Annotated in this window: 96 protein-coding genes and 3 pseudogenes (1 of these 99 cut by a window edge); 59 read left to right on the forward strand and 40 right to left on the reverse strand. The window is 68.9% G+C overall.

What is annotated here, in order from left to right:
- Positions 1 to 313 carry the 3' portion of a RidA family protein gene (locus tag ACFYMC_RS03720; protein WP_388518262.1) on the forward strand. Its footprint begins 86 nt before the window's first position, so 313 of the gene's 399 nt are visible here — the last part of the coding sequence; the start codon falls outside the window, past its left edge; it ends in the stop codon at positions 311 to 313.
- A gap of 3 nt (positions 314 to 316) precedes the next feature.
- Here the strand turns inward: ACFYMC_RS03720 and ACFYMC_RS03725 are convergent, their stop codons facing one another.
- Complete coding sequence (locus ACFYMC_RS03725) at positions 317 to 1,711, reverse strand: aminopeptidase P family protein (protein WP_388518265.1); 1,395 nt, start codon at positions 1,709 to 1,711, stop codon at positions 317 to 319.
- 217 nt (positions 1,712 to 1,928) lie between these two features.
- Here ACFYMC_RS03725 and ACFYMC_RS03730 point away from each other — a divergent pair, with 217 nt between their 5' ends.
- From ACFYMC_RS03730 to ACFYMC_RS03795, 14 genes are all read left to right on the forward strand, one after another.
- Entirely contained in the window at positions 1,929 to 4,328 is a 2,400-nt protein-coding gene (locus ACFYMC_RS03730; protein ID WP_388518267.1) for a collagenase, read from the forward strand.
- 92 nt (positions 4,329 to 4,420) lie between these two features.
- A complete protein-coding gene (locus tag ACFYMC_RS03735; protein WP_388518270.1) occupies positions 4,421 to 5,623 on the forward strand; it encodes an NAD(P)/FAD-dependent oxidoreductase in 1,203 nt (400 codons plus the stop codon).
- Entirely contained in the window at positions 5,620 to 5,982 is a 363-nt protein-coding gene (locus ACFYMC_RS03740; RefSeq protein WP_388518273.1) for a (2Fe-2S)-binding protein, read from the forward strand. The genes ACFYMC_RS03735 and ACFYMC_RS03740 overlap by 4 nt, the downstream gene beginning before the upstream one ends.
- On the forward strand, positions 5,972 to 7,537 hold the full coding sequence (locus ACFYMC_RS03745) for an NAD(P)/FAD-dependent oxidoreductase (RefSeq protein ID WP_388518276.1): 1,566 nt from the start codon (positions 5,972 to 5,974) through the stop codon (positions 7,535 to 7,537). The genes ACFYMC_RS03740 and ACFYMC_RS03745 overlap by 11 nt, the downstream gene beginning before the upstream one ends.
- A gap of 133 nt (positions 7,538 to 7,670) precedes the next feature.
- Complete coding sequence (locus ACFYMC_RS03750; RefSeq protein ID WP_388518279.1) at positions 7,671 to 8,582, forward strand: dihydrodipicolinate synthase family protein; 912 nt, start codon at positions 7,671 to 7,673, stop codon at positions 8,580 to 8,582.
- A 474-nt stretch (positions 8,583 to 9,056) separates the two neighbouring features.
- Positions 9,057 to 10,061 carry a proline racemase family protein gene (locus ACFYMC_RS03755; protein ID WP_388518282.1) on the forward strand — a complete coding sequence of 335 codons (1,005 nt, stop codon included), beginning with the start codon at positions 9,057 to 9,059 and terminating at the stop codon, positions 10,059 to 10,061.
- Positions 10,062 to 10,108: 47 nt separating this feature from the next.
- Complete coding sequence (locus ACFYMC_RS03760; protein ID WP_388518285.1) at positions 10,109 to 11,194, forward strand: proline racemase family protein; 1,086 nt, start codon at positions 10,109 to 10,111, stop codon at positions 11,192 to 11,194.
- A 41-nt stretch (positions 11,195 to 11,235) separates the two neighbouring features.
- The gene (locus tag ACFYMC_RS03765) at positions 11,236 to 12,165 is read left to right on the forward strand and encodes an ornithine cyclodeaminase family protein (protein WP_388518288.1); all 930 of its coding nucleotides are present in this window, start codon (positions 11,236 to 11,238) and stop codon (positions 12,163 to 12,165) included.
- 41 nt (positions 12,166 to 12,206) lie between these two features.
- Positions 12,207 to 12,920, forward strand: coding sequence for a GntR family transcriptional regulator (locus ACFYMC_RS03770; protein ID WP_388518291.1), 714 nt, complete (start codon positions 12,207 to 12,209; stop codon positions 12,918 to 12,920).
- 193 nt (positions 12,921 to 13,113) lie between these two features.
- Positions 13,114 to 14,874 carry an ABC transporter substrate-binding protein gene (locus ACFYMC_RS03775; protein WP_388518294.1) on the forward strand — a complete coding sequence of 587 codons (1,761 nt, stop codon included), beginning with the start codon at positions 13,114 to 13,116 and terminating at the stop codon, positions 14,872 to 14,874.
- A gap of 23 nt (positions 14,875 to 14,897) precedes the next feature.
- Positions 14,898 to 15,848 (forward strand): ABC transporter permease, encoded by a 951-nt coding sequence (locus ACFYMC_RS03780; protein ID WP_388518297.1) that lies wholly within the window; start codon positions 14,898 to 14,900, stop codon positions 15,846 to 15,848.
- Positions 15,845 to 16,831 carry an ABC transporter permease gene (locus ACFYMC_RS03785; protein ID WP_388518299.1) on the forward strand — a complete coding sequence of 329 codons (987 nt, stop codon included), beginning with the start codon at positions 15,845 to 15,847 and terminating at the stop codon, positions 16,829 to 16,831. The genes ACFYMC_RS03780 and ACFYMC_RS03785 overlap by 4 nt, the downstream gene beginning before the upstream one ends.
- Positions 16,831 to 17,838: an ABC transporter ATP-binding protein gene (locus tag ACFYMC_RS03790; protein ID WP_388518302.1), complete on the forward strand. Its 1,008-nt coding sequence runs from the start codon at positions 16,831 to 16,833 to the stop codon at positions 17,836 to 17,838. Before ACFYMC_RS03785 ends, ACFYMC_RS03790 begins: the two co-directional genes overlap by 1 nt.
- Positions 17,835 to 18,866: an ABC transporter ATP-binding protein gene (locus tag ACFYMC_RS03795; RefSeq protein WP_388518305.1), complete on the forward strand. Its 1,032-nt coding sequence runs from the start codon at positions 17,835 to 17,837 to the stop codon at positions 18,864 to 18,866. Before ACFYMC_RS03790 ends, ACFYMC_RS03795 begins: the two co-directional genes overlap by 4 nt.
- Before the next feature lie 84 nt (positions 18,867 to 18,950).
- On the opposite strand, the gene ACFYMC_RS03800 is transcribed toward ACFYMC_RS03795, so the two are convergent.
- A complete protein-coding gene (locus tag ACFYMC_RS03800; protein ID WP_388518308.1) occupies positions 18,951 to 21,008 on the reverse strand; it encodes a prolyl oligopeptidase family serine peptidase in 2,058 nt (685 codons plus the stop codon).
- A 223-nt stretch (positions 21,009 to 21,231) separates the two neighbouring features.
- Between ACFYMC_RS03800 and ACFYMC_RS03805 the strand changes: the two genes are divergently transcribed.
- Positions 21,232 to 22,728, forward strand: a complete 1,497-nt coding sequence (locus tag ACFYMC_RS03805) for an MFS transporter (protein WP_388518627.1) — start codon at positions 21,232 to 21,234, stop codon at positions 22,726 to 22,728.
- 71 nt (positions 22,729 to 22,799) lie between these two features.
- Here ACFYMC_RS03805 and ACFYMC_RS03810 read toward each other — a convergent pair whose 3' ends face one another.
- On the reverse strand, positions 22,800 to 23,279 hold the full coding sequence (locus ACFYMC_RS03810) for a hypothetical protein (RefSeq protein WP_388518311.1): 480 nt from the start codon (positions 23,277 to 23,279) through the stop codon (positions 22,800 to 22,802).
- 376 nt (positions 23,280 to 23,655) lie between these two features.
- On the opposite strand from ACFYMC_RS03810, the pseudogene ACFYMC_RS03815 reads away from it, so the two are divergent.
- The 4 genes and pseudogenes from ACFYMC_RS03815 (at position 23,656) to ACFYMC_RS03830 (ending at position 28,016) form a co-directional block, all read left to right on the forward strand.
- Positions 23,656 to 24,034: pseudogene (locus ACFYMC_RS03815) on the forward strand (VOC family protein).
- 452 nt (positions 24,035 to 24,486) lie between these two features.
- Entirely contained in the window at positions 24,487 to 25,137 is a 651-nt protein-coding gene (locus tag ACFYMC_RS03820) for a response regulator (protein WP_388518314.1), read from the forward strand.
- Positions 25,138 to 25,170: 33 nt separating this feature from the next.
- Complete coding sequence (locus tag ACFYMC_RS03825; protein ID WP_388518317.1) at positions 25,171 to 26,409, forward strand: sensor histidine kinase; 1,239 nt, start codon at positions 25,171 to 25,173, stop codon at positions 26,407 to 26,409.
- Between the two features lie 260 nt (positions 26,410 to 26,669).
- Complete coding sequence (locus tag ACFYMC_RS03830; protein ID WP_388518320.1) at positions 26,670 to 28,016, forward strand: aldehyde dehydrogenase family protein; 1,347 nt, start codon at positions 26,670 to 26,672, stop codon at positions 28,014 to 28,016.
- A gap of 74 nt (positions 28,017 to 28,090) precedes the next feature.
- Here the strand turns inward: ACFYMC_RS03830 and ACFYMC_RS03835 are convergent, their stop codons facing one another.
- On the reverse strand, positions 28,091 to 29,536 hold the full coding sequence (locus ACFYMC_RS03835; protein ID WP_388518323.1) for an MFS transporter: 1,446 nt from the start codon (positions 29,534 to 29,536) through the stop codon (positions 28,091 to 28,093).
- Positions 29,537 to 30,063: 527 nt separating this feature from the next.
- On the opposite strand from ACFYMC_RS03835, the gene ACFYMC_RS03840 reads away from it, so the two are divergent.
- Positions 30,064 to 30,336, forward strand: a complete 273-nt coding sequence (locus tag ACFYMC_RS03840) for a hypothetical protein (protein WP_388518326.1) — start codon at positions 30,064 to 30,066, stop codon at positions 30,334 to 30,336.
- A gap of 237 nt (positions 30,337 to 30,573) precedes the next feature.
- Here the strand turns inward: ACFYMC_RS03840 and ACFYMC_RS03845 are convergent, their stop codons facing one another.
- Positions 30,574 to 30,957 carry a hypothetical protein gene (locus tag ACFYMC_RS03845; RefSeq protein ID WP_388518329.1) on the reverse strand — a complete coding sequence of 128 codons (384 nt, stop codon included), beginning with the start codon at positions 30,955 to 30,957 and terminating at the stop codon, positions 30,574 to 30,576.
- A 310-nt stretch (positions 30,958 to 31,267) separates the two neighbouring features.
- On the opposite strand from ACFYMC_RS03845, the gene ACFYMC_RS03850 reads away from it, so the two are divergent.
- Complete coding sequence (locus ACFYMC_RS03850; protein WP_388518332.1) at positions 31,268 to 31,648, forward strand: hypothetical protein; 381 nt, start codon at positions 31,268 to 31,270, stop codon at positions 31,646 to 31,648.
- Positions 31,649 to 31,747: 99 nt separating this feature from the next.
- Here the strand turns inward: ACFYMC_RS03850 and ACFYMC_RS03855 are convergent, their stop codons facing one another.
- From ACFYMC_RS03855 to ACFYMC_RS03865, 3 genes are all read right to left on the reverse strand, one after another.
- Entirely contained in the window at positions 31,748 to 32,113 is a 366-nt protein-coding gene (locus ACFYMC_RS03855) for a 6-pyruvoyl tetrahydropterin synthase family protein (RefSeq protein WP_388518334.1), read from the reverse strand.
- 76 nt (positions 32,114 to 32,189) lie between these two features.
- Positions 32,190 to 33,041 carry a GTP cyclohydrolase I FolE2 gene (locus ACFYMC_RS03860; protein WP_388518336.1) on the reverse strand — a complete coding sequence of 284 codons (852 nt, stop codon included), beginning with the start codon at positions 33,039 to 33,041 and terminating at the stop codon, positions 32,190 to 32,192.
- A 262-nt stretch (positions 33,042 to 33,303) separates the two neighbouring features.
- Positions 33,304 to 33,840, reverse strand: a complete 537-nt coding sequence (locus ACFYMC_RS03865; RefSeq protein ID WP_388518338.1) for a gluconokinase — start codon at positions 33,838 to 33,840, stop codon at positions 33,304 to 33,306.
- Between the two features lie 311 nt (positions 33,841 to 34,151).
- On the opposite strand from ACFYMC_RS03865, the gene ACFYMC_RS03870 reads away from it, so the two are divergent.
- The 4 genes from ACFYMC_RS03870 to ACFYMC_RS03885 are packed head-to-tail and all read left to right on the forward strand — an operon-like array spanning position 34,152 to position 38,800.
- Positions 34,152 to 34,946, forward strand: a complete 795-nt coding sequence (locus ACFYMC_RS03870; RefSeq protein ID WP_388518629.1) for an SDR family oxidoreductase — start codon at positions 34,152 to 34,154, stop codon at positions 34,944 to 34,946.
- Positions 34,947 to 34,965: 19 nt separating this feature from the next.
- On the forward strand, positions 34,966 to 36,327 hold the full coding sequence (locus ACFYMC_RS03875) for an NAD(P)/FAD-dependent oxidoreductase (RefSeq protein WP_388518341.1): 1,362 nt from the start codon (positions 34,966 to 34,968) through the stop codon (positions 36,325 to 36,327).
- Positions 36,324 to 37,784, forward strand: coding sequence for a cytochrome ubiquinol oxidase subunit I (locus tag ACFYMC_RS03880; RefSeq protein ID WP_388518344.1), 1,461 nt, complete (start codon positions 36,324 to 36,326; stop codon positions 37,782 to 37,784). Before ACFYMC_RS03875 ends, ACFYMC_RS03880 begins: the two co-directional genes overlap by 4 nt.
- On the forward strand, positions 37,781 to 38,800 hold the full coding sequence (locus ACFYMC_RS03885; protein WP_388518347.1) for a cytochrome d ubiquinol oxidase subunit II: 1,020 nt from the start codon (positions 37,781 to 37,783) through the stop codon (positions 38,798 to 38,800). Before ACFYMC_RS03880 ends, ACFYMC_RS03885 begins: the two co-directional genes overlap by 4 nt.
- Before the next feature lie 67 nt (positions 38,801 to 38,867).
- Here the strand turns inward: ACFYMC_RS03885 and ACFYMC_RS03890 are convergent, their stop codons facing one another.
- Genes ACFYMC_RS03890 through ACFYMC_RS03900 form a run of 3 tightly spaced genes read right to left on the reverse strand, consistent with a single transcriptional unit; the run spans position 38,868 to position 43,286 of the window.
- Positions 38,868 to 40,448: a GMC oxidoreductase gene (locus ACFYMC_RS03890; RefSeq protein WP_388518350.1), complete on the reverse strand. Its 1,581-nt coding sequence runs from the start codon at positions 40,446 to 40,448 to the stop codon at positions 38,868 to 38,870.
- A 50-nt stretch (positions 40,449 to 40,498) separates the two neighbouring features.
- A complete protein-coding gene (locus ACFYMC_RS03895) occupies positions 40,499 to 41,461 on the reverse strand; it encodes a cyclase family protein (protein ID WP_388518353.1) in 963 nt (320 codons plus the stop codon).
- Between the two features lies 1 nt (position 41,462).
- A complete protein-coding gene (locus ACFYMC_RS03900) occupies positions 41,463 to 43,286 on the reverse strand; it encodes a glycoside hydrolase family 15 protein (RefSeq protein ID WP_388518356.1) in 1,824 nt (607 codons plus the stop codon).
- A 248-nt stretch (positions 43,287 to 43,534) separates the two neighbouring features.
- Here ACFYMC_RS03900 and ACFYMC_RS03905 point away from each other — a divergent pair, with 248 nt between their 5' ends.
- The gene (locus tag ACFYMC_RS03905) at positions 43,535 to 43,924 is read left to right on the forward strand and encodes an ArsR/SmtB family transcription factor (protein WP_388518358.1); all 390 of its coding nucleotides are present in this window, start codon (positions 43,535 to 43,537) and stop codon (positions 43,922 to 43,924) included.
- Positions 43,925 to 43,988: 64 nt separating this feature from the next.
- On the opposite strand, the gene ACFYMC_RS03910 is transcribed toward ACFYMC_RS03905, so the two are convergent.
- The 6 genes from ACFYMC_RS03910 to rpmB form a co-directional block, all read right to left on the reverse strand.
- A complete protein-coding gene (locus tag ACFYMC_RS03910) occupies positions 43,989 to 44,111 on the reverse strand; it encodes a DUF6126 family protein (protein WP_388518631.1) in 123 nt (40 codons plus the stop codon).
- Positions 44,112 to 44,392: 281 nt separating this feature from the next.
- Positions 44,393 to 44,563, reverse strand: a complete 171-nt coding sequence (locus ACFYMC_RS03915) for a hypothetical protein (protein WP_388518360.1) — start codon at positions 44,561 to 44,563, stop codon at positions 44,393 to 44,395.
- Between the two features lie 160 nt (positions 44,564 to 44,723).
- On the reverse strand, positions 44,724 to 45,074 hold the full coding sequence (locus tag ACFYMC_RS03920; RefSeq protein ID WP_388518363.1) for a hypothetical protein: 351 nt from the start codon (positions 45,072 to 45,074) through the stop codon (positions 44,724 to 44,726).
- A 186-nt stretch (positions 45,075 to 45,260) separates the two neighbouring features.
- Entirely contained in the window at positions 45,261 to 45,431 is a 171-nt protein-coding gene (gene rpmF / locus ACFYMC_RS03925; protein ID WP_388518366.1) for a 50S ribosomal protein L32, read from the reverse strand.
- Between the two features lie 295 nt (positions 45,432 to 45,726).
- Positions 45,727 to 46,032, reverse strand: a complete 306-nt coding sequence (gene rpsN / locus ACFYMC_RS03930; RefSeq protein ID WP_388518369.1) for a 30S ribosomal protein S14 — start codon at positions 46,030 to 46,032, stop codon at positions 45,727 to 45,729.
- On the reverse strand, positions 46,032 to 46,268 hold the full coding sequence (gene rpmB / locus ACFYMC_RS03935) for a 50S ribosomal protein L28 (protein WP_388518372.1): 237 nt from the start codon (positions 46,266 to 46,268) through the stop codon (positions 46,032 to 46,034). Before rpmB ends, rpsN begins: the two co-directional genes overlap by 1 nt.
- A 67-nt stretch (positions 46,269 to 46,335) precedes the next feature.
- On the opposite strand from rpmB, the gene rpmG reads away from it, so the two are divergent.
- The 9 genes from rpmG (at position 46,336) to ACFYMC_RS03980 (ending at position 54,105) form a co-directional block, all read left to right on the forward strand.
- A complete protein-coding gene (gene rpmG, locus ACFYMC_RS03940; RefSeq protein ID WP_150529996.1) occupies positions 46,336 to 46,500 on the forward strand; it encodes a 50S ribosomal protein L33 in 165 nt (54 codons plus the stop codon).
- Between the two features lie 39 nt (positions 46,501 to 46,539).
- A complete protein-coding gene (locus tag ACFYMC_RS03945) occupies positions 46,540 to 46,785 on the forward strand; it encodes a type B 50S ribosomal protein L31 (RefSeq protein ID WP_388518376.1) in 246 nt (81 codons plus the stop codon).
- Positions 46,785 to 47,936, forward strand: a complete 1,152-nt coding sequence (locus ACFYMC_RS03950) for a CobW family GTP-binding protein (RefSeq protein ID WP_388518379.1) — start codon at positions 46,785 to 46,787, stop codon at positions 47,934 to 47,936. Before ACFYMC_RS03945 ends, ACFYMC_RS03950 begins: the two co-directional genes overlap by 1 nt.
- Before the next feature lie 71 nt (positions 47,937 to 48,007).
- Positions 48,008 to 48,244 carry a 30S ribosomal protein S18 gene (gene rpsR, locus ACFYMC_RS03955; protein ID WP_388518381.1) on the forward strand — a complete coding sequence of 79 codons (237 nt, stop codon included), beginning with the start codon at positions 48,008 to 48,010 and terminating at the stop codon, positions 48,242 to 48,244.
- Positions 48,245 to 49,538: 1,294 nt separating this feature from the next.
- Positions 49,539 to 50,834, forward strand: a complete 1,296-nt coding sequence (locus ACFYMC_RS03960) for a hypothetical protein (RefSeq protein WP_388518383.1) — start codon at positions 49,539 to 49,541, stop codon at positions 50,832 to 50,834.
- Positions 50,831 to 52,231, forward strand: a complete 1,401-nt coding sequence (locus tag ACFYMC_RS03965; protein ID WP_388518386.1) for a substrate-binding domain-containing protein — start codon at positions 50,831 to 50,833, stop codon at positions 52,229 to 52,231. The genes ACFYMC_RS03960 and ACFYMC_RS03965 overlap by 4 nt, the downstream gene beginning before the upstream one ends.
- Before the next feature lie 48 nt (positions 52,232 to 52,279).
- A complete protein-coding gene (locus ACFYMC_RS03970; protein ID WP_388518389.1) occupies positions 52,280 to 52,420 on the forward strand; it encodes a hypothetical protein in 141 nt (46 codons plus the stop codon).
- Positions 52,407 to 53,186, forward strand: coding sequence for a hypothetical protein (locus ACFYMC_RS03975; RefSeq protein ID WP_388518392.1), 780 nt, complete (start codon positions 52,407 to 52,409; stop codon positions 53,184 to 53,186). Before ACFYMC_RS03970 ends, ACFYMC_RS03975 begins: the two co-directional genes overlap by 14 nt.
- 502 nt (positions 53,187 to 53,688) lie before the next feature.
- Positions 53,689 to 54,105 (forward strand): hypothetical protein, encoded by a 417-nt coding sequence (locus ACFYMC_RS03980; protein WP_388518395.1) that lies wholly within the window; start codon positions 53,689 to 53,691, stop codon positions 54,103 to 54,105.
- 187 nt (positions 54,106 to 54,292) lie between these two features.
- Here ACFYMC_RS03980 and ACFYMC_RS03985 read toward each other — a convergent pair whose 3' ends face one another.
- The 6 genes from ACFYMC_RS03985 to ACFYMC_RS04010 form a co-directional block, all read right to left on the reverse strand.
- Positions 54,293 to 54,478 (reverse strand): hypothetical protein, encoded by a 186-nt coding sequence (locus ACFYMC_RS03985; protein WP_388518398.1) that lies wholly within the window; start codon positions 54,476 to 54,478, stop codon positions 54,293 to 54,295.
- Positions 54,479 to 54,624: 146 nt separating this feature from the next.
- Positions 54,625 to 54,984 carry a hypothetical protein gene (locus tag ACFYMC_RS03990; RefSeq protein ID WP_388518401.1) on the reverse strand — a complete coding sequence of 120 codons (360 nt, stop codon included), beginning with the start codon at positions 54,982 to 54,984 and terminating at the stop codon, positions 54,625 to 54,627.
- 9 nt (positions 54,985 to 54,993) lie between these two features.
- Positions 54,994 to 55,452, reverse strand: a complete 459-nt coding sequence (locus ACFYMC_RS03995) for a hypothetical protein (protein WP_388518404.1) — start codon at positions 55,450 to 55,452, stop codon at positions 54,994 to 54,996.
- An 8-nt stretch (positions 55,453 to 55,460) separates the two neighbouring features.
- Complete coding sequence (locus ACFYMC_RS04000) at positions 55,461 to 55,643, reverse strand: hypothetical protein (protein WP_388518406.1); 183 nt, start codon at positions 55,641 to 55,643, stop codon at positions 55,461 to 55,463.
- 389 nt (positions 55,644 to 56,032) lie between these two features.
- On the reverse strand, positions 56,033 to 57,562 hold the full coding sequence (locus ACFYMC_RS04005; protein WP_388518409.1) for a helix-turn-helix domain-containing protein: 1,530 nt from the start codon (positions 57,560 to 57,562) through the stop codon (positions 56,033 to 56,035).
- Between the two features lie 116 nt (positions 57,563 to 57,678).
- Positions 57,679 to 59,493 (reverse strand): amidohydrolase, encoded by a 1,815-nt coding sequence (locus tag ACFYMC_RS04010; RefSeq protein WP_388518412.1) that lies wholly within the window; start codon positions 59,491 to 59,493, stop codon positions 57,679 to 57,681.
- 278 nt (positions 59,494 to 59,771) lie between these two features.
- Here ACFYMC_RS04010 and ACFYMC_RS04015 point away from each other — a divergent pair, with 278 nt between their 5' ends.
- From ACFYMC_RS04015 to ACFYMC_RS04025, 3 genes and pseudogenes are all read left to right on the forward strand, one after another.
- Positions 59,772 to 60,773 (forward strand): LacI family DNA-binding transcriptional regulator, encoded by a 1,002-nt coding sequence (locus ACFYMC_RS04015; RefSeq protein ID WP_388518415.1) that lies wholly within the window; start codon positions 59,772 to 59,774, stop codon positions 60,771 to 60,773.
- A 151-nt stretch (positions 60,774 to 60,924) separates the two neighbouring features.
- Positions 60,925 to 63,639 (forward strand): aconitate hydratase AcnA, encoded by a 2,715-nt coding sequence (gene acnA, locus ACFYMC_RS04020; RefSeq protein WP_388518418.1) that lies wholly within the window; start codon positions 60,925 to 60,927, stop codon positions 63,637 to 63,639.
- A gap of 131 nt (positions 63,640 to 63,770) precedes the next feature.
- A pseudogene (locus tag ACFYMC_RS04025) lies at positions 63,771 to 64,155 on the forward strand (transposase); the annotation flags it as partial.
- A gap of 87 nt (positions 64,156 to 64,242) precedes the next feature.
- Here the strand turns inward: ACFYMC_RS04025 and mgtA are convergent.
- Complete coding sequence (mgtA, locus tag ACFYMC_RS04030; RefSeq protein ID WP_388518421.1) at positions 64,243 to 66,978, reverse strand: magnesium-translocating P-type ATPase; 2,736 nt, start codon at positions 66,976 to 66,978, stop codon at positions 64,243 to 64,245.
- 567 nt (positions 66,979 to 67,545) lie between these two features.
- Between mgtA and ACFYMC_RS04035 the strand changes: the two genes are divergently transcribed.
- The 6 genes from ACFYMC_RS04035 (at position 67,546) to ACFYMC_RS04060 (ending at position 76,098) form a co-directional block, all read left to right on the forward strand.
- Positions 67,546 to 68,754 (forward strand): ROK family protein, encoded by a 1,209-nt coding sequence (locus ACFYMC_RS04035; protein ID WP_388518424.1) that lies wholly within the window; start codon positions 67,546 to 67,548, stop codon positions 68,752 to 68,754.
- Positions 68,755 to 68,893: 139 nt separating this feature from the next.
- Complete coding sequence (locus ACFYMC_RS04040) at positions 68,894 to 70,012, forward strand: sugar ABC transporter substrate-binding protein (protein WP_388518427.1); 1,119 nt, start codon at positions 68,894 to 68,896, stop codon at positions 70,010 to 70,012.
- A 207-nt stretch (positions 70,013 to 70,219) separates the two neighbouring features.
- Positions 70,220 to 71,008 carry an ATP-binding cassette domain-containing protein gene (locus ACFYMC_RS04045; RefSeq protein ID WP_388518430.1) on the forward strand — a complete coding sequence of 263 codons (789 nt, stop codon included), beginning with the start codon at positions 70,220 to 70,222 and terminating at the stop codon, positions 71,006 to 71,008.
- Positions 71,005 to 72,282, forward strand: a complete 1,278-nt coding sequence (locus ACFYMC_RS04050) for a sugar ABC transporter permease (RefSeq protein WP_388518433.1) — start codon at positions 71,005 to 71,007, stop codon at positions 72,280 to 72,282. The genes ACFYMC_RS04045 and ACFYMC_RS04050 overlap by 4 nt, the downstream gene beginning before the upstream one ends.
- Before the next feature lie 216 nt (positions 72,283 to 72,498).
- A complete protein-coding gene (gene dxs / locus ACFYMC_RS04055) occupies positions 72,499 to 74,409 on the forward strand; it encodes a 1-deoxy-D-xylulose-5-phosphate synthase (protein ID WP_388518436.1) in 1,911 nt (636 codons plus the stop codon).
- A gap of 177 nt (positions 74,410 to 74,586) precedes the next feature.
- On the forward strand, positions 74,587 to 76,098 hold the full coding sequence (locus tag ACFYMC_RS04060) for an amino acid permease (RefSeq protein ID WP_388518439.1): 1,512 nt from the start codon (positions 74,587 to 74,589) through the stop codon (positions 76,096 to 76,098).
- Positions 76,099 to 76,179: 81 nt separating this feature from the next.
- Here ACFYMC_RS04060 and ACFYMC_RS04065 read toward each other — a convergent pair whose 3' ends face one another.
- A complete protein-coding gene (locus tag ACFYMC_RS04065) occupies positions 76,180 to 77,271 on the reverse strand; it encodes an LCP family protein (protein WP_388518442.1) in 1,092 nt (363 codons plus the stop codon).
- Positions 77,272 to 77,498: 227 nt separating this feature from the next.
- Here ACFYMC_RS04065 and ACFYMC_RS04070 point away from each other — a divergent pair, with 227 nt between their 5' ends.
- The 6 genes from ACFYMC_RS04070 (at position 77,499) to ACFYMC_RS04095 (ending at position 87,881) form a co-directional block, all read left to right on the forward strand.
- Entirely contained in the window at positions 77,499 to 79,103 is a 1,605-nt protein-coding gene (locus ACFYMC_RS04070) for a hypothetical protein (protein WP_388518444.1), read from the forward strand.
- Positions 79,104 to 79,329: 226 nt separating this feature from the next.
- A complete protein-coding gene (locus tag ACFYMC_RS04075) occupies positions 79,330 to 80,562 on the forward strand; it encodes a CDP-alcohol phosphatidyltransferase family protein (RefSeq protein WP_388518447.1) in 1,233 nt (410 codons plus the stop codon).
- Positions 80,559 to 85,037 (forward strand): glycosyltransferase, encoded by a 4,479-nt coding sequence (locus ACFYMC_RS04080; protein ID WP_388518449.1) that lies wholly within the window; start codon positions 80,559 to 80,561, stop codon positions 85,035 to 85,037. Before ACFYMC_RS04075 ends, ACFYMC_RS04080 begins: the two co-directional genes overlap by 4 nt.
- Entirely contained in the window at positions 85,027 to 85,818 is a 792-nt protein-coding gene (locus ACFYMC_RS04085) for a rhamnogalacturonan acetylesterase (RefSeq protein ID WP_388518452.1), read from the forward strand. Before ACFYMC_RS04080 ends, ACFYMC_RS04085 begins: the two co-directional genes overlap by 11 nt.
- Before the next feature lie 21 nt (positions 85,819 to 85,839).
- Entirely contained in the window at positions 85,840 to 86,568 is a 729-nt protein-coding gene (locus ACFYMC_RS04090) for an Ig-like domain-containing protein (RefSeq protein ID WP_388518455.1), read from the forward strand.
- An 11-nt stretch (positions 86,569 to 86,579) separates the two neighbouring features.
- A complete protein-coding gene (locus ACFYMC_RS04095) occupies positions 86,580 to 87,881 on the forward strand; it encodes a phosphodiester glycosidase family protein (protein WP_388518458.1) in 1,302 nt (433 codons plus the stop codon).
- A gap of 99 nt (positions 87,882 to 87,980) precedes the next feature.
- On the opposite strand, the gene ACFYMC_RS04100 is transcribed toward ACFYMC_RS04095, so the two are convergent.
- The 5 genes from ACFYMC_RS04100 to ACFYMC_RS04120 form a co-directional block, all read right to left on the reverse strand.
- Complete coding sequence (locus ACFYMC_RS04100) at positions 87,981 to 90,119, reverse strand: 3-hydroxyacyl-CoA dehydrogenase NAD-binding domain-containing protein (protein ID WP_388518461.1); 2,139 nt, start codon at positions 90,117 to 90,119, stop codon at positions 87,981 to 87,983.
- Positions 90,116 to 91,345: a thiolase family protein gene (locus tag ACFYMC_RS04105; RefSeq protein WP_388518464.1), complete on the reverse strand. Its 1,230-nt coding sequence runs from the start codon at positions 91,343 to 91,345 to the stop codon at positions 90,116 to 90,118. The genes ACFYMC_RS04100 and ACFYMC_RS04105 overlap by 4 nt, the downstream gene beginning before the upstream one ends.
- 316 nt (positions 91,346 to 91,661) lie before the next feature.
- A complete protein-coding gene (locus tag ACFYMC_RS04110; RefSeq protein WP_388518467.1) occupies positions 91,662 to 92,936 on the reverse strand; it encodes an HRDC domain-containing protein in 1,275 nt (424 codons plus the stop codon).
- Positions 92,937 to 93,056: 120 nt separating this feature from the next.
- Entirely contained in the window at positions 93,057 to 93,719 is a 663-nt protein-coding gene (locus tag ACFYMC_RS04115; protein WP_388518470.1) for a LuxR C-terminal-related transcriptional regulator, read from the reverse strand.
- 500 nt (positions 93,720 to 94,219) lie between these two features.
- Positions 94,220 to 94,870: a DUF3000 domain-containing protein gene (locus tag ACFYMC_RS04120; RefSeq protein WP_388518472.1), complete on the reverse strand. Its 651-nt coding sequence runs from the start codon at positions 94,868 to 94,870 to the stop codon at positions 94,220 to 94,222.
- 91 nt (positions 94,871 to 94,961) lie between these two features.
- Here ACFYMC_RS04120 and hemE point away from each other — a divergent pair, with 91 nt between their 5' ends.
- Entirely contained in the window at positions 94,962 to 96,026 is a 1,065-nt protein-coding gene (gene hemE / locus ACFYMC_RS04125; RefSeq protein ID WP_388518475.1) for a uroporphyrinogen decarboxylase, read from the forward strand.
- 117 nt (positions 96,027 to 96,143) lie between these two features.
- Here the strand turns inward: hemE and ACFYMC_RS04130 are convergent, their stop codons facing one another.
- Positions 96,144 to 97,523 (reverse strand): FAD-dependent oxidoreductase, encoded by a 1,380-nt coding sequence (locus tag ACFYMC_RS04130; protein WP_388518633.1) that lies wholly within the window; start codon positions 97,521 to 97,523, stop codon positions 96,144 to 96,146.
- Between the two features lie 195 nt (positions 97,524 to 97,718).
- Positions 97,719 to 98,597: pseudogene (locus tag ACFYMC_RS04135) on the reverse strand (DUF4349 domain-containing protein); the annotation flags it as partial.
- A 134-nt stretch (positions 98,598 to 98,731) separates the two neighbouring features.
- Here ACFYMC_RS04135 and hemG point away from each other — a divergent pair.
- Both hemG and hemQ read left to right on the forward strand, forming a co-directional pair.
- A complete protein-coding gene (gene hemG, locus ACFYMC_RS04140; protein ID WP_388518478.1) occupies positions 98,732 to 100,264 on the forward strand; it encodes a protoporphyrinogen oxidase in 1,533 nt (510 codons plus the stop codon).
- Positions 100,265 to 100,268: 4 nt separating this feature from the next.
- Positions 100,269 to 100,982 carry a hydrogen peroxide-dependent heme synthase gene (gene hemQ, locus ACFYMC_RS04145; protein WP_388518481.1) on the forward strand — a complete coding sequence of 238 codons (714 nt, stop codon included), beginning with the start codon at positions 100,269 to 100,271 and terminating at the stop codon, positions 100,980 to 100,982.
- A 299-nt stretch (positions 100,983 to 101,281) separates the two neighbouring features.
- On the opposite strand, the gene ACFYMC_RS04150 is transcribed toward hemQ, so the two are convergent.
- The 3 genes from ACFYMC_RS04150 to ACFYMC_RS04160 all read right to left on the reverse strand — a co-directional run bounded on the left by ACFYMC_RS04150 (position 101,282) and on the right by ACFYMC_RS04160 (position 104,610).
- Positions 101,282 to 102,280 carry a TIGR04222 domain-containing membrane protein gene (locus ACFYMC_RS04150; protein ID WP_388518484.1) on the reverse strand — a complete coding sequence of 333 codons (999 nt, stop codon included), beginning with the start codon at positions 102,278 to 102,280 and terminating at the stop codon, positions 101,282 to 101,284.
- A 5-nt stretch (positions 102,281 to 102,285) separates the two neighbouring features.
- Positions 102,286 to 103,677, reverse strand: coding sequence for a DUF692 domain-containing protein (locus ACFYMC_RS04155; RefSeq protein ID WP_388518487.1), 1,392 nt, complete (start codon positions 103,675 to 103,677; stop codon positions 102,286 to 102,288).
- A 201-nt stretch (positions 103,678 to 103,878) separates the two neighbouring features.
- On the reverse strand, positions 103,879 to 104,610 hold the full coding sequence (locus ACFYMC_RS04160; RefSeq protein ID WP_388518490.1) for a peptidyl-tRNA hydrolase: 732 nt from the start codon (positions 104,608 to 104,610) through the stop codon (positions 103,879 to 103,881).
- A gap of 221 nt (positions 104,611 to 104,831) precedes the next feature.
- Between ACFYMC_RS04160 and ACFYMC_RS04165 the strand changes: the two genes are divergently transcribed.
- Positions 104,832 to 105,023: a hypothetical protein gene (locus ACFYMC_RS04165; protein WP_388518492.1), complete on the forward strand. Its 192-nt coding sequence runs from the start codon at positions 104,832 to 104,834 to the stop codon at positions 105,021 to 105,023.
- A 16-nt stretch (positions 105,024 to 105,039) separates the two neighbouring features.
- On the opposite strand, the gene ACFYMC_RS04170 is transcribed toward ACFYMC_RS04165, so the two are convergent.
- The 4 genes from ACFYMC_RS04170 to zapE all read right to left on the reverse strand — a co-directional run bounded on the left by ACFYMC_RS04170 (position 105,040) and on the right by zapE (position 109,608).
- Positions 105,040 to 105,933 (reverse strand): polysaccharide deacetylase family protein, encoded by an 894-nt coding sequence (locus tag ACFYMC_RS04170; RefSeq protein ID WP_388518636.1) that lies wholly within the window; start codon positions 105,931 to 105,933, stop codon positions 105,040 to 105,042.
- A gap of 412 nt (positions 105,934 to 106,345) precedes the next feature.
- Complete coding sequence (locus ACFYMC_RS04175; RefSeq protein WP_388518495.1) at positions 106,346 to 107,752, reverse strand: alkaline phosphatase PhoX; 1,407 nt, start codon at positions 107,750 to 107,752, stop codon at positions 106,346 to 106,348.
- A 230-nt stretch (positions 107,753 to 107,982) separates the two neighbouring features.
- Positions 107,983 to 108,408 (reverse strand): OsmC family protein, encoded by a 426-nt coding sequence (locus ACFYMC_RS04180; RefSeq protein ID WP_388518498.1) that lies wholly within the window; start codon positions 108,406 to 108,408, stop codon positions 107,983 to 107,985.
- Between the two features lie 108 nt (positions 108,409 to 108,516).
- Positions 108,517 to 109,608 (reverse strand): cell division protein ZapE, encoded by a 1,092-nt coding sequence (zapE, locus tag ACFYMC_RS04185; RefSeq protein ID WP_388518501.1) that lies wholly within the window; start codon positions 109,606 to 109,608, stop codon positions 108,517 to 108,519.
- 36 nt (positions 109,609 to 109,644) lie between these two features.
- Here zapE and ACFYMC_RS04190 point away from each other — a divergent pair, with 36 nt between their 5' ends.
- The 4 genes from ACFYMC_RS04190 (at position 109,645) to msrB (ending at position 113,205) form a co-directional block, all read left to right on the forward strand.
- Positions 109,645 to 110,550 carry a pyrimidine reductase family protein gene (locus ACFYMC_RS04190; protein ID WP_388518504.1) on the forward strand — a complete coding sequence of 302 codons (906 nt, stop codon included), beginning with the start codon at positions 109,645 to 109,647 and terminating at the stop codon, positions 110,548 to 110,550.
- Between the two features lie 121 nt (positions 110,551 to 110,671).
- Positions 110,672 to 111,139 (forward strand): indole-3-glycerol phosphate synthase, encoded by a 468-nt coding sequence (locus ACFYMC_RS04195; protein WP_388518507.1) that lies wholly within the window; start codon positions 110,672 to 110,674, stop codon positions 111,137 to 111,139.
- 182 nt (positions 111,140 to 111,321) lie between these two features.
- On the forward strand, positions 111,322 to 112,719 hold the full coding sequence (murC, locus tag ACFYMC_RS04200) for a UDP-N-acetylmuramate--L-alanine ligase (RefSeq protein ID WP_388518510.1): 1,398 nt from the start codon (positions 111,322 to 111,324) through the stop codon (positions 112,717 to 112,719).
- 75 nt (positions 112,720 to 112,794) lie between these two features.
- On the forward strand, positions 112,795 to 113,205 hold the full coding sequence (gene msrB / locus ACFYMC_RS04205) for a peptide-methionine (R)-S-oxide reductase MsrB (RefSeq protein ID WP_388518513.1): 411 nt from the start codon (positions 112,795 to 112,797) through the stop codon (positions 113,203 to 113,205).
- 136 nt (positions 113,206 to 113,341) lie between these two features.
- Here the strand turns inward: msrB and ACFYMC_RS04210 are convergent, their stop codons facing one another.
- Entirely contained in the window at positions 113,342 to 114,937 is a 1,596-nt protein-coding gene (locus tag ACFYMC_RS04210; protein ID WP_388518516.1) for a nucleobase:cation symporter-2 family protein, read from the reverse strand.
- Positions 114,938 to 115,343: the final 406 nt, after the last annotated feature.

The raw sequence follows: 115,343 nt of genomic DNA on the forward strand, positions 1-115,343 counted from the left end.
GCTGTTGGCCGGACAGACCGCCCTGGACCCCGATGGCAAGGTGATCGGAGCCACCTTGCCCGAGCAGTTCGAGACCGCTCTGGGGAACCTTCTCACGGCACTGCGTGCCGCCGGCGGCGCACCGGGTGACCTTGCACGGGTGACCGTGTACGCCACGGACGTAGCGTCATACCGTGCCCACGCGCCGGAGCTCGGCCGGATCTGGCACCGGCTGGCGGGACGCGAGTACCCCGCGATGGCCGTGATCGGCACGACGCGCCTGTGGGACGAGCAGGCGATGGTGGAGCTTGACGGCATCGCGGTGCTCGAATGAGGTTCAGGATCCTCCTTCCAGCAACGCTCCCATCCAGTCCTCGATGCCCGCGACGGAGCGCGGCAGGGCCCCGGACATCAGGTGGGCCCCGTTTTCGGTGATCACCAGGTCGTCCTCGATCCGCACCCCGATGCCGCGCAGTTCGGCTGGCAGAGTCTCGTCGTCGGGCTGGAGGTAGAGACCGGGTTCCACGGTGAGGACCTGACCCGCTTCCAGCACTCCGTCCAGATAGGTCTCGGCGCGCGCCTTGGCGCAGTCGTGTACGTCCAGGCCCAGCATGTGGCCGCTGCTGCACAGGGTGTAGCGACGGTGGAGATCGCCTTCGGAGTTCTTCAGCACGCCCCACTCCGCGAGACCCTCGGAGATGACCCGCATTCCGGCACGGTGGAAGTCACGGAAACTGGCGCCGGGTCGAAGGGCCGCGATTCCCGCCTCCTGTGCGGCGAGCACCAGTTCGTAGACCTGTCGTTGGACGGGGGAGAAGCGTCCCGACAGGGGCATGGTGCGGGTGATGTCAGCCGTATAGAGCGTGTCTGTCTCCACCCCCGCGTCCAGGAGCAGCAGTTCGGAGGGGTCGAGGCGGCCGTCGTTGTGGATCCAGTGCAGAACACAGGCGTGTGCACCAGAGGCGGCGATGGTGTCGTAGCCGGTGCCGTTGCCCTCGGCGCGGGCTCTGAGTCCGAACACCCCCTCGATCCAGCGTTCTCCGCGCGGGTGCGCGAGGGCGCGCGGAAGGCCGCGGACGACGTCGTTGAAACCCGCCGTGGTGTGGTCGACGGCCAACTGGAGCTGAGCCACTTCCCAGGCGTCCTTGACCAGGCGGAGTTCGGAGAGGGCCGCCGCGAGTTCGCCGTCCTTGGACGCGTCACGGCCGGGCGCGGTGCCGAGTTCGTCCAGGTGGGCGCAGCGGATGCCGGTCAGCCGTTCGGCCTCTTCGAGGTCGGGGCGGCGGCCGACCCAGAACTCCCCGTACCTGCGGTCGCGGTAGAACTCCTCGCTGCCACCGGTGCGTGAGCAGCGCGGGCGCAGGTAGAGCACTGCCTCGTGGCCGTGTGGCCCCGAGGGCTCCAGTACCAGTACGTGGCCCGGTTGGTCCTCGCCGGTGAGCCCGGTGAGCCAGGCGTAGGCGCTGTGGGGGCGAAATCGGTAGTCGCAGTCGTTCGAGCGGACCTTGAGCTCGCCGGCCGGTACGAGTAGGCGTTCCCCGGGGAAGCGGGCCGAGAGCCTTGCGCGACGGGCCGGTGTCGCGCTGTGGGCCGGGACGCGGGCATCGGTGGGCAAGGGGGAGGAAGCCCAGCCGTTGGCCATGAATGCGGACAACTCATGTGACACCGGTAGGTCGTGGCTGCCTATCGCGAGGCGGCGGGTGCCTCCCTGGCTTGCCTGATGGACAGTCATAGGTAGTTCCTCCGAGGCGTTATGGGTGGGACAGGTGGGTTCGGGTCAGCGGAACATGACGCTCCGGAAAACGGCAGGTGCCTAGGGGTTGTCAGTGCAATTTCACATTACTATGTTACAGCTCACATCGCGGGGCGGAATAGCCGTCAAACCCCGCATGTGGCAGGTGGGTCCACTCAGCCCTCTGCGCCCTCACCCCACATTCAGGAGTCCCCAGGTGTCCCAGACGAACACCGTGCGCAAGCCCCTCCTAGCTGCCGCCATCGCGGTCACCCTCCTCGCCTCGGCGGGCCAGAGCGTCGCCCAGTCCTCCGAAGCGACGCCGCCCGCAACGGCGGCATCGGTCGGCCAATCGGCCGCCTCCGCGGCCCCCCGGGGCGACAATCCCTTCGATGAGGTCGAGCGTTTCGCCAAGGCCAAGAAGGTCACCGCGCAGCCCGCGCCCGCCCCCGGCGGCAAGGCCCTCACCCGTACCCCCGGCGTGCAGCCGTCCGAAGTCGCAGTGGCGGCGGACGGTCGGCGCACGTCCAAGGACCTGAGGTCCGCCAAATCGGCGACGGCCGCGAACGACGCCCCACGCACCGCGGTCGGAGTTCCCTGCACTCTGGACGGCATCACGGGTTTGACGCCCAGTCAGTTCGCGGACTTCCTCGGCGACCCGGCCGTTACCGCCAACGTCTGCCTGCGCGGCCTGATCTGGACCTGGGACTACCGGCTGGCTCCGGTCATGTCGGACGCGCACGTGCAGGCCGTCTCCCAGCGCATATCCAGCCTCGCCGCCGCGCATGACGGGCGCAACGGCAGCAATCTGGAGGAGATGTTCACCTATCTCCACGCGGTGGCCTACCACGACTACAGCCGTGGCGAGATCGACGTCACCGATGCGCCCACTGTCGCTGCCATGGCCGCCGCGATAGCCGACTTCGGCTCCGCTGCCCGCAGCTTCGACGTCACTGCCACCAACGCCCGCACCCTGCGTGAAGCGCTCTACGCGGGCAGTGCTCCCGGCCTGAGGGCCCAACAGCTGCCGCTCATCACCAAGGTGATGGCCACCATGGACGCGAACCACCCGGCTACTCACGGTGACGCCGCTTGGGCGGGTGCCGCGCTTGCCGCGCTTTCGGTGAACTATCTCGGGCTCTACCCCGGCAACAACGACACGGCCTTCCGTGCGGCTGCCGTCGCCGACCCCGCCTACCGTGCCCAGTTCAAGACCTTCGCCACCGCCGGCCACCTGATCGGTACGGGCAACGAGTGGGTGGCCCGGGACGCCCTGAGTGAGTACGGCCGGTTCGGTGAGATCGACTCACTGCGTCCTGCCGTCGCCGCCGATCTGGGCGCACTGCTCAAGCCGGCCGAAGACACCTTCGGCCAGGGGAGCGAGCAGTGGGCCAAGTTGGTCTCCTGGCTGAACTACTTCGGCGCCTGCGAGCAGTACGGGGTCTGCAAGGAGGACATCGAGCGCAAGCTCTTCCCGTACACCTACACCTACGACAACGGCGGCATCAAGGTCCGCACCGCCCTCGACCGGGCCACCGTCGACCAGTTGTACTACGCGAGCAAGCAGGTCAAGGCCCAGTACCACCGGGTCATCGGTAGCGACCAGCCGCTGGCCGACGACACCAACACCACGTTGAACATTGTCTTGTACGCCTCCCGTTCGGACTACGAGAAGTACCACCCGATCCTGACCGGCTACGGGACCAACAACGGCGGCATCTACATCGAACGCGGCGCGACCTTCTACACGTATCAGCGGCGGGTCCCGCAGGACTCCTCTCTCACCCTTGAGGAACTCTTCCGTCACGAGTACGTGCACTACCTCAACGGCCGTTTTGCGGTGCCTGGTTACTTCGGTGAAGGGCCCTGGTACGAGGGTGACCGGACCACCTCGATGGACGAGGGCACCGCGGAGTTCTTCGACGGCGCCACCCGTGACGACGGCATAGCCGCCCGCAAGTCCCTGGTCAAGAGCATCATCAGTGACACGGCGGGGGGTGGTCCGCGCATGAGCGTCGAGCAGTTGCTCAACGCCACCTACGACGGCGACGGATTCCGCTTCTACAGCTACTCCGGAATGTTCTTCCAGTTCCTGTGGGCCGAGAAGCCCTCGCTGTTGCGGGAGATGTACACCCATCTGAGGGCCAACGACGTCCGGGGCTTCGATTCCTGGCGGGGTCGGCTCGGCGGTGACACGTACCTTCAGCGAGACTACGACCGCTACTTGGACGCACAGATCGCCAAGGTCGACCAGCTCTACGTGCCCAACACGAGCTTCACCCCGAACGGTTCGCTTCGGGACTCCACGGTGGAGGCGGTCAGGTCCAGCTTCTCCGCGGCGACCTGGAGCAACCCGGACTGTGTGGAGAACGGGGACACCGGAAAGCGGCGCTTCACGTGTACCGGCCGTATCTCCGCGAACCTGTCCAACTTCCGCAACCCCGACCAGGTGTTCAAGGACATGTCCGAGACCGTGGACTACTTCATCCTCGATCGAGCCGGCGCGGCGTCGAACAACCTGGCCGACATGAACTGTTCCTTCGGGCCGGTCGACATCTGGACCAACGGCAAGGCGGGCACCTCCACCTACCGGTGTGAAGGTCCCCTGCGTAGCTGACCGTGGGCCGTGCGGCCGGCTGCGCCCCTTGGTGAGCAGCCGGCCCCGCGGTGCCCCTTGGCCCTACAAGAGATATGTGACATATTACTGTCGTGCCCAACAGACACCCGCTGGACGCCGTCGTGATCGGCGCTGGAGTCGTCGGAGCGGCGGTCGCCTACTACGCGAGCCGTTCCGGCCTCGCTGTCGCAGTGGTCGACCGCGGCCCGGTCGCCGGCGGTACCACCGGCGCCGGCGAAGGGAACCTCCTCGTCTCCGACAAGGAGGCCGGCCCCGAACTCGACCTCGCGCTCCTGTCCACCCGACTCTGGCGCGACCTGTCCGAACGCCTCCCGCCGGAAGCCGAGTACGAGGCCAAGGGCGGCCTGGTCGTAGCACCCGACGACCGGGCGTTGGAGGCGCTGCGCTGCTTCGCGGCAGCGCAGGTGGAGGCCGGCGTCCAAGCCGACGAAGTACCTGAGGACGCACTAAGGAGCTTCGAGCCGCACCTTGCCCGGGGATTGCGCGGAGGTTTCCACTACCCGCAGGACGCCCAGGTCCAGCCCGCCCAGGCTGCGGCCCAACTCCTGCGTGCGGCGGGCGCCCTCGGCGCCCGTACCTACCTGGGCGAGGAGGTGACCGAGATCCTCACCCGACCCGACGGTGCGGTCCGCGCAGTCCGTACCCCCCGCCGTGAACTGGTCGCCCCGGCTGTCGTCAACGCCGCTGGTACCTGGGGTGCTGCCGTTGCGGGACTCGCCGGAGTCCAACTGCCCGTACTCCCGCGCCGCGGTTTCGTCCTGGTGACCGAACCCCTCCCGCCGCTGGTGCGTCACAAGGTGTACGCCGCCGACTACATCGCCGATGTCGCCAGCGGCTCGGCGGCCCTGCAGTCCTCGGCTGTGGTGGAAGGCACCCCGGCCGGTCCGGTGCTCATCGGGGCCACCAGGGAACGGGTCGGATTCGACCGGTCCCTGTCCATGCCAGCCCTCCGTCGACTGGCCCGGCAAGCCGCAGCCCTCTTCCCGGTGCTCGGTGAAGTACGCGTCATGCGTACCTACCACGGCTTCCGGCCCTACCTGCCGGATCATCTGCCGGCGATCGGCCCCGATCCGCGGGTGCCCGGGCTGCACCATGCATGTGGCCACGAAGGAGCCGGAATCGGGCTCGCCCCGGCCACCGGTCTCCTGATCGCAGAGGGTCTGACCGGCGCTCCTGCCTCGCTGGACCTGAAGCCTTTCCGCCCCGAACGCTTCGAGGTTCCGAGACGCGGTGAGTGGGATGGCGAGCCACTGAAGAAGGAGGACGAGCGATGAACGACTCCGGCGGGGTTGCCCGGAACTGGGCCTGGCCCCGGAAGGCGCGGGGGCACGAAGGCACCGCACGGGCCCTGGTCGGTGGCGCGCCGCAGGCCGAGTACACCGTCGAGTTCGACGGCCGTCCCTTGCGCGCGGTGTCGGGCCAGAGCGTCGCCGCCGTCTTGTGGAGCGCGGGGATCCTGGCGTGGCGCCGTACTCGCTCGGCCGGGGCGCCGCGCGGGGCGTTCTGCGGGATCGGCAGTTGTTTCGACTGTTTGGTGACCGTGAACGGGGCGCCGAACCAACGCGCCTGCCTGGTGCCGGCGCGGCCCGGGGACCGCATCACGACCCAGGAGGGCACCGGCCATGCCCGATGACATGTCATCGATGACCCAACTGGCTGTGGTCGGCGCAGGACCGGCGGGCCTTGCCGCCGCAGTGGCCGCCGCCGACCTGGGGCTACGGGTGACGCTGCTGGACGCGGGCGAACGCCCGGGTGGGCAGTTCTACCGCCACCCCGCACCGGGGCTGGGAGCGGCGCGTCCGCAGGCGCTGCACCACGACTGGGAGGAGTTCACCGACCGGGTGCGGCGGCTGCGGGCCCACCAGGCCTCGGGGAGGATCAGATACCTGCCGGGCCATCATGTGTGGACGGTGGTGCCGCAAGGCGACACCGCGCTGCCACCTGTCACACCGCACCTGATCGACCCGTGCCGGTCCGTCCCCACCCGCGCCCCCGCATACCCTGCCCCACCGTCCGGACCTGACCCCGGCCGTTGGCCCGCGGGGCAGCCCCGCCCCGGCGCCGCTCCCGTCGCCGGGGCGGGATGGCGGCTGCACGCCCTGGCCGGCCCGGAGGAGCGGGCGGTAACGCTCCGCTCCCAGGCGGTCCTCCTGGCGACCGGTGCCTATGAGAGGCAACTTCCTTTTGCCGGCTGGACGTTGCCCGGTGTCGTAGGTGCCGGTGGCGCCCAGGCCATGCTCAAGGCCGGGCTTGTCCTGCCCGGCCGCAGGATCGTCGTCGCCGGCAGTGGTCCGCTCCTGCTGGCCGTGGCAGGTTCCCTGGCCGCCGCGGGGGCCAGGGTGCCGGCCGTCGTCGAGGCATCGTCGTACACGGGGTACGTCCGGGAACTGTCCACTCTGCTGCGTAACCCCACCAAGATCGCCGAGGGTGCGCTGTACGGTGTGGGCCTACTACGCCACGCGGTACCGCTACTGACGCGGCACGCGGTCACCGCCGTCCACGGCCACGACCGCGTGGAGGCGGTCACCGTCACGCGACTGGACGCCAGTTGGAGGCCACTGCCCGGTACCTCCCGGCGGTTGGCGTGCGACGCCCTCGCGGTGGGCCATGGACTGCTTCCGCAGTTGGAGCTGGCCACCACCCTTGGTTGCGTCACTCGGCCGGGCCCTGACGGAGCGCACGTTCTACAACTGGACGCCCAGCAGCGCACGAGCGTGCCGGGCATCTGGTCAGCAGGTGAGACCGGAGGAGTCGGGGGTGCTCAACTTGCCCTGACGGAAGGTGAACTGGCGGCCTTCTCCATCGCGGGCGCCCTCTCGGGCGCCCCACAGCCGCCGCGCACGGTCACTCTGCTGCGCCGTCGCACCCGACTGCGTTCCTTCGCTGCCGCGATGGCGGTGGCACACCGACCGGGTTCGGGATGGACCCAATGGCTCGACGACGTCACGGACGTGTGCCGGTGCGAAGAGGTCGGGGCCGGCCGGATCCGTGAGGCCGTAGCTGAACTCGGCGCCCGGGACGCGCGCAGCGTCAAGCTGCTCACCCGTGCCGGCATGGGGTATTGCCAGGGGCGAATGTGTGGCCCCGCCGTAACCGCTCTGGCCGGCTGCGCCCCCGCTGCGGACCGAAGGCCGCTGTCTTGCCCCGTACCCCTCAAGCGCCTCGCGGAACTACCCGCCGACGGCTGAGCGAGGAGCGATCCTCGGGGGCGGTGCTCTCCTTGATCGGCGCTTGGTCGACAGGAGAACCGAATCCATCACGCTCTTGTGGCGTGCATGTAAACACTAGTAAAATGTCACACACCACACTAGGGAGTATCCTATGAACCTCGCGTCCACCCCGGAGCGTGCGCGTCCCTGGCACGGCATCATGGTCGCCACCACCTTGCCGATGCGGCCCGATCTGTCCATCGACTATGACGCCTACGCCGAACATGTGGCGTGGCTGATCGAGAACGGCTGCGACGGCGTAGTCCCCAACGGCTCCCTGGGGGAGTACCAGACGCTCACCGACGAAGAACGGGCCCAAGTTGTCCGCGTCGCGGTCGAAGCAGCCGGCCATGGCGACCGGGTGATGCCTGGCGTGTCCGCCTACGGAAGCGACGAAGCCCGTCGCTGGGCCGACCAAGCTGCCGAGGCCGGTGCGGGGTCGGTCTTGCTGCTGCCTCCCAACGCCTTCCGGGCCGACCACAGGTCCGTCCGTGCCCACTACGCCGATGTCGCCAAGGCGGGTGTCCCGGTGGTCGCTTACAACAACCCCTTCGACACCAAGGTCGATCTCACCCCCGACCTGCTCGCCCGCCTGCACGCGGACGGCACCATCGTGGCGGTCAAGGAGTTCAGCGGAGATGTCCGCCGGGCCTACGAGATTGCTGAACTTGCTCCAGGACTCGACCTGTTGATTGGCGCGGACGACGTACTGGTGGAACTGGCGCTGGCCGGGGTCGTCGGCTGGATCGCAGGCTACCCCAATGCTCTACCGCGTTCCTGCGCGGAGCTCTACCGGGCCGCCGTCACGGGCGACTTGACCCAGGCCCGGGCTCTCTACCGTTCGCTGCACGCATTGCTGCGCTGGGACTCCAAGACCGAGTTCGTCCAGGCCATCAAGTTGTCCATGGACCTCGCAGGCCGCCCGGGCGGGCCCACCCGGCCGCCCCGTCTGCCGCTGACCGGGGACGTGGAGTCCGCGGTCCGGGCCGCGACCGAGAAGGCGCTGGCCGAAGGGCTCAACTAGCGCGCCGGCAGGCAACGCTCGGCCCGTCGCCGGGCCGGGCACGGATGCCGGACGCACCCCGGGCGAGCCGGGAGCGCCGGTTACGAAGGCTTAGACCGGGCCTCACCGGCGCGCATCGCTCCTCGACCGGCAGCCGGTTCCTGTCGCGGTGCCGGAGTCGCAACCACAGAAGGCAAATCAGAAGACGCGGGTTTGGGGATGCCCTCCCGTCACTGCCCGGGGTCCGATGCAGGCGTCCGCCGCGGGCCTGCGGGGTGTGCTCGGCCCTCGCCCGACCGCCGCTCGGACCTGGCTTCCGGCCGGCGGGCGAGTTGGTTACGACGCCCGCGTCGCAACCTTCCATCATCTTGCGGTATGCCATGTGATGCCGAGGGCTGGTCCCGGGGCGCATAATCCGAGCGCCGTAGGGAGTTCGCTCCGTACCAGCCGCAGCTGTTCGCACACCGCCCGGACCAAAACACACGAGGGGGACCCATGCGCACCCGCCACGTCTACCAAGCGGTGGACTCGCATACCGAAGGCATGCCGACGCGGGTCATCACAGGGGGCGTGGGCGTGATTCCCGGCGCCACCATGGCGGAACGCCGGCTGCACTTCATCGAGCACCTGGATCAGTTGCGCACGCTGTTGATGTACGAGCCCAGGGGCCATGCGGCGATGAGCGGAGCCATCCTGCAGCCGCCGACCCGGCCGGACGCCGACTACGGGGTCCTCTACATCGAGGTCTCCGGGCTGCTGCCGATGTGCGGCCACGGCACCATCGGTGTGGCCACCGTCCTGGTCGAGACGGGGATGGTGCCGGTCACCGAGCCTGTGACCACCGTCCGGTTGGACACCCCGGCCGGGCTGGTGAGCGTGGACGTGGCAGTCGAGGACGGGGTGGCCCTCGGGGTCACCCTCACCAATGTGCCGGCGTTCTGTGTCGGATTGGACCGCAAGGTGGATGTACCCGGATACGGCACGGTCACCTATGACATTGCGTTCGGTGGGAACTTCTATGTGTTCGTAGAACTCGACTCCCTGGGGCTTCCCTTCGAAAGGTCCCGCAAGGACGAGCTCCTCACCGCGGGACTGGCCGTCATGGCGGCCGTCAACGCCTCTGGGGACCGCCCGGTGCACCCGGAAGCCCCGGAGATCGCCGGCGTCAAACACGTCTACCTCGCCGCCCCCGACTCCGACGCGTCCCGCTCCCGGCACGCCATGGCCATTCATCCCGGCTGGTTCGACCGCTCCCCCTGCGGCACGGGCACCTCCGCCCGGATGGCGCAACTCCACGCCCGTGGCCAGCTTCCCCTCGGGCAGGACTTCTTCAACGAGTCCTTCATCGGCACGGAGTTCAGGGGCAGGCTCGTCGAGCGGACTACGGTCGGCGGCCTGCCCGCAGTGATCCCCACAGTCACGGGGCGGGCCTGGATCACCGGCACCGCACAGTACTTCCTCGACCCGACCGATCCGTTCCCCGGAGGGTTCCTACTTTGACCCCCTCCCCGGCCCCGACACCGGGGTACCCAGGAAGAAAGGCCCCGATGCCCCCTACTTCCACTGAGCAACCGACCGCCACAGTGGCCCGCACCCGTAGCGGCATCAGCGTGCGGAGCACTGACTACCACACCGCGGGCGAGCCCTTTCGTATCGTCACCCAGGGGCTGCCGGCCATCCCCGGCGACACCGTCGCCGAGCGCTGCGCGACCGCCATCGGGACAGGCGGCTCCGCCACCGCACCGCGCCCCGGACGCCTCGACGACATCAGGCAGTTGCTGGTTCGCGAGCCCCGTGGCCATGCGGGAATGTACGGGGGCTTCCTGGTGCCACCGGACGATGACGGCGCACACTTCGGGGTGCTGTTCTGGCACAAGGACGGGTACTCCACGGCCTGCGGGCACGGCACGATGGCGCTCGGCGCCTGGGCCGTTGAGACCGGCAGGGTCGCTGCGCCCGAGGACGGCGAGGCCCAGGTGCGCATCGACGTTCCCTCCGGGCGTGTCACCGCCACCGTCCACCGTGCCGCCGGCCGGACCGTCTCTGTCACGTTCCGCAACGTCCCCGCTCAGGTCGCCGCCCGTAAGGTGCCGGTCGCGACCTCGTTGGGCATCGCCGAGGTAGACATCGCCCACGCGGGCGCCTGCTACGTGGCGGTGTCCGCACGGGAGTTGGGCCTACGCGTCGCTGGCGAGCGGCTGACCGACCTCGTTCGGGTGGCCGGGGAGATCCGTGGCGCCCTCGCAGGCCATCCGGCCACCTGGCATCACCAGAGCCCCTTGCTCTCCGGGGTCTACGGTGTCGTCCTCTACGAGGAACTGCCCGACACCCTGACAGGGCTCAGTCAGCGCAACATCACCGTGTTCGCTGACGGTCAGATTGACCGTTCCCCCTGCGGGTCCGGCACCTCTGCCCGACTCGCCCTGCTCGCCTGCGACGGGCTGCTCGGCCCCGGGGACACCCTGCGCCACGAGTCGGTCGTTGGGACCGTCTTCACCGGACGGGTTCTGCCCGACGTTCCGGGCCGTGGGCCCGGGCTGGTCACCGAAGTCACCGGCCCGGTCCACCACACGGGCGAACATCATTTCGTCCTCGACCCGGATGACGAGCTGGCGACGGGCTTCCAGCTGTGAACGCTCCCGCGTGTGAGGCCCGAGCCGGCACGGGATACGTTGTGCTGGGTGCTGCGGAGGTCGAGGGTCTGTTGACCCCGTCTGGCGCGGCGGACGCTCTGGCCGTGGCGCTGCGGTCCGGGGTCGACCCGGAGTCCTGCCCCCACCGCAGCGCGGTCCCGGTTCCCTCAGGGGAACTGCTCCTGATGCCCGCAGCGGGAGCCCGCTACAGCGGGGTCAAGGTCGCCGGAGTGGCGCCCGGGAACACCGCGCGTGGTCTTCCCCGCATCACCGGTAGCTACCTGCTCCTGGACGGTCCCACCCTGCACCCGGTGGCCCTGATCGACGGGGCGGCGCTGACCGCGCTGAGGACTCCCGCCGTATCCGCGCTGGCGCTGCGCCACCTGGCGCCGCCCGAGGCGCGCCGCCTCCTGCTCTTCGGTGCCGGACCGCAGGCGCACGGTCATCTCGACGCCGCGCTGGCCGCCGTGCCGGCCCTGGCTGAAGTCGTGGTGGTGGGGCGGGATCCGGCGCGGACCGGGCAGTTGGTCGCCCGCGCGGCCGGGCAGGGGCTGGAGGCCCGGGTCGGAGGGCCAGGGGACGCGGCCGAGGCCGATGTGATCATCTGCTGCACCACGGCGCGCGAACCCCTGTTTGACGGGGCGTTGGTTTCCGCGGGTGCCGTCGTCGTTGCGGTCGGGTCCCACGAACCGGCCGCGCGGGAAGTCGATTCGGCGCTGGTGCGCAGGTCAGCGGTGTTCGTCGAGGCCCGGGCGGCAGCGTTGCGCGAGGCCGGCGACTTGCTGGTCCCAGAGGCGGAAGGGGTGATCGGGCCAGGACACGTGTACGGGACACTCGCCGATCTGGTCGCCGGGAGGAGGGCTGCGCGGCCGGGTTATCCACAGCTCTTCAAGAGCGTCGGCATGGGCTGGGAAGATCTTGCCGTGGCGGAGGCCTTGTACCTTGCCACCAGGGCGGGCAGCGAAACGTGACATTGTACGCTGTTCCTCTGCGAAACCACGGAGGAAGTGCGATGGGTGACTTGAAGCAGCGCAGTCTCATCTCGGCCCAGGAGCGACTTCGCGACCAGGTGGCCCATGCTCTGCGAGCCGCCCTGATAGCGGGTGAGCTGCGCCCCGGCCAGGTCTACTCGGCCCCGGGTCTGGCGTCCGAGCTCGGAGTGTCCGCCACTCCGGTGCGCGAGGCCATGCTGGACCTGGCCCGAGAGGGCATGGTGGAGCCGGTGCGCAACAAGGGATTTCGGATCACCGAGGTCAGTGAGCGTGATCTCGATCAGTACACCGAGCTGCGGACCATGATCGAGGTTCCGACGATCGGCAGGATCACGCAGACGGCGACCGCGGACGAGTTGGAGGCGCTGCGTCCGGTCGCTGAGGAGATCGTGGTCAGTGCTCGCCAGCACGATCTCATCGGCTACCTGGAGGCGGATCGGCGTTTCCATTTGGCGCTGCTGGGCCTGTCGGGAAACCAGCGGCTGGTCGAGACCGTCAGTGACCTGCGCAAGCGTTCCCGGCTGTACGGGCTCACCGGGCTGGACGAAGCGGGGATGCTGGTGGCGTCGGCGGAGGAGCACCACGAGTTGCTCGACGTGATGCTGAGCGGTGATGCCTTTGCGGCTGAGGAGTTGATGGCGCAGCACCTGGGGCATGTCCGTTCCTTGTGGGCGCAAGCCCGTGACGTGCCGGTTGAACCCCGTGTCGAGCGCCGCTTGGGTGGCAGGGGCTGACCCGGCCAGGGTGCGCGAGCTCGTTCGGGGCCCGGATGCGGACGCATCCGGGCCCCGAACGAGTTGTCGGACCCGTGGAGCTGGTTTTGGACACGGCTGAGTAACGAGCGCGTAGATCTCTTGTCAGTGCAATTTCACATTACTATGTTACCGGTCACACCTTAAAGTGCGGCTTCTGACCTTGGAGTGACCCATGAACCAGCGCGCCCAACTCGCCCTAGCCACCGCCCTGGTGGTCACCCTAGGGATTGGGGCGAGTGCCTGTTCCGCCGACGGGACGGACAAGTCCCAAGGTCGTGCCACCGACCAGGGGGCGAAGAACCCGGCGGCCGAAACCAACGGGCAGGTCATCGGTGGCACTCCGGTCAAGGGCGGGACCCTGACGGTCCTGTCCAACCAGGACTTCTCCCATCTCGACCCGGCCCGCAACTGGGTGATGCCGGCCATGGACTTCGGCACCCGGCTCCTGTATCGCACGCTGGTCACCTTCAAGTCCGAGCCCGGCAAGGCGGGTAGCGAACTCGTCCCCGACCTCGCCACCGACCTGGGCAAGTCCACCAACGGCGGACGCACCTGGACCTTCACCCTCAAGGAAGGTCTGAAGTACGAGGACGGCTCACCAATCAAGGCGCAGGACGTCAAGTACAACGTCGAACGCTCCTTCACCCCTGATCTGACCGGGGGCCCCGACTACGCCGCCCGCTACCTCGCCGGTACCGAGGGCTACGAAGGGCCCCTCAAGGGCAAGCACCTCGACTCGGTCAAGACCCCCGATGACCGCACGATCGTCTTCGAACTGAACCGTCCGGTCGCCGAGTTCGCCTCGACCGCCACACTGCCGACGTTCGCCCCGGTGCCGTCAGCGAAGGAGAAGGGCGTGCAGTACGACGCCCGCCCGTTCTCCTCGGGCCCCTACAAGATCGAGTCCTATGACCGCGACAAGAAACTGGTTCTGGTCCGCAATGAGCACTGGGACGCGGCCACCGACGAGGTCCGTAAGGCGTATCCGGACAAGTTCGTCGTCGTCATGGGCCTCAAGGGCGGACAGATCGACGACCGCCTCATAGCCTCCTCCGGTGCCGACGCCTCCGCCATCGCATACTCCGATATGCGTCCGGAGAGTGCCCCGAAGGTCCTGCCCAAGGCGGACGTCAAGCAGCGACTGCTCGCGGAGTCCCAGGGTTGCACCGAGATGCTCCACCTCAACACCTCCCGCGCACCCTTTGACAACGTGGAAGTCCGCCGGGCCATCCAGTACGCCGTGGACAAGGAGTCGCTGCTCACGGCAGCCGGCGGGCCTGCCCTGAACGAAATCGCCACCGCGTATCTGCCGGGTTCCCTGACGAGTGGCGCCCAGAGCGACACCCTGAAGATCGCCCCGGCTGGAGACCCCGAGAAGGCCAAGCAGATGCTCAAGGCCGCGGGCAAGGACGGTGACATGAGGGTCTCGTTGACCGTCTCCACCGGGGACAAGACCAAAGCGGAGGCCATCCAGCAGGCACTGTCCCGGGCGGGTGTCCAGGTGACCATCGACACCGTCGACCCCGGCGCGTACTACGACGTGATCGGTGACACCACCACGGCACCGGACATGGTGGTTGCGGGCTGGTGCCCGGACTACCCCTCCGGGTCGACCTTCCTCCCCTTCGTCTTCGACGGACGCACCATCAAGGTCAAGGGAAACCAGGGCAACTACGCCCAGTTCAAGGATGACGCGACCGTCAAGCGCATGGACGAGATCAACGCCATGTCCGACGCCGCACAGGCCAACGCCGCCTGGATCGACCTCGATGCGCAGATCCTTGCCAAGTCGCCTTCCGTGCCCCTGCTGTTGGAGCGCAAGCCGCTGCTCGTCGGGACCAACGTCGCCGGTGCCTTCGGTCACCCCGTCTGGTCCGGCACCATCGACTACGCGACGGTCGGCCTGAAGGACCCCGCGAAGAGCCAGGGCTGACGGGCGCGGAGGACAGCTACCCCATGACCGCCACCGCAACGGCTCCCACCGACGCGAAGGCAGTGCGTACCCCTCCGGGCAGCAGCCCCTGGCAGCTTGCCCGGAGGGAGCTGCGCCGCCGCCCCGCCGTCCGCATCAGCTTCGTCGTCGTCGCCCTCTTCGTCCTGATGGCCGTCACCGCGCCCTGGCTCTCGGCGCTCGGCGGTTGGACACCGGACGAGTTCGACAAGAGCGCCGTCGACCCGTACCTCGGCGGCCTGCCGATCGGCAACCTGGGCGGGATCAGCTCCGAGCACTGGCTCGGTGTCGAACCGGCCACCGGGCGAGACCTGTTCGCCCGCGTCGTACACGGCGCACAGGTCTCCCTCCTGATCGCCTTCACCGCCACGGCCATCGTCGTGCTCACCGGCACCGCGGCTGGCATCGCCGCCGGATACTTCGGAGGCCGTGTGGACACCGTCCTCAGCCGGCTGATGGACCTGACGATGTCCTTCCCCTCCCTCATCTTCATGATCGCGATGATGTCGGTGGCCAAGGACGTCAACCGCATCGTGCTGATGACCGCCGTCATCGGCGTGTTCGGCTGGCCCGGAGTCGCCCGGGTGGTCCGCGGGCAGACGCTCTCACTCAAACACCGCGAGTACGTGGACGCCGCCCGCGTCGGCGGCTCCACCTCCTGGCGCATCCTCACCCGGGACGTACTGCCCGGTGTCTCCGGCCCGGTCATCGCGTACACCACCCTGCTCATTCCCGGAATGATCAGTACCGAGGCAGCCCTCAGCTACCTGGGCGTCGGCGTTCGGCCACCCACCCCCTCCTGGGGCCAGATGATCGCCGAGAGCGTCGCCTTCTATGAGACGGACCCGATGTACTTCATCATCCCGAGCACCTTCCTCTTCCTCGCGGTGCTCGCCTTCACTCTGCTGGGAGACGCACTGCGCGACATCCTCGACCCCCGAGGAGGCCGCACGTGATCCTCTACCTCCTGCGTCGCCTGGCTGCCCTGAGCGGGGTGCTGCTCGCCATCGCCGCGGTCACCTTCCTGATCTTCTACGTGTTGCCGACCGACCCGGCGGCAGCCGCCTGCGGCAAGACGTGCAGCCCCGAACGCCTGGCCGCCGTAAGGGAGTACCTCGGTCTCGACCTCCCGTTGTGGCGACAGTTCGCGGACTTCCTCACCGGCATCTTCACCGGACGCAGCCTGGGCAGCGGCGAGTTCGCCGTCCGATGCGACTTCCCCTGCCTCGGCTACAGCTACGAGAACTCGCTGCCGGTCTGGGACCTGTTGATGGACCGCATGCCTGTCTCCGCTTCCCTGGCCGTCGGCGCCGCAGCTCTGTGGCTGCTCCTGGGCCTTGGCGCCGGAGTTACCGCCGCGCTCAAGAAGGACACGATCACCGACCGGGCCCTCATGGTCGGCGCGGTCGCCGCCGCCTCCCTGCCGGTCTACTTCACCTCAGTCATGCTGATCTACGGGGTGATCCGCATCGCCGGGCTCCTTCCCTACCCCACCTACCAGGCCTTCACCGATAACCCCCTGGCCTGGGCCTCCAACCTGCTGCTGCCGTGGACGGCGCTCGCCCTGCTGTATGCGGCGATGTACGCACGTCAGAGCCGGGGGTCGATGATCGAAGCGATGGCGGAACCGTACATCCGCACCGCCCGGGCCAAGGGCATGCCCGAGCGGACCGTGGTCGTCAAGCACGGCCTGCGTTCGGGTATGACTCCCATCCTCACCATCTTCGGGATGGATCTGGGTGGGCTGCTCGCCGGCGCGGTCATCACCGAGTCCATCTTCGGCCTCCCCGGTGTGGGGCGGCTCTTCTACGGGGCGCTCGTCAATTCCGACCAGCCGGTGGTCCTCGGCGTGACGCTGCTGGCGGCCTTCTTCATCGTCGTCGCCAACCTCGCCGTCGATCTCCTGTACGCCGTCGTGGATCCGAGGGTGAGGTACTGATGCAGCCGCTGCTCGAAGTACGCGATCTACGCGTGACGTTCACCACCCCGCGCGGTTCGATCACCGCGGTGGACTCCCTGGACTTCACCGTCGAAGCCGGTCGCACCCTTGGCATCGTGGGGGAGTCCGGATCCGGCAAGTCGGTGACCTCGTTGGCGGTGATGGGGCTGCACCGGGGCGCGGATGTCAGCGGCTCGATCACCTTGGACGGCCAGCAGCTACGCGGTCTGCCCGAGAGGGAGTTGTCGAAGCTGCGGGGCCGCCGAATGGCGATGATCTTCCAGGACCCGCTCTCCAGCCTGCACCCGTACTACACGGTCGGGGAGCAGATCGCCGAACACTTCCGGGTGCACTTCCGCTCCGGGCGCGCCGCCGCCCGCAAACGAGCCGTCGACATGCTGGGGGAGGTGGGTATCCCGGAACCGGCGCGCCGGGCCGGCGAGTACCCGCACCAGTTCTCCGGCGGCATGCGGCAGCGGGCCATGATCGCGATGGCCCTGGCCTGTGAGCCCGAACTGTTGATCGCTGACGAGCCGACCACAGCGCTGGACGTGACGGTACAGGCGCAGATTCTGGAGCTCATCGCACGGCTTCAACAGGAGCGAGGACTCGGGGTCATCATGATCACGCACGACCTGGGCGTCGTCGCCAGGGTGGCACATGACGTGCTGGTGATGTACGGCGGTCGGGCTGCGGAGCAGGCCCCGGTTGACGCCTTGTTCGCCCGGGCCGCCCACCCCTACACCCAGGGCCTGTTGGACTCCCTTCCGCGGTTGGACGATGCGGACGAGGAGCCGCTGCGGGCCATCCCCGGGTCTCCTCCTTCTCTGCTGGTCTCGGCTCCGGGGTGTGCTTTTGCACCGCGCTGCGCGCGGGCAGCAGCCACCACCGCGCCAGAACGGGCGCGCTGTACCGAGGAGCGGCCTGTGTTCACACTCCACGGTGACACATCACATATGACCGCGTGTCACTACGCCGGTACCACCACCCCGGGAGTCGCTCGATGAACGGACCGGCCACCGCCCCCGATGCCGCGGCCCCGCCGGCCACCACCGCCAAGGCTCCGCTGCTGTCCGTCCGCGAACTGTCGATGACCTTTCCCGGCAAACGCGGTGCCATCGGACGCCGCGGCGCCGCCATCCGGGCCGTGGACTCCGTAAGCTTCGACCTCGCCGCCGGAGAGACCCTCGGGCTGGTCGGCGAATCGGGCTGCGGCAAATCCACGACCGGCCGGATGCTGGTGCGGCTGCTGGAGCCCACTTCCGGCAGCATCACCTTCGACGGAACCGATATCGGCAGGCTGGGCCCCCGCGCCCTGCGTCCACTGCGTAGGCACCTACAGATGGTGTTCCAGGACCCCCACTCCTCGCTCAACCCCCGACAGACCGTGGCCCGGATCATCGCCGACCCCATGCTCGTACAGGGCTGGACGGCCACCGACGCCCGGCGCCGAGCAGTCGAGCTGATGGACCTGGTCGGGCTGATCCCCGAGCACATCGACCGCTATCCACACGAGTTCTCCGGTGGTCAGGCGCAACGCATCGGCATCGCCCGTTCGTTGGCCACCAGCCCGCGTCTGATCGTGGCCGACGAGCCCGTGTCCGCGCTCGACGTCTCCGTCCAGGCGCAGATCGTCAACCTGATGGAGAAACTGCGCCGAGAACTCGGCCTCGCCTACGTCTTCATCGCCCACGACCTCTCCGTGGTCAAGCGGGTCAGCGACCGCGTCGCGGTCATGTACCTGGGCCGGATCGTAGAGATCGGCGACAAGAAGGACTTGTACGGCAACCCGCAACACCCCTACACCCGAGCTCTGTTGTCGGCAGTTCCCCTGCCCGATCCCGCGGCTGAACGTCGCCGGGAGCGAATCACCCTGCTCGGCGATCCGCCCAGTCCGGCCGCGCCACCGCCCGGCTGCACCTTCCACCCGCGGTGCCCCAAGGCCCAGGAGATCTGCCGCACCGAACGGCCGCTGCTGCGTGCGGCCGTCGCCGGGCGGACGGCCGAGGTGGCCTGTCACTTCCCCGGCGACTGACCAGCCGGGGAACGGGGGACAGGAGGGGCCCACCGCCAACTGGCGGTGGGCCCCTCCTGCATGGGCCGAGTCAGGCCCCCTCGGCTATCGCTTCAAGGCGTCGCGCAGGAAGGCGAGTTCGAGTGCGGCAATGCGCTCCATGGTGCCTTCCGGTGTCATATGGCTGACTCCGGGCAGCGTCAGCATGTGGTGCGGTCGCCCTGCCGAAACGAGCGCCTGGGAGAGCAACAAGGAGTGGGAGGGGTGCACGTTGTCGTCCGCCAGGCCGTGGACCAGCATCAGCGGGCGCTCCAAGGAGGCCGCGTCCCCAAGGAGGCAGTCGCGCTCGTAGACCTCCGGTTCGTCCTGGGGGAGACCGAGGTAGCGCTCGGTGTAGGCCGTGTCGTAGTGGCGGAAGTCAGTCGGTGCCGCGCCGGCCACCGCGGCATGGAAGACGTCGGGGCGCCGCAGCACCGCCAGCGCCGCCAGATAGCCCCCGTAGGACCAACCGCGCACCCCGACCCTGCCCAAGTCCAGGTCGGGATGGGCCTCGCCCAGTGAACGTAGCGCGTCGACCTGGTCCTCCAGCGTGACCGCGGAGAAGCCCCGGAACATGGCGTGGGTGAAGGCGGGGGAGACGTGCGGCGTACCGCGGTTGTCGACGGTGACCACCGCGAAGCCGTGATCGGCCCACCACTGGCGCAGCTGCCAGCGGCGCGGCTCCCACGAGATCGCTTGGTAGCCCGGGCCGCCGTAGACGTCGAGCAGCACCGGCAGTCGGTTTCCGGGTACGTGGTGGCGCGGCATCACCAGGGCGGTCGGCAGGGCACGATCGGTGACCCGAGCCAACCGCGGAACGACCCGCATGGGCAGCGGCTGGGCCAGGTCCCGCAGTGTGAGCTCCTTCCCGTCGGACGTCCGTATGCTCCGGATCACCCCGTCCGGACCCGCGGAAGTCAGCAACAGCGAGCCGGCGGACGCCTTCGCGCTGTGGACGCCGGGACCGTCGGCCACGGGCCGGTGGTGGTGGCCGTCGGGATCGAGGAGCAGTACCTGTTGTCCGGCCGGGTCACCCTGCCCGACCTCGACGAGGAGTGCGCCCTCGTGTACGCCCACGAAGCGCCGCACCTGCACCCCCTCACCGGTCACGGGGACTCCGTCCACGGCCAGCGTGCGGGCGGCGCCGCCCGCGGTGTCCATGGCGGTGAGCGCCCGCCCGTCGGGTAGGCGGCAGGGGGTGCCGGGGAGGGGGTCGACCCACTGGGGGTGGACCGTCCGAGAGATTTCCCTGGTCCGCCCGCTCGCCGGGTCGGCGCTCAGGTGCAGCACCGTGTGTTGGAGCCTGTCCTGCACCGTCAGCAGGACCTCTTCCGCGGATGCCCAGTCCGCGTCGGAGACATAGGGGAACGCGGTGCTGTCCCAGTTCAGGCGCACCGGCTGCCCCTGCGCGGGGAACACCCATAGCTGCACGTCCGCGTTGGGGCCGCCGGCCTGCGGGTACGCGAACGACTCGGGCGCACGTTCAGGGTGTGCTGGGTCGGCGAACCAGCGCCGCGGCAGGGCCGATTCGTCCACCCGGGCGGCGAGGAGGGCGACGCCGTCCGGTGACCACCAGTGCCCCCGGGTCCGCCCTAGTTCCTCGGCGGCTGCGAACTCGGCCATCCCCCAGCGTGCCCTGTCCGGCGGCGTGATCCGCCCGCCGGGGGTCACATGGAGGGCGTCCTCGCTGACGTAGGCGGTGCGGGAGCCGTCGGTGTTCGGCCGGGGGTCGAAGGCGGGCCCCTCGACGGGGAGCTCCACGGGGGGCGCGGTGTCCTTTGCGCTCACGCGAAAGAGCCTTCCGTGGAGGGCGAAGACCGCGCCGGTGCCGTCGCCCGTGAGCGCGAAGGTGCCGATGCCCGGGGCCCACAGGCGTAGTCGTTCTCGAAGCCGCCGCTCGGGCTCTGGGATTTCACCCGAGCTCGGCGCCAGTTGGCGCGGGTCCGCCAGCAGCCGTTCGGCACCCGATTCGGCGTCGAGCACCCACAGGCCCTCGACCGGATCGGTGGGGCCGGTGGAGCGGAGGAAGTACACCAGCTTGCCGTGCGCGCCGAAGGTGATGGACCGGGGTGCGCCGAAGGTGAATCGCCCGGTCCGGGCCGAGAGTTCGAGGAAGGGATCCATGGGGGTCATCCTCACGAGCAGCGTCACACAGGATCAAGAAATGTGACATGTGAAATTACACACTCGTCCCCTGTGCGCGGACATGGAACCCTACGGGGTGTTTATATTCCACCTTTGTTGGTCCAAGTGGTGGATAGTGCACTCGGGGATTAGCGTCACAAGGGTGGATCAAAACGCGCTGCCGACCACCGGGACCGACGGCAAGGTCCAAGAGAGGCACGCACTGGCGCTGTTCGTCATCGCCTCGTGCCAGTTGATGATCGTTCTCGACATCACCATCGTGAACATCGCGTTGCCCCACATCCAGTCCTCGCTCGACTTCTCGACCACGAGCCTGTCGTGGGTGGTCAGCGCCTACACGTTGACCTTCGGCGGACTGCTGTTGCTCGGCGGGCGCTTCGGTGACATCCTCGGCCGGCGCCGGGTGTTCATTTTCGGCGTCCTGCTCTTCGGCCTAGCCTCCCTCCTCGGTGGCCTCGCCCAGAGTTCCTGGCAACTCCTCGCCGCCCGCGCCCTTCAGGGTGTGGGCGGAGCCATCGCCTCGCCCACCGCCCTCGCGCTGATCACCACCAACTTCCGTGAGGGTCCTGAGCGCAACCGGGCCTTCGGCGTGTTCGCCGCCGTCTCAGCCGGTGGCGGCGCGATCGGCCTGTTGGCGGGTGGAGTGCTCGTCGAATGGCTCAACTGGCGTTGGGTGTTCTTCGTCAACGTCCCCATCGCCCTGCTGATCGCCTTCGCCACCCCACGAGTGATCCGTGAGTCGGAACGGCACCCCGGTCACTTCGACCTCGCCGGTGCGTTCACCTCCACCCTCGGCATGGTGTCACTGGTGTACGGCTTCATCCGGGCCTCCCAGGACGGCTGGCGGGACCCACTGACCATCTGCGCCTTCCTCGCCGCCGTGGTCCTGCTGTCCGTCTTCATCTTCGTCGAACGCCGATCGCGCCAGCCCATCACCCCGCTGCACATGTTCGCCGACCGCAACCGCGCAGGTACCTACGGCATCATGCTCTTCCTCGCCGCCGCGATGTTCGGCATGTTCTTCTTCCTCACCCTGTTCGTCCAGAACGTGCTCGACTTCAGCCCCCTGGAGGCCGGGCTGGCCTTCCTCCCGGTGAGCGCGGTGATCGCGGTCGGCGCCGGTTTCACCTCCCAGCTGCTCCCTCGCTACGGGCCCAAACCCTTCATGGTCACCGGTGCGTTGCTCGCAGCCGCAGGCCTCTCCTGGCTGACCTTGACCGATGTCGACTCGACCTATCTGGGCAGCATCCTGGGGCCGATGCTGGTGTTCAGCCTCGGTATGGGGATGCAGTTCGTCTCGCTGACCCTGATGGCCCTTTCCAACGTCCGCACGGCCGAGTCCGGCGCCGCTTCCGGGCTGCTGAACGCAACCCAACAAGTGGGCGGCTCGCTGGGCCTGTCGATCCTGGTGACGGTCTTCGGCACCGCCAGTCGCCACGAAGCCGAGGTCCAGGTACCGCAGTTCCTGGCACAGGCCACGCCGCTGCAACGCGCGCTGTTCGAGCGCACCGGCCAACTCCCCGACCCCTGGGGCGATCAGGTGCTCGCCTCGGGCGTCAGCTCGGCCTTCATCACGGCCGCAGCCTTCACCCTGGTCGCCGCCGTCATCGCGCTGGTGGCCATCCAGGTCCGCCCGAGTGACCTCGAACGACTCAAGGGCACCCATGCCCCCGACGCGGAAGACGCCCGCGCGAACTGACGGAGAGCCGAGGCGCGCGGGCGCCAGGGCGGTGGCCGGCCGATGGGATCGACCGGCCGACGGGGGGTGCGTCAGCAGTACGCCTGCCTGGCTACCGCGGCGCCCCTGTCCCATCCGTCTGAGAACGGGGCGGTGCTCGACTGGGGCGCCCTGGCCCCGCAGTCATCCCGCACGGCGTACCAGCCGGCCACGATGCCGGCCTTCACGGTGCCCTCGCCGGGAGCCTGTGCCACCCCGCCGCTGCCGCCACTGCACCTGGTGACCTGGTTGTTCTGCGCTACCGCGTAGGTGCCGTCCGCGAGACCGCCCAGGGTGAAGGAGCCTTGCTCACGCACGATGAAGGCGCCTCCGGGCTCACTCGGTGAGGAGAGGAACGCGCTCTTTCCTGGTTCGAAGCCCTGGCCCGTCACGGACACCCTCCCCCGGTCGTCGGGCGCCGAGACGGTGCAACGTGCGGCGGGCGCGGCGGCGGCCGAGGTGGCCAGGGCCGGGCCCGCGGCCACTGAGGCGATCAGGGCGGCGAACACGGCGCTTCGGGTGGGGCGTTTCATGGTGCTGCCTCCGTCGGGAGAGGAAGAAGTGCAGGAGCCGCAGCGGAGGGGGCCGATCAGTTCCCGCCTGCGGGAGCGCTCCGGGGTCCGAGTCACGTCCGGACGTGACCTGACGGGGGTGGCCCGGGCGGCTGGCGGTCGGGCCGCAGCGACCGCGGTGGGTGCGGCCACCGCGGTACTCGGTCGGTCCCCGGTGCGCGGCCCGAGGTGACCTTGGTGGCCCATGGCGCGGGCGAGGGCCGGCTTTGCCATCGTCCCCTGCGAGCCCCGGCGTGTCGACCGGGGAGAGGGCAGGGGTGCGGCGGGCCCCGATCCCGGGGCGTTCATGGAGAACACCGCCCTGTGGTGGATCACGCTACGGTCCTATCATCCGTGCCTGATCGCTGAACTGCAGTGTGTGGTGCTGGACTGCCCTGAACCCTCGCAACTCTCCAACTTCTACCAGGCGTTGATCGGTGGATCGGTTGACCGGCCGGACCGCCGGTGGACGCTGGGGGAGAACTGGGCGACCCTCCACACACCCTCCGGCGTCGTCCTCGCCTTTCAGCGGGCGGCTGACCACCAGCCGCCGTCCTGGCCGAACCCCGAAAGACCCCAGCAGCTCCATCTGGACCTCGCCGTGCCGGATCTCGACCGCGCGCAGAGGGAAGTTCTTGCCCTGGGGGCGACCCTTCTCGACGAGGGCCCCAAGCGGGCGGGGTTGGCGGGTCTACGCCGACCCCGCCGGCCATCCCTTCTGCCTGGTGTGCGACTGAGGCGCCGGCCGGCGTGGTGAGCGCCCCGCGCCGCCGACCAGCGTGGCCCCGGCGGTGTTGCGCATGGGTGGCTGCGGTGAGGGGCCAGGGACGCCGGGGGTCGTGACAACTGCGCCGTCCCGGCGGGGGCGTCCCGCCCGACGGAGTAGCCGACGGTGTTGGCACCCGGCCGCCCCGGACGTGTTCCGACGCCTCGGAGACCGTGGGAAACGGTCGACAGTCCGGGACTGCGCGACAATGGACGAGGAAGTGTGAGCACCGGCCCTGGTCCCGGCCCTCGCAGTCCCGCCCGACCCGCGCCGCCCGGTACCGTGTCGGACGCGTCGCTGTCGAGCCTGGTCTCGTGTGGTCGGCGGGCGCCCGCCCGGGCGTGTACGTGGCACCGGGCGGGCCGCGCGGGCCTGGCCGGCGCCACGTACTCGATGGGGCTTGGCCCGACGGGACGGTCTGGAATGCACGCAGACGGCACGAGGGTGCGCGTCGTCGTAGCCGACGATCACCCGATCTACCGCGAAGGCGTCGTGCGCGCCCTGACCCAGAGCGGACAGGTCGAAGTGGTGGCCGAGGCGGCAGACGGCGCTTCGGCGCTCCAACACATCCGTGAGCACCGACCGGACGTCGCCGTGGTCGACCAGCGGCTGCCCGAGCTGGATGGCACCGCGGTGCTGCACGCCGTCGTACGCGACGGCCTGCCGGTGCGGGTGATCGTCCTGTCGGCCTATACCGACGACGGCCTGGTCTTCCGCGCCATCGAAGAGGGCGCAGCGGGCTATCTCGCCAAGGACGCCACCCGCAACGAGATCGTCGACGCCGTCATGCGCGTCGCACGAGGTGGCACGGCGCTGCCGGAGGACCTCACCACCGGGCTCATGGAACAGGTTCGGCTACGTGCCGGAGGGGACGACCGGGTGCTGCTCAGCGAGCGGGAGCTCCAGGTGCTCCGGGGCTTCTCCGAGGGCAAGAGCATCCCGCAGATCGCTCAGGAGCTGTTCCTCGCCCCCAGTACGGTCAAGACGCACACCCAGCGGCTCTACGAGAAGCTCGAAGTGAGTGACCGAGCCGCCGCGGTGGCCGAAGCGATGCGCCGCGGCCTCCTCGAATGACCGTCCCTCCGACTCGGGGTACGGAGAGTGATCATGGTGTCAGGTGGAGGTGAGCCTGCTCCGGGCGTGTCCGGAGGCGTTCCGGAGCGTCTCGTACCCCCTCCACAGTCCCGGCGTGCCCTGCGGGTTCAGGTGCTCGCACGCCTGCCGATCGTCGTGCTGCTGCTCGTGCAACTGCTGAGGTTCCCGCCGCACGAGCACGAGGTCGCCTGCGCCGTGCTCGTCGCGGGATACGCGATCTGGTCGCTGCTGCTGGTGGAGGTGGCCTGGTCCGACCGTTGGAGCGGGCGTTGGACGTATCACTTCCTCTGGCTTGACCTGCTCGTTCTCGGTCTGCTGCTGGTGCTCTCCCAGGGGTTCGCCTCGCCGGTCGGTGGCCGACCCCTGGTCGACGACGCGTTCTTCCTCGTGCCGGTCCTCGCTGCCTTCCAGATGCGGCCCCGGGTGACCGGCGAGATGAGCTGTGCCACCGCGTTCGCATACCTGCTGACCCTTGGCCTGTCTCGGGGAGAGCTCGGGTGGGCCTCCGTCGTGCTGCACGTTCTCGGCCTGCTCCTGGTGGGAGCGGTCTGCACCGCGTTGACCTGGGTGCAGAGCGAGCGGGTCAGGACCGTCGAGAAGCTGGTGGAGCAGAGCCACGCCCTCCTGGGGCAGGCGATGGACGCCGAGGAACGCGAACGCCGCAACCTCGCCGAAGCGCTGCACGACCAGGCGCTGCAAAACGTCCTGGCGGCCCGGCACGACGTGGACGAAGGGCGCTCCCCGGAGTACCGGCAAGAGGCTCTCGGGCGCGCCGACCTGGCCCTCGCCGACGCCGCGCGGCAGATGCGCTCGATCGTCTCGGAGCTGCACCCGGCGGTCCTCAAGGAACTGGGCCTGGTCCAGGCGGTGCAGTCGCTGGTCGCGAGCGCGAGCAGCCGCGGTAGGTTCGACGTCCGGGTGGAGGCCGGCGCCGTCCCGCGGTTCAGCCTGGAGCCCCTCGCCTTCGACGCGGTCCGAGAGCTGCTCGGGAACATCGTCAAGCACGCCCGAGCCCAGCACGTGCTCATCGGGCTGCACGCGGCGGACGGCCGGGTGACCATGGTGCTTGAGGACGACGGGGTGGGGCTTGGGCCCGGCGCCATGACCGAGAGCGTGCGCCGCGGGCACATCGGGTTGGCTTCCTTGCGCGTCCGGGTCGAGAGCGCGGGCGGGACACTCCAATTGGACCCCCGCGAGCCCAGCGGCACTCGCGCCCGGGTGGTGCTCCCCCTGATGCCGGCTTCTCGTTGATCCGCTCTCCCCGACCAGGGGAGCGGCCTTCCACCGGCCGATGGGCCGATCAGTGGTACCAGAGGGGGAGGGTGCTGCCCCAGGCTGGAGTTCCAACCCCGCAAAGAGACCTGGGAGGCCGACCGGCCCGATCGCCCCGACGGGCGGACGGAGCGGTCAGGAGCCGGCTGGGACGGCCGGTCGCGCTCGCCCGGGAAGACCACTGTCCGGCCGCTGGACGCCCGGCGGACCGGTGTGGTGGCGAGAGGAAAGGTGCAGCGATGAGTCAGGCGATCTCCGAAGTCCGGGACGGGCAGGCGTACGCAATACCCTTCGCGGAGCGGCTGGGAAGTCTCGACCGAGTGGCGAACCTGTTGCGTGACGAGCCGGGGGAGGTCCTGCGGATCATGGCCGAGATCTCCAACCACAAGACGGCACACGAGGAGCTTGAAGCCTGCATCGCCGCTCTGGAGGGCGCCAGGGACGAAGTCATGCGGTTCCAGCCGCCACGGATCCGTCAGGTCGGCGTGCTCATGCCGTCGAACATCCCGCTCTACGGTTATGTGGTCAATCTTCTGATCCCCGCCCTGTACAGCGAGCGCGTGGTGTTCCGGCCGTCAGGCCGTATCCGAAGCCAGACCCGCCGCCTCCATGATCTGCTCGGCGCCGTTCACGGCCTGCCCCTTGAGTACTGCGCCATCGGACAGCGCGAGTTCCTGGAAGGGGTGGCGGCCGGGTCCGAGGTGCTGGTGTTCACCGGGTCCTTCGACAACGCGGAGAAGATCCGTCGTCAGATCGACAAGAAGCAGCTGTTCCTGTACTTCGGCCAAGGCATCAACCCCTTCGTGGTGGGCCCCGAGGCGGACGTCGAGGAGGCGGTGGAAGGCGCCCTGCGCGTTCGACTTCTCAACTCCGGGCAGGACTGCTTCGGCCCCGACGTCTTCCTGGTGCACTCCTCGATCAGCGAACGGTTCTGTGAGCTCCTCGGTCAGCGGGTGCGGGACCTTCGACACGGAAACCACGAGGACCCCCGTGCGGACTACGGCTCGATGTACTACCTCGACGCCTTCGAGGCGGCTCTCGACCACCTCGTCGAGAGCCGTCGGGACATCGTGGTGGGAGGCCGGGCGAGCCTCGCCGAGGGACACCTGCAGCCCACCGTTCTGCTCAGGCCGCCGCAGAGCAAGGTCAGGCCCGCAGAGCTGTTCGCGCCCATCTTCAACGTGGTGCCCTACACCGACCCGGCATGGCTCCGCTCCACTCTCGACCACCAGTACTTCCGGGAACGGGCGATGGCGGCAACGGTGTACGGGGACGATCCGCAACTCGTCGAGCTCCTGCGCTCGCGGCACCTGGTGAGCGTCAACGAGACCTTGGCCGATGTGGAGAACGGCAACGAACCGTTCGGCGGCACGGGGGTCCGTGCGAACTACGCGGCGATCGCCGGGGAGCGGCACACCGAGCCGCTGCTCATCTCCAAGGCCATTGCCGACCACCTCGCGCCGGACACCGCCGCGTCACCCGGTCAGAACCCCCCGCGCAGCGGTACCACCGCAGGTTTCGCTGCGGGAGCCTTTGGGCCGGTGCCCACCGTGCGCCCCGAACAGGTGCTGGTCGCCAGTCGCTGAGCGCCGGGCATTTCCTCGCCCCGGGACTGACGACTGGCTGTTGGGCACGCGTACCGGCGCCTGGCAGCCCGTCGTCAGTGCTCGGAGGTTGCCTCGAAGTCGTGCGGCACCAGCCACACCACCAGGAGTGTCACGCTCGTGACGATGCCGACCGAGACATAGGCGGTGGTGTTCAGGGCTACGTTGAACGCCTCGCGCGCCGCGTCCAGCACCGCTCCCCCGTGGGTCTGTTGGGACTCCCGCGCACCACCGATCGACTCCCGGGCCTGACTCGGCCAGCCGCCCATGCCGCCGGTGTACACGGCTGCGTGGATGGAGCCGAGCAGGGCCACGCCCAGGGCCACCCCCAGCTCGTAGCTGGTCTCGGACACCGCTCCTGCCTGTCCGGCCCGTTCTGCGGGCACGGCTGACACCAGGGTCGTGGCCGATGCCGTGATCGCCAGGCCGTCGCCCAGTCCGCAGGAGACGAGGACGAGGGCGACGAGGAGGTACGAGAGGGGGCCGGGGGTGAAGGCAAGCAGCGCGAATCCGGCGATCAGGCCGCACAGACCCGTGGCCATGACCTTGCGGACCCCGATGCGTTCCAGCAGCCAGGGACAGACCAGGGCGCCCGCCAGCATGGCCGCCGCGGCGGGTACGGTACGCAGGCCCGCCTGGAACGGCGAGTACCCCTGCACGTACTGCAACCACAAGGACAGCAGGAAGAGTGCGGCGCCGATGGCCAGCATGGCCATGAACGTGGTGAGAGCCGCCGCGGTGAAGGCCCGGTTCTTGAAGAGCCGGACGTCGAGCAGCGGGTCCTCACGTTTGAGCTGACGGCGCGCGAACCAGGTGAGCGCCAGCACCCCGCAGACGAGCACGGCCAGGTCGGAGGGTTGCAGGCGGCCCTTGAAGACGGCCTTGATGCCCCAGGCGAGCCACACGATGCCGGCGATCGACAGGAGTGCGCTGAGCCAGTCCACCTGCTCATGGTGGGCGTCCTTGAACTCGGGGAGGAGCCGGAGCCCGGCGACGACAGTGACAGCGACGACCGGCACGTTGATCCAGAAGGCGGCCGACCAGCCGTAGGCCTCGATCAGCACTCCGCCGACCAGGGGGCCGATCGCGGCTCCAGCACCGGCCACGGCGGCCCAGACGGCGATGGCCAGCGCCCGCTCCCTGTCATCGGCGAAGATGTTCCGGATCAGCGACAGCGTGGACGGCATGATCATCGCCCCGCCGATGCCGAGGAGCGCCCGCCCGGCGATGAGCTGCTGCGGGCCGTTCGCGGTGGCCGCGGCCACCGATGCGACCCCGAAGATCGCGATGCCCCACAGGAACATGCGCTTACGACCGAAGCGGTCTCCGAGCGCACCGGTGGTGATCAGCAGGCCACCCAGCACCAGACCGTAGGTGTCGATGATCCACAGTTGCTGCAGGGCGCTGGGGTGCAGATCGTCGATGAGCAGCGGCAGGGCGACGTTGAGGATGGTCGCGTCCATGGCCACCAGCAGCAGACTCGAACACAGGACCGTCAACATGGCCCAGCGCCCCGCGGCGGGCGGTCGACGGTGCCCCGAGGCGTGCTCTGGTGGTGTCTCGCTTCGGCCCACGGATCCTCGCGTTTCTGCCCGGGCAGAGCCGCCCTCGGTACGGCTGTTGACCACACAACCAGCAGATCTTCCCCCCTGCCACACGCCGGGCCGCGGTGGCCGCCCGCCGCTCACACCGTTGGAGCCCTTCCGCTCCGTGCGGGGCCCGGTCAGTCGGCGCGGGCGTCCCCCGACGGGCGGGCGGGTCTTCCACCGGTCGATGCTCCGATCGGTGGTAACGGCAAAGTCGCCCCAGCAGCGACTGTGGAGTTGTCACCGCCCGAGAAGCACATCGAAAGGCGTCGGCACCGAGTCCGGAACGTAGGGATGCGTGCGGGGCGAGCGGACCGACCACCCCGGGAGTACCGCCCGGTGTGGGTGAACCGGAGGCTCTGTCCACCGGCGTCCGTGGCGATGGCCGCGGAGTTCGGACCGGACCGGCCTCGCCGACTATTCCTCAAGGAAGGAACCCAGTCATGAACATCTTCGCCAAGACCGCCGTCGCCGCCGCTGCCGGTGGAGCCCTCGCCTTCACGGGCGCATCGATCGCCACGGCACAGGACGGCAAGGAGCCCAAGGCGCGGGAGGCCGTAGTCAAGGCCGAGGGCACTGACGGAGTGGTCCGAGCGGCCTCCGCCGATGAGACCGGACCGCGGATCGGTCTCGCCCAGGCACCGGAGTCGGAAGTCGTGATCGTTGCTGCCGGTGACGACAAGCCCATCGCCCCGAGCGTGGTGGCGAAGTTCTGAGACGCCACCTCGCCAAACATGAGCACGGCCGGAACGGTTTAGGCGTTCCGGCCGTGCTCATGTCCGGCGGGGTGTGGGTCCGAAGTCCCCGGACCGCCGGCTCCGGCGTGCGACGGTCGGGGCGGGCCCGCCCCGGGCGCAGGGTGGGGCCGCGGTGGCGCCCGATCCCGGTGAACGCTCCCGAGCGGAGGGGCGGGTTGGCTGGCCACACACGGCGGGGGAGCGAGCGGAGTCGAATCAGGATCCGTTGCTCGCCGCGGCCACCGAGCGGGCCCACCACACCAGCGGCAACTGGAGGGGGAGGCGCCCATAGGCGGCAAGCCTCAACGGGGTCGGGCGGTGTCGCCAGTCGTGAGCCATCTTGAGGTTGGCGGGAAAGACGGCGGCGAAGAACAACGCCGAGGCGTGAGCGCTGACTCGGCGGGTCCGGGGGACGACCAGGCCGACCGCGAGCGTCAGTTCGACGGCGCCGCTCGCCTGTGTCCAGGCTCGGGGGCTTCCGGGAAGTGAGCGCGGCACCAGTGCGTCGAAGGAACGCGGTACGGCGAAGTGGGCTATGCCTGCACCGGCGAGGAGGCCGGCGAGCGCGAGCGGGGAGCGCAGGGAGGCGGGCGGGAACACGGTGGCTCCTCACGTAAGCACGGGGTGTCGAGGGCGTGCCCGGGGAAGGGAGCTGAACCCTACCAGCCAGTAGTGAATTGCGGTGGCATCAAGGCGCATCCCGCACAAGGGCACGCGCAAGGAAAGGCCCGGCAGGAGTTCCGCTTCCCGGCCGGTTGCCTCGACACGGGGCGGGGAACGCGTCCGCGCCGTAGAGTCGGTAGTTGAGCGCCCGTGGCGCGGACGGCCCGGGAACAAGCCGGTGCGGGCCCCGCGCACGGCGGCTGGAGGTCCGCCGCTGTAGGACGGGGGCGATCGGAGGTGCGGTGCCATGACCGGTCCGCAGGAACCACTCCCCGAGACCGCCTCGATCTGGGTGGAACAGCGGCTACCGGGGTTCCACCGCTGGCCCGAGGCCCCGCCCGAACGCGACTTCCTGGCCAGCCGCCACCGCCACCTCTTCAGAGTGCGGGTCGACGTCCTCGTCGCGCATGACGAACGTGACCTGGAGTTCTTCGATGTCGCTGATCTGATCCGCGAGTGGTGGGGGCCGGGGGAGCACGAGTTCGGTCCGGCATCCTGCGAGGCCATGGCGCGCGGGCTGGGGCAGTGGCTCATCGGGCGCGGCCTGCCCGTGGCCGAGACCTCGGTCGCCGCGGACGATGAGGGCGGCTCGCGCCTGGTCTGGCGCACCTCCCCCCGTTCCACCTGAGCTGCCCGGAAGCGGGTGCGGTGGTGCGCGCCCCGGGGTCCGCCCGGCGCGGGCGGCCGAGGACACGACGGAGCGGTGTGCCACACCGCACCGGGAAGATCAGATGGGACGGTACTCCGCCCACGTCTTGGGGGTTTCCGAGACCCGTACCGCGGTCAGTTCGGGAAGCCGCTGCGACCAGGTCTCGTGCACCCACATCGCGATCTGTTCCGCCGAGGGATTGCGACCGGCGATGCTGTCGTTGAGGTGCCGGTGGTCGAGGTGGGTGTCGATCCAGTCCTTGAAGTCCGCCAGGTCCCGGTAGTCGCGCACGAATCCTGCGTCCGTCAGCGCGTCGGAGGCGGCCGACAACTCGATGACGACGATGTAGTTGTGCCCGTGCATGCGGGAACAGGGATGGTCCGCCGGAAGGTGAGCGAGCTGGTGGCTCGCGGAGAAGTGGAACTCCTTGGAAATGGTCAACATTGGGAATCTCTCCGTTCGTTGCCGTGGGCGCGTGGGAAGCCGAACTCGGATGGGGCGGGCTTTCGCCCCGCCGCCCTCAGCCGGTGACCACGGCGATGGCGTCGTGACTGTGGATGCTCTCCAAGTTGCGCACCGCCACGCGGTGGACGAGGTCACGGCGGCGGCAGGCGGCGGACACCTCACGTGCCATGTCCTCCACGAACACCGGGTTGTCATAGGCCTGCATCGTCAGGACACGCTCGTCGGGGCGCTTGACCAGGGGTACCACCGGTGCGGAGGAGTGCGAGGTGGCGAGAGTGATCAACTCGCTGACGGACAGCGGGTACGGTGTGTCGCCCTGCCCCGTCACGGTGAGGGTGACCTGGCTGCGCTGGTTGTGGGCACCGTAGTCGGAGATGTTCTTGGAACAGGGGCAGAGGCTGGTGACCTCGCAGGTGACCGACGTGTTCAGGAGTACCTGACCGTCGTCCCAGTGCATCTCGAACGCCACGTCGTGCACGGCCCAGGACGTGATGCCGCTGGCGGGCGCCATGACCTCGGTGGCCACTTCCATGCTCAGGCGCACCGACAGCCCCGGAGCGTCGAGGGAACCGGCGCCCGTCTTGAGGAGGGTACCGACCGCCCTGGGATCGAAGTCGCGTAGCGCCTCGTGGACCAGGGCGACCATGCGGCTCATGTGGGTGCCTCGGCGGTCGTGTTGCAGACGCACGCTGACTTTCGCCTCCGCTATGCCCTGATGGCGCAGCTTTCCGTCGTCGAGCACGATCGGGTAGCGCAGCCCACTGATGCCCACCTCGTCGATCTCGATGCCGCGTCGGTCGTGCTCGTTCTGCACGTCGTGCAGCTCGCTCCCCACGGACGTGGTGGGCACGTGCGGGGGAGCGTGGCTGGCGGTGGTGTCAGGGCCGGCGGTGTCGGCGCGGAGCATCGGGCTTCCCTTCGTCGGGGGGAGAGGCCGCGGGAACGTCCCTGCCGGGCTGCCGCCCGCCTGGGTGGCTGGCTCGAACGGCCATGCCTCCACGTTCGCGCGGATCCCCCCTGCCCCGGCACATCCGATCGGTCGGGGTTCCGGACGAGGCGATGTCCCCCGATCGCAGGAGTGGCGTGGGCCCCGGTGGCCTCCACCTCGGGTTCCGCGCCGCACGGGCTTCCGCCCCTCCCGGCCGGAAGGCGCACGGTTGCCGCGCCCGTCACGTCCGGGCGCGGTCGGCCTGGAACCGTGCCAGGGCCTCCTCGGCCTGCCCGACGACGGATTTCTCGTCCCTGTCCGCTCGCACCGTCAGGCCGGGTTCGTCGGCCTGCAAGGGCTCCAGGGTGTCGTACTGCGAGGCCAGGAGCTCGGCGGGCATGAAGTGCCCGGTCCGCCCGGTCAGGCGTGCTCGCGCGATCTGCTGGTCCAAGGCCAGGTGCAGGAACCAGACGCCCGGGCCGGCGGCTCGCAGACGATCGCGGTAGCGCCGTTTCAGGGCCGAACACGCGATCACGGCGCTGTGCCCGGCGCGGCTGGAGTCACGGATTCGGTCGGCCAGGCTCTGCAGCCAGGGATCGCGGTCCTCGTCGTCCAGCGGATGCCCGGCCGCCATTTTGGCGATGCTCGTGGCGCGGTGGAAGTCGTCGCCCTCCACGAAGGGGCAGCGGAGCCGACGGGCGAGGAGCCGCCCCGTGCTGGACTTGCCGGAGGCGGACACGCCCATGACCACGACGATGGGCGGTGCTGGTGCACCCACGGGTTCCTCCCTGCCCCGCACACGACGAAGCCCCGTGCGGGAGATCGTTTGCGGGTCGAGACACAGGGGCCGGTGCGAGCTCCGCGCCATCGACCCGGTCCGTGCAACGGTACGTCCCGGCCCGTCCCGGGGGCGTCCTGCTGTTGCGCCGGCGGAGTGGCGTTGCCGCTTCCGAACGGACGAGTGGGGCGAGCCGTTCGCCTGCGACAGGTGGGGTCCGAGGAGTGTGGCGTCCGGTTGCTGGTCCACGGTCGGGACGGGAGAGCTCGGTGACATCAGCTGTGGTTGAGGAGTCTCGGCAGGGACCACCGATCCTTCGGGGGCAGAAGGCACTGGTGACCGGCGCCAACTCCGGCATCGGAAAGGCGACCGCGATCAGCCTCGGCCGGGCGGGCGCAGACGTGGTGGTGAACTACGTCTGCGAGCCGCAGGCGGCCGAGGCGGTGGTCGCACAGATCAAGTCCTATGGGGTTCGGGCCTACGCCCACGAGGCAGACGTCTCCCAGGAGGACCAGGTCGTATCGATGGTCGACCGGATGGTCGAGGAGCTCGGCACCCTCGACATCATGGTGGCCAACGCCGGACTCCAGCGGGATGCCACTGCCACCGAGATGACCTTCGCCCAGTGGCAGAAGGTGCTGGACGTCAACCTCACCGGTCAGTTCCTGTGCGCACGGGCAGCTGCGAAGGAGTTCGTCCGCCGGGGAGTGGTGCCGCAGGTGTCCCGATCGGCCGGGAAGATCGTCTGCATGAGTTCGGTCCACCAGATCATCCCCTGGTCGGGCCACGCGAACTACGCCGCTTCCAAGGGCGGCGTCCTGATGCTGATGCAGACGCTGGCACAGGAACTCGCCCCGCAGGGCATCAGGGTGAACGCGGTCGCGCCCGGAGCCATCCGCACCCCCATCAACCGCGACGCCTGGGACACCGCCGCAGCCGAGGCGGACCTCCTGCAACTCATCCCCTACCGGCGGGTGGGTGACCCCGAAGACATCGCCAACGCGGTGACCCTCCTGGCCTCCGACCTGATGGACTACGTCGTCGGAACCACTCTCTACGTCGACGGCGGGATGACGCTCTTCCCCGGCTTCGCCACTGGAGGCTGACCGGACCGTGGAAGACCACGTGACACCCCGCCGGGTGGTGATCGTCGGTGGCGGCTTCGCCGGCCTCTTCGCAGTACGGGCGCTGCGCAGCGCCCCGGTGGAAGTGACCCTCGTCGACCGCTGCGCCCACCACCTCTTCCAGCCCCTCCTCTACCAGTGCGCCTCAGGCATCCTCTCCGAGGGGCAGATCGCCCAGCCGCTGCGAGCCGTCCTACGGCGCCGTCCCCACGTGCGGTGCCTGCTCGCCACGGCCACCGACGTGGACGTGGCCCGACGGATCGTCCACGCCGAGCGCCCGGACGGCGGCCAGCTGGAGCTGCCCTACGACGATCTGATCGTGGGAGTCGGCGTGCGGCAGTCCTACTTCGGGCACGACGAGTTCGCCCGGCACGCCACGGGCATGAAGACGCTGTCGGACGCGCTGGCCGTACGGGCCAAGCTGTTCCGGGCGTTCGAGATGGCCGAGGCCAGCAGCGACCCAAGAGAACGCGCGCAGTGGCTTACCTTCGCGCTCGTGGGCGGTGGCCCCACCGGCGTCGAACTCGCCGGGCAGATCCGGGAGATCGCCAGCCACACCCTCGACCGGGAGTTCTCCACGATCGACCCGAGCCAGGCCCGGGTGCTGCTCTTCGACGGATCGGCAGCCGTACTGGGTGCTTTCGGTCCGGTGCTCTCTCGCCGGGCCGCCCGAACGCTGAAGGACCTCGGGGTTGAGATCCACCTGGACTCGATCGTCACCGACGTGGACGCCCAGGGGCTGACCGTACGGCGCAAGGACGGCAGCGTTGAGCAGGTGCGGGCGCGCACGGTGCTGTGGACCGCCGGAGTGGAGGCGCCACCGCTGGCGACCGCCCTGGCCAGGGCGACCGGTGCCGAGCAGGACCGGGTGGGACGTATCAAGGTCGAGCCCGACCTGACCATCGCCGACCATCCGGAGATCCGAGTGGTCGGCGATCTGATGAGTCTGGACGATTTGCCCGGGCTTGCCGAGGTCGCCATGCAGAGCGGGGCCTACGCGGGCCGGCGGATCCGCCACGCGATCGAGGGCAGAACCGCCAGGCCGCGACCTTTTCGCTATCTGGACCTGGGCAGCGCGGCCTACATCTCCCGGGGGAACGCTGTCGTGAAGATGGGCCGCTTCCACGCCTCCGGGCTGGTCGGATGGCTCGTCTGGTTGTGCATCCACATCGTCTTCCTCACCGGCTTCCGCAGCCGGGCCGGCGCTCTGCTCAGTTGGGCGGTGGTCTTCGCCTCCGGCTCGCGACGTGAGCGCGCCTTCGTCTCGACGGCTCGGAAGTCCTCCGCCGCCCCGCAGGGGCCGTGGGCCGGCTCGTCGGCCGACCCGGTGGGCTCCGGGACGGAACCAGGGGGGTCCCGATGAACACCATGGTGGTCCTCCTGGCGGAAGCCCCCGCCCAACTGCTGCCCGCCCGCGAAATGATGGCCTTCACCCTGGCCTGTCACATCCTGCTGGTGCCGATGGGGGTGGCATTGCCGTTCATCACCCTCGTCATGCACTACCGGGGGCTACGCAAGGGCGACCCCGTAGCCCTATTGCTGGCTCGCCGCTGGTCAGCGGTCATGGCCGTACAGTTCGCCGTGGGCATCGTCACCGGAACCGTGCTGTCCTTCGAGTTCGGACTTCTCTGGCCGGGCCTTATGGGCCGCTGGGGCGACGTGTTCGGACTCGGGTTCGGAATCGAGTCCTGGGCCTTCTTCCTTGAGGCCATCCTGATCGCCATCTACCTCTACGGGTGGCGCCGTCTGAAGCCGAGAACGCACTTCTGGCTCGGCCTGCCTCTGCCATTGGCAGCCCTGATGGGGGCGTTCGGCATCATCGCCGCCAACTCGTGGATGAACACCCCACAGGGGTTCACCCTCGATTCCAGCGGTACTCCCGTGGGCATCAACGTCCAACAGGCCATCTTCACACCGATGTTCGGACCGCAGTACTGGCACTTCGTCGTCGCGATGTTCCTCACCGCCGGCTACCTCGTGGCCGGCGTCTACGCGGTCGGTTGGCTGCGCGGACGCCGTGACCGCTACCACCGCCTCGGGTTCACCATTCCCTTCACGGTGGCGGCGGTCCTCACTCCCGTGCAGTTCTTCCTGGGTGACAACATCACCCGGCAGATCTTCCAGAAGCAGCCCGTGAAGTTCGCCGCAGCCGAATTGGTCTGGGAGACCGACACCCATGTACCGGAGTACATGTTCGGCCGGCTACAGGAGGACGGCAGCGTCAAGGGCGGCCTCAGGATTCCGCAACTCGACTCCATCCTGGCTGGGTTCAGCCCCGACACCGAGGTCACCGGACTGACCTCGGTGCCTGCAGCTGACCGGCCCACCGTCGCCCAGGCGAACATCGTGCACTGGGCCTTCGACATCATGGCCCTCCTCGGCAGCGCGCTGATCCTGCTGGCACTCTGGTACGGCTGGTGTTGGTGGAGGCGCCGTGACCTGCCGAAATCCCGATGGTTCTTCCGGTGCGCGGCCCTCGCCGGCGTGGCGAGCGTGGTGACGGTGGAATGCGGCTGGGTCACCACGGAGGTGGGTCGCCAACCCTGGATCGTCTACCAGAACATGCGGGTCTCCGAGGCGGTTACGCCCACCTCGGCCTCCTCGCTGTGGGCCATGTTCGGGGTGGTCATCGTGGTCTACCTGTTGGTCTTCGGCGCCTTCCTTGGCGTCCTGCTCAAGATGCGGACCCGCTGGCGGCTCGCCGACTCCGGTTCCGCGCGGGCACTCGCCGACAACCCGGAAACGGACACCCCCTACGGTCCGCGTTCGGAGCCCGCCGGCGCCGCGGGCGGCGGCCGAACACCCGGAGAGCAGTCGTGACCGCGAACATCGTCGCCTGGATCCTGCTGCTGGCGGTCGCGGCCTATGCCTGCGGTGGCGGCGTGGACTACGGGGCCGGGTTCTGGGACCTGGTGGCAGGCGGCGCCGAACGCGGCAAGAGGGCACGCTGGTTGATCGATCACGCCATGGCGCCCGTGTGGGAGGTCAACAACGTCTGGCTGATCTTCGTGCTGGTCCTGATGTGGACCGGCTTCCCGGTGTTCTTCCAGACGGTGTTCACCGCCCTGTGGCTCCCACTTGCGCTGGCAGCCGTCGGGATGGTGTTGCGTGGGGCCGGCTTCGCCCTTCGAAAGCCCACCCGCCGTCTGGCCAAGCGCCGGATCTACGGTGCAGCCTTCGCCGTTTCCTCGCTCCTCACGCCGTTCTTCCTGGGCGCGGCCGTCGGCGGAGTGGCTTCCGGCCGGGTCGCACCGGGAACCACCGCCTCGGCTGACGCCTGGGCCAACACCACTTCGATCATGGGCGGGCTCGCGGCCGTTGCGGCCACCGCCTTCCTCGGAGCGGTGTTCTTGACCGTGGACGCCCGCCGCTTCGAGGCACCAGATCTGGTCGGCTACTTCCGACGGAGGGCCTGGGCCGGGTGCGCGGCCCTGCTGATCGTCGGAGTGATCGGCCTGAGCGTGACCGACCCGCACGCCACGTACGTCCATCACGGACTCACCCACGGCGCCGGGCTCGCCTTGGTCCTCCTCGCGGTGGCGGCGGTGGCGGTCACCGCCGTCCTGGTCGCCGGGGACGCTGCCGGATGGGCGAGATACTCCTCGGTGGCGGCGGTGGCGCTGCTGGTCGCCGCATGGGGGTTCGCCCAGCGTCCCTACCTGGTGCCCACCTCGTTGACCGTGCAGCAGGCCGCCGGTGCGAGCGCGCCGTTGCAGTGGATGTTGATCGTGGCGGCCGTCGCGCTCGTACTGATCGGGCCCGCCCTGGTCGTGCTGTACCGCCTCGACACCCATGGGGTGTTGGAGACGCTTCCCGAGGAGGAGGGCGAACAGTGACCGCGGGCTTCCACGCGGGCCGCACCGCTCGGGCGCCGGGGCCGCGAACGGTCCGCACCCGGGGTGCTCAGCGGATGCGTTCGGCGATGTGGTCACCCACGCGCAACGCGTTGGCGATGGCGGTGAGGGACGGATTGACGGCGCCGATGCTCGGGAAGAAGCTGGTGTCCACGACGTAGAGGTTGTCCAACTCGTGCGCCTTGCAGTTGATATCGAGAGCAGAGGCGGCCGGGTCCAATCCGAACCTTACGGTGCCGGCCTGATGGGCGGTGGCTCCGATCGGCATCCCCTTGTGCAGGTAGATGCTGTGCGGTAGTAGGTGGTGCGGGTGCATCCCGAGCCTGCTCAACATCCCCTGCAGCTTGTGCCTTAGCCGGCCCAGTCCTTCGATGTTGTTCTTCTCGTCCAGAGCCAGGTGGATGTCCCCGTTCGCGTCCAGGGTCACGCGGTTCTCCGGCCGGGGCAGGTCCTCGCCACAGAGCCAGAAGTCCACCGCGTGGTGGGCCAACACCTCGAACGGCATGTCGGGCGACGCCAGTCCCGCCCAGCGCGGCGCCTCACCCCTGATCTGGTCGGCGTCGGACTTGCCCAGCATCTGGATGCCGCCGAGCGGAAAGTCCCAGTCGTCCGCGCCCAGGTACCAGTCGTGCAGTGCGAGGGTCTTCTGGAACCGGGTTTCGTTCGGCTCCTTCGAAACCGCCATCAGGGCGAGGTTGTTGTGGCGCATGTAGTGGCGACCCACCACGTCGGAGCCGTTGGCCAGGCCGCCGGGGTGGTGCTCGTTCGCGGAACGCAGCAGCAGGGCGGCGGAGTTCACCGCCCCACAGGAGACCACGACGATGTCCCCACCGAACCGCACCTCGGAGCCGTCCTCCAACTCCGCGACCACCTCGCTGATGGAGCGCCCACCGCTGTCGGTCCGAAGCCTTCGCACGTGGGCACCGGTGACCATACGGACGTTGTCGTGCTGGAGGGCGGGGTCCACGCAGATCACCTGGGAGTCCGACTTACCACCGACCAGACAGGGGAACCCGTCCACCCGGTCGCACCGGATGCACACGCTCTCATGGCTCGCACGCCCTTGGGGATCCTGGATGAGGTTCACGCCGATGGGGAGATGGAAGGGATGCAGGCCCTGCCGGCACAGGTCGTCGCTGAGCTGCTGGATCCGCGGTTCGTGCTGGACGGGTGGGTAGGCGTACTGGGAGCTGACCGGTCCCTCGCTCGGGTCCTCGCCGTGCTCGCCGTGCACCCGATAGAGGTGCTCGGCCTGTGTGTAGTACGGCTCGAAGTCCGTGTAACGCAGGGGCCAGGATGGCGAGATACCGCCATGGTGGCGCAACTCGTCGAAGTCCTGCGGGCGCAGCCTGAACAGAGCCGCGCCGTAGAACTTGGTGTTCCCACCGACGTAGTAGTTGACCTCGGGCGGGAACCGCTCGCCGTGTTTGTCGTACCAGCACTCGGGGGCTCGGTACTTGCCCCTGACGAAGACCGCGGAGGACTCCCAGTTGTCCCGTTCACGGGGGAGGTATCCGCCGCGTTCGAGGATCAGGATGCGCTTGCCGGTGGGAGCGAGGCGGTGCGCCAGGGTGCCGCCTCCCGCACCGGTACCGATGATGATGACGTCGTAGTGCTGATCGTCGCCCATGGGGACCACCTTGGGTTCGTGGGTGGGGTGTCCGTCGAGGGCCCTTCAGGTCAAAGGACCGCGACGGGGTTCACGGGTGAGCCGGTGGCCTGCGGCAGCCGCAGCGGTGCGACCACGCAGAGGAACGACCAGCGACCCTCCTGTTCGCACAGCGGCACCAGATCCTCGAACTGCAGATAGTCCAGGAGGTGCATCCCGAGGGCGTGTACACCCAGTACGTGCACGGGGAAGTCGACCCCCTCGGTGAGGCTCGGTGCGGCGTCATTGTTGCTGTCGCTCCCCAGGACGGCCACCGCGCGTTCGGCGAGGAACTCCATGGCCGTCGGGTGCAGTCCGGCACGGGTACGGGCGACGTCCCAGGGACCTACCTCGTTCCGGCGCCGGCGGTGGCCGAACCGGACGAACAACAGGTCTCCCGCGCCCACTCGCACGCCCTGACTCCGTTCAGCCGCCAGCAGTTCGTCCGCGTCGACGTACTCTCCCGGTTCGAGCCACCGCACTCCGCGCAGCCGCGGGATGTCGAGCAGGACCCCTCGGCCCGCGATCCCGTTCCCGGCCAGGTCCACGGACAGCCTTCTCGCCCCCTTTGACGTGAGCGTGGTGGCGGGCACCCCGCCGTGCAGGGTGCCGTCGTACACGACGTGGCAGAGCGCATCGAGGTGACTGTTCGCATCGCCGTGCACGTTCATGCCGAAGCGGTCGGTGGCGAAGTGCACCCCACCCTCCTGCGCCTCGCTCGGCGAAGGGCCTGTCATCCGATGGTCCGCCGGTTGCGGATCGTCGGGGGCGGTGTGGGTTTCGATCGGGGCGGCCATCGTCACCGCCCGGCCGAGGCGGACCTCGCCCGCAGCCGTCCGGACGTGCTGGGCGGTGAGGGAGGCCAGGGCGCCCTGTGCGTCACCGGTCCCCATTCGCTGGAGCCGCCGGTAGAGCTCTTCGAAGTCGGATCGGCTCTGTGGCTGTTGCCGCTTCGAACGGCTGGATTCTCCCAAGGGCGCTGCTGCTTCAGGCATGTCAGCCACGCTGCCGATCCAGTGCCTCGTCCAGCGTGCTGGCCGCCATGATGAGCGACAGGTGGGTGAACGCCTGTGGGAAGTTGCCTAGTTGTTCCCCGCTCGGGCCCACCTCCTCGGCGAACAGGCCGACATGGTTGGCGTAGGTGTGCATCTTCTCGAAGGTGTAGCGGGCCGGGCGCAGTCGTCCGGCCCGGGCCAGCGCGTCCACGTATAGGAAGGTGCAGAGACTGAAGGTGCCCTCCGAGCCACGCAGACCGTCGGGCGAGGCGGCCGAGTCGTAGCGGTAGACGAGGCTGTCGGAGACCAGAGCGCGGTCCATCGCGTCCAGGGTGGAGAGCCACGAAGGGTCCCGAGGCGCGACGAATCCCACCCGGGGCATCAGGAGCAGGGAGGCGTCCAGGACGTCGTTCTCCCCGCCGAAGTGCTGTACGTAGGCCCGGTTCGACTTGCTCCAACCACGCTCCATCACCTGCTCCAAGATGGCGTCTCGGGCAGTGGTCCAGCGGTGCGTGTCCGCGGGCCGGCTGAAGTCCGAAGCCAGCTTCAGGCCACGGTCGAAGGCCGCCCAGCACATCACGCGGCTGTAGGTGAAGTCCTTGCGCCCGCCGCGCGTTTCCCAGATGCCCTCGTCGGGGCGGTCCCAGGAGTCAGCCAGCCAGTCCAGGGTGCGGGAAAGGGTCTTCCAGCCCCAGTAGCCCGACTGCACGGCGATCTCCCGTCCCTCCGACAAGGCGTACAACACCTCGCCGTAGATGTCCAACTGCAACTGTTGGGCAGCGGCGTTGCCGAGCCGGACCGGTGCCGAGCCCCGATAGCCCTCCAGGTGGTCGAGGACTTCCTCGCCCAGCAGCGGCTCCCCGTCGACCCGGTACATGATCTGGAGCGGTTCGCCGCCTCTGCCCTGCGCCTCGTGGAGTCGGTTTCCCAGCCAGTGGACGAATTGAGTGGCTTCCTCGACGAACCCGAGGTCGAGCATCGACCGGACGGAGAGTGATCCGTCGCGCACCCAGGTGTAGCGGTAGTCCCAGTTGCGCTCGCCGCCGACCTGTTCGGGCAGGCCCATGGTGGCGGCGGCGACCGGGGCGCCCGTGGGGGCGTAAGTGAGCAGCTTGAGGGTGATGGCGGAGCGGTTGACCATATCGGGCCAGCGGCCACGGTAGTTGGAGCCCCGCACCCAGTTCTGCCAGAAGTCCGCCACCTCCCAGAGGCGTTGGGTGATCCCCTCAGCGGTCGGTGGGGCGGGTGCTTTGCCTGCGCTCCCACAGACGGTGAAGACGGCCGCCGCCGCTTCGCCGACGCTCAGTGTGACCGAGCCGCGCAGGTCGTCTCCGTCCCGCTCCAGCGGGAAGGTGCTCTGGAGGTATGCGGTCACCTCAGGCGCCCGGAAGACGGCGACGTCGGGCCGTAGGTCGAGCGTGTGGGTGGCCCGGCCGTAGTCGAACCGCGGGCGGCACTCCAGATCGAACTGGACGGTGCCCCGCACGGTGCGCACCAACCGGATCAGGGTGTGCTCGTCGCTCGCCGTTCGGCTGGCGTTCGGCGGCATCCAGTCGAGCACCTCGCCGACGCCGTCGGGTGACATGAACCGTGTGACGAGGATCGCGGTGTCCGGGTAGTAGAGCTGCCTGCAACTGGCCTGCGGATCCCGGGACGCGAGCCGGAAGTACCCACCGCGGTCGTGGTCGAGCAAGGCGGCGAAGACGCTGGGCGAGTCGAAGCGGGGCGCGGCGAACCAGTTGACCACGCCCTGCGAGGTCACCAGGGCGGCGGTCTGCAGGTCGCCGATGAGTCCGTGGTCAGCGATCGGCGGGTATCGGTCCATGGGTGTCCCTAGATCACGAAGCGTCCTTGATGCCCACTATTGGGGTTGTAGGGGAATTTCGCTCTGCTGCTACCGCCAATGGGCGCATCACGATCCTGGCTCTGTGCCCTGAGCGAGTGGGCCGGTCGAGACGCTGCCCGCATGGGGCGCAGCCCAGAAGTAGCAGGAATCTGCAATTGTGGAGGTCGAAGTAGCGCAGGACAGGGGCTCCTCGGATCGCCCCGCCAAGAGGAAGTCATGGGTGGGTCATGGTCCCAAGGGGCAGTGCAGCCGAGACGGCCGGGGCTCTTGGTCGCAGACCCCCGTCGAGTCCGCCGCCGTACCAGCTCAAGGCCGAGTTCTTCAAAACGCTCGGCCACCCGGTCCGCATCCGTGTCCTGGAACTGCTCAGCACCCGCGAGTACGCGGTCGCCGAGATGCTGCCCGGGGTCGGCGTCGGGCCGGCCGCGCTTTCGCAGCAGCTCGCCGTCTTGCGCAAGGCGAACCTCGTGGCCACCCGCCGTGAGGGCTCCAGCGTCTACTACCGGCTGGCCGGTGATGACCTCGCCGAGCTCATCCGCGTCGCCCGCGGCATCCTCACCGGTGTCCTCCAAGGTCAGGCTGACCTCCTGGCCGGACTGCGCGCCACGGCCCAGTAGCGCTGCCGGGCGCCGCGGCCGGACTCCGTGGGAGCCGTCCAGGTGTGGTGCCGCGAGGGCGGAACTACTTCTGGGCGTGCTCGCCCAGGTAGAACAGCAGCCATACGAAGCCGGCGAACAGGTGTGTGCCGAAGATGTAGAAGAAGGCGCGAAGGGCCACGCCCTTCTCCTTCCACTTCTCGTCCATGGCCCGGTCCGACTCGTGCTTCTCGCCGCTCACGACCGCTCTCCGCTCGTGCGCCGCTTGGTCGGACGTGTTACCCCGGGCCGCACGGCAGCCCGCATCCCGGCCCGGCCGGTCCGCGCGCGCCGCGTCGAGGCGACCCTCATGATCTGCATGGCTCCTTCTTCCGTCGTCCGGTGGGCCACAGGCTCGGCTGCGCCGGCAAGTGGACGATCACGCTCTTGCCGCGACCGCCGTTGGCGGGCTCCGTCTGCAAGTCTGCGGAGAGGGCGGCCCCCATCGTTTCACGGTCCCTCAGCGGGCTCGACGCCGTACTCACGGGCTTTGCGTAGGGCGTCGTCAAGCTCATCGGCGGCCTCGGCCTCCTCGGTGGCGTTACCGGCTTCCTGGGCGGACACCAGGCGTGCGCGCGCCACCCGGACCCGCTCTCGCGCTGCTTCCGCGAACCGGGACACACGGCCTCCCCCTGTCGATGTTGAGTGACCTTACGAATTGCAGAACTCTGCAAGTCTATCCCGAGCGTTCCACCGAACGGCAACGACAACCGGCCGAGTGCCGGCTCGCCGGTACACCTGCCCACCGGGGGCGGGCCCGAGCCCGCCCCCGGTGGGCAGGTCACCACGGGGCGATGAGCGGTGTTTCCGGTTCTTGTCGCCGCCAGCCCTGCGTGAGACGGATGAGGCGGGGGGCGATGCCGCGCATGGTTGCAGTCCTTCCACCGGCGATGTCGAAGGTGAAGGAGTCAACGGTCATGTCCCCGAGCGCGACGGGGAAGGCGGAGGCGCCGTCGGCGACGGCGTGGTGGATGGCGGTCGGACCTCCGGTCGGCCGTCGTTTCGCGGGTGCCGCTGTGAAGCCGGCACGTGCGACGGCGGCGATGCGCCGCGCGCTGGTGTACCGCAGCGGCGTCCGGGTCAGGCCGGATCCGTCGGAGATCGCGACCGCGTCGTCGGTGAGCAGCCTCACCAGGTGTTCGACGCGGCCAGGGGGCGGCCGCGAGGAACTCCTCCACGGCCCTGAGGGCGGATGCCCGGTTGGCTGCGTCGCCGCCTCCACCGGGCTCGGCGCCGTATGAACGCCGAGGGCCGCCGCGCACCGGGGGGACCGGACAGGACGGTCATCGGCGGGTGGCCCTTCGAGCTCCTCGCGTGCTCAGCGTTCAGGGTGCAGGAGCCCGCGTTCGTACGCCTTCACCAGATGTCGTGGGACCTGGTGGACGAAACCGTCGACGGTGATCGGCACCAGCTGGGGCGCGGTCGCCTTCCATCGGGCCCGGCGGTGGCGGGTGTTGCTGCGGGACATCTTCCGTTTGGGGACGGCCATCGTGGGTCTCCTTGATCGGGCGCGTGGTGCGTGGTGCGTGGTGCGTGGTGCGTGGTGCGTGGTGCGTGGTGCGTGAAGGGTGCTGGGTCACGGTCCGCTGTGGCCGGTTCCAGGTCAGCGGGGGTGGGTGCGGGGGTCGCGAGGGGGTCTGGTCCGTCCGTGTGGGTCCCCCTCTCAGGGCCGACTACTTGCCGTGGAGGTGCCACACACGAACGGACCAGACCTTACCCAGTAACGGTAATCGTTTTCAATAAATCTCCACTCGGCTCAGGGTGCCTGCGGATGTGGGGCCCGCCTACCAGGACGACTTGGTCACCCCGGGTAGGAATCCCGCGTGCGCCTGCTGCCGCGTCCGTACTCGGGAGAGCCCGAACTTGCGCAGATGGCCCCGAGGGCGGCCGTCCACGCTGTCGCGGTTGCGCACGCGGGTGGCGCTGGCGTCGCGCGGCTGTCGGCGCAACTCGGCGAGTGCGGTGTCGCGTTCGGTGGTCGTGGAGGAAGGTCGGCGGATGATCTCCTTGAGTTCGGCCCGCCGGGCGGCGTAGCGCTGGACGATCTGCTTGCGCTTCTCGTTCCGTGCGATCTTGCTCTTCTTCGCCATTAGACCTTCCCCCCTCGCGCGCGGATCCGGGCCACGGCGGCCTCGATGCCGATCGCGTCCACCGTCTTGATGGCCTTGGTGCTCAGCGCCAGGCGGACGTGCCGCCCTTCGCTGGCCAGCCAGTAGCGCTTGTGCTGGATGTTCGGGTCGAAGCGGCGTGGGGTGCGCCGGTGAGAGTGGGAGATGTTGTTGCCGAATCCCGGCTTGGAGCCGGTCAGTTGGCAGTGGCCAGGCATGTGTGTTGCTTCCTCTCCCGAAATGGAGCCTTGTTGGTAATGAAAATCAGTGTCATATACTAGCCTCATGGCACGCAATGAGATCCGCCCGGTCATCAAGCTCCGCTCCACGGCGGGCACCGGGTTCACCTACGTCACCCGCAAGAACCGGCGCAACGACCCCGACCGGCTGGTGCTGCGCAAGTACGACCCCGTCGCCCGTCGCCACGTCGATTTCCGTGAAGAGCGCTGACCACGCCGCAACCCCGCCCCAACGCCGAAAGGTTCTGCCATGAAGCCCGGAATCCACCCCGACTACGGCCCCGTCGTCTTCCGCGACACCGCCTCGGGCACCGCCTTCCTCACCCGCTCCACCGTGACCAGCGACAAGACCGTCGAATGGGAGGACGGCAACAGCTACCCGGTCGTCGACGTGGAGATCTCCTGCGCGAGCCACCCCTTCTACACGGGCACGGCTCGCGTTCTCGACACGGCCGGCCGCGTCGAGAAGTTCGAGCGCCGCTACGGAGCCCGCTGATGAACCACGAGCACCAACTCCCCGTCGTGATCGTTGCCGGTATGCACTCCGAGGCCCGGAGGGAGGTCGTCGAGCAGCTCCTGCGGACCGTTCCAGGGAGTGTGGCGCTTCACCACGACCTGTCCTCGGCGCTCGATGGCATCGTGGTCCGCCTGATCCGCGATGCCTTTGGCCTTCTCGCCCGCGGTGAGACTCCGCTGGTCAACGACTGTGCGTGCTGCGCGATGCGCGAGGACCTCGTCCCGGAGCTGGAGCGCTTGGCGGACGGCGGCCTGACCCGTCTCGCCGTGGTCGAGCTGTGGGACTCGGTGGAACCGAAGGCGATGGCGGAGGTGGTCGCCGGGCACGGAGACGGCCGATTGGCACTCACGGGCGTGATCACCGCCGTGGACCCCGCGCTCGTCCTACCCTGCCTCGCCAACGGCGATGACCTGGCCGCCGCCGGCCTCGCCGCCGCCCCCACCGACCAGCGGACCGTCAGCGACACCTGGGCCCGCCAACTGGAGTACGCACCTGTCCTCGCGCTCGTCGACAGCGAGCAAGCCGACGACGAGGACCGGGCGCTGCTGGCTCAACTGCACCCAACCGCGCGACGCATACCGGCCGCCTCCGTCGAACTGGCCCGGGCCGCGTTCGCCGGCTTCGACGTCGAGGCGGCGGCAGCCGCGCAGCACCCGGCATGTGCGCTCCTTCCCCAGGAAGCGGACGAGGCTGGCGTTACCACACTGGTCTGGCACCGCCGACGGCCCTTCCACCCCGAGCGTCTGTATGAGGCGTTGGAAGACCTGTGCTGCGCGGCGGCCCGCAGCCGTGGCAGGTTCTGGCTCGCCGACCGCCCCGACACCCTGCTCGCCTGGGACGCCGCGGGTGGGGCGCTGTGCGTGGAGAACGCTGGCCCATGGCTGGCCGCACTGCCCGACGCGGCCTGGGAGATGGTCCCCCCGGTGCGTCGGGCCGCTGCGGCCCTCGACTGGCATCCCGAGCATGGCGACTGCTGCCAGCACCTCGTCTTCACGAGCCCGGGCCTTGACCGGGAGGGGCTGGAACGACTGCTCGACTCCTGCCTGTTGACGGACGCGGAGTACCTGCCGGGGCGTGAGGCGTGGAAGGACCTGCCCGCCGCCTTCGACTCCCTCCTCGACGCCGCCTGACGCCCCGTACCACCACGTGCTCACGGCCTGATGGGGTCGTGGTTGAAACGCTCATACAAGGAGAAGCCGCCATGGCGCGACGCCCCGTTCCGCACAAGCCCCTCAAGTCCCGGCCCAACCCGCTCGACGCGGCCGGGATCACCTACGTCGACTACAAGGACACCGCCCTCCTGCGGAGGTTCATCTCTGACCGGGGGAAGATCCGCAGCCGGCGTGTCACCCGAGTGACGGCCCAACAGCAGCGAGCTCTCGCCGCCGCCATCAAGAACGCGCGCGAGATGGCCCTGCTGCCGTACGCCGGTCGCTGACGGAGTCCCGAGGAGCGGGGCCAGTGGGTGGACCGGGCCCCCGCTGGAGGGCCGGGTCCTGCTGTGGCGGAGCCCCCTGGACGCCGCCGACGCCGGCTTAGAAAGGGGAGGGGCCAGGAGCGCGAGGCACTGAGTTCATTAGCCGTGAGGGCGGTCCTGCGGTCAGCGGTGGCCTGCGTCGCCGGGCAGTCATAGTTAGCAGCTGTGCGGCCGATCATGCGCCTGTGATGGAACGTGCATGATGTCGCCCAGGTCCTTGCATCTGCGACGCCACCACGGCCAGGCATCTGGAGCGTGCGGATCAGGCAGGGTGCGTGCCAGGAAGGCGGCGTCGGTTTCCCTGACGACCGAAGCGATTTCCCGGGCTGCTCGTCTGTCGAGAGTGCCGATGGCCCGCTCTAGCAGGAGACGGTCGTCCCAGATGTCATAGCCGGGCAGGTGTGGTCTGGGCAGGTGGAGCGGCCGTCCTGGCCGGCGAACGAAGCCCCGCCAGCAATGGACGGCGTGTTCGAGCGACCGGACGGGAAGACCCCGTTCGGCCTCGAACCGGGCCGCCTGGCGGCGCGTGTGGGATGAGAACAGGGAGGGCCGGCGCTGGTAGTCCCGGAGATGGGACCGGCAGACAGCGTCCAGGCGTAGAGCAGCCGCCGTCCTGCGGGGCATGACTCTTCTTTCGACGTGGTGTGATCTCGGCAGGTCACTCTACGCCCGTCACCGCAAGGTAGACGGGAATCTCCTTCCTGAGCCTGCGAAGGGAGGAGAGCACTTCAATGTCTGGTCTTGCCGTGGTTCTCATCCTGAGCCGGATGGCCGGCGCCGCCGCGGTTGGGGATGCCGAGGTGGCCGTAGCCGCGTTCGTCGCCTCTGGTGGCGACGGCTCCGGCGTGCTCGGGCCTGTTGATGGTCGGGTTCAGCGGTGCTGCGATTCTTGAAGCGCCCTTCGTCGAAGACGGGTGGCCGTCCGCCGCGTGGGCCTTCGCGCAGGCGCGCTGCCCACTGTCGGTCTTCTCCGGGATGGTGTGCCGGATGGTGCGGTTCCGCAGGCAGATGCGGACGGGGCCGTCCGCATCACCTGGGCGGGCCCCGAGCGCGGTCGCCCGCCGCGCGGCACCGCTCAGGGGCTCGCCTTGGTGTCCACCCCCGTGTGAGATGCAGTCTGCTCCCGTCGCGGCGGCGGTGAACTATTGGCGATCCCCTGGCATTTGTCCTGCGTATGTATGGAGTTGGGGACTTGGAGGGGTGGAGTTCGAGGGGATCGATGATGATCCTGCCCCCTTGAGTGGTAGGAGGGCTGTTGACCGGTGCCGGTGCAAGCTCGATGCAGGAGCCGAGGCTCGTCACCCGAAGAGTCAGGCGGCGCCGCGTTCCACGACATGTGGCCCTGGCCACGCCGCTTGCCCTGGCGGGGCTGATCTCCCTGCTCGTCACGGGCAACGCGCTCAGACCCTTCGAACGTATCGTCACCTTGGAGGCACGTATGGGCTCCAAGTCCGACTACTTCAAGGACCCGGAGGTACAGCGGCTGTTACTCGGACGCGGGATACGCGTCGACATACACCGGCTCGGCTCCCGCGGCAACGCCACGACCCCGCTGACGGGCCTGGACGTCGTCTTCCCGTCCGGCCAGCCCGCGACGAAGCTGATCTTCCAGCGGCAGAACCGCTCGGTTCGCTCGGTCCGACCCTTCGTCAGCCCGCTGGTCCTCGGCACGTTCCGCGACTACGCGGAGACCCTGGTCAAGGCGGGCGTGGCCACTGCGCAGCAAGCCCAGGGCGGAGCTCCCACGCTCTACTACGACCTCGACATGCCGGCGTTCATGACCCTGCTCGACGGTGTCCACGACGGCAGCACCCATGCCGACCAGGACCGTGACGGTGTGCCCGAGGGCGCCGACACCTGGAACGGCATCGGCTACGACAACTCCGGTGAGCACAGCAACAGCGGTCGAGTCCTGGTGCGCACCTCCAACGTCTGCGAATCCAACGCCGCCGGCACCTACCTCAGCCTCCTCGCGTTCGTCGCCAACGGCAACAGCACCCCGGGCACCCAGAGCACCGACGGTCCCAAGCCCGGGAGGGACGCGGTGACCGCGCTCGCCGAGAAGATCAAGCCGCTGATCAACCTCCAGGGCATGTGGGCCGACGAACAGGCCGACAGCTACTTCTCCGACCTCGGCGAGAGCATCGCGCCGGTCTCCCTCATTTACGAGCACCAGTTCCTGGCTCATCAGGTCGCCCACCACAAGCAACACGACGAGCAGGACGCCGGTCGCGTTCTCCTCTACCCATCGCCCTACGCCCTCACCGAGCCCCAGCTCATCTCCCTGACCGACAAGGGCGACCGACTCGTCAAACTCATCGAGCAGGACCAGGAGTTGCACGACCGTGCGATGGAACTGGGCTTCCGCGTCCGCTTCTCCGGAAAGGCCAGCGCCAGCGAACGCCTCAACTCCTACCTCCGCGACAACGGCATCCAGATCCCCATCCCCAACTCCGACCAGACCAAGTCCTACGAGCCCGACCTGAGCGTTCTGGAGCAGATCATCAACGACGTCGGCAACTGCCCGCCGCCCGACACGGAGGCACCGTGAGCCGCCGCCGCCGCCGCCGCACGCTGAGCGCCGCGCTCGCTCTCGTCCTCCTCGGTTGCCTCGCCTCCGGCTGCGGCAACGACGACGACCACGTCACCCTCCGCGTCCTCGCCAGCCCCGAACTCGTCGACGTGGAGCCCCTCCTGGCGGAGCTTGAGAAGGACACCGGGGTCGAGCTGGAGATGGAGTACCGGGCGACCGCCGACCTCGCGGGCGAGCCCGCCCCCTCCGGGCACCCCGCCCATGACCTCGCATGGCCCGCCTCCGACCGCTCCTACCTGCTCCGCCTTCAGGACTCCGGTAGGTCGCTCACCCGGCCCGAGTCCACCCCCGTCATGCGCTCCCCGGTCGTCGTCGGTCTGACCCCCAGGGCAGCGAAGAAGCTCCGTGCGCGCGATCCGGGCAGCCGTATCTCCTGGGCGGACATCGCCGACGCCGCCGCCGACGGCACCGTGCGCTTCGGCATGGCCGACCCACGCCACAGCGACACCGGCCGCGCCGCACTGGTCGGCGTCGCCACCGCGGCGGCAGGCACCGGCAGCGCCCTGCGCGAGGAGGATGTCTCCTGCGACCGGCTGCGCGGCTTCCGCTCCGGCCAGACCCTCACTGCCCCCAGCTCCCGTGATCTCCTGGCGCAGTACGTCACCCGGCAGGACGCCGCCGACGCCCTGATCGCCCACGAATCGGAACTGCTCTCCCTCAACACCGGCGGCGAGCTGCCCGAGCCGCTGGAACTGGTCTACCCCGACGACGGCATGGTGCTCTCCGACTTCCCGCTGCTGCTGCTCGATCCCGCCAAGCGCAAGGCGTACGCCAAGGTCGTCGACTGGCTGCTGAGCACCGACGTACAGACGAAGCTGATGCGGCGCACCCATCGACGGCCCGTCAACCAGGACGTCAAGCCGTCCGAGCCGCTGCACGCGCCCATCGGCAACGCGCTGTCCTTCCCCGACCGGCTGGCCATCGTCCAGCGACTCGTCGACGACTACGGTGACCCGGAGCACCCTACTGCCGACCACGTGGTGTTCCTGTTGGACTTCTCGACCTCGATGCGCGGCGAACGCATCGCCGAGCTGCGCTCCGCGTTCGCCGGGCTCAGCGGTGCCGATGAGACCTCCACCGGCAAGTTCGCCCGCTTCTACCGGGGGGAGCTGCTGACCGTCGTACGGTTCGGCGGCCGGGTGCTGCAGGAGCACACCGTCAGGGTGCGCTCCGACGCCGACCTCACGACCCTTGACCGGATCGTCGCCGAGGGCGGCCTCGACGACGAGACCGCCGTCTGGTCGGCCCTCGACCGCGGCTACGCCATCGCAGCCGACGCCGTGAGGAAGGCGCCCGAACGACCGGTCTCCGTAGTCCTGATGACGGACGGCGAGAACAACTCAGGCATCTCCTAAACCGAGTTCCTGCGCCGCCACCTCACGCGGGGCAGTACGGCCGAGGCGGTGCCGACCTTCCCCATCCATTTCGGAGAGGCCGACGCGGCAGCCCTGCAGCGTGCCGCCGAGGCGACCGGAGGCCGCATGGTCGACGCCGGACTCTTCTCCCTCACCGAGGCGTTCAAGGAGATCCGTGGGTGTCATTGACAGTCAGTGGTGGAGCCTGTGGTGGCCGTGGCTACTCGTCTGGGTGGTGACGGCCGGTTCCCTTGCCCTGCTGGCGCGGCACGCGCTGTTGCGCCTGGGCTGGCTGAACCGTAGCCGCACCGGCGGGCGTACGGTTCACGGCATGTGCTTCTTCCTGCACGAGAAGCAGGTCATGAGCCTCTACCTGCAGGGTGGCTTCAGTGCGGCCCTTGAACAGGAGGTCGCCGACCGGATCAACGTCGACACCCACGTGGGCCTGTGGGCGAGGCTCGGCTGGGGCTCGGCCGGGGGAGGACGCGCCGCCACCAGGGAGACCGTGACGGCCTACATCCGCGAGGAGACACCGATCAAGGTGATCCGGCTGCTCATGGACACCATGCGCAAGGAGGACGTTCTGGTCCACGCTGACCTCACCACCGGCGAGGTCGCACCCAACGGGGCTCTCGCCGACAACCTGCGCGAGCGGCGCGACGACAACCGGGTCACGCTCACCTCACTTGGAGTCGCTTCCGCGTTCCTGCTGATCACAGGTCAGTTCACCGCCCACCGAGCCGACAATGGGGACATCGTGCTGCGCGCCCAGTACGGCAGTGGGCAGTCGGCCGCCCGGGTGAGGATCACCTGCGAAGCGCCCGGTGTCCGCGAGGGCTTCGAGAACGCCGAGTACTTCACCGGGGAGTTCCAGGCCCGCTGCCTGGGCAAGGTGCCGACGTGGAACAAGGAGCGGGGGGAGCTGACGCTGAACCCGATCGCGATCTTCCTCTGAGTCTCATGTGGGGCTTCCGTCAACGACCATGTGGTGCGCAGCCGTGTGGGAGGGTCCTCGTTCGCGCACCTGCGAGTTACCGACGCGCTGGTTCGCCCACCTGCCCGACCGCCGCGTCCCGCACCGCTCCGACCGAAGTTGGCCAGCCTTCGGCTGCTTCATGTTCGTGCCTGTTGACTAGGCCGGAAGTCCCAGAGAAGTCCCAGACGATTCTCCAAGCGGCGCTCGAAGGCCGTCGCCTCGGACGTGATCCGTGCCGTACCAGCGCAGTTGCCCCGCCGAGCGCCACACCTGGCGGGGTCGAGGCACGGCCGCCCGGGCGTGTGCTGGCCGTACGCGCGCTGAGATCCGAGACGTTCCCCTGCCCACAAGCGTGGCCCGGGGCGGCGAACGGCTCATGCAGCTCTTCGCCCCGTACCTGTCGCGCTGTCCCGGGACGACCTGTGCCGCTGGCGGACTCTTGGGTGCCAAGCACAGGCGCCCGAGGTCGTACAGCCTCCTGGTGACGGGACGCGAACGGAAGGCGATCAACCAGAACTTCTTCAACTCCTACGTCTGGAAGCCGGCTCTGGCCGCAACGGGTGTGATCGATCCGATGGAGGAAAGCGCCCCGGTGGGTCACGCGCATGGGAGCCGTCCCGCGCTGAGGAGTCCACCAGGTGACGGTTCGGTCGGTCAGCTGTTCCTGGATGTCTTTGGCAACCTCGGGGATGCCGGCCGCGAGGGGGCTGATCTGGATCAGCGCTTCCTTCGCGACGCTGACGTACCCGTTCAAGGCCGCTTAGGAGTTTGGAGGACTCAGCCAGGCGAGTGCCACAAGAAAGACGGTCATGCTCCCAACGAAAAGGCTGGACCCAAGGGTGAGAGCAGAGACCACGGACGCGCCTGCTACTGCGGCGATGCCACCCATGCTGAGTGAGACCAACAGCGATGCAAGTAGCGCCACCAGGAGCCACATCCTGCGGCGAGCCTGCTCCTGCGGGCTCCTGGTCGGGTTCGAGTCCGCCATGACGCTACCACCTGATTTTCGTGCTGGAGATATAGAACGCCGTTGATTTGCAGGCGAGTTGTCATCAAAAGTCAAGCCGCGCAGCTGGGAGGCTTGATCAGTCAGAGGGCGTAGCCGCCCGGGGCACTCCGCGGGGATCCCACCACACCACGTCGTACTTGGACTGGTAACGGTCGGCGGAGTCGGCGGCGATCTGCGTCTTGCCGACGCCGCCCATGCCGTGGACCGCCTCCGGCAGCAGCGCGACGCTACCCAGGCCGTCCACGAGGCCGGTGCCACCCATTTGGCGTACCCCTCGGTAGCTGTCAAGTAATTGAACCTGTAAAGCAGTTGGAGGTGGATGGTGGCGATACATACTGGAAATGGTCGAGGTACTTGCGGTCGGCACCCCTAACCTGTAAGTCGTATTCGAGGAACGGCTGTTGGGCATCAGGATCTATCCTCGGTGGTGTTGACGGGCCGGACGTCGGCCTCGGGCCGCAGGGTGTGGAGGATCTGGGCCGACGGGTCGCGGCCGTCCAGGAGCAGGAGCAGAGGCCCGCATCGGCGAGCGGCTGGCAAGCATGGCGTACTCCTTACGCGTCCCCCCTCCAACACCGACTTGGTGATGCGCTGGTGCTCGGCGCGAATCGCGTCGCGCTGCCGCATCGGGTCCGCGGTGACGTCCTCGACCCAGTCGTGGAACTCGTCGAGCAGGCCGTGGCAGATCTCGGCCGCGATGCCGTCCGGGCCGAGCCGTTCTAAGACCGCGCGGGCGTTGAGCCCGGTGGTGATCCGGTGCGGTGCCACGTAGGTGTCCTACTTGATCTTGCTCATGGTGTTGTCGCGGCCGGGGAACAGCAGCACGAAGCCCTCCGCCCCAAGGCGCGGTGTGGCCGCGAGGGACTCGGTGAGCGCGGCGAGGTCGAAGGCGGCGGCTCGGGGGCCGTGCCACGGCAGACCGCCAGCGGGCAGAGGGGCGCCGGTGGCCATGCCACCGCCACCGAGTGGCACCAGGACGTCGGGATCGCCCACCTCCCCCGGGCCCTGCCTGATCAGGTGTGTGATCACGCGGCGGACTTGTGCCGCGGTAACCTCGGCGACGTCGTCGTCGGGGCCGAGCCGGACCGCGTCCAGCAGCTGGCACTCGCGGTGCGTGCAGCCCTGCCCGTGCCGTACCGGAAGACGGTGGACGTCGGCGGAGGATGCGGCCTGCGACAGAGGGAGCTCTTCGGGCTGGCCGTGGAGGAAATCGACTCTCTCGGGGGCGTCGTGCACGTTGTGCGTCAGGTGAAGATGGTCAGGGCGAAGCTGGTGTTCGCCCCGCCGAAGGGCGGGAAGGTACGGGACGTTCCTTTGCCCGACTCCGTTGCCTTCGCGGTCGCCGAACACATCACCCAGTGGCTGCCGATCAGCGTCACGCTGCCGTGGAAGACGCCGGAAGGGCAGCCGGTTACGGCGTCGCTCATCTGCTACTCGCGGGGGCGGAAAACGGTGAACCGCAACTTCTTCAGCATGAGGGGCTGGAAGCCCGTGCTGGTCGCGGCCGTCGTCATCCCGCCGCGGGAGCCGGGGGAGCGGTTCACCCAGTCGCGCGAGCACGGCATGCACGCCTTACGACACTTCCACGCGTCCGTCCCGCTCGACGAGGGAAGAACGTCAAGGCCCTGTCGGAGTACCTCGGTCACAGCGGCCCCGGGTTTACCTTGCGGACCTCTACGCACCTCATGCCCAGCAGTCAGGCGCGAGCGCGAAGGGCCGTCGACGGGGTCTTCCGCGGGGGCGGAGACACCGGCGACGGCCCACAGACGGCCTAGGAGGACGGGGAGGCGCCCCGACCTGCGGCGGCACGCGGGTATCAGATGTCGCGGAAGATCTCGATCTGCGCACCTACCGAGTTCAGACGCTCCGCGAGCTCCTCGTACCCACGGTTGATGACGTAGACGTTACGCAGGACCGAGGTGCCCTCAGCCGCCATCATCGCCAACAGGACTACCACGGCCGGTCGCAGGGCGGGCGGGCACATCATCTCGGCTGCGCGCCAGCGGGTCGGGCCCTCGACCAGGACTCGGTGCGGGTCGAGCAACTGGAGCCGTCCGCCAAGGCGGTTGAGGTCCGTGAGGTAGATGGCGCGGTTGTCGTAGACCCAGTCGTGGATGAGGGTCTGGCCCTGGGCGACCGCGGCGATGGCGGCGAAGAACGGTACGTTGTCGATGTTCAGCCCGGGGAAGGGCATGGGGTGGATCTTGTCGATCGGCGCCTCCAGCTTGGAGGGCCGAACCGTCAGGTCCACCAGCCGGGTTCGGCCGTTGTCGGCGTTGTACTCGGGCGAGCGGTCATGGTCCAGGCCCATTTCCTCCAGCACCGCGAGTTCGATCTCCATGAACTCGATCGGGACTCGACGGATCGTCAGTTCGGATTCGGTGACGACCGCGGCGGCGAGCAGGCTCATCGCCTCGACCGGATCCTCGGAGGGCGAGTAGTCGACGTCCACGTCGATGTTCGGCACGCCGTGCACGGTGAGCGTGGTGGTACCGATGCCCTCGACCCGCACGCCCAGTGCCTCAAGGAAGAAACAGAGGTCCTGCACCATGTAGTTGGAGGAGGCGTTGCGGATGACGGTGACTCCGTCGTGGCGCGCGGCTGCCAGCAGTGCGTTCTCGGTGACGGTGTCTCCGCGTTCGGTCAGCACGATCGGGCGGTCGGGGGAGACGTCCGCGTGTACCTGGGCGTGGTACAGCCCCTCTGTCGCGGTGATCTCCAGACCGAAGCGGCGCAGCGCGATCATGTGCGGCTCGATGGTGCGGGTGCCGAGGTCGCAGCCGCCGGCGTACGGGAGCCTGAAGCGGTCCATGCGGTGGAGCATCGGACCGAGGAACATGATGATGCTGCGGGTGCGGCGGGCGGCCTCGGCGTCGATGGCCTCCATGTCGAGCTGGGCCGGCGGCACGAGTTCGAGGTCCACGCCGTCGTTGATCCAGCGGCTGCGCACGCCGATGGAGTTCAGCACCTCCAGGAGGCGGTAGACCTCCTCGATCCGGGCCACCCGGCGGAGCACCGTGCGACCGTTGTTGAGCAGGGAGGCGCAGAGCAGGGCAACGCAGGCGTTCTTGCTGGTCTTGACGTCGATGGCACCGGAGAGTCGGCGGCGGCCGACCACTCTCAGGTGCATCGGGCCGGCATAGCCCAGCGAGACGATTTCGCTGTCCAGTGCTTCACCGATTCGAGCGATCATCTCAAGGCTGATGTTTTGATTGCCGCGCTCGATCCGGTTGACGGCGCTCTGGCTGGTGGCGAGTGCGTCGGCTAGCTGACTCTGTGTCCAGCCCCGGTGTTGCCGGGCGTCACGGATGAGCCTGCCGATGCGTTCGAGGTAGTCGTCTGCCATGGGGCGAACGTTATCTCACATATGAGATTGCGATGTCCATGAGGTGCGGCATATGGGGCAAGTCCCCCGTATGCCGCACATCTGTCATCCCATCAGTCGGACCCAACCTCCATGGTTCAGCTCCCGCTACAACCGCAAGCTCGGTGGCGCCCCCCGTGTACCGCGGAGTACGAGAGCGGTCGAGGCCCGACGCGGGGCCCGGCCAGGCTCGCCCTCGCCTCGCGTCCGCTCGGGGTGTGGGCGTCGTGGGTCACCCGGCCGTTCATGAGGGTCAGCTCCGCCTGTGCGGCGCTGATGTCCGCCACCGGGCAGTGCATCACGTCGCGGTCCAGTAGTACGAGGTCCGCCGCCTTGCCCCGCTCGACCGTGCCGGTGAGGTGGTCCTGCCGCAACTGCCAGGCTGTGCCCGACGTGTGCATGCGCAGCGCCGAGGTTCGGCTGAGTCCTTCGAGGTGCCGGTACAGGTCGCCGTCCCCGTAGGCGCCGCGGCGGTCGATGGCGGTGCGGACCTGGTTCCAGACCTGCAAGGCGTCCACCGGCCAGTCGGAGCCGCCCGCCAGTCGTGCGCCAGCCTGCTCCAGGCTGCGCGCCGGGTACATCCAGCGGTGGCGATCCTCGCCGATGTGCGGAAGGAGGGCATCCATCGTCCAGGTGTCGGCCGTCGCCCATTGCAGTTGCAGGCAAGCCACCACGCCAAGTTGGATGAATCGGCGCAGATCGGAAGGGTGTACCAGTTGTAGGTGTGCGATGGTGTTGCGTGTGTCACGTTGCCCTGTAGATCGGCGAGCATAGGCGTAGCCGTCCAGTGCCGTGCGCACGGCGCGGTCACCCAAGGCGTGTGCGTGCAGTTGCCAGCCCGCTTGGTTGAAGGTCGCGGTGAGCCTTCCGTAATCCCGAGCAGAAACATACAGTTCGCCCCGATTGTTCGTGACTCTTCCCTGGCCGTCCAGGTAGGGCTCCAAGAGGGCCGCGGTCTGCGCCGGGTACTCGATGACCCCGTCCAGGAACACCTTGACGGTCCCGAACCGCAACCCCGCACTCTCGCCGAACTCCCTTGCCAAACCCTGGGCGTAAGCGAGTGCTGTCTGCGGGTCCTTGGCCCAGTCCGCCTCGATGCGCAGCGCGGGGATGATGCGCTGCGGCATGCCTGCACCCTCTGTCAGGGACTGGTACACCCTCAGTTCTTCCCGACCCACCAGGGCGTCCATCATGGTGGTCACTCCGCAGGCCGCCGCTTGCCGCAGCGCCCGGGCGCAGGCTGCGGTCACCTCGGTTGCTGCGGGTTCCGGTACGTGCTGGCTCACCAGTGCCTGAGCATCGTCCTTGAGGACCCCGGTGGGGGCGCCGTCGACGTCCCTGACCACCTTCCCGCCCACCGGATCGGGTGTGGCGGCGGTGATGCCGGCGATCCGCAGAGCCCGATCGTTGGCCCAGAGGTTGTGGCCGTCTCCGCCTACCAGGACGACCGGCCGGCGCGTTGGGAGCTCGTCCAGGAGCGAGTGGTGCGGGAGGGTGCCGCCGGGCAGCAGTCCGATCGGGTTCCAGTCCTCGACCACCAGCCAGCCGTCCGGCTCGGCGCTCGCGCCGCCGGTTTCGTCGAGGAATCCCTTGAGGACCTCCAGTAGTTCCGCGCGAGTGGTCTGCGCCCCCTCAAGGGAGGGGCGCAAGGAGCGTCGCCCGGCTGCCAGCGGGTGCACATGCCCGTCGTGGACGCCGCTCATGAGCGTATGGCCGTGGCCGTTGACCACTTCGGTGTCCCTGCCGACCAACCGCCGCGTCACGGCCTCGCCCACCGCGAGGATGCGGCCGTCCCGCCCGACCGCGACCGACTCGGCGGGTGCTGCTCCTGGCCGTCCGCTGAAGACCCGGGCGTTGTGGATGACCAGCGCGGCCGACGCGCGGGAAGTGGCGGCCGACCGGGGGCTGGCCACCGCGGGCCCAGCCAGGGCGCCGATAAGGGCTCCCGCGCCGGCTGCGCCGCCGGCGGCGAGCAGCCCACGGCGCGAAGGGCGGGAGGGCGGTGACGGCGGCGCCGATGAGAGGGAGGAGACTGCGCTCGACCACTGCAATGTGACCACTCCAGTTGGGGATGGAAGTCAGCTGTGGCGAGTCACAATCATTGATTAATCCCTTAACCAGTAGTTCTTCCCGGCGACGGATTCCGTCTGCCATCCGTACCGCACTTGCGGGGATCCGTACGATGACCTGCATGTCCGCACCGACCTTCGCCGACATCGCGCGCGCCGCCGAGGTTTCCACCGCGACGGTCAGTCACGCCTTGAACGGTACCGGTCGAATCGCCGAGCCCACGCGCCGTCGGGTGTGCGAGATCGCCACCGCACTCGGCTACGCGCGGCCGGGGGTGCCGCGTACCGGAAGCCTGGGCCTCGCCGTGACCGCTTACGGAGGATCTGCCTGGGATTTCACCCAAGTCTCCTACTTCTCACGGTTCGTGACCGCGGCCACTTCGGCAGCGCACGCCCGCGGCTACGCGTTGACTACCCTGCCCGCCGTGCGTGGTGGGCAGTGCTCGTGGCACACGCTGGCGGTGGACGGCATGCTCTTGCTGGACAGTCCCCCCGGTGACCGGATGCTCGACGCCCTCCGGGCTCGGGGTGTGCCGCTGGTCTTCGATGGTCGCCCCGCAAGTCCCCGACCGGGGGACGTATGGGTGGACAACGATCACGCGGCCACCGTCAGGAGGGTTCTGGAGCACTTCACGGAGTCGGGGGCGCGGCGCATCGCCCTGCACGCCGACTTCGGCCGGGAGCACTACACCCGCGAAGTGGGCGAGGCCTATGAGCGGTGGTGCCGGGAGCGGGGGCGGCCCGTGCTACTCGTCCCCTTTGATCCACAGGACCAGGAGGGGCGGGCCTTCGACGCGGCTTTCGGCGGCGACGGCCGTCCGGACGCCGTGTACTGCGCCTACGACCCCGGCGGGAGGCAGGTGCTCGCCGCGGCGGCTCGGCATCGGCTGAGAGTTCCGCAGGACCTCCTGCTCGCCTGTGTGAGTGAGGATGAGTCCTACGCGACGTGTGACCCGCCGGTGAGTACGGTGACATTGCACCCTGATCTCCTGGCCGTGACGGCGGTCTCCTCCTTGGTCCAACTGGTCGAGAGCGGCCCCGAGGGGCGCCTCGGGGGTGGTGAGCGCACGCTCCCCACGGCTCTACGGGTGCGCGCCTCGTCGCATCCGGCCGTCATGTACTAGAGTTATCTCGACATCGAGATATCTGCCAAAGGCGTACCGCAGCCGCCCCTCGGTAAGGGTGACCTAACTTAGCCTTACCTTAGCGGATTGGCCGGAGGGCGTGGCGGCAGGATGCGGTAGCAGAACGCGCACATTGATGAAGGAGACTGTCGTGTCGGCGAACAGCTTCGACGCCCGCAGCACGCTGCAGGTGGGCGACGAGTCGTACGAGATCTTCCGGTTGGACAAGGTCGAGGGCTCCGCGCGCCTCCCTTACAGCCTGAAGGTACTGCTGGAGAACCTGCTGCGTACCGAGGACGGCGCGAACATCACCGCCGACCACATCCGGGCGCTGGGCGGTTGGGACTCGCAGGCTCAGCCGAGTCAGGAGATCCAGTTCACGCCGGCCCGCGTGATCATGCAGGACTTCACCGGTGTCCCCTGTGTCGTGGACCTCGCCACCATGCGCGAGGCCGTCAAGGAGCTCGGCGGCGACGCCTCCAAGATCAACCCGCTGGCGCCGGCCGAGCTGGTCATCGACCACTCCGTCATCGCCGACAAGTTCGGCACCAAGGACGCGTTCACCCAGAACGTGGAGCTGGAGTACGGCCGCAACAAGGAGCGCTACCAGTTCCTGCGCTGGGGTCAGACGGCCTTCGACGAGTTCAAGGTCGTCCCGCCGGGCACCGGCATCGTCCACCAGGTCAACATCGAGCACCTGGCCCGTACCGTGATGGTCCGCGGCGGACAGGCGTACCCCGACACCCTGGTCGGCACCGACTCCCACACCACCATGGTCAACGGCCTGGGCGTGCTCGGCTGGGGCGTGGGCGGCATCGAGGCCGAGGCCGCGATGCTCGGTCAGCCGGTCTCCATGCTCATCCCGCGGGTCGTCGGCTTCAAGCTGACCGGTGAACTGCCCACCGGCACCACCGCCACCGACCTGGTGTTGACCATCACCGAGATGCTGCGCAAGCACGGTGTCGTCGGCAAGTTCGTGGAGTTCTACGGGGAGGGCGTGGCCGCCACCTCGCTGGCGAACCGCGCCACCATCGGCAACATGTCGCCCGAGTTCGGTTCCACCGCCGCGATCTTCCCCATCGACGGCGAGACCCTGAACTACCTGAGGCTGACCGGCCGTTCCGCACAGCAGGTCGCGCTCGTCGAGGCGTACGCCAAGGAGCAGGGCCTGTGGCTGGACCCGGCCGCCGAGCCGGACTTCTCCGAGAAGCTGGAGCTGGACCTCTCCACGGTCGTCCCCTCCATCGCTGGCCCGAAGCGCCCGCAGGACCGCATCATCCTGGCCAACGCCGCTGAGCAGTTCGCCCAGGACGTGCGTAACTACGTCTCCGACGACGAGGAGGCCGGCAAGGAGTCCTTCCCGGCGTCCGACGCCCCGGCGACCTCCAACGGTGTGCCGACCAAGCCGACCCTGGTCACCATGGCCGACGGCTCCTCCTTCGAGATCGATCACGGCGCCGTCACCGTCGCCGCGATCACCTCCTGCACCAACACCTCGAACCCCTACGTCATGGTCGCCGCGGCGCTCGTGGCCAAGAAGGCGGTCGAGAAGGGCCTGACCCGCAAGCCGTGGGTCAAGACCACCCTGGCTCCTGGCTCGAAGGTCGTCACCGACTACTTCGACAAGGCCGGGCTGACCCCCTACCTCGACAAGCTGGGCTTCAACCTGGTCGGCTACGGCTGCACCACCTGCATCGGCAACTCCGGTCCGCTGGACGAGGAGATCTCGAAGGCAATCAACGAGGCGGACCTCGCGGTCACCTCGGTGCTCTCCGGCAACCGCAACTTCGAGGGCCGGATCAACCCCGACGTCAAGATGAACTACCTCGCCTCCCCGCCGCTGGTCGTCGCGTACGCCATCGCCGGATCCATGAAGGTGGACATCACCACGGAGGCCATCGGCTCCGACACCGAGGGCAACCCGGTCTTCCTCAAGGACATCTGGCCTTCCGAGGCCGAGGTCAACGACGTGGTGGCCAACGCCATCGGCGAGGACATGTTCAACAAGTCCTACCAGGACGTCTTCGCGGGAGACGCCCAGTGGCAGGCGCTGCCGATCCCGACCGGCGACACCTTCGAGTGGGACCCGCAGTCCACCTACGTGCGCAAGCCCCCGTACTTCGAGGGCATGACGATGCAGACCACTCCGGTCAGCGACATCACGGGCGCCCGTGTCCTGGCCAAGCTCGGTGATTCGGTCACCACCGACCACATCTCCCCGGCCGGTGCGATCAAGGCCGACACCCCGGCTGGCAAGTACCTCACCGAGCACGGTGTGGAGCGTCGTGACTTCAACTCCTACGGCTCGCGCCGGGGCAACCACGAGGTCATGATCCGCGGGACGTTCGCCAACATCCGCCTGCGCAACCAGATCGCGCCGGGTACCGAGGGTGGCTTCACGCGTGACTTCACCAAGGACGGCGGCCCGGTCTCCTTCATCTACGACGCCTCGCAGAACTACCAGGCCGCCGGCACTGCGCTGGTGATCCTTGCGGGCAAGGAGTACGGCTCCGGCTCCTCCCGCGACTGGGCGGCCAAGGGCACCGCGCTGCTCGGTGTGAAGGCCGTGGTCGCCGAGTCCTATGAGCGCATCCACCGTTCGAACCTGATCGGCATGGGCGTGCTCCCGCTCCAGTTCCCCGAGGGTGCCTCGGCTGCCTCCCTGGGCCTGACCGGTGAGGAGACCTTCTCCATCAGCGGCGTGACCGAGCTGAACGAGGGCACCACCCCGCGCACGGTCAAGGTCAGCACCGACTCCGGCGTGGAGTTCGACGCGGTCGTCCGCATCGACACCCCCGGTGAGGCGGACTACTACCGCAACGGCGGCATCATGCAGTACGTGCTGCGCAACCTCATTCGCGGCTAAGCACCGAGGTTCGAGCTCCACGACGGCCGCCCGCCGAAGCGGACGCTGTTGGTTCATTCGGCCCTTTGTGTGACGTCGGTCCCCATGACCTGGTTGTGGTCATGGGGACCGACGTTGTTGTGTGGGGTGGGTGTCGATGTCGATGCAGCCGGAACACCTCGTCCCAGGCCACCGGCCGTCGCCGGGAACTCATGCTGAGACAACAGCAGATCTAGCACGACGCCATCCGTGGTATCCGCGCCGATCAGCAGAGCGACGTCCGGAAAGCGCTACAGGATCCGGGCCGGCGTCGAGAGCACCATCTCCCAAGCCGTCGGGCGCCGCGGCATGCGCAGATCCCGCTACCGGGTGTGGCGAAGACCAGCCTCCAGCACCAGCTCACCGGAGCCGCGATCGATCTCAACCGCATGGAAGCGCACCTCACCGGCGCACCCCGAGCCCGCACCCGTACCGGCCATTTCGCCGGATTGTGCCCCGCCGAGCTGACGCTCGACGGGGGCACAAGCAGGGGCCGAACAAACCAACAGCGTCCCCGTCGGGGGTGCGGCCCTTTGCGCGTCGCCGGGTACGGCACCGCCGGCGCCCTTGTATGGTGCGGTGCGCTCACAGCCACTCTCGGAAGCGGCGGATGTACCAGGTCTTCACCCCCTGGGTCAGCGCACAGTACGCAAGCAGGGTCCCGAACAGCCACGGGAAGTAGCCCAGGGGGAGGGCGGTCATGCCCAGCCCCTCGGCCAGCGGGGAGAAGGGCAGCACAAGTCCGACCGCCACCGCCGAACAGGTCGCCACCAGTACCGGCCAGGAGGCCCGCGACTGGATGAAGGGAATCTTCCGGGTCCGGATCATGTGCACGATCAAGGTCTGGGACAGCAGGCCCTCGACGAACCAGCCCGACTGGAAGAGGCTCTGGTGCGCCTCGGTGTTGGCCCCGAAGACGTGCCACAACAACAGGAACGTGGTGATGTCGAAGATCGAGCTGATGGGTCCGATGGTGACCATGAACCGCCCGATTCCCCGGGCGTCCCAGTTTCGGGGCCGCCGCAGGTACTCCGCATCCATCCGGTCCCAGGGGGTGGCCAGCTGGGAGAGGTCGTACACCAGGTTCTGCACCAGCAGATGGATCGCCAGCATCGGCTGGAACGGGATGAAGGCGCTCGCCACCAGCACCGAGAAGACATTGCCGAAGTTCGAACTGGCAGTCATCTTGATGTACTTGATGGTGTTGCCGAAGGTGGTTCGCCCCTGGAGGACCCCTTGTTCGAGGACGGTCAGGTCTTTCTCCAGAAGGATGACGTCGGCCGTCTCCTTCGCTACCTCCACCGCGGTGTCCACCGAGATGCCCACGTCCGCCTCGTGGAGGGCGACGGCATCGTTGATCCCGTCTCCGAGGAAGCCCACCGTGTGCCCATCGGCCTGCAGGGCCCGCACCAGGCGAGCTTTCTGCATCGGGTTGGTCCTGACGAACACCGTGGTTCGCGAGGCGAGTTCGCGCAGCGCGCTCTCGTCGAGCAGGTCGATCTCGGCGCCGCTGACGACCTGTCCCACCTCCACCCCGACGGCGGAACAGACCTGCGTGGCGACCAGTTCGCTGTCACCGGTGATCACCTTCACCGCGATGCCTTTGGCGGCCAGGCCGCCAAGAGCCCGGCGCGCATCCGCCTTCGGGGGATCGAGGAAGGTCAGGAAACCGACCAGCGTCAGGTCCTGCTCGTCGGCCGCCGTGTACGGGGTGCCCCGGTCACCGGGGACCGTTCGGCTCGCCACGGCCAGCACCCGGAGCCCCCGGAGTGACAGACCGTCCGCCACGGTGGTGATCGACGTCCGCAGGGAATCGTCCAGGACCACCGACCGACCGGCGTCGACCACGCGGGTGCACGCAGCCAAGACCTCCTCCACTGCGCCCTTGGTCACCAACTGGTGATCTGCCGGTCCGGGCGCGCCCGCAGGGTCGTTCCGCCGGATCACCACCGACAGGCGTCGGCGGGCGAAGTCGAAGGGGATCTCGTCGACCGCTGTGAACCGCGCATCGACGACAACCTCCTCGGCCTCGTCCATCCGCTCGATGATCACCTGGTCCAGTCGGCTGGGCAGGCCGGTCTGGAAGTGCGCGTTGAGATAGGCGTACTCAAGCACTTCGCTGTCGCTTCGACCGAAGGCGTCCACGCAGCGTTCCAAGTCGATGCGGTCCTCGGTCAGCGTGCCCGTCTTGTCGGTGCACAGCACGTCCATCGCGCCGAGGTTCTGGATCGCGTTGAGCTGTTTCACCACGACCTTGCGCCGGGACATGGCCAGTGCACCACGGGCCAGGTTGGCCGACACCACCATGGGCAGCATCTCGGGCGTCAGGCCCACCGCCACTGCGATGGCGAACAGAAGCGCCTCGTCCCAATCGCCTTTGGTCAGCCCGTTTACGGCGAACACCACCGGCACCATGACCAGCATGAAGCGGATCAGCAGGAAGCTGACCCGGCGCACCCCGTGGTCGAAGTTCGTCTGCGGCCGTTCGCTGACGAGTGCGCCTGCCATCGAACCGAAGTAGGTGTCCGCACCGGTGGCTAGGACCACGCCGGTGGCGGTCCCCGAGGCCACCGAAGTGCCGAGCAGGCATATGTTGGCGGCTTCCACCGGGTCGGAGGTTTGGGTGCGGGCCACGTGGTGGGGGCCGGTGACCGCTTCGAACGGCTCGGGCAGCGCGGTCTTGGCCACCGGCAGGGACTCTCCCGACAGCGTCGCCTGGGAGACCATCAGGTCCTTGCTCGTGAGCAGTCGCAGATCGGCCGGTACCAGGTCGCCCGCCCTGAGCCGGACGATGTCGCCGGGCAGCACCTGACCGGTCGGGACCTCCACGGTCTCGGTTCCGGTGCCCCGCCGCTGCACGCGGGCGGTGGTGGTGACCCACTGCTTCAGCGCTTCGGCAGCCCGCCCCGAGCGGTGCTCCTGCCAGAACCGCACCAGGCCGCTGACCGTCACCATCACGGACAGGATGACGACGCCGGGGTCGGCGGGGTCCTGCCAGTACATGATCGCGGCGAGCACGAGGAGCATCCCGATGAACGGGCTGCGGTAGGCCCGGGCGAGGGAGATCCACCAACGGGCGGCCGGCTGGCGCGCGATGGTGTTCGGGCCGTGCCGAGCGGTTCGACGCCGCGCTTCGGCGTGGCTGAGGCCCTCGCCGTCGGTGTCCAGCTGCTCGAACACCTGCTCCACGGGCAGAACGGCCGTCTGGCAGAGCCGCCCGGCGACACGGCGCGTCCGGGCCTGCGACTCGACGGCGCGGCGCTCGCGCCGCCGGCCCGGCGGAGCGAGTTTCTCCTGGGGGGTCTGGGTGGTTGCGGTCATGGCGAAGCCTCTCTCGGGCGCGAGGTACACAGGGCGCTGCCCGGTTGTCACGCTCGGTGTTCATCGGAATGTGCGCCTTGCCCCTTGGGTGGTGGGGCGGCGCGGATGTGGTGGACGAGTGCGGCGGATCCACGTACTTCGGTGCACGCCGACGAGCTCAGGCGTGCAAGGTGTGAAGGTGCGACCTCAGTGGTGCATCGGTACGTGAAGGCGGGTCAACAGTGGTACGGCCGGAAAGCGGCCGAGATCACAGGGCCGCGACGTGTTGGCGGGGACTTCCTTCGGGACTCATCCCGAACACCTCCTCGCCTCGTACTCACAGAACAGGGTGTTGATCCGGCCCAGAACGGGCCGCAGAGGATCAACGCCTCACCGAGGCTAACACGGCTCGGGTGAGCGGGGTCTCGCCCTTTTGGCGGGCGCGGATGACTGTAGGGCCTTGACGCAAGGGCGGCCCTGGGGCCCACTTAAGGTTCACAAGTTGGAGACGCCGGGGTCTGCCAGTGGCGCGGTCCCCGGTTTCGGGGGGCGGTGTCGTGCCGCCATGGAAGACGCAGGAGTGTAGTCGTGGAGACTCCGGGATCGCAGTCGTCCCTGCACCGGGCCAACCTGGAACGGGTGGTGCGCGCCGTGCGGTTGGCCGGCTCCCTGACCCAGGCGGAGATCGCGCGTGCCACCGGATTGTCGGCGGCTACGGTCTCCAACATCGTCCGTGAGCTCAAGGACGGCGGGACGGTCGAGGTCACCCCCACTTCGGCGGGTGGGCGGCGGGCCCGGAGCGTCTCCCTCAGTGGGGACGTCGGAATCGTGATCGGGGTGGACTTCGGGCACGAGCACCTGCGCGTCGCCGTGGGCAACCTCGCTCATCAGGTGCTGGCCGAAGAGGCCGAACCGCTCGACGTGGACGCCTCCTGGGCGGACGGTTTCGGCCGGGCGGAAGCCCTGGTCAACCGTCTCATCGAGGACATCGGTGTGGGTCGGGACAAGGTCATCGGGGTCGGGCTCGGTGTCCCCGGACCCATCGACGTGGAGTCCGGAACCCTCGGGTCCACCGCGATCCTGCCGGGTTGGGCGGGTATCAACCCGCGGCAGGAGCTGTCCAGGCGGCTCGGTGTGCCGGTGTACGTGGACAACGACGCGAACCTCGGAGCGCTGGGGGAACTGGTCTGGGGGAGCGGCCGGGGGGTCAAGGACCTGGCGTACATCAAGGTGGCCAGTGGTGTCGGTGCAGGCCTGGTGATCAATGGGCAGATCTACCGGGGCCCGGGGGGCACCGCGGGCGAGATCGGGCACATCACCTTGGACGAGTCGGGCCCGGTCTGTCGTTGCGGCAACCGTGGCTGCCTGGAGACCTTCGCCGCCGCCCGCTACGTGTTGCCGCTGCTGCAGCCGAGTCACGGCCCGGACCTGACCATGGAGCGCGTGGTGGAGCTTGGGCAGGAGGGTGACCCGGGCTGCCGTCGGGTGATTGCCGACGTGGGTCGGCACATTGGCAGCGGAGTCGCCCATCTCTGTAATCTCCTGAACCCGAGTCGGGTGATTCTGGGAGGCAACCTCGCAGAATCGGGCGAACTGGTAATCGCCCCGATCCGTGAATCCGTCTCCCGCTATGCCATTCCGAGTGCGGCTCGACAGTTGACGGTGCTGACCGGTTCGTTGGGCGAGCGTGCCGAAGTGCTGGGGGCTTTGGCGTTGGTTCTCAGTGAAATGGGCGATGGGACGGTTCTGGGGGGTTCGGTACCTTCCCTGGGTGCTTTGTCTCCTCTTGCGGGGTAGCCCGCTGTGTTCATTAAGAGAACAGATGGCACCGTTGTCATCTCGTTAAGAATTTAAGCCTTGACGCCAACCTGACGGCCGAGTTGACTTCGAGCCACCTCGGCCGCAAGGACGCGGCCTCGTCAGGGAGGTTCACAAGATGAACACGCGTATGCGCCGCACCGCCGTGGCCGTCGCGGCCACCGCCATGGCCGTTTCCCTCGCCGCCTGTGGCAGCGCCAAGCAGTCCGGTGGCGGCGATGCCAAGAAGGAGACGCCCGCCGCCACCGGCGACGCGATCAAGATCGGTCTGCTCCTGCCGGAGAACCAGACCGCGCGGTACGAGAAGTTCGACAAGCCGCTGATCGAGGAGAAGGTCAAGGAGCTGACCGGAGGCAAGGGCGAGGTCGTCTACGCCAACGCCAAGCAGGACGCCACGGTGCAGAATGCCCAGGTCGACGCGATGATCACCAACAAGGTGAACGTGATCATCCTTGACTCGGTGGACTCCAAGGCCATCGCCGGCTCGGTGAAGAAGGCCAAGGACGCGGGCATACCGGTGGTCGCCTACGACCGCCTCGCCGAGGGCCCCATCGACGCGTACACCTCCTTCGACAACGAGGAAGTCGGCCGAGTGCAGGGTAAGGCCCTCCTCGAAGCCCTGGGTGACAAGGCCAAGTCCGGCCAGATCGTCATGATGAACGGATCGGTCACCGACCCCAACGCCAAGCTCTTCAAGAACGGTGCCCACTCCCAGCTCGACGGCAAGGTCAACGTCGGCAAGGAGTACGACACCAAGGAGTGGAAGCCGGAGAACGCCAACGCCAACATGGAGGCGGCGATCTCGGCGGTCGGGAAGGACAAGATCGTCGGTGTCTACTCCGCCAACGACGGCATGGCCGGCGGCATCATCACGGCCCTGAAGGCCGCGGGCCTGTCCCCGCTCCCGCCGGTCACGGGCCAGGACGCCGAACTCGCCGGCGTGCAGCGGATCGTCGCGGGCGAGCAGTTCATGAGCGTCTACAAGCCGTACGCGCCGGAGGCCGAGGCCGCCGCGCAGATGGCGGTCGCCCTCGCCAAGGGCGAGAAGCTGGACGCCATTGCCAAGTCGACGGTCGACAGCCCCACCACTGCCGGTGTCCCCGCGGTGCTCGTCCCGGTCGTCTCGCTGACCAAGGCCAACATCTCGGACACCGTCGTCAAGGACGGCGTCTACACGGTCGCCGAGATCTGCACCGCCAAGTACGCGGCTGCCTGCGGCGCGCTCGGCCTGAAGTAGGCCGACGCAGGCCGCAGGAGCACACCTCGCTGTGGCCCCACGGTCTCGTCCCGAGCCACCAAGCCTCCCGGTGCCCCGCACCACTCTTACCCCGCCACCTGCGGGGCACCGGGCAGAAACGTTTCTTGACTCTGTTTCATCATCTATTTGCTCGACCACCGCGCCCCACCCCGGCGCGGCATCCCCGCCGGTCAGGCGGCGAAGGAGATGGTTTATGTGACCGCTACGCCCGTGCTGGCGTTGCGAGGGGTCTCCAAGCGGTTCGGTGCAGTCCAGGCACTCACCGACGTGGAACTGGAGATCCATCCCGGTGAGGTGGTCGCCCTGGTGGGTGACAACGGAGCCGGTAAATCCACGCTGGTCAAGACGATCGCCGGCGTCCACCCCATCGATGAGGGAGTCATCGAATGGGAAGGGAAGGCCGTCCAGGTCAACAAGCCGCAGGACGCCCAGCACCTGGGCATCGCGACCGTCTACCAGGACCTCGCGCTGTGCGACAACATCGATGTCGTCGGCAACCTCTTCCTCGGTCGGGAGCTCCGCAGGCGCGGCGTCCTGGACGAGGTGGAGATGGAGCGGCGCGCCCGTGAACTCCTCACCACGCTCTCCATCCGCATCCCGAGCGTGCGGATCCCGATCGCTTCGCTCTCCGGCGGTCAGCGCCAGACCGTGGCCATCGCCCGTTCCATGCTGGGCGAGCCCAAGCTCGTCATCCTCGACGAGCCGACCGCGGCGCTCGGTGTGGAGCAGACCGCCCAGGTGCTCGACCTGGTGGAACGGCTGCGCGAGCGTGACCACGCCGTCATCCTCATCAGCCACAACATGGCTGATGTGAAGGCCGTGGCCGACAAGGTCGCGGTCCTCCGGCTGGGCCGGAACAACGGTGTCTTCAACGTCGCTGACACCTCGCAGGAAGAGATCATCTCCGCCATCACCGGCGCCACGGACAACGCCGTGACCCGTCGTGCGGCCCGTACCGGGGAGGCTCGCAAGTGAGCACCGACCAGCCCACCCTGACCGAGGCCGCCGATGACGGGCCCGCCAGCGCGACGCCCGCGGTCGACCCGCGGCTACTCGTACGCGAGCAGGGACTCGCGGGCTACGTAGGCGAGTTCAAGCGAAAGATGCGCGCCGGCGACCTGGGTTCACTCCCGGTGGTCGTGGGGCTGATCATCATCTGGACCATCTTCCAGAGCCTGAACTCGAACTTCCTCTCGGCGGAGAACCTCAACAACATCGCGGTCGCGATGGTGGCCACCGGCATGATGGCCGTCGGCATCATCTTCGTCCTGCTGCTCGGCGAGATCGACCTCTCGGTCGGTTCCGTCAGCGGAGTCTCGGGCGCGATCTTCGCGGTGCTCGCCGTCACCCACGGGGTGAACGAGTGGCTCGCGGTCCTCGCGGCAGTGGCGGGCGGCGCGGCGATCGGCGCGATCCACGGCTTCTTCTTCGCGAGGATCGGGGCGCCGGCTTTCGCCGTCACGCTCTCCGGCCTGCTCTTCTGGTCCGGCTTCATGCTCCAGCTGCTGGGCAGCAACGGCACGATCAACGTCGACTCCGAAGGCCTCGTGGGCAAACTCACCACGTACTACTTCACCGACGTCGCCGCGGCCTACGGCCTGGCCGCCGTCGCCGTGGCGGCCTACTTCCTCTCCGCCTTCCTCGACGCCAAGCGTCGGCGTGCTGCCTCGGTGCCCGCCCGGCCGGTGGGCGAGATCGCGCTGCGCACGGCCCTGCTGGCCGCTGTCGGCTTCGGCGCTGCCGCGATGTTCAACCAGTACAAGGGGCTGCCGCTGGCGGTCCTGGTCTTCCTGGTGTTCCTGGTGCTCACCGACTTCGTACTGCGCCGCACCGCGTACGGCCGCAAGGTCTTCGCCCTCGGCGGCAGTGTCGAGGCTTCGCGCCGTGCCGGTATCAACGTGGACGCGGTGCGCATCTCGGTCTTCGCCCTGGCTGGCACCTTCGCGGCGATCGGCGGCCTGTTCTGGGCGTCGAAGATCGCAGCGGCCAACCAGAGCGCTGGTGGCGGAGACCTGCTGATGAACGTCATCGCCGCGGCCGTGATCGGTGGCACCAGCCTCTTCGGTGGCCGCGGTCGGACCTGGAACGCACTGCTCGGTGTCATGGTCATCACGTCCATCCAGTACGGTCTCGCACTGGAGGGCATCGCCACGCCGATCCAGTTCATGATCACCGGTGCGGTGCTACTGGCCACCGTGGTCATCGACTCCGTCACCCGGAAGACGCAGAAGAGCGCAGGCCGCGCCTAGCGACCACGCGCCCCTCGGGTGCCCGATGCCGTTCGAAACGGCATCGGGCACTTTTCCGTGTCACCACTCGTACGTGGTGCGTGGTACGGCAATTTGATGTGTACGTATGACTGTGTATGTGACGACGGGCGGTTCCTCCCGGGACCGCCCCATGACCGCCGGTCCGAGTGGAACATTAGACTCGGCAGACCGGCACGCAACTGCAAGGAGGCACGGGTGCTGCTGACCCGCATCACGGGACCGCGCGATCTGGACCGGCTCAGCCCGGAGCAGCTGAACCAGCTGGCCGCGGAGATCAGGTCCTTCCTGGTCGACGCGGTCTCCAAGACCGGCGGGCACCTCGGCCCCAACCTCGGTGTCGTCGAACTCACGATCGCTCTGCACCGGGTCTTCGAGTCGCCCCAGGACAAGGTCCTCTTCGACACCGGCCACCAGGCGTACGTCCACAAGCTGCTCACCGGCCGGCAGGACTTCGCCGGCCTGCGCACCAGGGGCGGCCTGTCCGGCTACCCCTCGCGCGCCGAGTCCGAGCACGACGTGATCGAGAACTCGCACGCCTCCACCGTCCTCGGCTGGGCCGACGGTTTCGCCAAGGCCAACCAACTGCTGGCCAACGACCGGCACGTGGCTGCCGTCATCGGCGACGGCGCGCTCACCGGTGGCATGGCCTGGGAGGCCCTGAACAACATCGCAGCCGCCAAGGACCGGCCGTTGGTCATCGTCGTCAACGACAACGAGCGCAGCTACGGCCCCACCATCGGCGGTCTCGCCGATCACCTGGCCACGCTGCGCACCACGGACGGCTACGAGCGTTTCCTCGCCCGCGGCAAGGACATCCTCGAACGCACCCCGGTGGTCGGAAAGCCGCTGTACGAGACCCTGCACGGCGCCAAGAAGGGCCTGAAGGACTTCATCGCTCCGCAGGGCATGTTCGAGGACCTCGGTCTGAAGTACGTCGGCCCGATCGACGGCCACGACATCGAGGCGTTGGAGTCCGCGCTCCAGCGCGCCAAGCGATTCCGCGGCCCGGTCATCGTGCACTGCCTCACCCAGAAGGGCCGTGGTTACGAGCCCGCCGTCCAGGACGAGGCGGACCGCTTCCACGCGGTGGGTGTGATCCACCCCGACACCGGTCTGCCGGTCAAGGCCGCCGCCGCCAGCTGGACCTCCGTCTTCGCCGACGAGATGGTCAAGATCGGCGCCGACCGCCAGGACGTCGTGGCGATCACTGCCGCCATGCTCCAGCCGGTGGGCCTGAAGAAGTTCGCCGATGCCTACCCCGACCGCATCTACGACGTGGGCATCGCCGAACAGCACGGTGCGACCTCCGCGGCCGGCATCGCCTCAGCCGGCCTCCACCCGGTCTTCGCGGTGTACGCCACCTTCCTCAACCGTGCCTTCGACCAGGTGCTCATGGACGTCGCCCTGCACAAGTGCGGGGTCACCTTCGTCCTCGACCGTGCCGGGGTCACCGGTGACGACGGGGCTTCCCACAACGGCATGTGGGACATGTCCATCCTCCAGGTCGTTCCCGGTCTGCGGATCGCCGCCCCGCGTGATGCCGAGCAACTGCGCGCCCAGCTGCGCGAGGCCGTCGCCGTCGAGGACGCGCCCACCGTGGTGCGCTACTCCAAGGGCGTGGTCGGTCCCGCCGTACCGGCCGTGGGGCGGATCGGTGGCATGGACCTGCTACGTGCCTCCGGCGCCCAGCGTCCGGACGTCCTGCTGGTCTCCGTCGGCGCGCTGGCGCCGATGTGCCTGGAGGTGGCGGCACTCCTCGACAAACAGGGCATCTCCTGCACCGTCGTCGACCCGCGCTGGGTCAAGCCCGTGGACGAGGCCCTCGCGCCGCTCGCCGAGCAGCACCGTGTCGTGGTCACCGTCGAGGACAACGGTCGCGCCGGCGGCGTGGGTTCTGCCGTCTCCCAGGCGTTGCGCGATGCCGGGGTCGACATTCCGCTGCGCGACTTCGGCATTCCGCAGCGCTTCCTCGACCATGCGTCCCGCAAGGAAGTGCTGGCCGAGATCGGCCTGACCGCACCCGACATCGCCCGTCAGGTGACGGGGCTGGTCGCCAAGTTGGACGGCCGGTTCGAGGGAGAGCCGGCCGAGGCCGCGCGCGACTGATCCCACCCCCTCCGGCGCGCTCCCGGGCCGGCCGGTCCTGCTCCCACCGAGCGGGACCGGCCGGCCCCTGCCATGAGGGCGCCACTCGTACGGCGGCTCCCCGCGGGCATCCGCCGTAGAGCCATGGCAGGCTCAAGCCGGCTGCTATGGGCGCTACGAGTGCGAGGAGGTGCGCCGGTGACGACGCAGGACACCGGACCCGGCGGGCCGGTCCAGGGGGACGGCATCTTCCGGACCAAGTCCGTCGAGCAGTCGATCCGCGATACCGAGGAGCCGGAACACACCCTACGGAAGTCCCTCTCGGCCTGGGATCTCATGGTCTTCGGCGTCGGTGTCATCATCGGTACCGGCATCTTCGTGCTGACCGGCAAGGTGGCCAAGGAGACCGCGGGGCCGGCGACGGCCCTGGCGTTCGTCGCGGCAGGCATCGTGTGCGCGCTGGCGGCTCTGTGTTACGCGGAGTTCGCCTCGACCGTGCCGGTAGCCGGATCGGCCTACACCTTCTCGTACGCCTCCATCGGTGAACTGCCCGCCTGGATCATCGGCTGGGACCTCGTCTTGGAGTTCGCCCTGGGCACAGCGGTGGTGGCGGTCGGCTGGTCGGGGTACGTCCGCTCGTTGCTGGACAACGCGGGCTGGCACCTGCCCGCCGCCCTGGAGGGTCCCGACGCGGTCGGCGGAACCTTCGACCTACTGGCCTTCCTCCTGGTGCTGTTGTTGACCGCGGTGCTGGTCATCGGCATCAAGCTGTCGGCGCGGCTCACCGCGATCGTGGTCGCGGTCAAGGTGGCCGTGGTGCTGATCGTGATCGTCGCGGGCCTGTTCTTCGTGAAGGCGGACAACTACCAGCCGTTCATCCCTCCGGCACAGAAACAGGAGGGCGGGTCGGGGCTGAACGCCCCACTGGTCCAGCTGATCTTCGGTTATGAACCCACCAACTTCGGTGTGATGGGAATCTTCACCGCGGCGTCCGTGGTCTTCTTCGCCTTCATCGGCTTCGACGTGGTCGCCACCGCCGCCGAGGAGACCCGGCATCCGCAGCGGGACATGCCCCGGGGCATCCTCGGCTCGCTGCTCATCTGCACGGTGCTCTATGTGGCGGTCGCCCTCGTCGTCACCGGTATGCAGCACTACACGGAACTCTCGGTCAGTGCTCCGCTCGCCGATGCCTTCAAGGCCGTGGGCCATCCCTTCTACGCGGGCATCATCAGTTTCGGCGCCGCTGTCGGCTTGACCACGGTGTGCATGATCTTGCTGCTGGGTCAGACCCGTGTGTTCTTCGCGATGAGTCGGGATGGCCTGTTGCCGCGGTTCTTCTCCAAGACGCACCCGCACTTCGGCACCCCGTACCGGCCGACCGTCCTGCTCGGCAGCATCATCGCGGTGGTGGCCGGTTTCACCAGCATCAACGAGCTGGCGACGCTGGTGAACATCGGCACCCTGTTCGCCTTCGTGGTCGTCGCCCTCGGAGTGATCGTGCTCCGCCGAACCCGCCCCGACCTGCACCGGGCCTTCCGCACGCCGTGGGTTCCACTGCTGCCGATCGTCTCCATCGCCGCCTCCATCTGGTTGATGCTCAACCTGCCGGCGGAGACCTGGCTGCGTTTCGTGGTGTGGATGGTCATCGGAGCCGCGGTGTACTTCCTCTACGGGCGCTCGCACAGTCGGTTGGGGCGCACCCGGGTCTGAGGGCGCCGCGTGAACGAAGGGCGCCGGGACGGGGACCACGTGCGGTCCTTGCCCCGGCGCCCTTCGTCGTCTTGGTGGGGGTCAGCCGCCGGTGGCGGGCGATTTGCGCGCTTCGTCCGGAACGGACTGGTCGTTCTTGATGGCTTCCCACAGCTGCGAGGCCTGCGGCTCGGCGACCACCACACGGTTGGGGTCGACCTTGTCATAGGACACCGGGAGCATGATGGTGTCCATGCTGCTGGCGTCCACGCCCTTCATGCTGCCGGCGAAGTCGGCGAGCGCCTTGAGGGAGCCGAGGTCGGAGTCGGTGGTGAGCGACTTGGTGCCGGCATCGGCCAGCTTGTACAGGCGCGCCGGATTGCTCAGTGCGTCCTGCTTCTTGATCTCGGTCAGCATGGCGAGCATGAACTGTTGTTGGAGCCCGATGCGCCCGAGGTCGCTGCCGTCCCCGTAGCCGTAGCGGGTGCGCACGAAGGCCAGTGCTTCGGTGCCGTCCAGTCGATGCGTGCCCTTGCTGAGGGTCAGGCCGCCCTTGCCGCCCTTGATCGGCTCGTCGAGGGTGACCGGGACTCCGCCCAGCGCATCCACCAGTTCCTTGAAGCCGGAGAAGTCGATCTCGACGAAGTGGTCGACGCGGACCCCGGACATCTGCTCCACCGTTTTGACCACGCAGGCGGGGCCGGCGAGGGAGTAGATGGAGTTGAACATCACGCGCTTCTTGGACGGCAGCACCGCGCCGTCGGACTTCAGGCACTCCGGACGGGTCACCAGGGTGTCGCGGGGAATGCTGACGGCGGTCGCCTTGGAGCGCCCTCCGGGTATGTGGACCAGCATCGTGGTGTCCGAGCGGGCGCCGCTGACGTTGCCGTGGTCCAGTTCACCATTGGCGCCGGCGCGGGAGTCCGAGCCGAGGATCAGAATGTCCTTGGCCGTGGAGGTGACCTTCTCGGGACGGTCGTCGCCCAGCGCCTTGTTGATGTCGACACTGTCGATGTTGCCGTTCAGGTGGCTGTACATCCACCAGCCGACGCCTGCGGAGACGAGGACCAGCACCAGGAGGACCCAGAGGATGACCCGTCCGATGCGGCGGCCACGCGAACGCGGCTTGCGCGGTCGGCCACCGCGGCCTTCGGCGGTCCGGCGATGGCTGGGTATGGCAGTGTCTTGGGTCATCCTGCTCGAATCCTTGGGGCCCTTGGGTAGTTCACGGGCGGCGCGATCGGCCTGATTCACCGCCTGTACTACATCACGTGTCGGTCACACGTTTGAAGTTGTGGTGAACGGCCGGATGCCGGAGCACTATAGGCAGATTTCCGACTCGAACGGGAGAGCGCCTATCTTCTCCTTGGACCGTTGCGCAGCGGAATTCGTGGGTCCGCAGGGAAGCAGGGGGAGTGACGATGGCACGAACGACTAACCGCCGCGCCCGGCGTGACCGATCCACCGTGCAGGTGGACGCGTCACACTCGCACATCGCGTCGAATCCGCCCGGACCCGTAGCGATCGTGGTGGCCACGCCGAGTGATGCGATCGCCTTGCTGGCTGCGGAGCCCGAGGGCGCCGTTGTGGAGATCGTTTGCCTGCAAGACGGTCGCGAGGGCGAATACCGGGCCCTGGAACAAGCCATCGGCGACGCCCGGAAACGGGGTTGTGTCTTTCCTGGTGAGCCTTTCGTGTTGGACGCGGAAGTGGGCAACGTCACACGGCTCGTCGTCGATGCCCTTCATGAGATCCAGCCCTTGCGGGTACGTACCCTCGATCCTGACCCCCGCCACACCTCGGTGGACAAGGAACGTCGCGAGCTTGTCGTCACCGAGCCCAAGCCGCGTGGTACCGCGGCCCGAGGAGCCATCGCCGCGGCTCGTCAGTTCCAACGTGAGAGCGGTCGCCCCGTCTTCGTGGAATGTCACCGCGCCGAGAGCGACCCGCGTTTCGGGTTCGACGCCTGTAGCCGTTATCCGAGGCCCGCGCACTGGCTGACCCGCGACCGGGCCGGACGCCTGACCGCCTACCTGGTCAGCGCGGCCGGCGTGCTGCGGTGGACCGAGGCGGAACGCGAGGCGGACGGTTGGCTGGGGCCGGAGTTGCTCGACACTCCGGAGCTGATGCCTGGCCTCACGGTGCTTCAGGGGCCGGAAGGCTATGTCCATCTGATCGGTCTGCGGCGCGCCAAGCGGAAGGAAGGCGGCGGCGCCGACGTCGAGGTGGTACATGCGACGCAGTACCAGTCCGGACGGCCGATCGGACCATGGCACTCGGTGGGCAACCCCAATGCCGGTGACTGGAAGAAGGCCCGGGAGGTCGGCTTTCCGGTGGCGGCCTTCGACGCCAAGGGCACCTTGCACTTCTTCGTGCGAAACGTCGGCAAGAGCATCAGTACCCGTCGCCAGGACACCGCCGGGAGCTGGAGCAAGTGGGAGCACCTCGGTGGTCGTCGCGTGGCGGACGAACTCGTGGCTTACCCCGGCTGGCATGGGGGAGTGGAGGTCATGGCCACCGCTGCGGACGGTGGCGCGGCGGTGCGCTGGTTCTATGACGTCGAGGCCAAGTCGTGGACGGAGGACCGCGGCGCGCCGGTGAGTCCCTATCCGGGCTCGCTGTCGGCCGGACCCGAGGCCGGGGTGGTGCGGTACCGGTACGCGGCCACCAACGAGGTCTGTGTCTGGCCCGTGGGCACCGCCGCGCCGCTGGGTCTCGGTGGCGCGGACGGTGCGGGGCGGATCGCCGCGGTGACGGGAGCCGATATCCAGGGGTGGGGCTGCACCGTGCTGGTGCGCTCCGGGCCGCACGGGGAATCCGCCATCGGCGCCCATCCGGACGGCCGCCCGGAGAACGGGGTGTGGTGGACGCAGTCGGGGGAGCGGTCGCTGGTCCCTCCGGCGACGGCTGTTGACCGGCGTGGGCGCGTGGCGATCGTCACTCTGGGTGAGGGTGGTCGGCTGTGGGTGGCGCGTCAGCAACTGGGCTCGGGTGGCTTGGAGTTCACCCCGTGGAGTGCCGTTTAGATTTGCATTGGGGCTCGTTTGCCCGTTCTTCTTGATGTGATTATCACTTTTTCGGTGACTGAAACTGTCCGAGAAGTTGTTAGGGTCGACCTACATCTTTATGTGAATCACAGGTTGACCACCGGTGGACGTGAGGTGTCACGCTCTGCATCTCTCGCGCCTGCGTGCTGGACGGAGGGGGGCGGCAGCTGTCCTGTCGTGTCCGCGCACTGACGACTGAGGGGTTATGAGCAAGCTGTCCTTGAAGGCGGTCCAGAAGCTCACCTGCAAGAAGCGTGACGCCTGGTGGACGGTCCTCCTCGTGGACCCGGTAGCGACCCGGCTGGTCTGTCTGCTCGCCCGTTGGAACTTCGTCACACCGAACAGGGTCACCTGGGCCGCCCTCTTCGTCGGCCTCGGATCAGCCGGCTTCTTCCTCAAGGGCGACTACCTGTCGCTCTGCATAGGCGCCGGCCTGTACCACATCAGCTTCATCCTCGACTGCATCGACGGCAAGCTCGCCCGGCTCAAGGGCAACGGCACCGTCTTCGGCGGGTGGCTCGACTACGTCTTCGACCGCATCAGGGTCCTCTTCTGCGCGCTCGCCCTGATGGGCGGGCAGTTCCTGCGCACCGAAGAGCCCATCTACCTGCTCGCCGCCCTCGTGGTCGTCTTCCTCGACATGCTCCGCTACGTCGACGCCCTCCAGATCTACAAGATGCGCATGTCCATGCGCGCCAAGATCGAGGCCGTCACCCTGGCCAGGCAAGCGGCCGAAGGCGTCCAGGACGAGGAGCAGAAGGTCGTCTTCATGGAAGACCTCCTGCGGGAGAACCCCCTGATGGAGGCGAAGGTCCTCCAGGAGCAGGCGGTCCAGACCGAGCAGTCCGAGGTCATCGACCTGCACGCGCAGTTCCGGGACCGCTTCCCCTGGTACGCCCGGTTCCGCTACGCCCTGCTGCGCAGCCGCATCCGGCCGCACCTCATCAGCGGTATCGAGTTCCAGATGTTCATCTTCATCGTCGGCCCGCTGATCGGACGGGTACTGCTGACCACCGCGGTGTCCGCCGTGCTGCTCGGAGCGTTCGAGCTGGTGATCATGTTCAAGTTCTGGCTCTCCACCCGTGATTTCACCCGCACCATGGAGCGCCTCGACCCCGGTAACAAGCCCTCACGGGGCGGTTCCATCGCCCCGCACCTGCATGCCGGACGGCATCGCCGCCGCGGCGAGGAGGAGCCCGAGGACGTCGACCAGGCACAGGCGGTTGCCCAGATGTTCCCCGCCCCCGAACCGTACGAGGACCCCGGCTTCCAGCCCTACCCACAGCCTTACCGGCCGACCGTCGTCGGCGAAGGCGGGAGCCACGAGGACGACCAACACACCAGACCACTGCGGCAGGTGCGGATGGCGAGGGCGCCCTACGCGCCGGGCGTGCCGCAGCAGGCAGGACCACGGGGATCGAGGGAGAAGAAGGTATGAGCGGGGGGCTCAGGGCCAGCGACATCTGGGTGACGGTGGTCATACCGGCGTACAACGCCGCCACCACCGTCGGGCGCGCCGTGCAGTCCGCGCTCAACCAGACGTACGAATACGTCGAGGTGCTCGTCGTCGACGACGCCTCCACGGACAACACCGTGGAGGTCGTGACCAGCTTCGCGGGGACTGACTCCCGGGTGAGGCTGTTGCGGAGCCCGTCCAACAGCGGGGGCGTCGGAGCGCCCCGCAACCGCGGCATCGCGGCCGCCGCCGGCCAGTACGTCATGTTCCTCGACGCGGACGACGAACTACCACCCAAGGCCGCCGAGCTGCTGCTGGGTGCCGCCCTTGAGTCCGGAAGCGACATCACCGCGGGCAAGGCCATCCGGATCAACCGGGACACCGGGGAGAACACCACCTGGGCACCCGAGGTGTACGCCCTGGCGCGCACCATGCCCAACCTGGTCGACTTCACCCAGATGCTCTCCGACCCGATCGCCGCCGGCAAGCTCTACCGCCTGGACTTCCTCCGCGGCAACAACGTCTGGTTCCCTGAGCGGGTCTTCTACGAAGACACCTTCTTCTCCACCGTCGCGGGGGTCCTGGCCGACGGCATCACCATCATCACCGACCCGGTGTACCGGTGGATGTGGGAGTCCGAGGGAGCCTCCATCACCGGCCGCACCGGTGAGATACGCAGCATCCGGGACCGGATTGCAGTCCACCGGGCGACAGACGAGTTCCTGTTGGAGCGAGGCCTGTGGAACCTCAAGGTCCGCAAGGACTCCAAGTTCATCTCCCACGACCTGCGGCTCTACATGAGGGCCCTCGCCGAGGGCGACGACTACTTCCAGGGCGCCTTCGCGGAGGCGGTCAGCGGCTACCTCCTGTCGATCAGCGAGGAGGCCTTCGAACTCTGTGACCCGGTGGACCGGGTCCGGGCCTACCTCCTGATGTACCAGGAGATCGAGGCCGCACTCACCACCCGCGACTACGCCCAGCGCCACAGTGTGCTCTCCTCCCACCTGGTGGAGGAGGACGGGAAGGTCTTCTGGTCCGCCGACCACATGCACCTGCCCGATGCACGCAGGATGCTGGACGTCTCCATGCTGGGGCTGGCCGCCGCACCGCTGAGTCAGGTGCCCCTGTTCGGACGCCTCACCTCCTGGGAGATGGACGGGTCCGTCCTGCACTACCAGGGCGAACTCGTCAACCGCTTCGGCCGCATCGCTGCCGGTGACGATCTCGACCTCACTTTCGCAGTACGCAACCGGCGGACCAAGAAGGACGTCACCGTCGAGGCCGCCGTCCGCTCGATAGGCGAACGCGAGATCGCCTTCAGCGGCAGCATCGACCTGGCCGCCTCACTGGGCTCCGACGTGCGTGAGAGCACGGTCTGGAACCTCGCCCTCATCGTCAACTGGGAGGGCAAGCGTTCGCGAACCGCACTCAACGTGCGCGATATCGAGCTGAGCGGGCTGGCCTTCAGATACGAGGACTTCACCTTCGAGGCCTACCGCACGGTCAGCGGCAACGTCGCGATCGAGAGCGCCTCCAGCCACCGCCAGACCTTCGACGCGGCTCAGAACGACCCCACCGCCCCGTGGATGTGGTGGCGCACCCGAATCCCCACCCCCATGCCCCATCTGCGCCCTCCCTACGCGCTCGCGGTCGTGGTGCCCTGCTACAACGTCGCCAAGTACATCGACGACTGTCTTGGATCCATCGCGGCGCAGAGCATCTTCGCCCAGACCCAGGTGATCCTGGTGGACGACGGCGCGACCGACGAGACCCCACGGATCCTGGACCACTTCGCCGAGTTCTACTCCAACGTCCAGGTGGTCCACCAGAAGAACGGTGGGCTGGGCAATGCGCGCAACAACGGCTTCGCGCAGGTGACGGCTCCCTACGTCACCTTCCTTGACTCCGATGACATCCTGGGCCCCGAGGCCCTGGCCCACATGCTGGACGCGGCCCGCCGGGACGATTCCGAGGTGGTCATCGGTGACCTGGTGAACTTCCCCGACCGGCCCTACGGGCCGTGGAAGAAGTACTTCGGCAAGGGTGACCTGACCATCTCCGCCCTGGACGAAGCCCCCGACCTGATCTTCAGCGGCTCCGCCTGCAACAAGCTCTTCAGCACTGACCTGCTGCGCCGACTCGGGTTGCGCTTCGGTGAGGGCGTGCACTTCGAGGACGCCTGGCTCACCTTGCCGGCCATGCTGCGTTCGCGCGCGATGACGATCGTCGACCAGCCCGTCTACTACTACCGGGGCCGCCCGGACGGTACGTCCATCATGGACTCCCTCTGGAGCAAGCCGGCGAACTACCGGGATCACCTCAAGCTCAACCACTTCCTGCTGGCGGTGTCGGCGGAGGAGCGCCCCGAGATCAAGCGGCTCTTCCACCGCTATGCGGCACGGACGTACAAGGGCTTCCTGTGTAACGCCCGCAACGTCATGGGGCGCGCCCAACTCACCGAGATCTTCCCGCAGATCGAGGCCCACTACGCCCAGATCCCCGACGAGGCGATCCTGGAGTACGCGACCACGCCGGCACAGCAGCTCGACCACTACGCGGCCAAGTGCGGCAACCTGGAGCTTTTCCTGGATCCCGCACGGGCGCAGGAGTCCTCCCGGCTGATCCTGGAGATCGACGACACCGGCTTCTACCGTCGCTTCCCCGGAGAGTTGCGCCCCACCCAGACCGCACGGGTGAAGGACCCCAACGTCGTGGTGGAGTCGGTGCGCACCCGCGACGACGTCCTGGTCGTCGAAGGCTGCATGGCCTTCCCCGGCATGGACCTCAGCTCGCAGATGGAGAACCAGCTGGAGTTCGTCTACCAGAACGCGCACACGCAGATCGTCGTCCCGCTCCGCCAGGTCTATCGCCGAGACCTCAAGAACACCCGTAACGACCGAGACCTGTACGCCGGTTGGTATGCGGAGGTCCCCGCCTCCGCCTTTCGGGGGCGGGGGCTCGGTGTGGGCGACTTCCGGCTACGGGTGAGCCGTCTGGACGGCACCCGTCACCGCAACGTGGTGATGAAGGCCCGTCTGCCGCTACACCGTCTCAAGGGGCCGGGTCGGGTCGGCAAGTACCCCTATCTCCTCACCATTGGCGGCGGGGACTCCCTCCACCTGCGCGTGGTCGCCCCCGACATCCGTTCCAAGCTCCGGCACGCTGCTTGGCGGGTCGGACGTGAGATAAGGATCCTGCGGACCAAGAACCCGGGGTGGCGGGTGCGCCTGGCCTACTGGCTGACGTACCTGTTGCTCAACCGCAAGGAGATCTGGCTCATCGGAGAGCGCTCCGACACGGCCCAGGACAACTCCTACCACTTCTTCCGCTGGTGCCGGGAGAACAAGCGGCGCCGCAACATCTACTACGTGATCGATGGCGCCTCGCCGGACTACGAGAAGGTGGCGAAGTTCGGCAACGTCATCAAGCTCGGAACCTTCAAGCACCGGGTCTACCTGCTGCATGCCACCAAGCTGATCGGCTCCTACGACTCCGAGTCGTACCTGATCCCCGAGGGCTATCGCAAGGCCCTCTACCTGCACCGGTTCGGCGAGCTGATCAAGTACCAGCGAGTCTTCCTCCAACACGGCGTCACCTACAACGACGTTACCCAGGGCGCTGCCCAGGCGATCACCAGCTACGACATGATCATCACCGCCGGCCGTCAGGAGCGGGAGTTCATGGCCCAGGAGGCCGGCTACGGACCCCGCGCCGTACTCGCCGGATTCCCCCGCTTCGACGCACTGAAGAGGCAAACGCTCACGCGCCCGCGCATCCTGCTGATGCCCACCTGGCGGCAGTGGATCGTCACCGCCTCCTACAAGCGCAACGCGGGCCCCTCGAAGACCTCGTTCACCCAGTCCGAGTACTTCCGCTTCTACAAGTCGCTGCTCTCCGACCCGCGACTGTTGGGAGCCCTCGCCCACTTCGACGTGGACCTGGAGTTCTTCCCGCACTACGAGATCCGCCCCTACCTGCACAACTTCAAGATCGATTCGCCCTCGGTCATCGTGGCCGATCCGAAGGCCAGGAACGTGCAACAGGCCATGAGGGAATGCTCGATGATGGTCACCGACTACTCCTCGGTGTTCTTCGACGTGGCCTACATGAACATCCCGATCGTGTACGTGCCTTTCGACGAAGAGGACTTCTACGGGCGCCACTACAAGCGTGGCTACTTCACCTTCGGTGCGGACGGCTTCGGCCCGGTGGCCCGCACCGTGGACGGTGCGGTGAAGGAGATCATCGAGACCATGCGCCGAGGCTTCGAGGTGTCCAGCCCCTATCGTGAACGCGCCCAGGGCTTCTTCGCCCACCAGGACCAGGGCAACAACGCCCGGGTCTTCAAGGCCATCGATGGCATGGGCAGGGCTCCGGCAGCTCAGCTCGCCCCGGCAGGGCCCGCGGGCCCGGGGAGCCAGCCCGCGATCCGAGGAGCTCGAAACAGTGCTGCATAGCGGTGTACCGGGGGCGCACCACCCCAGGATCTTCCTCGCCGGCGGGTCCGCAGTGGTGGACCGGGAGAAGAGCAAGGCGCCCATGATCGGGTGGGGCCAGGTCATGAGCTTCTTCATCTCCCCGGACATAGAGATCCTCAACTGCGCCCGAGCCGGGGCCAGCTCTCGTACGTTCGCAGAACGCGGCAGGCTGGCCTGGATCCTGCAGAACATCCGGGCCGGCGACTACCTGCTGATCTCCTTCGGCGGGAACGACGCCAAGCCCGAACACTGGCTGCGCACCGAACCCTTCGACGACTTCCCGCGCTACCTGAGGCAGTTCATCGACGGAGCACGGGAGCGCAACGCGCACCCGGTGCTGGTGAGCCAGATGGAGAGGGACACCCACGACGCCCACGGCAACCTGTCGAAGAGCCTGCCCGAATACGTCATGTCCACCCGCCATGTGGCCACCCAGACCAGTACGCCGTACGTGGACCTGTACGAGCAGACACACTCCTGGTGGGCGGGGATGGGTGCCGAGCGGACCCGTTCGCTCTTCGTGCACGTGCCCCCCGGCCACCCGAACTACCCGGACGGCTTCGACGACCCCGGGCACCTGGTGCCCCCCGGGGCCATCGCCTGCGCCCGCTACATCGCCTACTCCCTGGCCCAACAACGGATCATCCCGCCCCAGTGGGTGATGAACCTGGAGCAGCGGGACTTCCCACCGGAGTGGGTCGTGTGGCTGGACGACGACGAGCACAAGCGGCTCACCAAAGAACGAACGCTCGGCTCGTGAGCGAGGGCTGGAGATGACCAAGTGACCCGATTCCACGTGGCCCGCATGCGCAGCGTCCAGGCGGACGATCCGACGATCGTGTGCCACCTCGAACTCACCGCGTCCCTCGACCCGGCGCGACCGGTGCCCCCGGGGGAGAGCGTCGACTTCCAGCTCAAGTTGGTGCCGGAGGGCGAGAACGCACGGTACTACGGCTACCTGATGGTGGAGTCCTTCGACAAGGTCGCCACGGTGGCCAAGGCGTCCGGCATGAGCCTGGCGGCCGTCGGAGACCGCTACGTCACCTCGACCACCGCCGGCGCCGAGCGCGTCGCCACCTTCACCCTCAAGACGAACGAGGACGCCGGAGCGGACGCCTACTTCGTACCGCAGCTGCGTGCCGGCATCATCGCTGGCGGCGGCAAGAGCCTCACCTCCACCACCATCACGCTCAAGAACGAGGGGTTCCGCATCGCCCCGCTGCCTCCCCAGGGGCGCAGCCTGACCGTGATGCCCGGCTATCGGGCCGTCGTCAAGAGCCTGACGGAAGGCCTCGGTGAGAGCGTACGGCTGCGCGGGGTGGGACCGGCCCGCCACGGAATGACATCGGTGGAGCCCGACGGCACCGTCTCCTACACGCCCTACGACCGATACCTGGGCTACGACTGGTTCGAGTACCTCCTCGATGACGGAGCAGGACGCTACGTCTCCGGGCAGGTCACCGTGTTCGTCGGCGACACCTCTGCCGTGCCCGGCGTCCTTCCCTCCTGAGGCGGCGGCGGATGGGCACCAAGAACCACCTACGGCGTGCTGCGATCTGGCTCTTGGCCGGCGGGCTGTGCCTCACCGGCTGTACGGGGCACAGCGGTGAGGCCCACGGCAAGAGCGGCGGGCCGGTGCCCGCTCGTTCCGCCCCGCCGCTTCGCCCCCCTCTCCGGGTGGCCGAAGGAATCGATTTCTCCCAGTACCTTCACCGTCTCAAGGACGGCGCTCCGCTGCGCGTGAGCGTGCTCAAGGTGGCGCCGGTCGCCCAGGTGAAGGTGCACGGCGTGCACGGGGCGGACCTGTCCACCGCCGAGACGGTGCGGAGCATGGCCGCAGCCGCAGGAGCCATCGCGGCGGTCAACGGTTCGTTCTTCGACATCGAGACCGGAAAGAACTTCAGCGGCTACGAAGGCGATCCGCTGGGGGTCTACAGCACGGGCGGCAACCTGCTCAGCGAGGCCGCCAGTGGCCAGACCGCCCTTGTCCTGGCCCGGGGCGGTTCCCGGATCACCGAGGTCACCTCCACGTCGCTCCTCACCTCCTCCGACGGGGCCACCCGCACCCTCGACGGGGTCAATCGCGTACCCGGTCGCATCCTCGGCTGTGGTGGAGCCGGGGACGAAACCCTCGCGCGCACCGGAGAGCCCGTCAGCGTGCCCCTGCACAACCGGCTGTGCCTGGACAAGGACGAGATCATCGACTTCCGTCCGGCCTGGGGCAAGGAGTCGCCGCGGGGCGCCACCGGCAGCGTCGAGGCGGTCCTCAACGCCAATGGTCAGGTGGTGCGCCTGCGCTCCCCGGCCGGTGGACCGATACCGGTGCGTGGACGGACTCTCTGCGGAGTCGGCGAGGGGGCACGCTGGTTGGCGGAGCACGCCCGAATAGGCACTACCGTCAAGGCCACTTCGCAGCTCTACGACCGGGAGGGCGAGCGCATCTCCGGCCCCGGAACCTCAGTGATCGGAGCCGGGCCCGCGCTGGTCAGAGACGGCCAGACCTGGGTCAACACCGAGGACAACGGATTCAACCGCGGAGCGCTCACGGGCCGCCATCCCCGGACGGCCGTCGGCATCCTCGCTGACGGCACCCTTCTGCTCGTCACCATGGACGGCCGCAATCCCGGTGTCAGTGTCGGCGCGTCCCTGCCCGAGGAAGCGCAGATCATGAAGGACCTCCACGCCGTCGAGGCTCTCAACATGGACGGCGGCGGCTCCTCGACCATGGTCGTCAAGGGCAAGGTCACCAACCGTCCCACCGAAACGGAGGGCGGTCCGCAAGTCGAACGACCACTGGCAAACGCCATCGCCGTCGTTCCCTGAGCCACACGCAGCCGTTGCTCATCTCGCGGCGCGGAACGGGGTGGTGCCCGACTCCCTTCGGAGCCGGGCACCACCCCGTTCTCGGCTACCGCCCCTGCGCTACGCGGGGACGCTGGCCAGGCCCGGGGCCAGGAAACGCTTGCCGTTCACCCGCTCGGAGACGCCCTCGCGGTCCAGGTACGGCGTGATGCCGCCCAGGTGGAAGGGCCAGCCGGCGCCGGTGATCAGGCACAGATCGATGTCCTGGGCCTCGGCGACCACGCCCTCGTCGAGCATCAGGCCGATCTCCTGCGCCACCGCGTCCAGGACGCGGTCACGAACCTGCTCCTCCGTCAGGACCACGTCGCCCTGCTTGAGGAGAGCGACGACCTCCGGGTCGAGCTCGGGCTTGAAGCCGTTCTCAGCGTTGTAGACGTAGAAGCCGCGCTTGCCGGCCTCGACGACCGCCTTCAGGTTGGGGGAGACCGTGAAGCGCTCCGGGAAGGCACGGTTGAGGGTCTGCGAAACGTGCAGGCCGATGGCCGGGCCGACCAGTTCCAGGAGGACCAGCGGGGACATCGGCAGGCCGAGCGGCTCGATGGCCTTCTCCGCCGTGGCCACCGGGGTGCCCTCGTCGATGACGTTCTGGATCTCGCCCATGAAGCGGGTCAGGATGCGGTTCACCACGAACGCCGGCGCGTCCTTGGTGAGGACCGCGGTCTTCTTCAGCTTCTTCGCGACACCGAAGGCCGTGGCCAGCGAGGCGTCGTCGGTCTGCTCGCCGCGGACGATCTCCAGCAGCGGGAGAATCGCGACCGGGTTGAAGAAGTGGAAGCCGACCACGCGCTCCGGGTGCTTGAGCTTGGAGGCCATCTCCGAGACCGAAAGCGAGGAGGTGTTGGTGGCGAGGATCGCGTGCGCCGGGGCGACTGCCTCGACCTCGGCGAACACCTTCTGCTTGACCGACATCTCCTCGAACACGGCCTCGATGATGAAGTCCGCGTCCGCGAAGCCCTCGGCCTTGTCCAGGACACCCGTGACCAGGGCCTTGAGGCGGTTGGCCTTGTCCTGGTTGATCCGGCCCTTGCCCAGCAGCTTCTCGATCTCGGCGTGGACGTAGCCCACGCCCTTGTCCACACGCTCCTGGTCGATGTCGGTGAGGACCACCGGCACTTCGAGGCGACGCAGGAACAGCAGTGCCAGCTGCGAGGCCATCAGGCCGGCCCCGACCACGCCGACCTTGGTGACCGGACGCGCCAGGGACTTGTCCGGGGCACCGGCCGGGCGCTTGGCGCGCTTTTGGACCAGGTTGAAGGCGTAGATGCCCGAGCGCAGCTCGCCGCCCATGATGAGGTCGGCCAGGGCCGTGTCCTCGGCGTCGAAGCCCCTCTGGAGGTCTCCGTCCTTCGCCGCCTCGATGATCTCCAGCGCGCGGTAGGCGGCCGGAGCCGCACCGTGCACCTTCGAGTCGGCGATGGCACGGCCCCGGGCCACGGCCTGGTCCCAGGCCTCACCGCGGTCGACCTCGGCCCGTACGACCTCGGTCTCGCCGTTGAGCACCCGGGCGGTCCACAGCAGGGACTGCTCCAGGAAGTCGGCGCCTTCGAACAGGGCGTCCGCGATGCCCAGCTCGAAGACCTGCTTGCCCTTGAGCTGGCGGTTCTGGTTCAGCGAGTTCTCGATGATCACCGAGACCGCGCGGTCGGCACCGATCAGGTTCGGCAGGATGGCGCAGCCACCCCAGCCGGGCACCAGACCGAGGAAGACCTCGGGAAGCGAGAAGGCCGGCAGCGCCTTGGAGACGGTCCGGTAGGTGCAGTGCAGGCCGACCTCGACGCCGCCGCCCATCGCCGCGCCGTTGTAGTAGGCGAAGGTGGGAACGGCCAGCGCGGCCAGACGCTTGAAGACGTCGTGTCCCCCCTTGCCGATCGCCAGCGCCTCGTCGTGGGCCTTCAGCAGCTCGACGCCCTTGAGGTCGGCGCCCACCGCGAAGATGAACGGCTTGCCGGTCAGTCCCGCACCGACGATGCTGCCGGCCGTGGCCTCCTGCTCGACCTGGTCGATCGCGGCGTTGAGGTTGCCCAGCGACTGCGGGCCGAAGGTGGTCGGCTTGGTGTGGTCGAAGCCGTTGTCCAAGGTGATGAGGGCGAAGCGGCCCGCACCGAAGGGGAGGTCCAGGTGGCGGACGTGCGCCTGCGTGACGACCTCGTCCGGGAAGAGCTCGGCTGCGCCCTTCAGGAGTTCAGCGGTGGTGCTCACTTGTCGCCTCCGTCGGCCTTGTCGAAGTGCGGGTTCTCCCAGACGACCGTCGCGCCCATGCCGAAGCCGACACACATGGTGGTCAGGCCGTAGCGGACGTTCGGCTGCTCCTCGAACTGGCGGGCCAGCTGGGTCATCAGACGCACGCCGGAGGAGGCGAGGGGGTGACCGTAGGCGATGGCGCCACCGTACTGGTTGACGCGCGCGTCGTCGTCGGCGATGCCGTAGTGCTCCAGGAAGGCGAGCACCTGAACGGCGAAGGCCTCGTTGATTTCGAACAGGCCGATGTCGGAGATCGACAGGCCGGCCTGACGCAGCGCCTTCTCGGTGGCCGGGATCGGTCCGTAGCCCATGACCTCGGGTTCGACGCCGGCGAAGGCGTAACTGACCAGTCGCATCTTGACCGGCAGGCCCAACTCCCGGGCCACGTCCTCGCTGGCGATCAGCGAGGCGGTGGCGCCGTCGTTGAGTCCGGCGGCGTTTCCGGCGGTCACTCGACCGTGCGTGCGGAAGGGGGTCTTCAGGCCGGCCAGGTTCTCCAACGTGGTGCCCGGTCGCATCGGCTCGTCGGCGGTGACCAGGCCCCAGCCGGTCTCACCGGCCTCCGGGTTGGTGCGGCGCACCGAGATCGGCACCAGGTCCTGCTGGATCTTGCCGTCGGCGTAGGCCTTGGCGGCCTTCTCCTGCGAACGCACGGCGTACTCGTCGGCACGCTGCTTGGTGATGGTCGGGTAGCGGTCGTGCAGGTTCTCCGCGGTCATGCCCATGAAGAGGGCCGACTCGTCCACCAGCTTCTCGCTCACGAACCGCGGGTTGGGGTCGACGCCCTCACCCATGGGGTGGCGGCCCATGTGCTCCACGCCACCGGCGACGGCGACGTCGTACGCGCCGAAGGCCACGCTGCCCGCGACCGAGGTCACGGCGGTCAGGGCGCCCGCGCACATGCGGTCGATGGAGTAACCGGGGACGGACTGCGGCAGGCCCGCGAGGATGCCCGCGGTACGGCCGAGGGTCAGGCCCTGGTCGCCGATCTGGGTGGTGGCGGCGATCGCGACCTCGTCGATGCGTGCGGGGTCGAGGTCCGGGTTGCGGCGCAGCAGCTCCCGGATCGCCTTCACGACGAGGTCGTCGGCGCGGGTCTCGTGGTAGATGCCCTTCGGGCCCGCCTTGCCGAACGGGGTGCGGACGCCGTCGACGAAGACGACGTCCCTGACGGTACGAGGCACGTTGGCTCTCCTCCAGGTGCGGGGTGGCACTGCTGCGGGGCGCGCACCGCTGAGCGCGCGCTCACCCCGCCATGCTACTTGCGGGTAACCAATGTGCACAGCCCCCGCTCCGCAAGCGGCGAAGGTCACACGACGAACGCCGCCCGACACCCGAACCCTCAGTGGGTCGGAGCGGGTGTCGGGCGACGCGATCACTTGGTCCAGCGGGACGCGGAGCGTGCCCCCACCTGTCGGGCGCAACCCCCGCACCAAGGGGGCCGAGGGCCGAGTCCCGCTGCGCGGCCTCGCAAGGAGAGGTTGCAGCCGGGCGAAGTGGCTACGCCTGAGCCGTCAACGCGGCGACCAGAGCGGGCGTCACCTGATCGATCTGCCAGGGGCGGGCGCCATGAGTGGTCAGCGCCGCCGCGACGCTGTCCGTGTCGACCCTGGCCGGCGGCTCCCAGCACAGTCGCCGCACCGAGTCCGGGGCGATGAGGTTCTCCTGCGGCAGCCTCAGTCGCTCCGCCAGGGCGGACACGCAGGCGCGGGCGGCAGAGAGGCGAGCCGCGGCGGCAGGGTCCTTGTCGGCCCAGGAGCGCGGCGGTGGTGGCCCGCTGGGGCTCTGGCCGGGCTGCGGCAACTCGGCATCGGGCAGGGCGCGAGCACGGTCGACGGCGCCCTGCCACTGCTCCAGCGACCGACGGCTCATCCGCTGCCCGTAACCGGGGAGCGCCGCCAGTGCGTGCGCCGTAGCGGGCAGGTTGAGGGCGGCCTCGATGATCGCGCCGTCACCCAGCACCTTGCCCGGTGACACGTCACGCCGCTGGGCGATGCGGTCCCGCAGCGTCCACAGCTCCCGAACCACGGCCATCTGTCTGCGGCGACGGACCTTGTGCATCCCGGAGGTACGCCTCCACGGATCTTGGCGGGGCGCCGCGGGCGGCGCCGAGGCGATCGCGTCGAACTCCTGACGCGCCCATTCCAGCTTGCCCTGCCGGTCGAGCTCCTTCTCCAGCGCATCGCGCAGGTCCACCAGAAGCTCCACGTCGAGCGCCGCGTACCGCAACCAGGGCTCCGGAAGAGGTCGGGTCGACCAGTCGACGGCCGAGTGCCCCTTCTCCAGGGCGTACCCGAGCACGTTCTCGACCATCGCCCCCAGTCCGACCCTGGGGAACCCGGCCAGTCGGCCGGCCAGCTCGGTGTCGAAGAGGGAGGTGGGCACCATGCCTATTTCGCGCAGGCACGGCAGGTCCTGGGTGGCTGCGTGAAGGATCCACTCGGTGCCGGACAGCGCCTCACCGAGAGCGGACAGGTCGGGGCAGCCGACCGGGTCGATCAGAGCGGAGCCGGCGCCTTCACGGCGCAGTTGTACCAGGTAGGCGCGTTGGCCGTAGCGGTAGCCGGAAGCGCGCTCGGCGTCGACGGCGACAGGTCCGGTGCCCGCGGCGAAGGCCGCGACCACGGCGGCGAGGGCGGTTGCGTCGGCGACCACCGGCGGAATGCCCTCGCGAGGTTCAAGCAGTGGAATCGGCGCCGGTTCGACGTCGTCCGGAGGGGCGCCTCCGGTGGTTCGCAGTGGTACGTCTGCTGCGGTCTCTTGGGCGTCGGTCACCTGTCAAGAGTATCCGTGAGAACCCCGAGCCCGTCGCCGGAACGTTCCGGCGACGGGCTCGGGGTTCTGATCCCACTGGATGCGGCCGAGTTCCTGGCCGGCGGACCGGACTGGGCGGGATCAGTGGATGATGCCGGTCCGCAGTGCCACGGCGACCATGCCAGCCCGGTCACCGGTACCCAGCTTGCGGGCGATCCTGGCCAGGTGTGACTTCACGGTCAGTGCGGAGAGCCCCATCGAAACACCGATGGCCTTGTTGGACTGGCCCTCTGCGACGAGGCGCAGGACCTCCACTTCGCGACCGGACAGCTCGCGGTAGCCGCCCGGGTGGCTCGGGGCACCCGGGGGGCGTCGGTGCAGCCGCGCTGCCGTGGCACCGACCGGTGCCACGCCGGGCCGCCCCGGCAGTCCGATGTTGGTGCGGGTGCCGGTGACCACGTATCCCTTCACGCCACCGGCCAGGGCATTGCGTACGGCGCCGATGTCGTCGGCGGCGGACAGGGCAAGGCCGTTCGGCCAGCCGGCCGCTCGGGTTTCGGAAAGCAGGGTCAGGCCCGAACCGTCGGGCAGGTGGACATCGGCCACGCAGATGTCGCGCGGGTTGCCGATGCGGGGGCGGGCCTCCGCGATGGAAGAAGCCTCGATCACGTCCCGTACTCCGAGTGCCCACAGGTGGCGGGTAACCGTGGAGCGGACGCGCGGATCGGCCACCACAACCATGGCCGTCGGCTTGTTCGGGCGGTAGGCGACCAGGCTTGCGGGCTGCTCGAGAAGAACGGACACCAGGCCTCCTGGGGGAGTGGCGGAACGGGCCGGCGTGGGGAAGTCGCCGGTGCGCACCGTGCGGATGGTCATTGATCTCTTCGGCACGTCACCCGCCCGGCTTTAGGGAATGATCACGATTTGGTGAGTAACAATTCGGGCAATTCGGACGCGCGATCGATCGGGGGTGGAGCGAAGTCCGCGGGTGGGGCCGCGTGTCGCCGAAACGGCGCGGACCCGCGGTCCGCCGCGGCGGCCTTCTCCGTGATCCGACGGGGTGGACCCGGGGGGCGTGGCAGTGCTAGAGCGCTCCGCACGCCCTGTGCTGCCCGCGCCCACCCTCGATCCGCCCCCCTTTGCGCCCTGCCCAACGACTGGGGGCCGGTCCGGTGCGCGGTCCCACCCCCACAGTTCGTACCGACCGCACATGCGATGGGATACCGGCACGGGTGATCTTGTAATGGCACGGGTGATGTGGCGGTGTCACGGGTGACGCGACCCCTTCGGGCGGCCCGACAACGCTAAGGGTGATGGGGTCCCCGGCGCTGCGGCAGTGACACCACCGAGGTGTCCGCCGGCGGCGCCGGCTCAAGACCGGCGATCTGGGCCAGCAACTCGCACCAGGCCGAAAGGTGCGCTGCCGTGTCCGGTACCCCGCCGACGCCCTCGCGCGGCGTCCAGGAGGCCCTGATCTCGATCTGCGTCGCTGGCCTTCGAGCCGCCAGGCCTCCGAAATAGAAGGAACCAGCCCGAGTCACGGTCCCGCTGGCCTCCCCGTACACCAGACCTCTGGCTTCCAGAGCCCCGGTGAGCCAGGACCAGCAAACCTCCGGGAGCAGCGGATCGGCGGCCATCTCCGGCTCCAGTTCCGCCCGCACCAGCGTCACCAACCGGAAGGTGCCGTGCCAGGCGTCGTGCCCGGCCGGATCGTGCAAGAGCACCAGGCGACCGTCTGCCAGGTCCTCCTCGCCGTCCACGACGGCTGCCTCCAGCGCGTACGCGTGCGGGGCGAGCCTTTTGGGGGCCGGAGTGCTCTCGATCTCGATCTCGGACCGTAGCCGAGCCTTGCGCAGCCCCTCGACCGCCCGCCGGAACGGGAGCGGGACGGAGCTCTCCTCCGCGCTGTCCATACCTTCAGCGCCATCTGAAAATCGTCCCTGAGCCGCAGCCATGCGGGGAAGACTAGGCGGAAGGACGGCCCCGAGCGCGCAGGGACACCCGCCGTGCGGCGGCCACTTCTTCATACGTGCGAAGATTTGGGTCGTGAGCGCCAACGACCGCCCCACGGGCCAGCCGAGCCAGACGTACGATTCCGCCTTCCTCAAGGCGTGCCGCCGTGAGCCGGTGCCGCACACCCCGGTGTGGTTCATGCGGCAGGCAGGTCGCTCACTGCCTGAATACCGTCAGGTCCGTGAGGGCACGGCCATGCTGGAATCCTGCATGCGCCCCGACCTGGTCACCGAGATCACGCTCCAGCCGGTGCGCCGCCACCAGGTGGACGCGGCCATCTACTTCAGCGACATCGTGGTGCCGCTCAAGGCCATCGGCGTCGACCTCGACATCAAGCCCGGGGTCGGCCCCGTCGTCGCCCAGCCGATCCGCACCCGCGCCGATCTGGCGCAGCTGCGCGACCTGGAGCCGGAAGACGTCTCCTACGTCACCGAGGCGATCGGGATGCTCACCGGCGAACTGGGCTCGACCCCGCTGATCGGTTTCGCCGGCGCCCCCTTCACCCTGGCGAGCTACCTGGTCGAAGGCGGCCCCTCCCGCAACCACGAGCACACCAAAGCCATGATGTACGGCGACCCGCAGCTGTGGGCTGACCTGCTCGACCGGCTCGCCGAGATCACCTCGGCCTTCCTCAGGGTCCAGATCGAAGCCGGCGCTTCTGCCGTCCAGCTCTTCGACTCCTGGGTCGGCGCGCTCGCCCCCGTCGACTACCGCCGTTCGGTGATGCCGGCCTCCGCCAAGGTCTTCGAAGCGGTGGCCGGTTACGGGGTGCCCCGCATCCACTTCGGGGTGGGTACCGGTGAACTCCTCGGGCTCATGGGCGAGGCCGGCGCGGACGTCGTCGGAGTGGACTGGCGTATCCCGCTCGACGAGGCCGCCCGCCGGGTCGGCCCCGGCCGCGCCCTCCAGGGCAATCTCGACCCGGCCGTCCTGTTCTCGACGACTGAGGCGGTGGAGGCCAAGACCCGCGAGGTCCTGGACGCCGCCACCGGCCTCGAAGGCCACATTTTCAACCTCGGTCACGGTGTCCTGCCCACGACCGACCCGGACGCGCTGACCCGACTGGTGGATTACGTCCACGCACAGACCGCCCGCTAGCGCAGCGACCCGCGAGGGCCCACCGGCCCGCGCTGCGGTCGGCAGGGCTCGCCGGACCCCGCGAGCCGGTGAGCCCTCGCGGTTCACGGCGCGAGTCGGCCGCACCGGCGCCCACGGCTACACACCAGCCGCCCGCACGGCCGTCACCGCCTTGCGGGCGGCGACCAGTACGGGGTCCCAGACGGGGGAGAAGGGCGGCGCGTACCCCAGGTCCAGCGCCACCATCTGCTCCACCGTCATCCCCGCGGTGAGGGCCACCGCAGCGATGTCGACGCGCTTCGCGGCGCCCTCTGCGCCCACGATCTGTACGCCCAGCAGTCGCCCCGTGCGCCGTTCGGCGAGCATCTTCACCGTCATGGTCGCGGCCCCCGGGTAGTAGCCGGCGGTGTTCGTCGACTCGACCGTCGCGGTGACGAACTGCAGCCCGGACGCCCGGGCGTCCTTCTCCCGCAGCCCCGTACGAGCGATCTCCAGATCACAGACCTTGCTGACGGCGGTGCCGACCACACCGGGGAACGTCGCGTATCCGCCGCCCACGTTCGCGCCGATGACCTGGCCGTGCTTGTTGGCGTGGGTCCCGAGCGGGATGTGCCGCTCCCGGCCCGAGACCAGTTCCAGCACCTCCACACAGTCCCCGCCCGCCCAGATGTCCTGGTGCCCCCGTACCCGCATCGACCGGTCCGTCAACAAACCGCCCGCCGCGCCGAGCGGCAGACCCGCCGCCCGGGCGAGTCCGGTGCGCGGTTCCACACCCATGCCGAGCACCACCACGTCCGCCGGGTACTCCGACTCGCGCGTCGTCACCGAACGCACCCGTCCGCCCTGTGTGGTGGCGAACCCGGTGGCCGCCGCCCCACCGATGACCGCGATGCCCATCCGGGACATCGCGCTGTGCACCAGGCCGCCCATGTCGGGATCGAGGGTGGCCATGGGCTGTTCGCCCTGGTGCAGGACGGTCACCTCGAAGCCACGCAGTTTCAGGGCCTCCGCCATCTCCACTCCGATGTACCCGGCGCCGACCACCACCGCGCGCCGGCCCGCGGTGGTCTCCAGGGTGTCCAGCAGAGATCGACCGTCCTCCAGACTCTGTACCCCGTGGATGCCCCTCGCGTCGATTCCGGGCAGCGGTGGGCGCACCGGTCGGGCGCCGGTCGCGATGACCAGCCGGTCGTACCGCGTCCAGGTCTTTGTCCCGGAGACCAGGTCCTGTGCCTGGACCCGGCGCCGGGCCACGTCGAGCCGGGTCACCTCGGTGCGCAACCGCAGGTCGATGCCCCTCTCCCGGTGCTCCTGCGGGGTGCGGGCGATCAGTTCTTCGGCAGAGCCGACCACCCCACCGACCCAGTAGGGGATACCGCAGGCGGAGTACGAGGTGAACGGGGAACGTTCGAAGACCACGATCTCCATCTGCTCCGGCCCCTTGAGCCGCCTAGCCTGGGAGGCGGCGGACATTCCGGCCGCGTCACCGCCCACGACCACCAGTCGCTCCGTCGCCATCTTCGATACCTCCGCCGTCGCACCGTCAGGGCCCCGCTCCGGGTCAGCTCGTGTGCGGCCCTCCCCGGTCTCCTCGATCTTGCTGTACGGAGTCCTCCCGGGGCGAGGGAACGTGCCCGGCGGTACTGGACGCCCCTCGGCGAGTGCAGCGGTGCGCGAGCGCCGCAGCCGGCGAACAGCCAGGAAGAGCAACCACAGCACGCCCAGTGCCACGGCGGACGGCAACGCTGCGGCCACCACCACGCCGATCCAGCGAAGTGCGGACACGAAGGCGTCCCAGCCCCCGCTCAGCGCGCCTGACAGACTGGGTGCTCCTTCGTCCTCGGAGGATTCGCCGCCGCTCGCTCGCTGTTCGCTGAACTCAAGGGTGATGGTGGCGAGCGAGGTCTGGTCCTTCAGCGCGTCCCGCTGGGCCAGCAGGGCTTCCAGATCGGACTGACGGCGACTCAACTCGCCTTCCAGGAGAACCACGTCGGCCAGCTCGGTGGCCTTGTCCATCATGGCGCGTACCCGCACCACCGACGCCTGCTGTGACCGGACCCGGCTCTCGACGTCCACCACCTGATCCGTGACGTCCTTCGCGTCGACCTTGCGACTGGTCAGCTTTCCGCTGCCGGCCAGCGACTGGAGGACCTGCTCGAACCGTTCGGTGGGCACCCGAAGCACCATCTTCGACTCCACCCAGCCGTCCGGATCCCGCTCGGTGGCCTCGTTTCCGACGAAGCCACCCGCAGCCTCGGCCGCAGACCGGGCCTGGGCCAGCGCACGCTCGGTGTCCTTGGTCCTGAAGCTCAAGGTGGCGGTGCGGACGACATGCGTCCGTACCGCCACGGGCTTGGTCGATCCACGTGGTGTGCCCGAGACACCGGTCTTCGCCGCCGCGTCGCCCTTCGCGTCCTGACGCTCCTCACTGCCCCGGCCGACGCCCGGAGGCGCCGCCACGTCAGCGGCTGAGGAGCGTACGCCGTCGTCGGTGTCGGCGCTGCAGCCGGCCAGGGCCAACGCGGCGGCGATCAGCAAGGCGGTCAGCGGTCGTACGGATCTGCTGACGAACACAGGGACCTGATCGGTCATGGCTCCCCCTGGGGATCGGCGATGTCCCCGCTTGGACGTGGCACCCCGGCCGCGGGGTTTCGGCTCGGGCGTCTCGAACCCATCACGGTCCGGCCTCCTAACGGTGTCCGGGAGCCGTCTGCGACGATGGACCCATGCATGAGGAAGCCGACATGCGCGGCCACGTTCAGGGGCGCGCCCGCACCGGATCCCCCGCTCCCGGCTCCCTGGCGGGACGTCCCGCGCACCGCCGGGAAGGTCAGGGCCACGCGCTCGTCATCGGCGGGGGCATCGCAGGCCTTGCCGCCGCCCACCGCCTGGTGGCCACCGGCGCCCGGGTGACGGTCCTGGAGGCTTCCGGAAGGGTCGGCGGCAAACTCCGCGTCGGTGAACTCGCCGGCCAGGCCGTCGACCTCGGCGCAGAGTCAGTGCTCGCCAGACGCCCCGAGGCCGTGGAGCTCGCCCGCGCGGTGGGGCTGGGCGACGCGCTCCAGGCGCCCGCCACCGCAACTGCCTCGCTGTGGACCCGAGGTGCGCTGCGCCCGATGCCACGCGGCCATCTGATGGGTGTGCCCGGAGACCTGAACCAGCTGGCCGAATCCGGTGTGCTCTCGGCCGAAGGACTCGCCCGTGCGGCGCAGGACGAGGCGCTCCCGCCGGTCGAGGTCGGCGATGACATCGCGATCGGCGCCTATGTGGCGGCCCGGTTGGGACCTGAGGTCGTGGACCGGCTGGTCGAGCCCCTCCTCGGTGGGGTGTACGCAGGGGATGCCTACCGCATTTCGCTGCGGGCGGCCGTCCCCAAGCTCTATGAAGCGGCCCGGGGGCATCGGACCCTGGGCGAGAGCGTGCGCGCCGTGCAGGCTCAGGCGGCCGTCGCCGCCGCGGCGCCGGGGCCGGTGTTCCAGGGGATCGCGGGGGGTGTCGGACGGTTGCCGATGGCCCTCGTGGAAACGCTGCACACTGCGGGTGTGACCGTGCAATGCCACACGTCAGCGCGCAGCCTCAGCCGTACGGCGACGGGTTGGCACGTGACCACCGACACCGGCGAGGCCCTCACCGCCGACGCAGTGGTGCTGGCCGTGCCCGCCAGCCCGGCCGCGGAGCTCCTGGCCGGGCTCGCGCCCGCGGCGGCCATGGAGCTTCGCGCCGTCGAGTACGCCTCCATGGCCCTGGTCACGATGGCCTTCCGGCGTGCTGACCTCTCCCCGCAGCTGGCCGGCAGCGGATTCCTGGTGCCGCCGGTGGACGGCCGCACTATCAAGGCCTCCACCTTCTCCAGCAACAAGTGGAGTTGGGTGGCGGAGGTAGACCCCGACCTGTTCGTGTTGAGGGCTTCCATCGGCCGCTACGGCGACGAGAACGATCTCAAGCGCGACGACGGCGAGCTGATCGCCGTGTCATTGAGTGACCTGGGCGAGGCCACCGGGCTCGGCGCCCGCCCGGTCGCCTCCACGGTGACCCGGTGGGACGGCGGACTGCCCCAGTACCCCGTCGGTCACCTGGCTCGCGTCGCCCGGATCCGTGCCGCGGTGGCCGCACAGCCGGGCCTCGCGGTCTGCGGTGCGCTGTACGAGGGTGTGGGCATCCCGGCGTGCATCGCCAGCGCCACGCGCGCCGCCGAGGAGATCACCACAGCGCTGGGGGACACCCTGGCGCCGAGCATTCATTCGGACACGGGACAATAGGCACATGACTGCACCAGAGAAGATTCCCAACGCGGGGAAGAAGGCGAAGGACCTCAACGAGGTCATCCGCTACACCCTGTGGTCCGTCTTCAAGCTGCGGGACGTGCTCCCCGAGGACCGCGCCGGTTACGCCGACGAGGTGCAGGAGCTCTTCGACCAGCTGGCCGCCAAGGACATCACCGTCCGGGGCACCTACGACGTCTCCGCGCTGCGCGCCGACGCCGACGTCATGATCTGGTGGCACGCGGAGACCGCGGACGAGTTGCAGGGTGCCTACAACCTCTTCCGTCGCACCAAGCTGGGTCGCGCGTTGGAACCGGTGTGGTCGAACATGGCGCTCCACCGTCCCGCCGAGTTCAACAAGTCGCACATCCCCGCCTTCCTGGCCGACGAGAACGCACGCGACTACGTCAGCGTCTACCCGTTCGTACGCAGTTACGACTGGTATCTGCTTCCGGACGAGGACCGGCGCCGGATGCTCGCCGACCACGGCAAGATGGCCCGCGGCTATCCCGATGTCCGGGCCAACACCGTCGCCTCCTTCTCGCTGGGCGACTACGAATGGCTGCTGGCCTTCGAGGCCGACGAGCTCTACCGGATCGTCGACCTGATGCGCCACCTGCGGGCCTCCGAGGCCCGCATGCACGTCCGTGAAGAGGTGCCCTTCTTCACCGGACGACGGAAGTCCGTCGCCGATCTGGTCGACGGACTGGCCTGACCTCCCCTGGGGGGACGGATCGAGCGGCCCGCCACCGAGTTGATCGTGACGGGCCGGCCGAGGCCAGTGGGGGATCGTGCCCCCGAACCGACGGGGGACCAGCCCCGACACGACGCAGCCGGACCCGCCCGGAAGTTCAGACGGCAGGTGTGAGCCGGGTCCTCGTACCGGGGACCAGGCAGCGCCGCCGTCCAGCGACACCGGCGCGGGCTCCGGATGCGGCGGACGCCGGCTGCTTCGGCGCAGTCCCGGTGGCGCCACTTCGACGAGGGACGAAGCCGCCAGGCACACTGCTGAGATCAGGAGCAACTGCTGCCACAACTCGAACTGGAACTCCCGCAGCTGGAGCCGCTGGACGAGCAGCCGGAACCGTGGGAAGAGGACCCGTCGCTGCCGTTGTCGGAGCTCGAACCACAGCCGTTGCCGGTAGACCCTCCGCACCCGCTGTGGGGTCCGCCAGCGGTTCCTGCGCACCAGAGGACCACCGGTGGGGTGTCCGAGTCCGAGCCGCGGTTCGCGTTTCGGACGTGGCCCGTGGTGGGCAGCGACCGGGCGGCGGCCAGCAGGGAGCGGCGCAGCGCCAGGTCCGGTAGCGAGCGCACCCCGCGCAGTGCCACCAGCCACCCGGGATCACTGGTGGGCGGGTGCTCCGCGTGGGCTTCGCGGACGGCCTGTCGACCTGCGGCGGTGACTCGGCGGCCCTCAGCGCGGGCACGGACCACGCCGACCACCAGACCGCCGATGAGTACGGGCAACACCTGCACGACGAATGGCAGACCCTGATCGGCATGGCCGTCCTCCTCCGAGAAGAACTGGATGAAGGAAAGAGCGAACGCGGCGGGGACCGCGAGGCCGCAGAGCACCGCCTGGGCCAGGGCCCAGCGGCGGCGGCCGTTCGGACGACCGGGCGCAGTCAGGAGCCCGCGAGCGGCGAGAAGGTCGCCGATCTCCTGGACGGCGTGGCTGCGCATCACCTCGTAGCGCAGCCGGTGTAGGGCTCCGTCCGGTGCCGTGGCGGCTGCGGAGAGCACGGCCTGCTCCACTTGTTCGTGTGCCCGCGCGCCCGCGGCGACGGACACGATGCCGGGCCCACCTATCAGCAGGCGCCGGTCGGCGGAAAGGGCGACGAGGGCCGCGTCGACAGCCCGCCCCGGTCCACCGCTGAGGAACGCGGCCTGGGACCGGTCGAGCGGTGCGCTGGCCCGTGTCGCCGCGCGTCGGCTCGTTGTCTGTGACAACAGCAGCCCGGTGGCCGAGCCCAGCACGAGGAGCCAGACGATCAGGGCGATTGCATCCAAGACGTTCACCTCGTGGCGAGAGCGGGCGGGAGCTCGGTGGAGCGCAGGCCGGATCGCCGGGTCCCCAAGGTCGGCACCCGAGGGTGGGGAAGACGGGCTTTGGCCAGGGCTCGATGAGCCAGACGGGTAGCGAGGCCCAACGGCCTGACGCCGGCGCGCTCCTGCCACCAGGCCGTCAGCCTGCGACGGGCCACAGGATCCTGTGGCCGCCTCGAGATGAGCAGGTGCTCGGCGAAGTTGAGGGCGTCCCGCCGGTAGCCGTCCGACATCGGGTGGACGGCCGCGTAGCGCAGGAAGTCGGGGTGGAATCCGGCGCCCAGGATCTCCGGCAGTTCGGGCGCGACCTTCGCCACCACCGCGGCCCGTTTCGCGGCCAGCGCCCGGCTCTGCATCCGTATCCGTGCCGCATCGAAGCCCTCGGGCACGGGGGTCCCCGCCACCAGCGCTGACAGCAGGGCCGTCTGGGTCAGGCCGACGCGCTCCCGCAGGGCCGCCAGCGCCTCGCGCGGGGCCGGGGCGAGGGCGGGCGCGGCTTCCCGGCTGCCGGCCCGCACGGGGGATGCGGCCACGGCGGTGAGCGCGGTGCGGATCGAGGCGAGCTCACCGGCGAGTTCGGCCTCCGTCGGGAAGTCGTCGTCGCGCTCCAGCAGCACGCCTGGCGGGTCGGTGCGCGAGCGCAACTCCCTCACCAGTTCCAATACTTGCGGGGGGACCGGGTGGGCATGGGTGTCGTGCCACACCCCTTCGCGTTCGACTCCGCCGGCCACGTGCACGTAGGCGATCGCCTCAAGTGGGATCGCGTCCAGGGCGGCGTGCGGGTCCTCACCCCGGTTGACCCGGTTGGTGTGCAGGTTCGCCAGGTCGATCAGCAGTTTAACGCCGGTGCGTTCGACGAGTTCGGCCAGGAACTGCCCTTCGGACAGTTCGTCGTCGGGCCACCCGAACAGCGCGGCGATGTTCTCAAGAGCCAGCGGTACCGGCAGGCAGTCCTGCGCGATCCGTACGTTCTCGCACAGCACCCGCAGCGCGGCCCAGGTCCGGGGGACCGGTAGGAGGTGGCCGGCCTCAAGCCGTGGGGAAGCGGTCAGACTCCCGCCTCCCCGGACGAAGGCGATGTGCTCGGTAACGAGCGGGGCCTTGAGCGCGAGGGCTCGTTGGGCGAGGTCTTCGAGGCGGCCCTGATCCGGCGCATCGGCGCCGCCGAGCCCCAGGGAGACGCCGTGCGGCACCACGGTGACACCCCGATCCCTGAGTCGTTGCAGGGAGGCGGGCAAGTGGCCGGGGCAGATGTTCTCAGCAACGACCTCGACCCAGTCGAGCCCGGGCAGGCGCTCTATCGCCGCCGCGATCTCCGGTCGCCAGCCGATGCCTGTCCCCAGGCGCGTCTTGGGCTCCACGGCCTCTCCCTTCCTGTGCTCGGTATCGGTGGTGTCATGGCCCTGGCGGACCAATGCCAACCCAGGAGCGGGGACGTTCAGAGCTACATTTGAGGTTCCGCGGCTTGCGCCAGCCCCGCGTCCCGGGTGGGGATCCGCACGCCAAGGGTCCCGGTCCGCCGGTTCGGCACAGGGCGACGGGACGAGGGGCGTGTCGAGGGCTCAGTCACCCCGCAGCGACGGGTGGTCGGCCACCACGGTGCAGGAGCCGGGGGCGATCTCGGTGAACCCGGCGTCCCGTACCAGCGGAAGACCCGATGAGGTCAACTCGCGCCACCGGGTCGGCTCCGCGGTGCGCACGGCGAGTGGGAAACCTGCTGCACACCACCGCTCCCGTTCGGCGGTGGACAGCTCCAACCAGGCCAACTGCGCGCCGTGCCCGACTTGAGCCATGGCTTTCCCGGCCGACATCGCCAGTTCGGGGCTGAGCCAGAGGACGGGGTCGTCGCTGTTGGGCATCGGCGGCGCTGCGGGGTCCGCCAGCTCGGTTCCCGAGACCTGGAGTTTGGCGAGTTCCTTGGGCCAGCTATCCAGTGGCACCGGTGGGTATACCCGTACCTGTGACATGACACCACTAACGGTGATACCTGGCAGGGTCTCCGCCTTGCGCCACTCCGCGCCACGCGCCCGCCGGACCACCTTTCGGATGCGCCCGTCCTGCCAGTCCCTCACTGCTTCCGCCCACTCGCCACCGGCTCGCGCGCGCTCGTCGCAGAGCAACACCAGTACCGCCCGAGCCGCCGTCTCCAGGGCGTCGGTGCGTGCCGGCGGCTCCGACTTCTCGATCCGCACCACCATCGGCAGCACGAACTGCGGCGCTGCGTCCCGCCGGGTCGCTTCCGGCTGTTGGGGGCCGGGCTCGAATGGTTCGGTGGTGCTCTCCTGCTGACTCACCCGCCCAGTCTGCCAGGGCCCGCACGCGGTCCGCAGGCCGGATGGGCCTCCACCTCTGGGGCGTCGGGTGCCTGTTGTTCCTGGTGGTGGCCGGCCGCGCAGTCACAGCTGTGCCCCGAGTCTGGCTGGCCCACCGGCATCGGACACACATGACATCGTGGGGTGACATGTGACGCCAGACCGCTCCGATACGGGAAGCAGTCCGCAGTAGGCTCGTACGCATGGACGACCAGCAGCCGTACTGTCCCACCGAGGTTCCGTCGGCCACGCCTGCGCAAAGCCGGCCGGGGACTTCCTGCGCGGACTGCGTGCTGTGCGCACGGCCCACTGAGTACGCGCTCGACACCCCAGGTGTGGTGCTCTGCCCGGTGTGCGAGTGGCAGGAGGCCCAGCGGGGTGCCTGCTCGGGATGATCGGCGGTCCTCCGGGTCAGCGGCCGATGAGTTGGGAGACCTTCACGAAGCGGTAGCCACGCTTGCGTAGTTCCGGCACGATGCGCAGCACGGCCTGCTCCGTCACCGGCGCGGCGCTGCGCGTGCAGTGCATCACCACCACGGAACCCGGTCGGACCCCGGCCAGCACCTGCTCGGCCACCGCGTCCGCGTCGGTGGCGAAGGCGTCCCCGCTGACCACGTCCCACTGCACCGCGGTGACCTTGGACCCGGAGATCGCGCGGAGCGCCGCATCGTCGTAGCAGCCGCCCGGGAAGCGGAAGTACGGCACGGTGTTGCGTGCCCCTGCTCGGCGGAAGGACTCGAACGCCCGGTCCACATCTGCCCGTGCAGCTGCGGTATCCAGTACGGGCAGTCCGTAGCAGGGCTCCGTGAAGGCGTGGTGGCTGTACGAGTGGTTGGCGACCTCGAAGAGCTCGTCCGTTCCGATGGACCTCGCCTGCTGTGGGTACTCCTCAGCCCAGCGGCCAGTCATGAAGACCGTCGACGGCACCTTGAGTCGCCGCAGTGTCGCGATCAGCTGCGGGTTGTCGAAGCGTTCACCACGGGCGGCCCGCGGGCCCTGGTCCGCCGTCATGTCGGCATCGAAGGTGAGTGCGACCGTCTTGTCGGTGCGGTTGGCGGCTCTTTCGAACACGGGCGTGAGGCCGCCCGGTGCGAGGGCCAGCACGGGGGGCTTGGCGGGGGCGGGTTGCTGCGACTTCGGGGCGCCGGCCTTTGGTGCCGGCTTGGGGGAGGTCGCAGGGGTTGCGGAGGTATCGGGGCTCGCGGTCGCGGTGGTGCGTGTGCCGGTGATGTGAGCGCCGGTGCTTGCGGAACCGGCGGTGCCACCCGCGCAAGCAGTCAGGGTAGAGCCGAGAACGGCCAGCATTGCGGCCAGGGCGGGAACGTTTCGTGCGCAAATGGTCACACATAGAAAATATATGACTATGTGGCTATTGGTTGTCCGCGGCACTCACCCCTACCGAATTCGGCCTTGAGGCCCACGGACCGAGCGTGCGCGGATGCTCCATCAGTTTTCTGCTGACGGCCCGTCGCGACACCGCTTCTGGTCCGCCGCAAGCAAGTACCAGGGTGCCGTATCGGTGGAGCACCCCTCGGACGGCGCCACCCGTGCTGATGGTGTCCCTCCCCTGGGGCACCATCAGCACCCAACGGTGGTGCCGGCGCCGAAGAGCCGCTCTGGAGCGAGGCGAGCTCCCCGCCCGTGCGCACGACGCCGGCGAGCCCGGCGGCCTTCTGCGTGCGGACCTGCGGGGAGTGGCGGGCGCGGCTGCGCGACCTCAGGATCTCCAGGCGCCGCCCGACCGACTGCCCGCCCACGGGCCGGTCACGGCGAAGGTGGTGCCCGGGCTGTAGCTGTTCACGTACATCGTCGAACCGTCGGGGGCGAAGGTCACCCCGGCGAACTCGCTCCACGCGGGCTTGCCCGGCACCCCGATGTCCTGGGCGCTGCGTGCCATCGGATAGACGTGCCCGGAACGGGTCAGCCCGAACACGTGCTGCACGCCGAGGCCGTCCTCGCACACCATCAGACCGCCGTCGGAAGCCAGACAGATGTTGTCAGGAGCCTCCCCGGGCAGTTGTACGTCCGCCGAGGGACCGAAGACCACCACCAGACTCAGGCGGCCCCGCCGCGGGTCGTAGCGCCACACCTGCCCCTGATGGTCCGCTGCCGATCCTTCGCGGCTGCGCGCGTAGCTGGAGACGAAGTACACGCAGGAGCCGCCCCAGTAGCAGCCCTCCAGCTTCTGGGCGTGTGTGATCGGGCGGGGCCCGAAGTCCTGCAGGCGCACAGGTGTGACCTGGGCCAGCGGATCGGGCACCGGCACCCATTCGACCCCGTCGAAACTCGTGCCCGACTCCTGCACGACGGACAGGTCCGGGACCCCGGGAACGCGCAGGGCTTCCAGCCGACCACCTGCCCTCAGCGACCCCGGTCCGCCGAGCGGATGTTCGGGGAGGAAGCGGTAGAAGAGGCCGAAGGGTTGGACGAAGGCGTCCTCGGTCTCGTAGACGACTCCCGTGTACGGGTCCACCGCGACGGCTTCGTGCGCGAAACGCCCCATCGCGGTGAGCGGTTCGGCACCGGTGCGCTCGGGGTGGGCGGGGTCGACTTCGAAGACGAACCCGTGATCGCGCGTGTAGCCGCCCGCCCCGGCCCGGTCCTCTGTTTCCTCGCAGCTCAGCCAGGTGGACCAGGGGGTGCGTCCGCCGGCGCAGTTGACGGCGGTACCAGCTAGGGCTACACGTTCACCGGTGACATTGTTGTGTGAATCGAGGGTGAGTACTGTGCACCCGCCGCGCGCGACCGGATCATAGGTCAGCCCCTCCGCGAGCGGCACCGCGAACTCGGCGTCCGCCCGGTTCTCGTGGTTGCGCGCCAACCGTACGCCACCTGGAGCACCGTTCCCGGGCACCGTGAAGGCGGCCATCCCGTCGTGGTTGCCCGGTACCGACCCTTCTCCCGATCGCAGGACCTGCCCGGCGCGCGAGAGGACCCGGTACCGGAATCCCGCCGGCAGGTCGAGCAGCCCCCGAGGATCGGGCACCAGCGGCCCGTACCCCTGCGGTCCCGGTGCTGGCGCAGCGGCGCAGGTTCCGTGGAACAGTTCGCCGAGCGCGCCGCTGAAGGCGATCGCAGCGACCGCCCCGGTCCTGGACAGGACCTGCCGGCGGGTTGCGGGCATGGGGCAACTCCCTGGAGCAGAGCAGCAGACGTGACCCGCATGTGTGTACCACCAGCCACCGAGCACCGGTGGGACATACGGGTCACGGCGCGCCTGGGAGTGTCGCCGTGGCGCACCCGGAGCCGGTCACGAGGGCGGGGAAGCCGAGCGGCTCGGCCATCTGATTGCCGTTGTCGGCACCGGTCGCTCGTGCCCGCTCCCGGCTGTTCGCCCGTCGAAACCGGTCTGGCTCAGATCAGCTTGGCCTCGTGGGTGATGGTGGTTCCGGTCAGGGCCTGGCTTACCGGGCAGTTCTTCTTCGCGTCCTCAGCGGCGGCCTTGAAGCCTTCCTCATCCAGGCCCGGCACGTTGCCCTCCACCGTCAGGTGGATGCCGGTGATGCCCTCGCCGGGCTGGAAGGTGACGGCCGCCGAGGTGTTCATGCGGGTCGGCGGGTTGCCCGCCTTGGCCAAGATGTTGGACAGCGCCATGGAGAAGCAGCTGGAGTGCGCAGCGGCGATGAGCTCCTCCGGGCTGGTCTTCCCGTTGGGCTCTTCCGCGCGCGCGGGCCAGGAGACCTGGTATGTGCCGAGGCCCGAGGAGTCGAGGGTGACCTCGCCCGAGCCCTCCAGCAGGTTGCCTTCCCAGACGGTGTGCGCGTGACGCGTGGTGGCCATGGTGATCCCCAATCGGATGTCGCTGCGGTCGGACGTGGGCGTCGTCGAGCCCGCCGACCGCGCTGGGCGGTCGGTCGGACCGTGTGGCACGGCCCGACCGGCCCCAACCTACTGGTCCACCAAGCCCTTTGCGTCGCGCGCCAGGGCCGTCAGGCGGGAGATGGCGCGGAAGTACTTCTTGCGGTAGCCACCGTTCAACATCTCTTCACTGAACAGGTGGTCGAAGGGCACCCCCGAGGCGAGCACCGGAACCTCCCGGTCGTAGAGCCGGTCGGCCAGCACCACCAGACGCAGTGCCGTGGACTGGTCCGGAACCGGTCCCACATCGGTCAGGCACACCGCGGAGAGCTCGTCGGTGAGTGCCCCGTAGCGGCTCGGGTGGACCCTGGCCAGGTGTTCCAACAGGCCCGGGAAGTCGTCGAGGCTGGCACCCGGTGTCGCGTACGCCGCCTTGGTGACCTCTTCGTCGCCGTACGGCGCGGGCGCCGCGGGCAGCCCGCGGTGGCGGTAGTCCTCACCGTCGATGCGCAGTGGGCGGAAATGCGCCGAAAGGCCCTGGATCTCGCGCAGGAAGTCGGCCGCCGCGAAGCGGCCCTCGCCGAGCTTGCCGGGCAGGGTGTTGGAGGTGGCCGCGAGTGCCACGCCCTTGTCGACCAGGCGACTGAGCAAGCTGGAGACGAGCACGGTGTCGCCCGGGTCGTCGAGTTCGAACTCGTCGATGCACAGGAGCCGGTGGTCGCCGAGCGTCTGCACGGTCTGCTGGAAGCCGAGCGCGCCGACCAGGTTGGTCAGCTCGACGAAGGTGCCGAACGCCTTGTATTCGGGGGCGGCCGGGGTCGCGTGCCAGAGCGAGGCCAACAGGTGGGTCTTGCCCACTCCGTAGCCGCCGTCCAGGTAGACCCCGCGGGGGCCGGCGGGTTCGACCGGCTTCTTCGAGAACCACCGGCGTTTGCCGGAGCCGCTCGCGTGCGCTCCGCCGAGTCCGGCGGCGAAGGAACCAAGGACGGTCACTGCTTGCGCCTGGCTCGGCTGGTTGGGATCCGGCAGGTACGTCTCGAACCGCACCGAGTCGAAGCGCGGTGGGGGGACCATCTCGGCCACCAGCCGGTCGGCGGGCACCTGAGGCTCGCGGGCGCACAGGGACTGCGGGCCCGCGTCGGCTATCGGACTCCGCCGGGACGCGGAGAGGGAGGTTGACACAGCAATCAACTCTAGGCGCGTGTCACACTGCACCGCATGCGACGCCTGTTCCCTGTGACCGATCAGACAGCCGAGAACCGTGACCGGGAATGGACCCTGGACGACCTGGCGGAGGCGTACGCCTATCCGCCCCTCGCGGACGAACAGGGCCGGGAACCGGCCACGGACCTGACCGGCCCGGCCTTCCGGCCGGCGGAGGGCTCGGCTGATGACTGTGTCCCGTGTGGCCCCGGGGCCGACGCGGACCATCGCCCGGACGGAGTACGCGCCGGCGCACCCAGCCACTGGCTCCGCGCGAACATGGTTTCCACGCTGGACGGTGCCGCGCAGCACGAGGGGCGTTCGCAGCCCATCTCCTGTGCCACCGACATGCGGATCTTCGGCACCCTGCGAGCGCTGGCGGACGTGGTGGTCGTCGGCGCCCAGACCGTGCGCCAGGAGGGCTACCGCCCGGCTCGCGCGCGGGAGGCCTTCGCGGCCCGTCGTGCTGCTGCGGGCCAGGGTCCAGCTGCGGCCATCGCGGTGGTCAGTGCCGGTCTGGACCTGGACCTCTCGCTGCCGCTGTTCGCGTCTGCGCTGGTGCCGTCGTTGGTCCTCACGGGCGCGGGAGCTCCGGGCGACCGCGTCGCCGCCGCGCGCCGAGCCGGGGTCGAGGTGGTGTTCGCAGGCGAAGGCGTCGCGGTGGATCCGGAGCGAGCCGTGAAAGCCCTGGGGGCGCGGGGATATCGGCGGCAGCTGACCGAGGGCGGGCCGCGGCTGCTCGGGCAGTTCATCGCGGCCTCGGTCGTTGACGAGCTGTGCTTGACCCTGTCCCCGATGTTGACCGCCGGCAGTGCACAACGGATCGCCGGGGGCCCCGCCCTGGCCGTGCCCGAACGGCTCGGGCTGGTGTCCGTGCTGGAGGAGGCCGGCTTCCTCTACTCGCGTTACCGTCGGATCTGACAACAAGCGGAATTTGTCGTTCCGCTTTACGTCGGCTGGGCATGCTGTCAGCGCGGCCCCGTGTCACAGCGGGGCAGGATGGTTTCCGCAGGGGCCACGGTCCATGAAGGAGAGGGCGTCCGTGTTCACGAGCGTTTTGATGATCGAGAGACCTCTGACATCCGTAGACGTGGACTTCGTCACCACCCTGCACGGAGAGGACCCGGTCTCCTTCATCGTCCTCCTGCAACCCCGGGGCGATCAGGACAGGCTGCTGCGCGCCATCGACGACGTCGCCCTCGGTGAACTCCCGGAGGCCATCCGTGAGGGCGACGAACCGGGAGGCGAAGGAGCCCGCGGCCCGGCGGAGACGGCTCTCGCGCACTCCGTCCAGGCCCTGCTCGACAGCGGCAGCCAGGCCGTCGGTCACCTCGTGGAGGATCATCCGCTGGACAAGCTCAAGTCGGTGGTGGAGGAATCCGGCGCGGACGAGGTCATCGTCCTGACCGCGCCCCACTTCGTGGAGGAGTTCTTCCACCGGGACTGGGCCTCCCGTGCCCGGCACAAGGTCGGTGTCCCCGTCCTCAAGCTCTTCGCCCACAACGACTGAGCGCAGGGACCGGTGAGACGGGCAGCCGTCAACCGGCGTGGTCACCGGACGACCCCGGCCGCCTTTCCGGAACCGCACTCCCCACGGACGCTAGGCTTGCCGGGTCGCGCCCCTGCCGGGCACGGCCGCAGTCCCGTACTGCGCACCTCGTACTGCACCCCGATGGACCTGGAGCGACCCGCATGACGCCGTCCGGCCTGCCCACAGCCATGGACCGACCGCACTTCATCGGCATCGGCGGCGCCGGAATGTCGGGCATCGCCAAGATCCTCACGCAGCGCGGCGCCAAGGTGGCCGGCAGCGACGCGCGGGACTCCGCCACCGCGGACGCCCTGCGGGCCCTGGGGGCAACCGTCCACATCGGCCACGCGGCCGACCACCTTGCGGCGGACGCCTCCAGCGTCGTGGTCTCCAGCGCCATCCGCGCCGACAACCCCGAGCTCGCCCGAGCCGCCGAACTGGGCATCCCGGTGGTCCACCGCTCCGACGCGCTCGCTTCCCTCATGAACGGGCTGCGCCCCATCGCCGTGGCCGGCACCCACGGCAAGACCACCACCACCTCCATGCTCGCCGTCTCGCTGGCCTCGCTGGGCCTCGGCCCGTCCTATGCCATCGGCGGTGACCTGGACGCGCCCGGCTCCAACGCCCACCACGGCGAAGGCGAGATCTTCGTCGCCGAGGCGGACGAGAGTGATCGCAGCTTCCACAAGTACGCCCCCGAGGTCGCCATCGTCCTCAACGCCGAACTCGACCACCACGCGAACTACGCCTCGATGGAGGAGATCTACGAGTCCTTCGAGACCTTCGTCGCCCGGATCGTCGAAGGCGGCACCCTCGTGATCTGTGCCGACCAGGCCGGAGCCGCCGAGCTCACCCGCCGGGTCCGCTTGAGTCTGCCCGTGCGGGTCGTGACCTACGGGGAGAGCGAGACGGCCGACGTCCGCATTCTCGACGTGAGCGCACACGGCCTGAGCAGCGAGGTGACCGTCGTCATCGACGGTGCGCAGCTCACCTTCACCGTCTCCGTTCCCGGTCGCCACTACGCGCACAACGCGGTGGCAGCCCTCGCCGCCGGCGCCGCACTGGGCGTCCCCGCCGATCAGCTGGCCCCGGCGCTCGGCAGCTACACCGGAGTCAAGCGCCGACTCCAGCTCAAGGGCGAGGCCGGCGGAGTACAGGTCATCGATTCCTACGCGCACCACCCGACCGAGATGACCGCCGACCTGGAAGCGATCCGCCCGGCCGCCGCAGACGCTCGGGTCCTGGTGGTCTTCCAACCCCACCTCTTCTCCCGTACCCAGGAGTTGGGCATCGAGATGGGTCAGGCGCTGGCGCTCGCCGACGCCTCGGTCGTACTCGACATCTACCCGGCGCGCGAGGACCCGATCCCCGGCATCACCAGCTCGATCATCATCGACGCGGCCCGGGCGGCGGGCGCCGACGTCACCGCCGAACACGACAAGGGAGCGGTGGCGGAACTCATCGCTGGAATGGCCAAGCCCGGCGATCTCGTTCTCACCATGGGGGCGGGCGACGTCACGGACCTCGGCCCCGCGATCCTTGCCCGCCTGGCCGGCTGAGGCGCACGCCCGCCCGAGCCCCGCAGGGGCGCGGCACCGCGTCGAAGAGCCACCGAACCGAGGGGAGTGCGCGCCATGGCGTACGAGATCGAGAAGCCGGACGAGCAGTGGCAGGCCGAACTGACTCCGGCCGAATACCAGGTGCTCCGGCTCGCCGGCACCGAGCCCGCCTTCCGCGGCGAGTACACCGAGACCAAGACCGCCGGGGTCTACTCCTGTAGGGCCTGCGGGGCTGAACTCTTCCGTTCCGAAACGAAGTTCGAGTCGCACTGCGGATGGCCCAGCTTCTACGACGCGCGTGACACGGAGGCCGTGGAGCTCCTGGCCGACACCTCACACGGAATGGTCCGCACCGAAGTGCGGTGCGCGAAGTGCGGCTCGCACCTCGGTCACGTATTCGATGGCGAGGGCTACCCCACCCCCACGGACCAGCGCTACTGCATCAATTCCATCTCGCTCCGGCTGACCCCGGACGAAGAGCGGTAGCCCCGACATCCTGCGGGTCGACGCTGCTCGGGCTTGCTCCATGCCTGACGGCGGCGCCCGGGTGAGGGGGTAACGCCCCTACCCGGTCGCCGCCGTCTTGTCTTCACCGGGCTGCGATGCGCAGCGGCTCCGGTACCTAAGCCGGGGAGGCCGGGGTCTGGGCGGAGGGGCCGTCCTGATCGGGTACGGGCGCCGGGCCCTCGGCCGGGACCGGGGCGTTGATCAGGGCTTCCGCCGCCTCGGAGGCGGTGGTAGCCGGCACCTGTGAGGCGGAGTCCGGGGAGGAGGGGGCCTGTGCGGAGGGGCCGTCCGGGGCAGGACCGTCCACGGGGGCGGCGGGGGCAGGAACGGCCCCGGCGGGGAGCTCGCCGACGGAGGGCTTGCCGAGGCCGTTGAACACCAGGTTCAAGACGATCGCAGCGGTCGCACCCAAGGTGACGCCACTGTTCAGCAGGGAGGACAGGTCCTTGTTCATGCCTTCCTGGAAGAAGACCGGAACCGTCGGGGGAAGGAGCGCGACGGCCAGCGAGATTCCCACGACCAGCGCGTTCTTCTCCTCCTTGAGATCTACCTTGGCCAGCGTCTGGATGCCGGCCAGGGCGACCATGGCGAACATCACGGTCGCAGCGCCGCCGAGGACCGGGTGCGGGACGGCGGCCACCGCCGCCGCCGCCTTCGGCAGGAGACCAAGGATGATCATGAAGACACCCGCGGCCACCACCACGAACCGGCTCTTGACCTTAGTCATCCGCACCAGGCCCACGTTCTCCGCAAAGGCCACGTAGGGGAAGGAGTTGAGGATGCCGCCCAGTGCCGTGGCCGCCCCGTCGGCGCGCAGAGCGCGGGCAACCGTCTCGCCGTCGATCTTCTTGCCGACGATGTCGCCGATGGCGTAGGTGTCGCCAGTGGTCTCCACCATCGTGATCAGCATGACGATCAGCATCAGCAGGATGGGGAACCACTCGAAGCGCGGCATTCCGAAGTGGAACGGCGTGGTGACGCCGATCCAGTCTGACTTGCCCACGTCGGCGAAGGACGCGTCGCCGAGCAGGAAGGCCAGGGCGGTGCCCCCCACCAGGCCCAACAGGATCGAGATGCTCGACAGGAAGGGCTTACCGATCTTCATCAGGACCAGGATGAACAGCATGGTCCCGCCCGCGTAGGCGAAGTTCTTGGGGTCACCGTAGTCGGGGCTGCCGAGGCCGCCCGCCGCGTCGTTGAGGCCGACGGGGATGAGTACGATGCCGAGGATCGTGATCACCGAGCCGGTCACCACGGGCGGGAAGATCCGCAGGACCGCACGGAAGGCCTTGGCCGGGAGCCAGGCGAAGGCGAAGGTGGCCATACCGGCCGTGATCACGGCGCCGTAGATGACCAACAGGGCCGAGGTGCCACCGCCGGCTCCCAGTCCGATGGCGATCATCGGGGAGACCGCGGTGAAGGTGACGCCCTGGATCAGCGGTAGCCGGGCGCCCACCCGGCCTATGCCCCAAGCCTGGATGATCGAGGCTATGCCGCAGGTGAACAGGTCCGCGTTGATCAGGTAGACCAGTTGCTCGGTGCTGAGCCCGAGCGCCGAGCCCACGAGGATCGGAACGATAACGGCGCCCGCATAGAACGCCAGTACATGCTGGAACCCGTAAAGCGCGAGCCGGGGTACGGGGAGCACCTCGTCGACCGGGTGGGTGCTCTGCTCTCCGTTACTGGAGAGCCGGGCGGCGACACGTGCCATCTCTGCCTTGCCCTTCGGGGGTACGTCAGTTGAGAGGTTTCTGGTTATCCCCGGTCCGGCCGTCGGTGGGCGGGGTCGGGGTTTCAGCGCAGTCGCATGCATGGAAGCGGCGCCGTGTTACGGGCGGCGACCTCCTGTGTGACCGAAATCAAACGCCCACAGCGGTGTTGGCGCACATCGGCTACTTCTCCAAAGAGTCAGCGCGCAGGTGTCGTTCTTTTGGGGTTTCGCACGATGGTAGGGGGGCGCCGTTTCCGGTATTCGCCCGCGCGGTGCTGTGAGGCCCGACTGGCTCGCGGACGCGCGGACCTCTGGTTTCCGAACCTCTTCCAGTGCGCCGTTCGTCGAAGTGGAACCCCTCATGGAGGGAGCGCCCGATATTCGCTGTGCTGCGTCCGCTGTGCGG

Source organism: Streptomyces sp. NPDC006879 (assembly GCF_042869595.1).
In the GTDB taxonomy this organism is placed as follows: domain Bacteria; phylum Actinomycetota; class Actinomycetes; order Streptomycetales; family Streptomycetaceae; genus Streptomyces.

What these genes read in the sequence shown, in the direction of transcription:
- murC (WP_388518510.1), top strand. Translation starts at nt 111,322, where the DNA reads ATGACGCCGTCCGGCCTGCCCACAGCCATGGACCGACCGCACTTCATC.
- ACFYMC_RS03745 (WP_388518276.1), top strand. Translation starts at nt 5,972, where the DNA reads ATGCCCGATGACATGTCATCGATGACCCAACTGGCTGTGGTCGGCGCA.
- ACFYMC_RS03740 (WP_388518273.1), top strand. Translation starts at nt 5,620, where the DNA reads ATGAACGACTCCGGCGGGGTTGCCCGGAACTGGGCCTGGCCCCGGAAG.
- ACFYMC_RS03895 (WP_388518353.1), bottom strand. Translation starts at nt 41,461, where the DNA reads ATGCCTGAAGCAGCAGCGCCCTTGGGAGAATCCAGCCGTTCGAAGCGG.
- ACFYMC_RS04075 (WP_388518447.1), top strand. Translation starts at nt 79,330, where the DNA reads ATGAGCAAGCTGTCCTTGAAGGCGGTCCAGAAGCTCACCTGCAAGAAG.
- ACFYMC_RS03855 (WP_388518334.1), bottom strand. Translation starts at nt 32,113, where the DNA reads ATGTTGACCATTTCCAAGGAGTTCCACTTCTCCGCGAGCCACCAGCTC.
- ACFYMC_RS03835 (WP_388518323.1), bottom strand. Translation starts at nt 29,536, where the DNA reads ATGTTGACGGTCCTGTGTTCGAGTCTGCTGCTGGTGGCCATGGACGCG.
- ACFYMC_RS03945 (WP_388518376.1), top strand. Translation starts at nt 46,540, where the DNA reads ATGAAGCCCGGAATCCACCCCGACTACGGCCCCGTCGTCTTCCGCGAC.
- hemG (WP_388518478.1), top strand. Translation starts at nt 98,732, where the DNA reads ATGCATGAGGAAGCCGACATGCGCGGCCACGTTCAGGGGCGCGCCCGC.
- ACFYMC_RS03860 (WP_388518336.1), bottom strand. Translation starts at nt 33,041, where the DNA reads ATGCTCCGCGCCGACACCGCCGGCCCTGACACCACCGCCAGCCACGCT.
- ACFYMC_RS04165 (WP_388518492.1), top strand. Translation starts at nt 104,832, where the DNA reads ATGGACGACCAGCAGCCGTACTGTCCCACCGAGGTTCCGTCGGCCACG.
- ACFYMC_RS03830 (WP_388518320.1), top strand. Translation starts at nt 26,670, where the DNA reads ATGAGTCAGGCGATCTCCGAAGTCCGGGACGGGCAGGCGTACGCAATA.
- ACFYMC_RS03750 (WP_388518279.1), top strand. Translation starts at nt 7,671, where the DNA reads ATGAACCTCGCGTCCACCCCGGAGCGTGCGCGTCCCTGGCACGGCATC.
- ACFYMC_RS04190 (WP_388518504.1), top strand. Translation starts at nt 109,645, where the DNA reads ATGCGACGCCTGTTCCCTGTGACCGATCAGACAGCCGAGAACCGTGAC.
- rpsN (WP_388518369.1), bottom strand. Translation starts at nt 46,032, where the DNA reads ATGGCGAAGAAGAGCAAGATCGCACGGAACGAGAAGCGCAAGCAGATC.
- ACFYMC_RS03880 (WP_388518344.1), top strand. Translation starts at nt 36,324, where the DNA reads ATGAACACCATGGTGGTCCTCCTGGCGGAAGCCCCCGCCCAACTGCTG.
- ACFYMC_RS04095 (WP_388518458.1), top strand. Translation starts at nt 86,580, where the DNA reads ATGGGCACCAAGAACCACCTACGGCGTGCTGCGATCTGGCTCTTGGCC.
- ACFYMC_RS03950 (WP_388518379.1), top strand. Translation starts at nt 46,785, where the DNA reads ATGAACCACGAGCACCAACTCCCCGTCGTGATCGTTGCCGGTATGCAC.
- rpsR (WP_388518381.1), top strand. Translation starts at nt 48,008, where the DNA reads ATGGCGCGACGCCCCGTTCCGCACAAGCCCCTCAAGTCCCGGCCCAAC.
- ACFYMC_RS03985 (WP_388518398.1), bottom strand. Translation starts at nt 54,478, where the DNA reads ATGGGTGGCACCGGCCTCGTGGACGGCCTGGGTAGCGTCGCGCTGCTG.
- hemQ (WP_388518481.1), top strand. Translation starts at nt 100,269, where the DNA reads ATGACTGCACCAGAGAAGATTCCCAACGCGGGGAAGAAGGCGAAGGAC.
- ACFYMC_RS04175 (WP_388518495.1), bottom strand. Translation starts at nt 107,752, where the DNA reads ATGCCCGCAACCCGCCGGCAGGTCCTGTCCAGGACCGGGGCGGTCGCT.
- ACFYMC_RS03850 (WP_388518332.1), top strand. Translation starts at nt 31,268, where the DNA reads ATGACCGGTCCGCAGGAACCACTCCCCGAGACCGCCTCGATCTGGGTG.
- rpmG (WP_150529996.1), top strand. Translation starts at nt 46,336, where the DNA reads ATGGCACGCAATGAGATCCGCCCGGTCATCAAGCTCCGCTCCACGGCG.
- ACFYMC_RS03795 (WP_388518305.1), top strand. Translation starts at nt 17,835, where the DNA reads ATGAACGGACCGGCCACCGCCCCCGATGCCGCGGCCCCGCCGGCCACC.
- rpmB (WP_388518372.1), bottom strand. Translation starts at nt 46,268, where the DNA reads ATGCCTGGCCACTGCCAACTGACCGGCTCCAAGCCGGGATTCGGCAAC.
- ACFYMC_RS03825 (WP_388518317.1), top strand. Translation starts at nt 25,171, where the DNA reads ATGGTGTCAGGTGGAGGTGAGCCTGCTCCGGGCGTGTCCGGAGGCGTT.
- ACFYMC_RS04045 (WP_388518430.1), top strand. Translation starts at nt 70,220, where the DNA reads ATGGTTTATGTGACCGCTACGCCCGTGCTGGCGTTGCGAGGGGTCTCC.
- rpmF (WP_388518366.1), bottom strand. Translation starts at nt 45,431, where the DNA reads ATGGCCGTCCCCAAACGGAAGATGTCCCGCAGCAACACCCGCCACCGC.
- ACFYMC_RS03900 (WP_388518356.1), bottom strand. Translation starts at nt 43,286, where the DNA reads ATGGACCGATACCCGCCGATCGCTGACCACGGACTCATCGGCGACCTG.
- ACFYMC_RS04210 (WP_388518516.1), bottom strand. Translation starts at nt 114,937, where the DNA reads ATGGCACGTGTCGCCGCCCGGCTCTCCAGTAACGGAGAGCAGAGCACC.
- mgtA (WP_388518421.1), bottom strand. Translation starts at nt 66,978, where the DNA reads ATGACCGCAACCACCCAGACCCCCCAGGAGAAACTCGCTCCGCCGGGC.
- msrB (WP_388518513.1), top strand. Translation starts at nt 112,795, where the DNA reads ATGGCGTACGAGATCGAGAAGCCGGACGAGCAGTGGCAGGCCGAACTG.
- ACFYMC_RS04005 (WP_388518409.1), bottom strand. Translation starts at nt 57,562, where the DNA reads ATGGCAGACGACTACCTCGAACGCATCGGCAGGCTCATCCGTGACGCC.
- ACFYMC_RS04080 (WP_388518449.1), top strand. Translation starts at nt 80,559, where the DNA reads ATGAGCGGGGGGCTCAGGGCCAGCGACATCTGGGTGACGGTGGTCATA.
- ACFYMC_RS04170 (WP_388518636.1), bottom strand. Translation starts at nt 105,933, where the DNA reads ATGCTGGCCGTTCTCGGCTCTACCCTGACTGCTTGCGCGGGTGGCACC.
- ACFYMC_RS03905 (WP_388518358.1), top strand. Translation starts at nt 43,535, where the DNA reads ATGGTCCCAAGGGGCAGTGCAGCCGAGACGGCCGGGGCTCTTGGTCGC.
- ACFYMC_RS03770 (WP_388518291.1), top strand. Translation starts at nt 12,207, where the DNA reads ATGGGTGACTTGAAGCAGCGCAGTCTCATCTCGGCCCAGGAGCGACTT.
- ACFYMC_RS04040 (WP_388518427.1), top strand. Translation starts at nt 68,894, where the DNA reads ATGAACACGCGTATGCGCCGCACCGCCGTGGCCGTCGCGGCCACCGCC.
- ACFYMC_RS03810 (WP_388518311.1), bottom strand. Translation starts at nt 23,279, where the DNA reads ATGAAACGCCCCACCCGAAGCGCCGTGTTCGCCGCCCTGATCGCCTCA.
- ACFYMC_RS03725 (WP_388518265.1), bottom strand. Translation starts at nt 1,711, where the DNA reads ATGACTGTCCATCAGGCAAGCCAGGGAGGCACCCGCCGCCTCGCGATA.
- ACFYMC_RS03790 (WP_388518302.1), top strand. Translation starts at nt 16,831, where the DNA reads ATGCAGCCGCTGCTCGAAGTACGCGATCTACGCGTGACGTTCACCACC.
- ACFYMC_RS03890 (WP_388518350.1), bottom strand. Translation starts at nt 40,448, where the DNA reads ATGGGCGACGATCAGCACTACGACGTCATCATCATCGGTACCGGTGCG.
- ACFYMC_RS03800 (WP_388518308.1), bottom strand. Translation starts at nt 21,008, where the DNA reads ATGGATCCCTTCCTCGAACTCTCGGCCCGGACCGGGCGATTCACCTTC.
- ACFYMC_RS04180 (WP_388518498.1), bottom strand. Translation starts at nt 108,408, where the DNA reads ATGGCCACCACGCGTCACGCGCACACCGTCTGGGAAGGCAACCTGCTG.
- ACFYMC_RS03910 (WP_388518631.1), bottom strand. Translation starts at nt 44,111, where the DNA reads ATGGACGAGAAGTGGAAGGAGAAGGGCGTGGCCCTTCGCGCCTTCTTC.
- ACFYMC_RS04015 (WP_388518415.1), top strand. Translation starts at nt 59,772, where the DNA reads ATGTCCGCACCGACCTTCGCCGACATCGCGCGCGCCGCCGAGGTTTCC.
- ACFYMC_RS03820 (WP_388518314.1), top strand. Translation starts at nt 24,487, where the DNA reads ATGCACGCAGACGGCACGAGGGTGCGCGTCGTCGTAGCCGACGATCAC.
- ACFYMC_RS04065 (WP_388518442.1), bottom strand. Translation starts at nt 77,271, where the DNA reads ATGACCCAAGACACTGCCATACCCAGCCATCGCCGGACCGCCGAAGGC.
- ACFYMC_RS04120 (WP_388518472.1), bottom strand. Translation starts at nt 94,870, where the DNA reads ATGGCTGCGGCTCAGGGACGATTTTCAGATGGCGCTGAAGGTATGGAC.
- ACFYMC_RS04130 (WP_388518633.1), bottom strand. Translation starts at nt 97,523, where the DNA reads ATGGCGACGGAGCGACTGGTGGTCGTGGGCGGTGACGCGGCCGGAATG.
- ACFYMC_RS03775 (WP_388518294.1), top strand. Translation starts at nt 13,114, where the DNA reads ATGAACCAGCGCGCCCAACTCGCCCTAGCCACCGCCCTGGTGGTCACC.
- ACFYMC_RS03755 (WP_388518282.1), top strand. Translation starts at nt 9,057, where the DNA reads ATGCGCACCCGCCACGTCTACCAAGCGGTGGACTCGCATACCGAAGGC.
- ACFYMC_RS04000 (WP_388518406.1), bottom strand. Translation starts at nt 55,643, where the DNA reads ATGAGCGACGCCGTAACCGGCTGCCCTTCCGGCGTCTTCCACGGCAGC.
- ACFYMC_RS03840 (WP_388518326.1), top strand. Translation starts at nt 30,064, where the DNA reads ATGAACATCTTCGCCAAGACCGCCGTCGCCGCCGCTGCCGGTGGAGCC.
- ACFYMC_RS04070 (WP_388518444.1), top strand. Translation starts at nt 77,499, where the DNA reads ATGGCACGAACGACTAACCGCCGCGCCCGGCGTGACCGATCCACCGTG.
- ACFYMC_RS03780 (WP_388518297.1), top strand. Translation starts at nt 14,898, where the DNA reads ATGACCGCCACCGCAACGGCTCCCACCGACGCGAAGGCAGTGCGTACC.
- ACFYMC_RS03760 (WP_388518285.1), top strand. Translation starts at nt 10,109, where the DNA reads ATGCCCCCTACTTCCACTGAGCAACCGACCGCCACAGTGGCCCGCACC.